This window comes from Streptomyces sp. ME02-8801-2C, assembly GCF_033793965.1.
In the GTDB taxonomy this organism is placed as follows: Bacteria; Actinomycetota; Actinomycetes; order Streptomycetales; family Streptomycetaceae; genus Streptomyces.
Map to the genome: position 1 here is coordinate 338,906 of NZ_JARAXP010000008.1, position 93,565 is coordinate 432,470.

The 93,565-nt window shown below is 70.1% G+C and carries 91 protein-coding genes and 3 pseudogenes (1 of these 94 only partly in view); 49 read left to right on the plus strand and 45 right to left on the minus strand.

All coding sequences use genetic code 11. From position 1 onward, the window contains the following. Positions 1–1,939: the 5' portion of a BREX-2 system adenine-specific DNA-methyltransferase PglX gene (gene pglX / locus PV396_RS27360; protein WP_319208939.1), read on the minus strand. Its footprint begins 1,622 nt before the window's first position; only the first 1,939 of its 3,561 coding nucleotides appear in the window; its start codon is at positions 1,937–1,939; its stop codon lies beyond the left edge, outside the window. Between the two features lie 231 nt (positions 1,940–2,170). Between pglX and PV396_RS27365 the strand changes: the two genes are divergently transcribed. From PV396_RS27365 to PV396_RS27380, 4 genes are all read left to right on the plus strand, one after another. Continuing rightward, the gene (locus PV396_RS27365) at positions 2,171–2,368 is read left to right on the plus strand and encodes a hypothetical protein (RefSeq protein WP_319208941.1); all 198 of its coding nucleotides are present in this window, start codon (positions 2,171–2,173) and stop codon (positions 2,366–2,368) included. A gap of 54 nt (positions 2,369–2,422) precedes the next feature. Beyond that, positions 2,423–3,934: an ATP-binding protein gene (locus PV396_RS27370; protein WP_319208944.1), complete on the plus strand. Its 1,512-nt coding sequence runs from the start codon at positions 2,423–2,425 to the stop codon at positions 3,932–3,934. Positions 3,935–4,027: 93 nt separating this feature from the next. Next, positions 4,028–4,486: a Zn-ribbon domain-containing OB-fold protein gene (locus tag PV396_RS27375; RefSeq protein WP_319208946.1), complete on the plus strand. Its 459-nt coding sequence runs from the start codon at positions 4,028–4,030 to the stop codon at positions 4,484–4,486. After that, entirely contained in the window at positions 4,486–5,127 is a 642-nt protein-coding gene (locus tag PV396_RS27380) for a GNAT family protein (RefSeq protein WP_319208949.1), read from the plus strand. Before PV396_RS27375 ends, PV396_RS27380 begins: the two co-directional genes overlap by 1 nt. Here the strand turns inward: PV396_RS27380 and PV396_RS27385 are convergent. Next, positions 5,105–5,830, minus strand: coding sequence for a pyridoxal 5'-phosphate synthase (locus tag PV396_RS27385; RefSeq protein WP_319208952.1), 726 nt, complete (start codon positions 5,828–5,830; stop codon positions 5,105–5,107). The genes PV396_RS27380 and PV396_RS27385 overlap by 23 nt on opposite strands. 93 nt (positions 5,831–5,923) lie before the next feature. After that, positions 5,924–8,146 carry a catalase/peroxidase HPI gene (gene katG / locus PV396_RS27390; RefSeq protein ID WP_319208953.1) on the minus strand — a complete coding sequence of 741 codons (2,223 nt, stop codon included), beginning with the start codon at positions 8,144–8,146 and terminating at the stop codon, positions 5,924–5,926. 295 nt (positions 8,147–8,441) lie between these two features. Here katG and PV396_RS27395 point away from each other — a divergent pair, with 295 nt between their 5' ends. Beyond that, positions 8,442–8,852, plus strand: a complete 411-nt coding sequence (locus tag PV396_RS27395; RefSeq protein WP_319208955.1) for a transcriptional repressor — start codon at positions 8,442–8,444, stop codon at positions 8,850–8,852. Positions 8,853–8,963: 111 nt separating this feature from the next. Here the strand turns inward: PV396_RS27395 and PV396_RS27400 are convergent, their stop codons facing one another. Beyond that, positions 8,964–10,139, minus strand: a complete 1,176-nt coding sequence (locus PV396_RS27400) for a thiolase C-terminal domain-containing protein (protein ID WP_319208957.1) — start codon at positions 10,137–10,139, stop codon at positions 8,964–8,966. A 113-nt stretch (positions 10,140–10,252) separates the two neighbouring features. On the opposite strand from PV396_RS27400, the gene PV396_RS27405 reads away from it, so the two are divergent. Together PV396_RS27405 and PV396_RS27410 are read left to right on the plus strand one after the other, a co-directional pair. Next, positions 10,253–11,455 (plus strand): acyl-CoA dehydrogenase family protein, encoded by a 1,203-nt coding sequence (locus PV396_RS27405; RefSeq protein ID WP_319208960.1) that lies wholly within the window; start codon positions 10,253–10,255, stop codon positions 11,453–11,455. Continuing rightward, on the plus strand, positions 11,455–11,970 hold the full coding sequence (locus PV396_RS27410) for a nitroreductase family deazaflavin-dependent oxidoreductase (RefSeq protein WP_319208962.1): 516 nt from the start codon (positions 11,455–11,457) through the stop codon (positions 11,968–11,970). Before PV396_RS27405 ends, PV396_RS27410 begins: the two co-directional genes overlap by 1 nt. Positions 11,971–12,079: 109 nt before the next feature. On the opposite strand, the gene PV396_RS27415 is transcribed toward PV396_RS27410, so the two are convergent. Next, entirely contained in the window at positions 12,080–12,727 is a 648-nt protein-coding gene (locus PV396_RS27415; protein WP_319208965.1) for a TetR family transcriptional regulator, read from the minus strand. A gap of 181 nt (positions 12,728–12,908) precedes the next feature. Here PV396_RS27415 and PV396_RS27420 point away from each other — a divergent pair, with 181 nt between their 5' ends. The 4 genes from PV396_RS27420 (at position 12,909) to PV396_RS27435 (ending at position 18,243) form a co-directional block, all read left to right on the plus strand. Beyond that, complete coding sequence (locus tag PV396_RS27420; protein WP_319208968.1) at positions 12,909–13,628, plus strand: VOC family protein; 720 nt, start codon at positions 12,909–12,911, stop codon at positions 13,626–13,628. 231 nt (positions 13,629–13,859) lie between these two features. After that, positions 13,860–16,262 (plus strand): serine/threonine-protein kinase, encoded by a 2,403-nt coding sequence (locus PV396_RS27425; protein WP_319208970.1) that lies wholly within the window; start codon positions 13,860–13,862, stop codon positions 16,260–16,262. Between the two features lie 194 nt (positions 16,263–16,456). Beyond that, complete coding sequence (locus PV396_RS27430; protein WP_319208972.1) at positions 16,457–17,428, plus strand: ATP-binding cassette domain-containing protein; 972 nt, start codon at positions 16,457–16,459, stop codon at positions 17,426–17,428. Beyond that, the gene (locus PV396_RS27435) at positions 17,425–18,243 is read left to right on the plus strand and encodes an ABC transporter permease (protein ID WP_319208974.1); all 819 of its coding nucleotides are present in this window, start codon (positions 17,425–17,427) and stop codon (positions 18,241–18,243) included. The genes PV396_RS27430 and PV396_RS27435 overlap by 4 nt, the downstream gene beginning before the upstream one ends. On the opposite strand, the gene PV396_RS27440 is transcribed toward PV396_RS27435, so the two are convergent. Continuing rightward, positions 18,224–21,424 carry an ATP-binding protein gene (locus PV396_RS27440; protein ID WP_319208975.1) on the minus strand — a complete coding sequence of 1,067 codons (3,201 nt, stop codon included), beginning with the start codon at positions 21,422–21,424 and terminating at the stop codon, positions 18,224–18,226. The two genes, PV396_RS27435 and PV396_RS27440, sit on opposite strands and share 20 nt — an antisense overlap. Positions 21,425–21,696: 272 nt before the next feature. Continuing rightward, positions 21,697–22,125 (minus strand): IS200/IS605 family transposase, encoded by a 429-nt coding sequence (gene tnpA, locus PV396_RS27445; protein ID WP_319208978.1) that lies wholly within the window; start codon positions 22,123–22,125, stop codon positions 21,697–21,699. A 23-nt stretch (positions 22,126–22,148) separates the two neighbouring features. On the opposite strand from tnpA, the gene PV396_RS27450 reads away from it, so the two are divergent. Then, positions 22,149–23,429 carry a transposase gene (locus PV396_RS27450; RefSeq protein WP_319208980.1) on the plus strand — a complete coding sequence of 427 codons (1,281 nt, stop codon included), beginning with the start codon at positions 22,149–22,151 and terminating at the stop codon, positions 23,427–23,429. 29 nt (positions 23,430–23,458) lie between these two features. Then, a pseudogene (locus tag PV396_RS27455) lies at positions 23,459–23,974 on the plus strand (TetR/AcrR family transcriptional regulator C-terminal domain-containing protein); the annotation flags it as partial. Here PV396_RS27455 and PV396_RS27460 read toward each other — a convergent pair. Both PV396_RS27460 and PV396_RS27465 read right to left on the minus strand, forming a co-directional pair. After that, on the minus strand, positions 23,958–24,131 hold the full coding sequence (locus PV396_RS27460; RefSeq protein ID WP_319208982.1) for a DUF397 domain-containing protein: 174 nt from the start codon (positions 24,129–24,131) through the stop codon (positions 23,958–23,960). The pseudogene PV396_RS27455 and the gene PV396_RS27460 sit on opposite strands and share 17 nt — an antisense overlap. Positions 24,132–24,134: 3 nt before the next feature. Beyond that, entirely contained in the window at positions 24,135–25,022 is an 888-nt protein-coding gene (locus PV396_RS27465; protein WP_319208985.1) for a helix-turn-helix transcriptional regulator, read from the minus strand. 144 nt (positions 25,023–25,166) lie between these two features. On the opposite strand from PV396_RS27465, the gene PV396_RS27470 reads away from it, so the two are divergent. Then, positions 25,167–25,613, plus strand: a complete 447-nt coding sequence (locus PV396_RS27470) for an ATP-binding protein (protein ID WP_319208988.1) — start codon at positions 25,167–25,169, stop codon at positions 25,611–25,613. Positions 25,614–25,634: 21 nt separating this feature from the next. Here PV396_RS27470 and PV396_RS27475 read toward each other — a convergent pair whose 3' ends face one another. Beyond that, positions 25,635–26,015 (minus strand): MerR family transcriptional regulator, encoded by a 381-nt coding sequence (locus PV396_RS27475; RefSeq protein WP_319208990.1) that lies wholly within the window; start codon positions 26,013–26,015, stop codon positions 25,635–25,637. An 87-nt stretch (positions 26,016–26,102) separates the two neighbouring features. On the opposite strand from PV396_RS27475, the pseudogene PV396_RS45210 reads away from it, so the two are divergent. Next, positions 26,103–26,354, plus strand: a pseudogene (locus PV396_RS45210) (short-chain dehydrogenase); the annotation flags it as partial. 654 nt (positions 26,355–27,008) lie between these two features. On the opposite strand, the gene PV396_RS27485 reads toward PV396_RS45210, so the two are convergent. From PV396_RS27485 to PV396_RS27495, 3 genes are all read right to left on the minus strand, one after another. Then, positions 27,009–27,500, minus strand: coding sequence for an RNA polymerase sigma factor (locus tag PV396_RS27485; protein WP_319208994.1), 492 nt, complete (start codon positions 27,498–27,500; stop codon positions 27,009–27,011). A gap of 137 nt (positions 27,501–27,637) precedes the next feature. After that, complete coding sequence (locus PV396_RS27490) at positions 27,638–28,327, minus strand: class F sortase (RefSeq protein WP_319208996.1); 690 nt, start codon at positions 28,325–28,327, stop codon at positions 27,638–27,640. After that, positions 28,324–28,713 (minus strand): sortase-dependent protein, encoded by a 390-nt coding sequence (locus PV396_RS27495; protein ID WP_319209333.1) that lies wholly within the window; start codon positions 28,711–28,713, stop codon positions 28,324–28,326. Before PV396_RS27495 ends, PV396_RS27490 begins: the two co-directional genes overlap by 4 nt. 625 nt (positions 28,714–29,338) lie before the next feature. Between PV396_RS27495 and PV396_RS27500 the strand changes: the two genes are divergently transcribed. Next, on the plus strand, positions 29,339–29,500 hold the full coding sequence (locus PV396_RS27500) for a hypothetical protein (protein WP_319208998.1): 162 nt from the start codon (positions 29,339–29,341) through the stop codon (positions 29,498–29,500). A 51-nt stretch (positions 29,501–29,551) separates the two neighbouring features. Here PV396_RS27500 and PV396_RS27505 read toward each other — a convergent pair whose 3' ends face one another. Together PV396_RS27505 and PV396_RS27510 are read right to left on the minus strand one after the other, a co-directional pair. Next, positions 29,552–30,223, minus strand: a complete 672-nt coding sequence (locus PV396_RS27505) for a response regulator transcription factor (protein WP_319209001.1) — start codon at positions 30,221–30,223, stop codon at positions 29,552–29,554. Beyond that, a complete protein-coding gene (locus PV396_RS27510; protein WP_319209003.1) occupies positions 30,220–31,371 on the minus strand; it encodes a sensor histidine kinase in 1,152 nt (383 codons plus the stop codon). Before PV396_RS27510 ends, PV396_RS27505 begins: the two co-directional genes overlap by 4 nt. Positions 31,372–31,655: 284 nt before the next feature. On the opposite strand from PV396_RS27510, the gene PV396_RS27515 reads away from it, so the two are divergent. Further along, on the plus strand, positions 31,656–33,086 hold the full coding sequence (locus tag PV396_RS27515) for a vanadium-dependent haloperoxidase (protein ID WP_319209006.1): 1,431 nt from the start codon (positions 31,656–31,658) through the stop codon (positions 33,084–33,086). Between the two features lie 16 nt (positions 33,087–33,102). Here PV396_RS27515 and PV396_RS27520 read toward each other — a convergent pair whose 3' ends face one another. The 4 genes from PV396_RS27520 to PV396_RS27535 all read right to left on the minus strand — a co-directional run bounded on the left by PV396_RS27520 (position 33,103) and on the right by PV396_RS27535 (position 36,529). Further along, the gene (locus PV396_RS27520; protein WP_319209335.1) at positions 33,103–34,062 is read right to left on the minus strand and encodes an alpha/beta hydrolase; all 960 of its coding nucleotides are present in this window, start codon (positions 34,060–34,062) and stop codon (positions 33,103–33,105) included. A gap of 89 nt (positions 34,063–34,151) precedes the next feature. Continuing rightward, positions 34,152–34,922, minus strand: a complete 771-nt coding sequence (locus PV396_RS27525) for an enoyl-CoA hydratase/isomerase family protein (protein WP_319209010.1) — start codon at positions 34,920–34,922, stop codon at positions 34,152–34,154. After that, the gene (locus PV396_RS27530; RefSeq protein WP_319209012.1) at positions 34,919–35,335 is read right to left on the minus strand and encodes an OB-fold domain-containing protein; all 417 of its coding nucleotides are present in this window, start codon (positions 35,333–35,335) and stop codon (positions 34,919–34,921) included. Before PV396_RS27530 ends, PV396_RS27525 begins: the two co-directional genes overlap by 4 nt. Before the next feature lie 9 nt (positions 35,336–35,344). Continuing rightward, complete coding sequence (locus PV396_RS27535; RefSeq protein WP_319209015.1) at positions 35,345–36,529, minus strand: lipid-transfer protein; 1,185 nt, start codon at positions 36,527–36,529, stop codon at positions 35,345–35,347. Positions 36,530–36,685: 156 nt separating this feature from the next. On the opposite strand from PV396_RS27535, the gene PV396_RS27540 reads away from it, so the two are divergent. Continuing rightward, entirely contained in the window at positions 36,686–38,266 is a 1,581-nt protein-coding gene (locus tag PV396_RS27540) for a FadD3 family acyl-CoA ligase (protein WP_319209018.1), read from the plus strand. 33 nt (positions 38,267–38,299) lie between these two features. Here the strand turns inward: PV396_RS27540 and PV396_RS27545 are convergent, their stop codons facing one another. Further along, complete coding sequence (locus PV396_RS27545) at positions 38,300–38,929, minus strand: ABATE domain-containing protein (protein WP_319209338.1); 630 nt, start codon at positions 38,927–38,929, stop codon at positions 38,300–38,302. A 100-nt stretch (positions 38,930–39,029) separates the two neighbouring features. Between PV396_RS27545 and PV396_RS27550 the strand changes: the two genes are divergently transcribed. Then, a complete protein-coding gene (locus tag PV396_RS27550) occupies positions 39,030–39,809 on the plus strand; it encodes an MBL fold metallo-hydrolase (protein WP_319209021.1) in 780 nt (259 codons plus the stop codon). Between the two features lie 178 nt (positions 39,810–39,987). Here PV396_RS27550 and PV396_RS27555 read toward each other — a convergent pair whose 3' ends face one another. The 4 genes from PV396_RS27555 to PV396_RS27570 all read right to left on the minus strand — a co-directional run bounded on the left by PV396_RS27555 (position 39,988) and on the right by PV396_RS27570 (position 44,816). After that, positions 39,988–41,007 (minus strand): DMT family transporter, encoded by a 1,020-nt coding sequence (locus tag PV396_RS27555; RefSeq protein ID WP_319209024.1) that lies wholly within the window; start codon positions 41,005–41,007, stop codon positions 39,988–39,990. Between the two features lie 103 nt (positions 41,008–41,110). Next, the gene (locus tag PV396_RS27560) at positions 41,111–42,694 is read right to left on the minus strand and encodes a class I adenylate-forming enzyme family protein (protein WP_319209027.1); all 1,584 of its coding nucleotides are present in this window, start codon (positions 42,692–42,694) and stop codon (positions 41,111–41,113) included. Between the two features lie 3 nt (positions 42,695–42,697). Further along, entirely contained in the window at positions 42,698–44,395 is a 1,698-nt protein-coding gene (locus PV396_RS27565) for an arginine decarboxylase (protein ID WP_319209029.1), read from the minus strand. Positions 44,396–44,426: 31 nt separating this feature from the next. Beyond that, positions 44,427–44,816 carry a hypothetical protein gene (locus PV396_RS27570; protein WP_319209032.1) on the minus strand — a complete coding sequence of 130 codons (390 nt, stop codon included), beginning with the start codon at positions 44,814–44,816 and terminating at the stop codon, positions 44,427–44,429. A 167-nt stretch (positions 44,817–44,983) separates the two neighbouring features. On the opposite strand from PV396_RS27570, the gene PV396_RS27575 reads away from it, so the two are divergent. Beyond that, positions 44,984–46,207 carry an RNA-guided endonuclease TnpB family protein gene (locus tag PV396_RS27575; protein ID WP_319209035.1) on the plus strand — a complete coding sequence of 408 codons (1,224 nt, stop codon included), beginning with the start codon at positions 44,984–44,986 and terminating at the stop codon, positions 46,205–46,207. 57 nt (positions 46,208–46,264) lie between these two features. Here the strand turns inward: PV396_RS27575 and PV396_RS27580 are convergent, their stop codons facing one another. After that, positions 46,265–47,410, minus strand: coding sequence for an acyl-CoA dehydrogenase family protein (locus tag PV396_RS27580; protein WP_319209037.1), 1,146 nt, complete (start codon positions 47,408–47,410; stop codon positions 46,265–46,267). A 118-nt stretch (positions 47,411–47,528) separates the two neighbouring features. On the opposite strand from PV396_RS27580, the gene PV396_RS27585 reads away from it, so the two are divergent. Continuing rightward, positions 47,529–48,161 carry a TetR family transcriptional regulator gene (locus tag PV396_RS27585; RefSeq protein ID WP_319209039.1) on the plus strand — a complete coding sequence of 211 codons (633 nt, stop codon included), beginning with the start codon at positions 47,529–47,531 and terminating at the stop codon, positions 48,159–48,161. A 565-nt stretch (positions 48,162–48,726) separates the two neighbouring features. Here the strand turns inward: PV396_RS27585 and PV396_RS27590 are convergent. The 3 genes from PV396_RS27590 to PV396_RS27600 all read right to left on the minus strand — a co-directional run bounded on the left by PV396_RS27590 (position 48,727) and on the right by PV396_RS27600 (position 50,887). Beyond that, positions 48,727–49,425, minus strand: coding sequence for an HAD family hydrolase (locus PV396_RS27590; RefSeq protein ID WP_319209042.1), 699 nt, complete (start codon positions 49,423–49,425; stop codon positions 48,727–48,729). Continuing rightward, positions 49,422–49,769 (minus strand): LysR family transcriptional regulator, encoded by a 348-nt coding sequence (locus PV396_RS27595; protein ID WP_319209044.1) that lies wholly within the window; start codon positions 49,767–49,769, stop codon positions 49,422–49,424. The genes PV396_RS27590 and PV396_RS27595 overlap by 4 nt, the downstream gene beginning before the upstream one ends. A 116-nt stretch (positions 49,770–49,885) precedes the next feature. Continuing rightward, positions 49,886–50,887, minus strand: coding sequence for a ScbA/BarX family gamma-butyrolactone biosynthesis protein (locus PV396_RS27600; protein WP_319209047.1), 1,002 nt, complete (start codon positions 50,885–50,887; stop codon positions 49,886–49,888). 120 nt (positions 50,888–51,007) lie between these two features. On the opposite strand from PV396_RS27600, the gene PV396_RS27605 reads away from it, so the two are divergent. Then, the gene (locus PV396_RS27605; protein WP_319209049.1) at positions 51,008–51,610 is read left to right on the plus strand and encodes a ScbR family autoregulator-binding transcription factor; all 603 of its coding nucleotides are present in this window, start codon (positions 51,008–51,010) and stop codon (positions 51,608–51,610) included. A 151-nt stretch (positions 51,611–51,761) separates the two neighbouring features. Here PV396_RS27605 and PV396_RS27610 read toward each other — a convergent pair whose 3' ends face one another. Next, the gene (locus tag PV396_RS27610; RefSeq protein ID WP_319209050.1) at positions 51,762–52,715 is read right to left on the minus strand and encodes an SDR family NAD(P)-dependent oxidoreductase; all 954 of its coding nucleotides are present in this window, start codon (positions 52,713–52,715) and stop codon (positions 51,762–51,764) included. 280 nt (positions 52,716–52,995) lie between these two features. On the opposite strand from PV396_RS27610, the gene PV396_RS27615 reads away from it, so the two are divergent. Beyond that, positions 52,996–53,451, plus strand: a complete 456-nt coding sequence (locus PV396_RS27615; protein ID WP_319209051.1) for a hypothetical protein — start codon at positions 52,996–52,998, stop codon at positions 53,449–53,451. 13 nt (positions 53,452–53,464) lie between these two features. Here PV396_RS27615 and PV396_RS27620 read toward each other — a convergent pair whose 3' ends face one another. Genes PV396_RS27620 through PV396_RS27630 form a run of 3 tightly spaced genes read right to left on the minus strand, consistent with a single transcriptional unit; the run spans position 53,465 to position 54,850 of the window. Next, on the minus strand, positions 53,465–53,800 hold the full coding sequence (locus tag PV396_RS27620; protein ID WP_319209053.1) for an ankyrin repeat domain-containing protein: 336 nt from the start codon (positions 53,798–53,800) through the stop codon (positions 53,465–53,467). Continuing rightward, positions 53,797–54,018 (minus strand): DUF397 domain-containing protein, encoded by a 222-nt coding sequence (locus PV396_RS27625; protein WP_319209054.1) that lies wholly within the window; start codon positions 54,016–54,018, stop codon positions 53,797–53,799. The genes PV396_RS27620 and PV396_RS27625 overlap by 4 nt, the downstream gene beginning before the upstream one ends. Further along, positions 53,999–54,850 (minus strand): helix-turn-helix transcriptional regulator, encoded by an 852-nt coding sequence (locus PV396_RS27630; protein ID WP_319209055.1) that lies wholly within the window; start codon positions 54,848–54,850, stop codon positions 53,999–54,001. Before PV396_RS27630 ends, PV396_RS27625 begins: the two co-directional genes overlap by 20 nt. A gap of 130 nt (positions 54,851–54,980) precedes the next feature. On the opposite strand from PV396_RS27630, the gene PV396_RS27635 reads away from it, so the two are divergent. From PV396_RS27635 to PV396_RS27650, 4 genes and pseudogenes are all read left to right on the plus strand, one after another. Continuing rightward, complete coding sequence (locus PV396_RS27635) at positions 54,981–55,217, plus strand: hypothetical protein (RefSeq protein WP_319209056.1); 237 nt, start codon at positions 54,981–54,983, stop codon at positions 55,215–55,217. A gap of 65 nt (positions 55,218–55,282) precedes the next feature. Further along, positions 55,283–55,519 (plus strand): annotated as a pseudogene (locus PV396_RS27640) (ATP-binding protein); the annotation flags it as partial. 114 nt (positions 55,520–55,633) lie between these two features. Continuing rightward, positions 55,634–55,912 (plus strand): hypothetical protein, encoded by a 279-nt coding sequence (locus PV396_RS27645; protein ID WP_319209340.1) that lies wholly within the window; start codon positions 55,634–55,636, stop codon positions 55,910–55,912. A gap of 2 nt (positions 55,913–55,914) precedes the next feature. Then, complete coding sequence (locus tag PV396_RS27650; RefSeq protein WP_319209057.1) at positions 55,915–56,307, plus strand: PIN domain-containing protein; 393 nt, start codon at positions 55,915–55,917, stop codon at positions 56,305–56,307. A 103-nt stretch (positions 56,308–56,410) separates the two neighbouring features. Here the strand turns inward: PV396_RS27650 and PV396_RS27655 are convergent, their stop codons facing one another. Further along, positions 56,411–56,611 (minus strand): hypothetical protein, encoded by a 201-nt coding sequence (locus tag PV396_RS27655; protein ID WP_319209058.1) that lies wholly within the window; start codon positions 56,609–56,611, stop codon positions 56,411–56,413. A gap of 230 nt (positions 56,612–56,841) precedes the next feature. Then, on the minus strand, positions 56,842–59,802 hold the full coding sequence (locus PV396_RS27660) for an AfsR/SARP family transcriptional regulator (protein ID WP_319209060.1): 2,961 nt from the start codon (positions 59,800–59,802) through the stop codon (positions 56,842–56,844). 263 nt (positions 59,803–60,065) lie between these two features. On the opposite strand from PV396_RS27660, the gene PV396_RS27665 reads away from it, so the two are divergent. From PV396_RS27665 to PV396_RS27690, 6 genes are all read left to right on the plus strand, one after another. Further along, positions 60,066–61,340 carry an amidohydrolase family protein gene (locus PV396_RS27665; RefSeq protein WP_319209062.1) on the plus strand — a complete coding sequence of 425 codons (1,275 nt, stop codon included), beginning with the start codon at positions 60,066–60,068 and terminating at the stop codon, positions 61,338–61,340. 152 nt (positions 61,341–61,492) lie between these two features. After that, entirely contained in the window at positions 61,493–62,368 is an 876-nt protein-coding gene (locus PV396_RS27670; protein ID WP_319209063.1) for a VWA domain-containing protein, read from the plus strand. Positions 62,369–62,370: 2 nt separating this feature from the next. Beyond that, positions 62,371–63,219: a hypothetical protein gene (locus tag PV396_RS27675; protein WP_319209065.1), complete on the plus strand. Its 849-nt coding sequence runs from the start codon at positions 62,371–62,373 to the stop codon at positions 63,217–63,219. 46 nt (positions 63,220–63,265) lie between these two features. Then, positions 63,266–65,542: a hypothetical protein gene (locus tag PV396_RS27680; protein WP_319209066.1), complete on the plus strand. Its 2,277-nt coding sequence runs from the start codon at positions 63,266–63,268 to the stop codon at positions 65,540–65,542. Positions 65,543–65,841: 299 nt separating this feature from the next. Continuing rightward, the gene (locus tag PV396_RS27685; protein ID WP_319209067.1) at positions 65,842–66,768 is read left to right on the plus strand and encodes an LLM class F420-dependent oxidoreductase; all 927 of its coding nucleotides are present in this window, start codon (positions 65,842–65,844) and stop codon (positions 66,766–66,768) included. A gap of 99 nt (positions 66,769–66,867) precedes the next feature. Beyond that, a complete protein-coding gene (locus tag PV396_RS27690) occupies positions 66,868–67,611 on the plus strand; it encodes a response regulator transcription factor (RefSeq protein WP_416071486.1) in 744 nt (247 codons plus the stop codon). Between the two features lie 47 nt (positions 67,612–67,658). Here PV396_RS27690 and PV396_RS27695 read toward each other — a convergent pair whose 3' ends face one another. Together PV396_RS27695 and PV396_RS27700 are read right to left on the minus strand one after the other, a co-directional pair. Then, entirely contained in the window at positions 67,659–68,450 is a 792-nt protein-coding gene (locus PV396_RS27695) for a hypothetical protein (protein WP_319209069.1), read from the minus strand. A 68-nt stretch (positions 68,451–68,518) separates the two neighbouring features. Further along, on the minus strand, positions 68,519–69,259 hold the full coding sequence (locus tag PV396_RS27700) for a hypothetical protein (protein ID WP_319209071.1): 741 nt from the start codon (positions 69,257–69,259) through the stop codon (positions 68,519–68,521). Positions 69,260–69,511: 252 nt separating this feature from the next. On the opposite strand from PV396_RS27700, the gene PV396_RS27705 reads away from it, so the two are divergent. The 4 genes from PV396_RS27705 to PV396_RS27720 all read left to right on the plus strand — a co-directional run bounded on the left by PV396_RS27705 (position 69,512) and on the right by PV396_RS27720 (position 74,888). Beyond that, positions 69,512–70,288 carry a glucose 1-dehydrogenase gene (locus tag PV396_RS27705; protein ID WP_319209344.1) on the plus strand — a complete coding sequence of 259 codons (777 nt, stop codon included), beginning with the start codon at positions 69,512–69,514 and terminating at the stop codon, positions 70,286–70,288. A gap of 183 nt (positions 70,289–70,471) precedes the next feature. Then, a complete protein-coding gene (locus PV396_RS27710; RefSeq protein ID WP_319209072.1) occupies positions 70,472–71,590 on the plus strand; it encodes an LLM class flavin-dependent oxidoreductase in 1,119 nt (372 codons plus the stop codon). A 104-nt stretch (positions 71,591–71,694) separates the two neighbouring features. Next, positions 71,695–73,428 carry a D-aminoacylase gene (locus PV396_RS27715; RefSeq protein ID WP_319209073.1) on the plus strand — a complete coding sequence of 578 codons (1,734 nt, stop codon included), beginning with the start codon at positions 71,695–71,697 and terminating at the stop codon, positions 73,426–73,428. Beyond that, positions 73,425–74,888 (plus strand): aldehyde dehydrogenase family protein, encoded by a 1,464-nt coding sequence (locus PV396_RS27720; protein WP_319209075.1) that lies wholly within the window; start codon positions 73,425–73,427, stop codon positions 74,886–74,888. The genes PV396_RS27715 and PV396_RS27720 overlap by 4 nt, the downstream gene beginning before the upstream one ends. A 127-nt stretch (positions 74,889–75,015) precedes the next feature. On the opposite strand, the gene PV396_RS27725 is transcribed toward PV396_RS27720, so the two are convergent. Both PV396_RS27725 and PV396_RS27730 read right to left on the minus strand, forming a co-directional pair. Further along, positions 75,016–75,966 carry a sensor histidine kinase gene (locus PV396_RS27725; RefSeq protein WP_319209076.1) on the minus strand — a complete coding sequence of 317 codons (951 nt, stop codon included), beginning with the start codon at positions 75,964–75,966 and terminating at the stop codon, positions 75,016–75,018. Continuing rightward, positions 75,963–76,358, minus strand: a complete 396-nt coding sequence (locus PV396_RS27730) for an STAS domain-containing protein (RefSeq protein WP_319209078.1) — start codon at positions 76,356–76,358, stop codon at positions 75,963–75,965. Before PV396_RS27730 ends, PV396_RS27725 begins: the two co-directional genes overlap by 4 nt. 366 nt (positions 76,359–76,724) lie before the next feature. On the opposite strand from PV396_RS27730, the gene PV396_RS27735 reads away from it, so the two are divergent. Further along, positions 76,725–77,465, plus strand: a complete 741-nt coding sequence (locus PV396_RS27735; RefSeq protein ID WP_319209080.1) for an ANTAR domain-containing protein — start codon at positions 76,725–76,727, stop codon at positions 77,463–77,465. Between the two features lie 328 nt (positions 77,466–77,793). On the opposite strand, the gene PV396_RS27740 is transcribed toward PV396_RS27735, so the two are convergent. Next, positions 77,794–78,393: a TetR family transcriptional regulator gene (locus PV396_RS27740; protein ID WP_319209081.1), complete on the minus strand. Its 600-nt coding sequence runs from the start codon at positions 78,391–78,393 to the stop codon at positions 77,794–77,796. Positions 78,394–78,503: 110 nt separating this feature from the next. Between PV396_RS27740 and PV396_RS27745 the strand changes: the two genes are divergently transcribed. After that, entirely contained in the window at positions 78,504–79,307 is an 804-nt protein-coding gene (locus PV396_RS27745) for an SDR family oxidoreductase (protein WP_319209083.1), read from the plus strand. A gap of 18 nt (positions 79,308–79,325) precedes the next feature. Here PV396_RS27745 and PV396_RS27750 read toward each other — a convergent pair whose 3' ends face one another. Beyond that, positions 79,326–79,529: a DUF397 domain-containing protein gene (locus PV396_RS27750; RefSeq protein WP_319209085.1), complete on the minus strand. Its 204-nt coding sequence runs from the start codon at positions 79,527–79,529 to the stop codon at positions 79,326–79,328. 10 nt (positions 79,530–79,539) lie between these two features. Continuing rightward, entirely contained in the window at positions 79,540–80,391 is an 852-nt protein-coding gene (locus PV396_RS27755; RefSeq protein WP_319209087.1) for a helix-turn-helix transcriptional regulator, read from the minus strand. Between the two features lie 236 nt (positions 80,392–80,627). On the opposite strand from PV396_RS27755, the gene PV396_RS27760 reads away from it, so the two are divergent. The 4 genes from PV396_RS27760 to PV396_RS27775 all read left to right on the plus strand — a co-directional run bounded on the left by PV396_RS27760 (position 80,628) and on the right by PV396_RS27775 (position 82,838). Further along, positions 80,628–81,083, plus strand: coding sequence for an ATP-binding protein (locus PV396_RS27760; RefSeq protein ID WP_319209089.1), 456 nt, complete (start codon positions 80,628–80,630; stop codon positions 81,081–81,083). 228 nt (positions 81,084–81,311) lie between these two features. Continuing rightward, on the plus strand, positions 81,312–81,509 hold the full coding sequence (locus tag PV396_RS27765; RefSeq protein ID WP_319209091.1) for a hypothetical protein: 198 nt from the start codon (positions 81,312–81,314) through the stop codon (positions 81,507–81,509). 13 nt (positions 81,510–81,522) lie between these two features. After that, the gene (locus tag PV396_RS27770) at positions 81,523–81,930 is read left to right on the plus strand and encodes a type II toxin-antitoxin system VapC family toxin (RefSeq protein WP_319209093.1); all 408 of its coding nucleotides are present in this window, start codon (positions 81,523–81,525) and stop codon (positions 81,928–81,930) included. A 149-nt stretch (positions 81,931–82,079) separates the two neighbouring features. After that, positions 82,080–82,838: a DUF6193 family natural product biosynthesis protein gene (locus PV396_RS27775; protein ID WP_319209095.1), complete on the plus strand. Its 759-nt coding sequence runs from the start codon at positions 82,080–82,082 to the stop codon at positions 82,836–82,838. Between the two features lie 40 nt (positions 82,839–82,878). Here the strand turns inward: PV396_RS27775 and PV396_RS27780 are convergent, their stop codons facing one another. Further along, positions 82,879–83,163: a hypothetical protein gene (locus PV396_RS27780; protein ID WP_319209096.1), complete on the minus strand. Its 285-nt coding sequence runs from the start codon at positions 83,161–83,163 to the stop codon at positions 82,879–82,881. Positions 83,164–83,419: 256 nt separating this feature from the next. Here PV396_RS27780 and PV396_RS27785 point away from each other — a divergent pair, with 256 nt between their 5' ends. Beyond that, complete coding sequence (locus PV396_RS27785; RefSeq protein ID WP_319209098.1) at positions 83,420–83,950, plus strand: hypothetical protein; 531 nt, start codon at positions 83,420–83,422, stop codon at positions 83,948–83,950. A gap of 372 nt (positions 83,951–84,322) precedes the next feature. Continuing rightward, positions 84,323–85,540 (plus strand): transposase, encoded by a 1,218-nt coding sequence (locus PV396_RS27790; protein ID WP_319209099.1) that lies wholly within the window; start codon positions 84,323–84,325, stop codon positions 85,538–85,540. 34 nt (positions 85,541–85,574) lie between these two features. On the opposite strand, the gene PV396_RS27795 is transcribed toward PV396_RS27790, so the two are convergent. Next, on the minus strand, positions 85,575–85,976 hold the full coding sequence (locus tag PV396_RS27795; protein ID WP_319209101.1) for a nitroreductase family deazaflavin-dependent oxidoreductase: 402 nt from the start codon (positions 85,974–85,976) through the stop codon (positions 85,575–85,577). 106 nt (positions 85,977–86,082) lie between these two features. On the opposite strand from PV396_RS27795, the gene PV396_RS27800 reads away from it, so the two are divergent. After that, a complete protein-coding gene (locus PV396_RS27800; protein ID WP_319209103.1) occupies positions 86,083–86,910 on the plus strand; it encodes an endonuclease/exonuclease/phosphatase family protein in 828 nt (275 codons plus the stop codon). Between the two features lie 20 nt (positions 86,911–86,930). On the opposite strand, the gene PV396_RS27805 is transcribed toward PV396_RS27800, so the two are convergent. Then, positions 86,931–88,520 (minus strand): CehA/McbA family metallohydrolase, encoded by a 1,590-nt coding sequence (locus PV396_RS27805; RefSeq protein WP_319209105.1) that lies wholly within the window; start codon positions 88,518–88,520, stop codon positions 86,931–86,933. 217 nt (positions 88,521–88,737) lie between these two features. On the opposite strand from PV396_RS27805, the gene PV396_RS27810 reads away from it, so the two are divergent. Both PV396_RS27810 and PV396_RS27815 read left to right on the plus strand, forming a co-directional pair. Continuing rightward, a complete protein-coding gene (locus PV396_RS27810) occupies positions 88,738–89,583 on the plus strand; it encodes an LLM class F420-dependent oxidoreductase (protein ID WP_319209107.1) in 846 nt (281 codons plus the stop codon). An 87-nt stretch (positions 89,584–89,670) separates the two neighbouring features. Next, entirely contained in the window at positions 89,671–92,286 is a 2,616-nt protein-coding gene (locus tag PV396_RS27815; protein ID WP_319209109.1) for a bifunctional FO biosynthesis protein CofGH, read from the plus strand. 90 nt (positions 92,287–92,376) lie between these two features. On the opposite strand, the gene PV396_RS27820 is transcribed toward PV396_RS27815, so the two are convergent. Beyond that, the gene (locus PV396_RS27820; RefSeq protein ID WP_319209111.1) at positions 92,377–92,574 is read right to left on the minus strand and encodes a hypothetical protein; all 198 of its coding nucleotides are present in this window, start codon (positions 92,572–92,574) and stop codon (positions 92,377–92,379) included. 248 nt (positions 92,575–92,822) lie between these two features. Between PV396_RS27820 and PV396_RS27825 the strand changes: the two genes are divergently transcribed. Continuing rightward, the coding region (locus tag PV396_RS27825; protein WP_319209112.1) for a tectonin domain-containing protein at positions 92,823–93,565 on the plus strand (743 nt) is incomplete at its 3' end.

Consider the following 93,565-nt stretch of genomic DNA (forward strand, 5'->3'; position numbering starts at 1 on the left):
GCCAGTCGTACCACGGTGCCGACTTCCTCATGCCGGGTCGCCGTTTCAGCACAGCCTGGTACGCCCAAAGACGGCGCCGGTGCCGAGGCAGCAGATCCAAATCGGCGGGTTCCTCTCCGTGCCCGGTACGCGGAAAGAACGCCCGCAGTTGCGCATGCGCGGACCAGTCGCGTACCTCGGAACCGGTGAGCACGTGGACGATGGCCGATTCTTCGGCCCCGGAACGGGCGAAAGACCGGGCGGTGGAACAGAAGAGATCGTCGGATCCCGTGTTCGCCGCGTAGCCGATACGAGACACGCGTTCTTGGAGTTGTTCCCCGCTGCTCTCCATGAGGCGCAGCACGGCTCGCGCCGCCGACGACGCGAGACTCCATGGAAAGGTGTCCAGTTGGCCGCGCTCCTGGAGATAGGACTCGGCCCAGACGTCCTCGGTTCCGGCTTCGAACACCAGACGGCGCAGCGACTGCCAGACCAGCCCCTCGCTGGGCACGTCCGGTACGCGAGGCTCACCCTGTCGGCCCACGACCATGTGGACGGGCACGTCTGGATCCGGCACCTGGTTGCGCCCGGCGAGGATGACGACGGGGGTTCCATGACCGGGGATGTAGGCGCCGGACGCGTCGATGACGTGTGAGATCTGCACCCTCGGCAGGACGCGCTCGATGAGATTGCGGCCGAACTCGCGCTTCATGAAGGAGTTGGATGTCAGCAACCCGACACGGCCCGCGTCCTCGCCCCGCAGTGCGAGGTCGAAGGAGAGTTCGGTGAAGGGGACGGAGAGCGCGTAGGGCCCGTTGCAGCTCTCGTACGAGTCGCGATAAGCCGCGAACAGCGCCTTGTTCTTGACGGTGATGAACGGGGGGTTGCTGGTGACGGCATGGTACGAGGCGGGGCGGAGGAGGCCATGACGTTTGGCGTAGCCGGCGATGTCGGTCGGCGAGCCGTAACCGGTGAGCCCCGTTTCGGCAGGGCCGCCATCTCGTCCGTACAGGAGAGCATCGCCCGTCGCCACAACCAGGGGCAGATCCGGGACGTTGTCGAGTCTGCGTTCGCCCGCGCTGTTCATGGCGGCCAGCAGCAGGCGGAACCGTGTGATGCTCACAGCTCCCGGGTCGATGTCGCAGCCGTGGACCGACCCTAGAGCCCGGGCTGCATGTTGCCAGCGGCTCATGTCGGGCCTGGACTCGGACCAATGCCGCAGAAGACGCTCGACAGCGGTGAGCAAGAACGTGCCTGTACCGCAGGCCGGGTCGATCATCCGGAACCCGGACAACCCCGGTTGTCCGGAGATGTATGCGTCCAGTGCGGGATCGAGTGTGAGGTCGTGGATCAGGTTGACCACGAACGATGGCGTAGCAACAGAGCCGTATGTCCTGCCGGCGCGCTCGCAAATGGCTCCGTACAGATCTCCCAGGAGTTCCGTGGAGCGTGTCCTGTCGGTGAAGTCGTGCACGAGGCGACCGTCGGGAGTCCGGCGGCGCCAGAAGTCGAGAAGGGTCCGGCATGCGTCATGACCGGGACGCAACCGCCACAGTGGATGGCTGTCACGGCTGAACACCTGGGCCATGGAGGGATGTGCCCGCAGCCGGTTCACGGTCGAGATGATCAGGTCGGCGGCAGTCGCGGCCGGGTGTTGCTGAAAGAACTCCTCGTCCACGGATTCGGCTTCGCCTGAGGCGAATGGAACGTCGAGCAGCCCGTTGTCCTCGCAGAACCGGATCAAGACCGTTGCGAGGATCCAACCCGTGGCTGCCTGGGAGACCTGTTCGTCCACCCAGACCTGCCATGTGTCCGATGTCAGGCCATGCTTCCGTGCGGTCTCGTAGTCGACGCGCAGCTGTGCTGCGGACGGATCCGAGACGACGCGTGCACGGAGGTCCAGCTCGAAGTCGGCCGTGAGCTGCCGCAGCTCCTTGGCCAGGTCGTGGCGGGAGAGCATGAGCCCCTTCCTGGGTCGAGTTCGTTGCTGCTTGTTGTCGGCCGAACTTTTGAAATCACCGTTCTTATTTGATGTCGCGAGATTATCACCGCGAGAGTGTCGTAAAAACTTGAGAGTGTTAGAAGACCCGTCTACGCTCTCGTCGTAGGGCTCGCCGATCGGCGACACCCCATCAACTGGGCTCGGGCAGATCGGATGAGACGCGAGGGCCCGCGACGGGAGGCATGCCGTATGAACGGCGACGATGGGTCGCGCAGGCAGATCTGGCTGGCGATCATCGTGCTTGGCGCCTTGCTCGGTGGCGGTATTGCCGCTGCCGCGTGCTGGGCGGCGGGGATGGGGGTGATTGCCGCGCTCGGTGCGGGAGGTAGCACCTTTCTGGGGCTGGCGCTGCTAGGGCTCGCGGCCGGGCAGTTCCTCGCCGACTGACGATGCGGGAGCTTAGGGATACACTCCTAAGGAGTGTATCCCTAAGGAGGTCGCATGCTGTCACCATCGATTCCAGGCAAGCCGGCGCACATCTTCGACCGCGGTACCGAATGGGACGGGCTCACCGCCTTCGTGAGGCGGAACCAGCCGCACGCGATGCTCGGCATCGTCAGCGGCAGGCGGCGCATGGGAAAGACCTATCTGCTGCGGGCGCTCGTCGAACGCCACGGCGGGTTCTACTTCGGGGCGACGGCGGGGACGGCAACGGAATCCCTTCGCCAGTTCGGTGCCGCTCTGGCCGAACACGCGGGCTCCCCGGTGGCCTTCTCCTTCGCCACCTGGGACGACGCGATCTCCTACCTGTTCGCGATGGCCGCCCCCGGCACGGACCTGCCGCATCTCGTTGTCATCGACGAGTTTCCCTACCTGGCCAAGACCGCTCCGGATCTTCCCTCGCTCATCCAGCGCGAGATCGACCGCTTCCAGGTGGAGGAGAGTCGACTTCGGCTGCTCCTGTGCGGCTCGGCGATGTCCGTTATGGGCGGCCTGTTGGCCAGCACCGCGCCCCTGCGCGGCCGGGCGCAGCTGGAACTTGTCGTCCGGCCCTTCGGGTACCGGGCGGCGGCGGACTTCTGGGAGGTAGCCGACGATCCAGCGCTCGCCGCGCGGCTGCACGCCGTCGTCGGAGGCACGCCCGCGTACCGCCGACAGTTCCTGGCGAACGACGTTCCCGCGAGTCTCGGCGACTTCGACGACTGGATCTGCCGTTCCGTGCTCTCGCCGCTGAGCCCCCTATTCCGGGAGGCGAGGTACGTGCTCGCCTCAGAAGCAGACATACGGGATGCCGCTCTCTATCACTCGGTTCTGGCCGCCGTGGCACAGGGAAACACGACGCGCGGTGGTATCGCCGGCTACATCGGCCGCAAGTCGGTCGACATCTCTCATCCGCTCAACGTCCTGGAGGACAGCCACTTGCTGATCCGTGAACTGGACGTCTTCCGGGCCGGTAAGTCGCAGTACCGGATCACGGAACCTCTGATCAACTTCTATGAGGCGGTCATGCGCCCTGCCTGGGCACGGCTGGAAAGCGGCCAGGCCGAGGAGGTCTGGTCCCGGTCGGCGGAGCGCTTCGCGGCCCAGGTGGCCGGGCCGCACTTCGAGGCGGTGTGCCGTGAGTACGTGCTCGGGCCCGGGCGCTCCCTGCTGGGCACGTCTCTGGGTGACGTCGGCGGTGGCGTGGTGACCGACCCCAAGGAGCGGCGGCAGATCCAGATCGACGTGGCCGTTCTCGAACCGGGCTCCGGAGGGAAGCCGCCCGCGGCTGCCCTGCTCGGCGAGGCGAAGTGGGGGACCGTCATGGGGATCGGCCACCTGGAACGTCTCGGCCGGGCCAGAGAGCTCCTCGCCGCCCGGGGCACGGACACCTCGCGCTGCACGCTGGCATGCTTCAGCGGGGCGGGTTTCAGCGACGCGCTGCGTGCCGAGGCCGCGCGCGTCGGTGGTGTGGTGCTGGTGGGCCTCGACGAGCTGTACGGGCGGTCGGTGCCTGTAGGAGCCTTCGACTGACTTCCGGCGCCCGCGCACCTCTTGCGCCCGTCTCGCCCGTGCGCTGAACTGACGTGACGTCAGATTTGGACGGACGTAAGGGGGCCTGCGGACGTGGGTACGGACACAGGTACGGGCACGGGTCGGTTCGACCGACCCGAGATCGATGCCTTCACGCGGCCCTACTGGGACGCGGCGGCCGAGGGGAGGCTGCTTCTGCGGCGTTGTGGGGCGTGCGGGCGCGCTCATCACTATCCCCGTGAGTTCTGTCCGTACTGCTGGAGCGAGGACGTCGGGTGGGAGACCGCCAGTGGGCTGGCCACCCTCTACACCTGGTCCGTCGTCCACCGCAACGACCTGCCGCCCTTCGGGGAGCGCACGCCGTACGTCGCCGCTGTCGTCGATCTCGACGAGGGGCCCCGGATGATGACCGAGGTGGTGGCCGGGGTGGGGGGTGGTGTGGAAGGGGAGTTGCTGGTCGGGATGGGGCTGGAGGTCGCTTTTCGGGAAGGTGTGCCGATTTTCCGTCCCCGAGGTGGGAGTCGTACAGCCGTACGGGCTTCAATGGGCTGATGGCCCCTATCCATGAGCGCTCCCTCACTCACCCCGTCCCCGAGTTTCCCGAGCTGCTCGGTCACGGACTGCGGCTGCGGCAGTGGCGCGCGGACCTGGACACCGACGTCGACGCGTGGCTGCGCGGGCTGACCGACCCGGACTTCAGGCGCTGGAACACCCCCATGAAGCCGGTCACCGATCTCGACAGCGCCCGTGACTCCCTGGGGACGCGCTCCGGGACCGCGGCGGACGGCAGCCGGGTGTCCTTCTGCGTCACCGACATCGTGTCCGGCGCGATACTCGGACACCTGGGCGTCAACGACATCGACCCCTTCACCCGGCTCGCCCGCATCGGCTACTGGGTCCTCCCCGAGGCGCGCGGCAAACGCGTCGCCACCCGCGCCCTCGCCCTCGGCACCCGCTGGGCCTTCGACAGCCTCGGCCTCAACCGCCTGGAACTGGGCCACGCCGTCGGCCACGAGGCTTCCTGCCGCGTCGCCGAACACTGCGGATTCCGGTACGAGGGGACCCTGCGGGGCGCGATGTTCGAGGCGGAACGCCAGGACCTGTTCCGGGACGTCCACCTGCACGGCCGGATCGCCCAGGACCCGGAGCCGGATCAGGGAGCGGCCACCACTACGGCCACAGCAACTCCCTGAGCCAACCTGTGTCCGTACGGCAGTACTTGAGCCGTACGTGGCGGCGCTCGGCGTCTCCCTGGAAGAACTCGGCCTCGTCGGGGCGCAGTCGGTACAGGGTCCAGGTCGGGGCGGGTGAGGCCGGGTCGCGCTGCGCCCGTTCCCAGGCCTCCCGCGAGGTGCGCTCCAACTCGGTCAGTGAGCCCAGTACTTCACTCTGGCGGCCGGTCAGCGCGGCGGCGAGTGCTCCCGTCGAGCGGGCGTGCAGGTCGGCCTGTGCCTCGGGGGAGGGGGCGGACTCGACCGGGCCCCGGAGCCGGATCTGGCGGCCGAGGGCGGGCCAGTAGAAGTGGAGCGCCGCGTAGGGGCGTGCCGCCAGTTGCCGGCCCTTGGCGCTTGTGGAGTGGGAGGCGAAGGACCAGCCGTCGGCGTCCGCGCCGTGCAGCATCACGGTGCGTACGTCGGGCAGGCCGTCCGCGTCCGAGGTGGCCAGGGACATGGTGTGCGGCTCGGGCTGCCCGGCGGCAACCGCCTCCGCGAACCAGGTGGTGAAGAGGGGGAGGGGGGTGGGCGGTGCCTTGTCCGGGTCGAAGCCGGGGAGAGCGGTGATCTCGGGGGACCACACCCGCAGGGTTCTCAGCAGATCGTGGAGATCCGGGTCCGGTCCCGGTCGCGCGGAAGGAGAACCGGAAGGGGAACCGGCAGGAGAAGCAGAAGGGGGCATGGGGACGAGTATCGGTGACGACGGGCCCATGAAAAACGTCCAGGCCGACCCGTACGGGCCGGCCTGGACGCCACTACTGGGACGAGCGGGGGATCAGACGAGGTCGAAACGGTCCGCGTTCGACACCTTCACCCACGCCTTGACGAAGTCCTTGACGAACTTCTCCTTGGCGTCGTCGCTCGCGTAGACCTCCGCGACCGCGCGCAGCTCGGAGTTGGAGCCGAAGACCAGGTCGGCACGGGTGCCGGTCCACTTGACCTGGCCCGAGGCGTCGCGGCCCTCGAAGGTGTTCTGGTCCTCGGACGTGGCCGTCCACTCCGTACCCAGCTCGAGCAGGTTGACGAAGAAGTCGTTCGTCAGCACGCCCGGGGTGTCGGTGAAGACGCCGTGCGTGGAGCCCGCGTGGTTCGCGCCGAGGACGCGCAGGCCGCCGACGAGGACGGTCAGCTCGGGGGCGCTCAGGCCCAGCAGGTTGGCCTTGTCGAGCAGCAGGTACTCGGCGGGGAGGCGGTTGCCCTTGCCGAGGTAGTTGCGGAACCCGTCGGCGGTCGGCTCCAGGGCGGCGAAGGACTCGACGTCCGTCTGCTCCTGCGTCGCGTCCACGCGGCCCGGCGTGAAGGGGACCTCGATGTCGTAGCCGGCGTCCTTGGCCGCCTTCTCGATGCCGGCGGCGCCCGCGAGGACGATCACGTCGGCGATCGAGACCTGCTTGCCGCCGGACTGCGCGGCGTTGAAGGACGACTGCACGCCCTCCAGGGTGCGCAGCACCGTGGCGAGCTCGTCCGGGCTGTTGACCTCCCAGCCGGCCTGCGGCTGGAGGCGGATACGGGCACCGTTGGCACCGCCGCGCTTGTCGCTGCCGCGGAAGGACGACGTGGCCGCCCAGGTGGTGGAGACCAGCTGGGACACCGTGAGGCCGGAGGCGAGGATCTGCGCCTTGAGGGCGGAGATGTCGGCGGCGTCGACGAGCTCGTGCGTGACCGCGGGGAGCGGGTCCTGCCACAGCAGCGTCTCGGTCGGGACCTCGGGGCCGAGGTAGCGGACGACCGGGCCGAGGTCGCGGTGGGTCAGCTTGAACCAGGCGCGGGCGAAGGCGTCCGCGAACTGGTCCGGGTGCTCGTAGAAGCGACGCGAGATCTCCGCGTACGCCGGGTCGAAGCGCAGCGACAGGTCGGTCGTGAGCATCGTCGGGAGCTTCGACTTCGACGCGTCGTGCGCGTCGGGGATGATCGCCTCGGCGTTCTTCGCGACCCACTGGTTGGCGCCGGCCGGGCTCTGCGTCAGCTCGTACTCGTACTCGAACAGGTTCTTGAAGAACCCGTTGCTCCACTGGGTCGGGGTGGCGGTCCAGGTGACCTCGAGGCCACTGGTGATCGCGTCGCCGGCCTTGCCGGAGCCGTAGGTGCTCTTCCAGCCGAAGCCCTGCTGCTCGATCGGGGCGGCCTCGGGGTCGGGGCCGACGGCGTCCGCCGGGCCGGCGCCGTGGGTCTTGCCGAAGGTGTGGCCACCGGCGATGAGGGCGACGGTCTCCTCGTCGTTCATCGCCATGCGGCGGAACGTCTCGCGGATGTCGCGGGCCGCGGCGATCGGGTCCGGGTTGCCGTTGGGGCCCTCCGGGTTGACGTAGATGAGACCCATCTGGACGGCGCCGAGGGGGCTCTCCAGGTCACGGTCGCCCGTGTAGCGCTGGTCGTCGAGCCAGGTGGTCTCGGGACCCCAGTACACGTCCTCGTCGGGCTCCCACACGTCGGCGCGGCCGCCGCCGAAGCCGAAGGTCTCGAAGCCCATCGACTCCAGGGCCACGTTGCCCGCGAGGATCATGAGGTCGGCCCAGGAGAGGTTCTGGCCGTACTTCTTCTTGACCGGCCACAGCAGACGGCGGGCCTTGTCGAGGTTGCCGTTGTCCGGCCAGCTGTTCAGGGGGGCGAAGCGCTGCTGACCGGCGCCGCCGCCACCACGGCCGTCGCTGATGCGGTAGGTGCCGGCGCTGTGCCAGGCCATCCGGATCATGAACGGGCCGTAGTGCCCGAAGTCGGCCGGCCACCAGTCCTGCGAGTCGGTCAGCACCGCGGCGATGTCCTGCTTGACGGCAGGCAGGTCGAGGGTCTGGAACGCGGCGGCGTAGTCGAACTCCTCGCCGAGCGGGTTCGAGACGGCGGGGTTCTTCGCGAGGATCTTCAGGTTCAGCTGCTCGGGCCACCACTGGCGGTTGCCGCCGCCCTGGGTCGGGTGCGGGGCGCGCGTGTGCGCGACCGGGCAGCCTCCCGTGCCCTCGGTTTTCGCGTCGGTGACGATCGCGTCATGGTTCTCAGACATGGGAATCCTTCCGGACGGGCAGATCTCGGTGCTGCTCACAAACTGCGTTCTCAGGAACTGGGGGGTGGGGGGACGCTCGGGCCTGTGGAGGAGGTCACACACGCCGTCACGTCTCTTGTGTCTCCTGCCGCACTGGAGTCGCTTCCTGTCCCTTGGCTCCCTTGGCCATCGCCGTAAGCGATCCTACAATGGACAAGGTCCAAGTCAAGAAGTGTGACAATTCCATATCCTATCGGAACCCGGACGTCCACTGGTAAAATCCGTGTATTCCACCGAACCTGAATAGGTGAACAACATGAGCGACCTGCTGGAGCGACTGCGTGGACGCGGCTGGCGGATGACTTCCCAGCGGCGTGTCGTTGCGGAGGTCCTCGACGGCGAACACGTGCATTACACGGCGGACGAAGTGCACGCCCGTGCGGCACAGCGGCTCCCGGAGATCTCCCGGGCGACCGTCTACAACACCCTGGGTGAGCTGGTCTCACTCGGCGAGGTCATAGAGGTCGCCACGGACGGCCGGGCCAAGCGTTACGACCCGAACGCGCACCATCCTCACCACCACCTGGTCTGCTCGAACTGCGGCACGATCAGGGACGTCCACCCCACGGGTGACCCGATGGCGGACCTCCCGGCGGAGGAGCGTTTCGGCTTCACGGTGAGTCAGGTGGAGGTCACCTATCGGGGGCTGTGCGGGGCCTGCGGGTAGCTCCGCTGGTAGCGCCGGGTGGGTTGTGGGTTTGCTGCGGGCCGGTGGGGGCTGGTCGCGCAGTTCCCCGCGCCCCTTGGAGGGGGCCTCCGGCCCCGTCGTCGGGGTTGCCTAGTCGCTGCCCAGTACCACTGTTCCCGACGAGCAGAACCAGCCGCCCGTTCCGGAGGCCACCGCGAGGCGTGGCAGCCGGCCGTTTCCGGCGCGTACCTGGCGTGCGTCGCCCGCTTCGCCGCGCAGTTGGCGTACGGCCTCCACCAGCAGGAACAGGCCCCGCATCCCGGGGTGTTGGGCCGACAGGCCGCCCCCGTCCGTGTTCACCGGCAGCTCACCGCCCGCCACCTTCAGGCGGCCCTTCGCGGCGTCCACGAACTCCCCGCCCTCGCCCTTCGCGCAGAAGCCGAGGTCCTCGAGCGTCACCAGGGTCATATAGGTGAACGCGTCGTAGATCTCCGCGAAGTCCATCTCGTCGGGCCGGACTCCCGCCCGCTCGAAGGCGATCCGTCCGCTCACCGCCGCCGGGGACACCGTGAAGTCGACCCACTCCGACATGCTCACGTGCGAGACGTGCTCGCCCGTCCCGAGGATCCACACCGGGCGCGTACGGCAGTCCCGTACGTACTCCTCGGCCGCCAGCAGTACCGCCGCGCCCCCGTCGGAGCGCAGGCAGCAGTGGAGCTTGGTGAAGGGGTCCGCGATCATCGGGCCGTCGAGCACCTCGTCGACGGTGATCGGCGTGCGGAACATCGCCTCCGGGTTCAGCGCGGCGTTGGCCCTCGCCTGGACCGCCACCGACGCCAACTGCTCGATCGTCGTGCCGTATTGGTGCATGTGGCGGCGCGCGGCCATCGCGTACTTGGCGATGAGTGTGTGGCCGTACGGGACCTCGAACTGCAAGGGGCCGCGCGCGCCGAAGGAGAGGTTGCCCGTCCGTCGGCCCGCCTTGACGTCGGCGCGGGCCGTGGAGCCGTAGACGAGGAGTACGGCGTTCGCGTGGCCGGCGGCTATCGCGTCCGCCGCGTGCGCGGCCATGACCTCCCAGGTCGAGCCGCCGACCGAGGTGGAGTCGACCCAGGTGGGGCGCAGGCCCAGGTACTCGGCCACCTCGGCGGGGGCCAGCGTGCCGAGACCCGCGGACGCGAAACCGTCCACCACCTCCCGGCCGAGCCCCGCGTCCGCGAGCGCCCGCCGGGCGGCCTGCGCGTGCAGTGCGTACGGGGTGACGTCGTCCACCCGGCCGCAGTCCGACAGGGACACTCCGACGATCGCGACCTTCCGGCTCACCATGAATCTGACGGTATATCAGTTGGAGCCCTGTGCGGCAGACTGCGTCCGCCCTAATATGACGAACCGTCAGATCCCGCTGAACGGGCGCCGCGGACGCCCAGGAGGGGCAGGCCATGGACACCCGTTTCACCCCCGAGCAGGACCACATCCGCCGTACCCTCCGCGAACTGCTCCGCAAGCGGTGCTCGCCAGGCGACGTACGGGCCGCCGTCGACACCCCGGCCGGGTACGACCCCGGGCTCTGGGCGGCCCTCGCCGAGGACCTCGGCCTGCCGGCGCTTGCCCTGCCCGAGGCGTACGGCGGGGTCGGCGACACGTCGGCCACCGAACTCTCCCTAGCAGCGGAGGAGTTGGGCCGGGCCCTGGCACCCTCGCCGCTGCTCGCGACCGCCGTACTGGTCGCCCCCCTCGTCACCGCCCTCGGCACCCACACCCAGCGCGCCGACCTCCTCCCGCGCATCGCCTCCGGCGCCCTGACCGCCGCCCTCGCCGTCCCCGGCACCGACCTGGCCACCGTCCTCGCCCTCACCGGCGAACCCCGCCGCGACTGGGCGGGCGGAGGCCGGGCCGGAGGTGTGCAGGCGGCCCGGCGGGCGGACGGCTGGCGCCTGTACGGGCAGGTCGGGCAGGTTCTCGACGGGCACAGCGCCGGGCTCCTGCTCGTCGCCGCGCACGCCGGTGGATACGCCCGCTCACGCACCCTTCTCTTCCTGGTCCCCGGCGACGCCCGCGGCCTGGTCCGCACCCGGCAGACCTCCCTGGACGCCACCCGGTCGCAGGCGCGCCTCGAACTACGGGACGTGCCCGCCGAGTTGCTGGGCGACGAGGAGGCCGATGTCGGCGGAGCCCTCGTCCGCGCCGGAGACGTCGTGGCCGCCGTGCTCGCCGCCGAGGCCGTCGGGGCCGCCGACCGGATACTGGAGCTGACCGTCGAACACGCCCTGCGCCGCGAGCAGTTCGGTCGGGCGATCGGTTCCTTCCAGGCCGTCAAGCACCGGCTCGCCGATGTGTACGTCCAGGTCCAGGCCGCCCGTTCGGCCGCCTACTACGCGGCGTGGGCGGTGGCCGGGCCAACCGGCCTCGAGGGAGAGCGAGTTGGCGGGCTCGCCCTCGCCCAGGCCCTCGAGTCCCTGCGTACCGCCGCCGCCGAAGGCATCCAGCTGCACGGCGGCATCGGTTTCACCTGGGAGCACGAGGCGCAGTTGTACTTCAAGCGCGCCGCCGGCGACGAGTTGCTGTTCGGGCCGGTGCACCGGCTCCGGGCGCACGCAGCCGAGGCCGCGCGGCTCTTCGACACCGGAGAGGTGGCGGTCTGATGCCCGTGACAGCGGCGCGAGTCGTGAAGGCGGTCCAGAAGGTGTCCTCGGCCCCGGCCTTCGCGCGGATCGCCCCGCACGTCGTGCCCGCGCTCGACCGGGCCGTACACCGGCTGACCAGGGGAAAGGTGCTGCTCAGCGCCCAGCTGCTGCCCGGGGTCGTCCTCACCGTGCGCGGGGCGAAGAGCGGGCAGCCGAGGCATACGCCGCTCGCCTGTATGCCGGAGGGGGCGGAAGGGGCAGAGGGCGCGGACAGTGGGAGCGGGGGCAGCTGGCTGCTCATCGGGTCCAACTTCGGGCGTACCGGCCATCCCGCCTGGACCGCCAACCTCCTCGCCCATCCGGACGCCGAGGTCAGCTGGAAAGGGGAGGACATCCCGGTCAGGGCCCGGCTGCTGGCGGGCGAGGAGCGGGAGGCCGCCTGGAAGGCACTGCTCGCCTTCTGGCCGCCGTACGCGACGTATCAGGCGCGGGTCGAGCGGGAGATACGGATCTTCCGGATCGTACGGCGATGAGCAAGTACTGATGCGCGACAGGCGGTGGTTCACCTGGGTGAACCACCGCCTGTGTGACAGGACTTGGGCCTGGGTGGGCCCACCGGACCTGGGATAAAAGGGGCTCGGGCTATTTCGTCGGCTTCTTGCCGGTCACGCCCAGGTGGACCAACAGGGCCAGGTTCGGCTTCAGTTCGGCCTGTTTGACGCCCCAGGTCTGGAAGCCCCGCTGGTGGGAGGCCACCGCCGCGAGCATCGCGACGAGGGAGCCGGCCATCGCGGCGGGGTTGACGTCCTTGTCGACCTTGCCCTTGGCCTGTAGCTCGGTGACCGTGTCCGTAAGGGAGTTGTTCACGGAGTTGAGGATCTTCATGCGGATCTTGTAGAACCGCTTGTCGCCCTCGGCGGCGCCCAGATCGACGACCCTGAGGATCGCGTCGTTCCTGCGCCAGAACTCCAGGAACCCGTCGACGAGTTCCTGGGCGGTCTGCCACCCGGCCTTGCCGACCCATGACCGGTCCGCGAGCAGCTGGGTCAACCCCGCGCCCTCGGTGGCCATTTGCTCGGCGATCTCCAGGACGGCGCCTTCGACGTCCGGGAAGTACTGGTAGAAGGTGGCGGGCGAAGTCCCCGCCTTCCGGGCGACATCGATGACTTTGACGTCCCGGTAAGGGGAGGAGCTGAGCATCTCGCTGAGGCAGTCGAGGAGCTTCTGCCGGGTCGCCTGCCCACGCCGACCGGCCACGCGGCCGTCGACGGTACGCACTTGTCCTGTCATGCCGTCAGCTTACCGAGGGGTGATCGGAGCGCGATTCGGCCGACTGCAAATGGGGTGCGGGGGAGGAGACGGCGAGGTGAGAGGCGTACAGGAGAGCGGTGAGAGGCGGCTGTGGCTGGTCCCGTGCCCGGATCCGGCCGCCTGCTCTGCGGGATGCGTGAAGGACCGTTAGCTTGACGGTATGGCCGAAAACAGGGCATCCGCCCGCACAGAGGGCGTCCCGTGCTGGCTGGACGCCCAGCTGCCCGACGTCGAGGCGGGCAAGCGTTTCTATGGTGAGCTCTTCGGGTGGTCCTTCCAGGAGAAGGACGGCCTGACCCAGGCCCTGTGCGACGGCGAACCCGTCGCCTCCCTCGCCCACAAGGCCGACGGCCGTATGCCCACCGTGTGGACGGTGTACTTCGCCACGCCCTACGTCCATGCCCTCGTCGCCCGCATCCACGAGGCCGGCGGGCAGGTGATCACCGCGCCGGTTCCGGTGGGCGAACTGGGCACGATGGCGCTGGCCACCGACCCCGAGGGGGCCGTGTTCGGCCTCTGGCAGGCCGGTTCGCACCCCGGATTCGGCCGCCGTCACGTGCCCGGCACCTTCGCCTGGGCCGAGCTGTACGCCCGGGACACCGTCGTCGCCAACGCCTTCTACGGCAACCTCTTCCACGAGGCGCTCTTCGGCCCGGACGCGGTCCCCGACTTCGGGCGGGCCGCCGTGTCGGAGGTTTTCCCGGCCGAGATGCCGCCGCATTTCCTGGTCCATTTCGCCGTGGCGGACATGGACACGGCGCTCGGAACGGTGAACCGGATCGGCGGCCGTGTCCAGGTACCGCCCTTCGACACTTCGTACGGGAATGTGGCGGTCGTCACGGACAATCAGGGAGCGTCCTTCGCACTCCTCCGAAAATGAGCCGCTGGGAGCGGGTGCGGGCAGGCGTACGCCGGTGTCAGAGGCCCCGCGCGAGGAGCGGTTTGCCCGGGGTTATGGGGAGACACCCCGTTCCGGACCCGAGTTCGCAACCTGTGCTCCGGCCAGGAACAATCGGGGTGCGTGCCGCCAACGCGGTGGCGGTGGTGAGACGCTGCACGAGGTCGCGTACATATGTGGGTGACGCGGCTCGTACGGGGAGGTGGCAGGCAAGTGGTGGATCAGCTGACGCAGCACGATCCGCGGCGGATCGGGCCGTTCGAGGTGCTGGGACGGCTGGGTGCCGGCGGCATGGGGCTGGTCTATCTCGCGCGCTCGGCCTCGGGCCGCCGCGTGGCGATCAAGACGGTCCGTACGGAGCTCGCCGAGGACCAGCTGTTCCGGGTCCGCTTCACCCGTGAGGTCGAGGCGGCGCGGGCCGTCTCCGGGTTCTACACGGCCGCCGTCGTCGACGCCGACCCGCGTGCCGCCGTACCGTGGCTGGCCACCGCCTATGTGCCCGCGCCCTCCCTCGAGGAGATCGTGAACGAGTGCGGGCCGATGCCGGCCCAGGCGGTGCGCTGGTTCGCGGCGGGGGTCGCCGAGGCGCTGCAGTCCATCCACGGCGCGGGACTCGTCCACCGCGACCTCAAGCCGTCCAACGTGCTGGTGGTCGAGGACGGCCCCCGGGTCATCGACTTCGGTATCGCGTCCGGCGTCTCGAACACGCGTTTGACGATGACGAACGTCGCCGTCGGTACGCCCGCCTACATGTCCCCCGAGCAGGCGAAGGATTCGCGGAGCGTCACCGGCGCCAGCGACGTGTTCTCACTCGGCTCCATGCTGGTCTTCGCGGCCACCGGCCACGCCCCCTTCCACGGCGCGAACCCGGTGGAGACGGTCTTCATGCTGCTGCGGGAGGGCCCGGACCTCGAAGGGCTCCCGGACGAACTCCGGCCCCTCATCGAGTCCTGTATGCAGATGGAGCCGACCAACCGCCCCAACCCCGCCGACCTCCAGGCGCAGCTGGCCCCCCACCTGTTCGGCTCCGGCTCCGACGACAGCGGTACGGCGTCCGCGTGGCTGCCCGAGCGGGCGACGGCCCTCATCGAGCAGCGCCGGGGCGGCCGTCCGGCGCCGAAGCCGCAGTCGTCCGGCGGACGCGGCGCCGGTGGCGGCGGCAGGCCGGCGATCCCGCCGCCCCCGTCCCACGACCCGGCGCCGAACTTCGCACGCGGCCCGGTGTCGGGGGTGCCCGGCCTCCCGCCCGGCCCCATGCCGTCCGCCCTGCCGACCGGAGCGCCCGACACCGGCCCCGTACGGCTGGCCGGCGCGCCCGTGCCCATCGGCCCCGGCCCGCGTGTCGCCGACGCCCGCGCGGCCGCCGTACAGGCGCCGCCGCCCGAGGCCGGCCTCGTGGCCTCCTGGTCGCGGCCCCGCCCCGGCGTCAACGGCGCCGACCCGAACCCCCTGCCGGTCGCCCCGCCGCTGCCCCCGGAGTCCCCTGCGGGCTGGCGCCCCTGGCGTTTCCGCATGTCGAACGACGTCTGGGGTAAACCGGCCGTCGCCGGGGACCTCGTCTACGTCACCTCCTTCGAGGTGCACGCGCTGGACGTGATGACGGGCCGCCGCCGCTTCAAGACGAGGGACGTCGCCTGGTCGATGGCGGTCGCGGACGGCCGTATCCACGCCTCCGACGGCCCGACCCTCTTCGCCCTCGACGCCCGCGAGGGCACCGACCTGTGGCGCCTGTCCACCGACGCCTGGGTGTACTCCCTGAAGGCCGACCGGGGCACCGTCGTCACCGGTACGCGCGGCGGCGGCGTCCAGGGCTGGGACGCGGCCACCGGCCAGAAGCTGTGGGAGCACACCGGCGCCCAGACCGACTTCGAGTCGCCGGAGGCCGGCCCCCACGTCCACGAGGGCACCGTCTTCGTGTGGCAGGACGCGCGACTGCGCGCCCTGGACGCCCGTACGGGTGACGAGCGCTGGTCCTACCCGATCGGCGACGCCACCTCCTGCGGCGGCGTCCCGGTACGGCTGACCCCGGGCCCCGACGGCCAGGTGTACGTCTCGGCCGGCACCCGCGTCCTGGCGATCGACGTCGCCGGAGGCCACGTCCGCTGGCACTTCGAGGCACCGGCGGTCTTCCTCTCCCCGCCCACCTTCGCGCCCGGCCCGGCGGTCACGGGCGGCGGGATCTACCTCGCCGACTACCTCGGCACGGTGTACGCCCTCGACGCGGCGGACGGCCGCGACAGATGGCGGATCGCGACGGAGTCGCGCGCCTCGATCGAACCGGTGCTGGTCGCGGCCGGGCATGTGCACGTCGGCAGCGGCAAGGGCCTCTACACGCTCGACGCGGTCACCGGGACCCCCAAATGGCGGTTCCAGGCGGGCGGCGACATCGTCGGCGCACCGGCGGTGGCCGAGGGCCGCATTCACTTCGGGTCCACGGACCACCTTCTGTACACGCTGAAGGCCGACGACGGTCGCTTGAGATGGAAGCTCGCGACGGGTGGGGAGATCACCGGTGCGCCGGTGGTCAAGGACGGTGTGGTGTACGCGTGCAGCAAGGACCGGTGTGTGTACGCGTTGGATGCGGAGAAGGGGACGGGGACGGCTCGGAACGGGTGAGGCCCGGTCCGCCAGGGGGCTGTTGGTTGTGTGTTGGCTGCGGGGCGGTGGGGGCTTGTCGCGCAGTTCCCCGCGCCCCTATAGGGGGCTCCGCCCCTATAGGGGGCTCCGCCCCTATAGGGGCGGAGCCGGTTCCAGGGTGTTGAAAGCGGCGTGAAACCGCGCTGAATGTGGGCTGCCGCAAGCTCTGCGGCATGAACTCGACGACATCGCATTCACTCGCCATCGCGGCCGGCGGGCTGCGGAAGGCCTACGGGGACAAGACGGTTCTCGACGGCATCGACCTGGCGGTGCCGGCCGGTACCGTGTTCTCCCTCCTCGGGCCCAACGGCGCCGGCAAGACCACCGCCGTCAAGATCCTCTCCACCCTCATCAGCGCCGACGCCGGTGAACTGCGCGTGGGCGGCCACGACCTGGCCACCGACGCGCAGGCCGTGCGAGCCTCGATCGGTGTCACCGGACAGTTCTCCGCCGTCGACGGCCTGATCACCGGCGAGGAGAACATGCTCCTCATGGCGGACCTCCACCACCTCTCCCGAGGGGAGGGGCGGCGCACGGCCGCCGAACTCCTCGAGCGCTTCGACCTCACCGACGCCGCGAAGAAGCCCGCCTCCACCTACTCCGGCGGCATGAAGCGCCGCCTCGACCTCGCCATGACCCTGGTCGGCGGCCCGCGGATCATCTTCCTCGACGAGCCCACCACCGGCCTCGACCCGCGCAGCCGCCACAACATGTGGGGCATCATCCGCGGCCTCGTCGCCGACGGCGTGACCGTCTTCCTCACCACCCAGTACCTGGAGGAGGCCGACGAACTCGCCGACCGTATCGCGGTGTTGAACGACGGAGGGATCGCCGCCGAGGGCACCGCCGAGGAGCTGAAGCGACTCGTCCCCGGCGGGCACGTCCGGCTCCGCTTCACCGACCCGGGCGCCTACCGGTCGGCCGCCGCCGCCCTGCGTGAGGTCACCAGGGACGACGAGGCACTGGCGCTGCAGATCCCCAGCGACGGCAGCCAGCGCGAGCTGCGTTCCATCCTCGACTGGCTGGACTCGGCCGGCGTCGAGGCGGACGAGCTGACCGTGCACACCCCCGACCTCGATGACGTGTTCTTCGCCCTGACCGGCGGAGCCAAGGTTCCCCACCAGACCAAGGAGACCCTCCGATGAGCACTGCCCAGCTTCCCGCCCGCCCGTCCCGGTTCTCCCTCGCCGTCCGCGACTCGAACACGATGCTGCGCCGCAACCTGCTGCACGTACGGCGTTACCCGTCCATGACGCTGAACCTGCTGCTCACGCCGATCATGCTGCTGCTGCTCTTCGTCTACATCTTCGGATCCGCGATGAGCGCGGGCATCGGTGACGGCGACGGGGGCCGTTCCGCCTACATCGCCTACATCGTTCCCGGCCTGCTGGTGATGACCATCGGCAGCACCGTGATCGGGGCCGCGATCTCCGTCTCCATGGACATGAACGAGGGTCTCATCGCCCGCTTCCGCACCATGGCGGTATACCGCGGGTCGGTGCTCGTCGGACACGTCCTCGGCAGTGTGCTGCAGGTGCTCGCCAGCCTGCTCCTCGTCGGCTTGGTCGCCGTGGCCATCGGCTTCCGGTCCACGGACGCCACGCCCCTGGAGTGGCTCGCGGCGATCGGGCTGCTCGCGCTGTTCGCCCTGGCGCTCACCTGGATCGCGGTCGGGATGGGCATGGCCAGCCCGAACCCCGAGGCTGCCAGCAACATGGCGACGCCGCTGATCCTGCTCCCCCTCATCTCCAGCGCCTTCACCCCGGCCGACACGATGCCGGGCTGGTTCCAGCCGATCGCCGAGTACCAGCCCTTCACCCCGGCCATCGAGACCCTGCGCGGACTGCTCCTCGGCACCGAGATCGGCAACAACGGCTGGATGGCGGTCGCCTGGTGCGTAGGCCTGACCGTCCTCGGTTACCGCTGGTCCATGGCCCAGTTCAACCGCGACCCGAAGTAACCGTCATGACCGTGCGGGCGGCCTCCCGCAACTCGTCGCGCCCCAGGGCGGCGTACTCCGACACCGCGTCGGCGTACGCCGCCCTGGCCGTGTTCCCGGCGGCCTCGACCGCCTGCCGGGCGCGGTCCGCCGACATCGTCGGCTGGTAGTCGCGCAGCACCCGCAGCCGCTCGGCCAACGCGATCATCCGTACGGCGTCAACGGCGTCCATGTTTACGGCGTCGGCGGCGTCGGAGGGTTCGATGGCACCGGTACTGGCGCTGCCCGCGGTCGCCAGGCCCACCATGCCCAGCGCGTGCAGCGCCGTTCCGAGCAGCGCCAGCTCCATGGGCCGGGGCGGACCGGAAAGCAGGGTTCGCAGGCCCCGTCGCAGTCGGGCGACCGGCTCCGCGACCAGTTCGAGCCGGCCGGCGTGCGCGTGCGCCGTCACCGCCGTCGACTGGATCTGCAGCACCCACCGGTCGAGGAACGGATCGCCGTCGTACATCGCGCCCGCCCCCGTCACCCCCTCCATGGCGCCGCGCCACAGGCCGAGCCCGACCTCCGTCAGCCCGCGCGCGAGAGCGATCTCGGCGCGTCCGCCGAGGTCGGCGCTGTCGGAGTCCTCCTTCTGCGAGGCGTTGACGGCCTCCGCCTGCCGCAGCCAGTACTCGGCCTCGTCGGGCTCGCCCCGCTGCAGACAGGCGAGGACGAGACCCCCGCGGACCCCGATGGAGTCCCGCTCGTCGCCGAGCCTCGGCAGTGCCTCGAGCGCCGCCCTGAGATGCGTGTACGCCGTCTCGCCCTGGCCCGTCTGCAGGCACAGCTCGCTCAGCCGGGCATGGCCGAGGACCTGCACGAACGGGTTGTCGACCGGCGCGAGCGCGGTGACGATCCCGTGGGCCGAGGCGAGCGCGCGGTCGATGTCGTGCTCGTGCTCCCAGACGTAGGTGGCGACCCACTCGGCGATGCCGGCGAGCAGCGGCTGCTCGCTGTCGCAGAGCTCGCGCAGCACGTCGTAGTCGGGAGGCTGTATCTCGGGCATCGCCCGCAGCACCACCGCGATGGCCCGCACCAGCGTGTCCGGCGGCGCCGGGGGCAGCCGCCGCAGGGTCACCAACTGGCGTACGGCGACGGGTCCGTAGCCCATGAACAGGCTCGCCGTGCACAACACGGCGGCGGCACGGGCGACTTCGACGAACTCGGGCTCGGGGTGGTAGTGCGACAGCGGCGGGCCGGTGTCCGCAGCGAGGGCGGCGAGACGCAGGTAGTTGGAGCCGGTGGACCACAGGGCGGTCAGAACGGCGGTCAGGGCGGCGATGGTCGGGCCGTCGGTACGGGCCAGGGCGTGCCGCAGGGCCAGTACGAGGTTGTCCTGCTCGGCCCTGATCCGCTCCCCGGCGGCCAGCGGCTCCGGGCCGAAGTACCAGTCGTGGTGGGCGACTCCGAAGTCCCGCGCCCAGACGAGGAACTGGTCGACGGCCACCTCGTCCTCGCCGGCCTCCGCGCGCCGGGCCGCGCTGAACTCCCGTACGGTCTCCAGCATGCGGAACCGTACGCCGACCGGGGTGTCGGCGACGGTGAGCAGCGACTGGTCGGCCAGCTGCTCCAGCAGGAACAGCGCGTCCTCGCCCAGGACTTGCTCCGCCGCCGCGCCGGAGAAGCCGCCCGGGAACACGGACAGCGTGCGCAGCGCGGCCCTCGCCTCCTCCTCCAGGAGGTTCCAGCTCCAGTCGACGACCGCGTGCAGCGTGCGGTGCCGCTCGGGCACGTCCCGCGCCCCGCCGCGCAGCAGCGCGAACCGGTCGCCGAGGCGGCGGGCGATCTCCGGCACCGACAGCACCCGTACCCGGGCGGCGGCCAGTTCCACGGCGAGCGGCAGCCCGTCGAGGTGGCGGCACAGCCCGGCCACCGCGTCCGGCGGCAGCTCCACACCGGGCCGGGCGGCCCGGGCGCGCTGCGTGAACAGCTCGACGGAGGTGGCGAGTTGAAGCTCCGGCAGCGCGTACACCGCCTCCGACGTGAGGCCGAGCGGAGCCCTGCTGGTGGCGAGCACCCGCAGGTCCTTCGCGGACGACACCAGCGCCCGTACGAGGGCGGCAGCACCGGCGACGACCTGTTCGCAGTTGTCCAGGACGAGCAGGGCGGGCCCGGCGCCGAACACGCCGAGGATGCCGGGCACCGGGTCGTGGCCGCCAGTGGCGACGCCGGGCCGCTTCTCGCCCGCGCCGAGCGCGGAGGCGACCTCGGCAGCCACGTCCTCGTCGGCGGTGACACCGGCGAGCGGCACGAAGTACACGACGCGCTGCTCGGCGCGGCGGCTGACGGCGTGCGCGAGCCGGGTCTTGCCGAGGCCGCCGGGGCCGACGACGGTGACGGCACGGGAGGCGCGCAGCAGCCGCTCGACCTCCCCGATGTCTTCCTCCCGCCCGAGGAGAGGGTTGGGCTCGTGCGGCACGCCGTGCCGGACCACGGGCGCCTCGCCGGACAGCAACTCCTGCTGTACGGACTTGAGTTGAGCCCCCGGCTCGGTGCCCAGCGTCTCCCTCAACCCCCTCCGGTACGCCTCGTACCGGGTCAGCGCGGCGGACGGACCCGCTGTCGCCGCCTCGGCGCGCAGCAGTTCGGCGAGCACCTCCTCGTCGCGCGGATGCCCGGCCGCGACGACGGCCAGCGGCCCGGCGGCCTCCGCGTGCCGCCCCAGCCGGGCGAGCGCGAGCGCCCGCGCGCGGACGAGGCTGCCGTGTACGGGAGCCCGCTCGGCGCGCAACGCGTCCACCGGGTCGCCGGTGTCCCCGTCCCCGCCGCCGGTGGCCCCCTCCCACAGCGCGAGCCCGGCCTCGGCGGCGGCCAGCGCGCCGGCGTGATCCCCGGCCCTGGCCCGCTCACCACTCACGGCGGAGTGCACCAACAGCGCCGAACTGTCGACCTGGTCCTCGGCGAGGGCGAGTCGGTACCCGGTCGGCGTGCTGGCGATGACATCACCGTCCAGCTGCGCGCGCGCCCGCGACACGAGAACCTGCAGCGCCTTCCCCGGCCGCTCCGGCAACTCCTCCGGCCACAGCCCCGCCACCAGCCGCTCGGCACTGCAGCCCGTACGCAGATCGCCCGCGAGCAGCGCGAGAAGGGCACGAAGGCGGGGCGCGGTGACCTCCTGGCCGCGATAGGCGACACGGGGGAGGAGGGTCAGGTCGGTGGGCATGCGTGAAGGTTAGCCAGGGGGCGGGCACAGGAACTCCTGCGGAGGGCCGATCTTGCGGGCGGGCTCACGTTCCGCGCACTGGCCCGGCGGCTTACCATGCGGCCTTTGCGATCTACCTCTGATGTTGCCAGCGCTCCGCCCTCCAGGGCGGGTGGAATGCCATCCTCGGCCCGGAGGCCCGGAGGCCCGGAGGCCCGGAGGCCCGGAGGCCCGGAGGCCCGGAGGCCCGGAGGCCCGGAGCGTGGGAGTGCTCTGTGTTTCGGGGGTGTGGGTCAGGCGGGTCGTTGCTGGTTTTCGATGTACTGCTTGACGTCGGTCAGGGGTGGTTCGTCGCATGATCCGGCGAAGTAGGAGCCGGACCAGAAGTGTCCGCCCCACAGGTACCGGCGGACGTGGCTGTCGTATTCCTGGCGGAGTCTGCGGGAGCTGACGCCCTTGAGGGAGTTGACCAGTTTGGAGAGCTGGACCTTGGGTGGGTAGTGCACGAGCAGGTGGACGTGGTCCTGTTCGCCGTTGAACTGTTTCAGCTCGGCCTCGAAGTCGGTGCAGACCTCCCGCATGATCTCTTCGGTGCGGGTCAGCATGGCGTCGGTGAGCGCGTTCCGCCGGTATTTGGTGACGAAAACCAAGTGAACGTGCAGGTTGTGGACAACATGGCGACCGGTTCTGACATCGGGATGAGGGCTCCAGCGCGGTGACATAAACCAATGCTAGATTCTCGATCGTGAGTCAAGCCACCCTGGTCAAGCGACAGTTCGGGCACCGCGCCCGGCTCGCGCTGTCGCCTGCCGGGATTCGCGCAGCGGAGAACCAGGCGCACGCGGCCCGCACGATGTGGAACCTGCTGCACGCCTGGTGGCAGATGATGCCGAAGGAGAAGCGGACCCTCGCGAACGCGGACGCCGCGATCCGCCAGGCCCGCAAGGACATCGACTTCCTCGCCGTCCTGCCCGCGCAGGCCGCGCAAGCGGTCCTCAAGACGTACTTCCAGGCGTGGAAGAACTGCTGGGAAGGGCGCGCCGACGCCCCGGACTTCAAGGGCCGCCTGCGCACGGTGATGTCCGTGGACATTCCGCAGGGCCGCGACCTGAACATCGTCCGCGTGCACCGCCGGTGGGGCATGGTCAACCTTCCCAAGGTGGGCCGGGTCCGCTTCCGGTGGACCAAGGACCTGCCCGTGGGCAAGCGCGCCGACACGGACAACCGGATCACCGGGGCCCGGCTGGTCAAGGACGCGCTCGGCTGGCACATCGCCTTCCGCGTCCAGACCCAGGAGGTGAAGCCCGAGCCCCATCAGGGGCCGGACATCGGTATCGACGTGGGCGTCAGCGTGCCCATCGCCCTCTCGGACGGTCAAACGTACGAGCACGGCGCGTGGCTGACGGAGAAGGAGAGGGACAGGCTCCTGCACCTGGAGCGGCGTGCCGCGCAGCGCAAGCGGCACCGAACGCCCGGCGAGCGCTCCAGCCGTCGGCTGCACCGCACCTACGACCAGATCGCAGGCCTGCGCGCGAGAGCCAAGCGCCGGGCCCTGGACTGGCAGCACAAGACCACCACCGCCATCGCCCGCACCTACGGCACCGTCGTGGTCGAAGCACTCAGCATCACGAACATGGTGAAGTCCGCCAAAGGAACAGTGGAAGAGCCGGGGAAGAATGTCGCCCAGAAGTCCGGGCTGAACCGCTCCATCAGCCAGGAGGCGTGGGGGCGCACCGTCACCATGCTGGCGTACAAGACCGCCCAGCTCGGCGGCACCCTGGTCAAGGTCCCCGCTCCCGGTACCTCGCGGCGCTGCTCGGCGTGCGGCGTCACCACGCTGGGGAGTCGGGAGTCCCAGGCCGTGTTCGTGTGCAGGAACCCGGACTGCGGCTGGTCGGGCAACGCCGACCACAACGCGGCCCGCAACGTCCTGCACCTGTACCGGATGGGCCTCGCGCTCGTCCCGGCTGCCGGGAGGGCAGTCGTCAGGCGCGCCAGGCGCGTCAAACCCGCTGCCGCAAGGTAAGCAGGAATCTCCCGGCTCCAGCCAGGAGAGCACTTCAATGGCACGTCACGGGCAAGGGCGAGCTTCCCGGGGCCGCTACCGACGCCGTGGTCGGCGGCGCCATGACCGCCGCCGTCGACGCGACGCCCCAGGTGGTCCGCGCCCTCGCGCTCGGCGTGTTCGACGCGATCGACGTCCACCCGTGGATCGGCGCGCAACTCGCCCGCTCCCCGGCCCAGTCGCCGCTGCTGCGGGTCTTCGAGCACCTCGGACGCCAGGTCCAGGCGCTCGGGGTGCCGCACGCCGCCCAGTTCACCGCCGCGTCGGCCCTGCTGAACTACATCCTCGGCGTGGGCGGCCAGAACGCGGCCAACGCCCGCGAACACCGACCGGGCGCGACCCGCACCGAGTTCCTCGACGAGGTCGCGGCGTCCTGGACGAACCTCGACCCCGAGGAGTACGCGTTCACGCGGGGCGTCGCGGACCAGCTGAGGGATCACGACGACCGGGAGGAGTTCCTGGCGGGCATCGACCTGATCCTCACGGGGATCACTGGGCGCTGGTGAACTCCTGCCAGGCGGTGGGGGAGAGGTGGAGTACGGGGGCGTCGGGGGGTGTTTTTGAGTCGCGTACGACGACGGTGCCTATGTGGTTGCGGGCGACTTCGACGCATTGGCCTGAGGTGCTGCTGTAGCTGGACTTCACGAAGGTGAACTCGGGCATGAGTCAGAACTCCTTGCGGATGGTGTCGATCAGCAGCGCCGAGTCGCGCTGGGTCAGACTCAATCTGGCCGTACGGTCGAAGAACCCGCTGTAGGCGGCGCATTCGGACTCGTTTTCCACCCACAGGGTAGAGGCGATCGTGTCGACGTGGACGACGTCTACGGCCTCGGTCTCGGCGAACGAGACGATGGTGAACGAGCCTGGAATGCATGGGTGTCCGCCGGCGCGGTACGGCAGGATCTGTAGGCGGACATTCGGCAGTTCGGCCACCTCCAGCAGGCGTTCCAGCTGAGCGCGCATTGTGTCCGGGCCGCCGATCAACTGCCGTAGCGCCGCCTCCCAGACGATGGCGTACACCTCAAGGGGGTGTTCGTCGTGCAAGCGTGCCTGGCGGCGCATCCGGATCTCGACCAGGAGTTCGATCTCGTCGGGGTCGTCCCACACCCCTGCGCCTTCGCTGACGGCCAGGGCGCGGGCGTACTCGGATGTCTGGAACAAGCCCGGAATCAGGGAGAGTTCCCACGTCCGTACGCGATTGGCGGCGTCCTCCAGTGCGATGTACTCGGAGAGTGTGCCCGGGTGGGGCGAGTCCTGCCACCACCCCTTCGCCTTGCGGCGCTCGCGGTCCAGTCGGGCCAGACTCAGAAGGCGCGCAAGGGACTTGGGATCCTCCAGGCCGTAGAACTCGCACAGCACCCGGATGTCCGGGTCGCGCATCGGCACCCAGCCGCGCTCCATCTTCACGATCTTGGTGCCGGTCGCGTTGATGGACTCGGCGGCCTGCTGCTGGGTCTTGCCCGCAGCGTCGCGCAGGCGCAGCAGCTCTGCACCGAGCTTGCGTCCCAGGACAGTTGACGCTCGGTTGCCCGCGGGTTGGGGTGATCGCTTCACCGTCACAGTGTGTCCCGAAGGTGTCACCGAGTCGAACGCGTTCCCTCTTTGGGGAAGAGCTTCCCGGATTCGATTGCCTCTGGAGTGAGCTGTCGCTACCTTCAGTGCTCAAGCGATCACCCGTAGCACTCGGAGGTGCCCCCAATGCCCAACGACCCCCTCCTCCACGAAGACCGCCTCGACTACACCCCCGTCCCCCGCAGCGTCCCCCTCGCCCGGACCCGTACCGCCCGGCTGGTCATCGAGTGGGGGTATTCGGAGGTCGCCGGGGATGTCGCCCTCGTCGTCAGCGAGTTGATGACCAACGCCCTGCTGCACGGGAGCATCCGGGGGCGGCTCATCCGCGTACGGCTTGCCGTCACCGGCGTCGCGCTGCGCGTCGAGGTCAGTGATCCGCGTGCCGAGCGGGTGCCGTGGCCGCGTGAGGTGAGCGGCGAGGATCAGTTCGGGCGGGGGCTGCTCCTGGTCGAGGCGTTGGCCGGGCGGTGGGGTGTGGAGCCCCGGGAGGGCGTGGGGAAGACGGTCTGGGCGGAGTGGGGGGTCGCTGTTGGGGCGAGGCATGTGGTTCCGCTCGTCGGCGTCGAGAAGTGACGCCGATGGCCACCTCCGCGCCTACGGGTGCGTGTCTGTCACCGCGATGACCTTGTCGAGGCGGTCCAGGGTGGCCTGGAGGTCGTCGGCCTTGGCCTGGATGCGGTCTCGCTCGGCGCGCAGCATGGCTCGTTGGTCGGCGTCCGTGTGCCCGGCGGTCCAGCACGGGAGGAGTTCCGCGATTCTCTGGCTGGTCAGGCCGGCGGCGTACATCTCCTGGAAGAAGCGGACCAAGGTGACGGCGTCCTGCCGGTAGAGGCGCTGGCCGGACGGGCTGCGCTCCGCGACCAGCAGACCCTGCTGCTCGTAGTAGCGCACGGCGCGCACCGAGACGCCGGCGCCGCGCGCCACCTCGCCGATGCGGATCAGTCGCTCGGGCGGCGCCGTCTGAGTGGCGGTCATGGTGGTTCCCCTCGCTCCGGCCCTGACGGACAGCACTTGCCTCTGACATCAACGTCAGGTTTTAGCGTACGGGCATGGACATCAAGGGCCATGACCAACGGCGTCCGTCTCGAACTCGCCGAGCAGGGCACGCTCGTGACGGCGGTGCACCTCGGTCTCGCCGACACCGACATGGCCGCGGGCTGGCCCGTGGCCAAGCTCGCGCCGTCGGACCTGGCCGACGCGGCGCTCGACGGTGTCGAGGCGGGCTCGGCCGAGGTCCTCGCCGACCAGTGGAGCCGGGACGTCAAGTCCCGGCTGCCGCTGACGCCGGAGGAGTTCAACGCCGAGATGGGCCGGCCGCGCCTTGGCGGCGCTCACGGCCGGATGAGGGACCTCTCGGGCCGCACCGGCTTCGTCTACGGCGCCGCCGTGCTGTCCGACACCACCGCGTCCCCGGCCGTCCGCGCCGTCGGCACGATTGCTTCCGGAGTCGGGGCCGTCGAAGCCGCCGGTGTGGGTACAGGGGACTCGTCCGGCGGGGTAACGGTGCCGTCGGCGGGGGCCTGGCTCGGGGCGTCGGGCGTATCGGTGGGCGGTTCCTCGGTGGGTACCTCGTTGAGGTACGTGGGGTCGCCGGAGCCGGTGGTGGCCGGGGGCGACGGGCGCGGTGTGGCGGGCGCGGGCGTGGGTGCGGGCGTGCTGTCGGCGGGGGGTGTCGCCGGGCTCGTCGGCGCGGGTGGGGCCTGCGGGACCGTCGGGGAACGGGAGGTGTCGGACGTCGTCAGCAGGTTCAGGGGGAGGGCGATGAGCGCGGCGACCGCGCAGACCATGCCCACTCCGGCCGCCGTGCGGGTCCGGCGGCGGCGGGTCGCGGTGCGGCGGATCTCCTCGAAGCGGCCCGGGGGTGCGCCCAGGTAGGAGGGCGTGGAGGTGGGGGAGAGGAGGACGAGGAGGGGGTCGTCCGGGTCGTGCTCGGGGCCGGGGGGGCCGAAATCCGGGTCGTCGTCTTCGTCAAAGCGTGTGGTCAAGGCTTTTCCTCAAGTGGGCGCGGAGCAGTTCACGGGCCGCGTGGAGGTCGGCCTTGACGGTTCCTTCCTTGCGTCCGGTCAGTGCGGACACGTCCCGGATCGGCATGTCAGCGTAGTAGTGCAGGAGGATCGGCACGCGCAGTCGTTCCGGCAGTGACTGGACGAGCAGGCGGATGGAAGGGTCCGACGCCTCCGTGTGGGGGCGCAGGGCCGCCTCCGACGTCACATGCCGCATGGCCTTGCGTTCGCGTTCCATTTTGCGCCAGTGGTCCCGCACGATGTTGGCCGCCGTCACATAGAGGAAGCCGCGCGGCTCGTCGACGGACGTCCAGCGCGCCCACAGGCGGGTGAACGCCTCCGAGGCGATCTCGTGGGCCGTCTCGTCGTCGTCGACGAGCCGGCGGCACCAGCCGGCCAGCCGCGGGTAGAGGGCGGCGAACAGCTCGGACGCTGCTTTGTCGCGGGACCGTTTCAACGCTCTCCATGGTGCTGTTGCCACGGGTACGGCACTCGTGGCATTCGTGGGGGAGGACGGCGGGCCGGCGGCGTACGTTCCGGCGGCCCGTCGTCCTTTGTCTTCCAGTACGTTCACGAATTCACGGGCTCACGGGCTCACGGAGTCGTCGACGACGTCAGCGCGGCGAACACGATCACGTTGTCGAGGTAGCCGCTGGCGTCCTTCGGGCCCCCGCAGGTGATGAGCCGCAGCTCCGGGCGGCTCACGTTCCCGTAGACGTCCTCGGCCGGGAAGTCGGCCTTGGCCACCGTCCGCAGGGACGTCACCGTGAACTCCGCCTCCGTGCCGTTCTCCAGGCGCGCCACGATCTTCTCGCCCCGGCGCAGCCGCGGCAGCTCGTGGAAGACACCGTCCCCGTACTTGCCAACCGACACATGGCCGAGGATCACCGACGGCCCGGTCTGTCCCGGCGTCGGCGAGTGCTCGTACCAGCCGGCCTGGTCGTGATCGGTGATCGGGGGCACCTCCACGGTGCGGTCGGACGCCAGGCCGAGCCGCATGACGGGGGTGTCGACCCCGATGGCGGGGATCCGCAGCCGGACGGGGGCCGAACGGCCCACCGGGCGGGCGGAGTTCGTGGTGTCCGTCGTGTCCGTGGAGTTCGCGGACCTGCTCGTGCCCGTGGCCGACTGCTGTTTGCCGGAGGTCGAGCGGGGTGCGGTGGTGCCGGGACTCGCGGTCCCTGTCGTCCGTACGCCCTCGCCGTCCGAGGAACAGCCCACGAGCAGCGCGGCCGTCGCCGCCATGGCCGCCGTTCCGAACGCGCGCCTGGAGAGCACGGTCACGCCCCGGTCGCCTGCCGACGGCGTACGACGAACACGACGGCGCCACCCACGGCGAACGCGGCGGCGGCGCCCCCGCCGATCAGGGCCCCCGAGTTTCCGGAGTCCGTCGACGTCTGCGTCACACCCGTGTTGGGCGCGCCCTTCGGGACCTCGGCGACCTGGGCCGGCATCCGGGTGGGGGCGTCCTTGGGGGTGTCTTCGGCGGGCACCGGGGTGACCTTGTCGGCGGGGGCCTGGGTCGGGGCGACGCTCGGCTCTGGGGTGGCCTCGGTCGGGGCGGTGCTGGGGACCGGCGTCGGGTTCGTGCCGTCGGCGAACGCGGGCGCGGTGCCCGCGAGTACGGCGGTGGCCGCGAGTGCCACGGCGCTGAGGACGGTACGGCGCACGGTACGGCGCATGGAATCGCTCTCTTTCGTTGTCCGCCCCCAACCACGCCCGGAAGAGGGCGGGTTGGGCGGGACGGGCTGAGTGACTGATCGAGCGGAGAGACGACTCGGAGCCCGGACAGGTTGTAAAGAGATGGCAAAGTCGGGCCAGGGGGTCTGGCCGGGCACCGCCGGCATCGCACGGATGACGGCCGGTCAGGTTTCCCGCCGCGTACCCCACAGGTTTACCCCTGGGTGCGCCCCAGGTTTACCCGCGTTCCCACCAGCGTGGGATGGCACCGGGCGCGGCGAATGCCAGGCTCTCCCCGTCGAGCCGGATCGATCCTTCATGAGGCCGGCAACCGAACAAGGGGGACCATTGAAGTCGCAACGCAGAAACCGACGCCTTCTGGCCGCGTCCATCACCGCCGGCCTGATGACCCTCGCCACCTTGGGAACAGCCAGTCCCGCCTCCGCCAGCGCGCGAGTCTGCGGAAACGGTGGGTCCGCCTCCCTGGGGTACTGGGAGGTCTGCTAAGAGATCATCGGTGACGGCCTGTACATCGAGCAGGTCACAGGAAGCGCCAGGCGAACCGACAGCAACAACGCGAAGTCGATCCACCTTGAATACCTCAAGGCCGGCCAGGTGCACTGGAAGAACGGCTCCCAGGTCACCACCAACAACTTCGCGGAAGTCAGTGTCCTCAACGGCTCCGTCTCGAGGGCGGGCGAATACTGCGCCGTGCTCTGGATCTACAGCGGTGGCGGCCATTACTACGGCGGTGAGGCCTGCATCTACGTCCACTGACCCGCATCCACGTCCACTGATCCGCGCCGGATCGGGCGAGCACCGCGACCTCTAGGCCCCCGGACGCTGTCCGCCCGGGGTCACCAGTCCCGATTCGTACGCCGCCACCACGGCCTGTGCTCTGCTGTTCAGGTCCATTTTGGTCATCGTGCGGTTGAGGTGGGTCTTGACGGTCGCCTCGCTGATGTAGAGGCGGTCGGCGATCTCCAGGTTGGACAGACCGCGTGCGACCAGTTTCAGGACTTCCAGTTCGCGGGATGTCAACGTGTCCAGATCAGGGGGCTGTTCGCAGGCGGTCTGCCGGGCGTACGCCTCAACCAGGCGGCGGGTGACGCTTGGCGCGAAGAGCGCGTCACCACCGGCGATGGCGGCCACGGCGGCGAGCAGCCGTTCCGGGCCGGAGTCCTTGAGCAGAAACCCGCAGGCGCCGGCGCGCAGCGCCCCGTACACGTACTCGTCGAGGTCGAACGTGGTCAGCATCAGGATCCGGGGCGGGGGGTCGGCGGCCTCGGCGAGGATGCGTTCGGTGGCCTCGATACCGTTCATGCCGGGCATCCGGACGTCCATGAGGATCACCTCGGGGGCGGTCCGGGCAGCCAGGAGCACACCCTCCGCGCCGTCGCTCGCCTCGCCGACCACCTCGATGCCGGGTGCGGCACGCAGCAGCCCCACCAGGCCGGCCCGGATGAGGAACTGGTCGTCCACGACGAGCACGGTGGTCATGTGGTGGCGTCGTCCCCCTGCTGTGCGGCCCGCGCGGAGGTCGGCAGGATCAGCCGCACGGCGAAGCCCCCTTGTTCCCGCGGACCGATGTCGATCTGCCCGCCGTAGAGCTTGGCCCGCTCCCGCATACCAAGCAAGCCGTGTCCGCCGCCGGTTCGCACTCTGGCTGGAATCACCCCCTCCCCGTCGTCCGCGACCGAAACCGTCACCTGGTGCGGTTCGTACCTCAGCCGTACCTGCGCGCTCGCGCCGGGCGCGTGCTTGAGGACGTTGGTGAGGGCCTCCTGCACGACCCGGTAGGCGCACAGATCCACGCCGGGGGCCAGAGGACGTTCGGTGCCCTCGACGGTCAGCGTGACCGGGACCCCGCCGGCGCGGACGCGTTCGGTCATCTCGCCGAGGCGAGCGAGGCTCGGCATCGGGCCGGCGGGGGCACCGCCGTCTGCCGCCCGCAGCACCATGAGCATGCGGCGCAGTTCTTCGAGTGCCTCCTTCCCGGTGGCTTCTATGGTGTCGAGCGCGGTGCGCGTGGTCCGGGGGTCGGTGTCGAAGACGAACCGGGCGAGACCGGTCTGCACGGAGATCACGGACATGTGGTGGGCGACCACGTCGTGCAGTTCTCGGGCGATCCGGCCCCGTTCCTCGGCCACCTCGCGCCGGGCCCGCTCGGCCTGTTCCAGGCGCAACTGCCGGGCCAGCTCGGTCGAGCGGCGGGCGACGACGCCGAACCGCCACAGCACCGCCGGGTAGACCACGGCCTGTCCGGCGACCGACGGCCAGGAGTCGGTGTGGTTCACCGCACCCGCGTAGATCCAGACCCCGCCCATCAGCGCGGCGCAGGCGACGGAGACGCGCGGCGCTCGTAAGGAGGCAACGGTGTAGACGGCGAGCATGGGGCCGAAGCTGCACACCACGGGCCAGTAGCCGGCGGTGATGTACACCAGCCAGCTCGCGTGCACCAGGCAGCAGACAACGACAGGGGCCCGGCCTCGGAGCACGAGCGGCACGTGGACCAGGACCACCAGCGCATAGGCCCTCGTGTCGAGCGGATTCTGCCCCTGGCGCGCGGCCTCCGGCCCCAACAGCAAGGCCACACCGGTCAGCGCCGCCGTGAGCAGCACGTCGACGGCGAGGGGGCGGATCCGCATCCCAGCAGCGTAAGGCCGGACCGACGGATGGGCGTCAAACTTCCGCCGTACCACGGAAGTTGCAGGAACCGCGCGCCTACCGCCCTGGGTCGACGCGGAGAGCCAACCAGCGCGGGACGACGCCATATGTGGCCCGCGCATAGCGTCTTGGACCAGCACCACGACGAGTCGTATCCGTTCGCTGTGCCACCGCCGGGGAGCGGCGCAGCCGTGGGGTGAGGACCCGGACCGACCAGGAAGGCACAGCCGCACAACCAACGTCTCCACACAACCAGGGGGTTGGCATGACCACGAGTACCAGATCTGTCCGGCGGAGCACCGCGGTGTGGCGCCGCGGGCTGGCCACGGCGGCGGTGCTGGCCGCCACGGGCAGCGCGCTCACCGTCGCTCCGCAGCCCGCACACGCGGCGCTGCCGCAACAGCAGATCGCCGATCCCGTCCACTACTGGAACGATGTCCTGCTCCAGGTCATCCGGCGTGAGGGTGGCGGGCCGGGGCCGATGGCCCGTTCCGCGGCGATGCTGAACGCGGCGATCTACGACGCGGAGAGCTCGTACCAGCTGAAGTGGAAGGGCAAGATCACCTCGGAGCCGTACATCCACGCCCAGAAGTACGACGGCTGGATCGAGGGCCCTGACGAAGAGGAGCGGGTGATCGGCCGTACGGCGTACAACATCCTCGTGGGGCTGTACGGCAGAAACCAGGCGCAGTTCCTCGACGCGAAGTTCCGTGAGCGGTTCGGCACCGAGCCCACAGGGCTCGATCTGCTCGACCTCACGGTCGTCAACCGCATGGTCACGCAGATGAGGGACGCGCGAAACGGCGACGGCTCGGACAACGACCAGGTGTACGTCGGCGACAACAAGCCGGGCGCGTGGCGGCCCACCAGCTACCCGGACATGCCCGATCCCTCGTGCGAGCGCGACAGTCAGGCGGTCACCCCGTTCTGGGGCCAGGTGAAACCCTTCGCCCTCACCTCCGGCTCGCAGTTCCGCCCGGCGAACCCGGGCCTGTACGGGACGTACGAGAAACTGCTGGCCAGCGACGCCTACAAGGCTCAGGTCGAGGCGGTACGGTCGGCCGGCGCCGACAAACCGACCGCGCGTACGCCCGTCGTCAACCGGACGCCGGAGCAGGAGGCGGCGGCCTGGTTCTGGGCCAACGACGAGGACGGCACCTACAAGCCGCCGGGCCAGCTGCTTCAGGCGACCCGAGAGGTCTCCCAGGCCCGCGGCCTGAACACGTATGAGAACGCTCGGCTGTTCGCGCTCGTCTCCATCGCCATGGCGGACGCCGGGATCGCGGTACGGGACGTGAAGTTCCTGACACCGATCGACCTGTGGCGGCCGGTGTCCGCGATCCGGGAAGGCGGCCTGGACCCGGAGTGGAAGCCGCTGCTGAAAACCCGGGCGGGTGTGAATGTCACCCCGTGCTTCCCGGCCTGGGCCTCGGGGCACGCGACGTTCGGCGCGGCCTGGGCAGGTGTGATGAAGCGCTACTTCGGCAGCGACAACATCGCCTTCGACATGACCACCGACGAGCCTCAGTCACCGGTGAAGACCCGCCACTTCACCAGCTTCAGCACGGCGGCCACCGAGGACGCCTACAGCAGGGTCTGGCTCGGAGTCCACTTCCCGTGGGACGCGGAGGACGGTCTCACCCTGGGCGACAAGATCGCAGCGCAGGTCTACACCACGAAGTTGCGCAAGCTCTAGCCAGGCCCAGGGCTTCTCAGTCTGTGGCGTCCCTCAGCTCCCGGAGGAAGGGGATCAGCGCGGCATTGACCTCGTCCGGCCGCTCCTGTTGAGTCCAGTGGCCGCAGCCCTCCAGCACCACCGGAGCGCGCCGTAGATTGGGCATCAACTGCGGCAACTGTGCGATGAGTTGGGGTGTACCCGGGAACGCCGGTACGAGGTCCTTGTCGCCGTACACGTACAGCGCGGGTGGGCTGACCACCGCCCCGTGCCAGGCCGCCGTCAGTTCCCAGTTGCGGTCGATGTTGCGGTACCAGTTGAGGGCGCCGGTGAAGCTGCCCCCGAAGCTGTCGACGAGCGAGTCCAGGTCCGACTCCGTTAGCCAGGACGGGAGTTGATCCGGATCGGGCATCGTGTCCAGCCACCCCTGCCCCGGTTCGACCAGCGGCTGCTCGCCGGTGCCCGCGTCAGGGCCGTCGCCGGAGACGGCGTAGAGGACCTTGCGGAGGGTGGTAAGCGGGTCGCGGGCCAGCTCGGCGTCGGCGACGCCGGGGAGGTTGAAGTAGTTCCAGTAGAAACGGCCGCCGTAGATCGCCTCCATCACGCCCAGCGGGCGGTGATCACCCCGGAACGGCGGCGGAACGCTCAGGCCCGCCACCCCGCGCACGACGTCCGGGCGCAGCAGCGCGGTGTGCCAGGCCACCGGCGCGCCCCAGTCGTGACCGACGACGTACGCCGTCTCCTCGCCGAGCGCCCGGATCAGCCCGATCACGTCGCCGACCAGGTGCAGGATGCTGTACGAGGCCACGTCCTCGGGGCGGTCGCTACGGCCGTATCCGCGCTGGTCGGGCGCGACGACCCGGAATCCGGCGGCGGCCAGCGGCCCGAACTGGTGGCGCCAGGAGTGCCACGACTCCGGGAACCCGTGCAGCAGCATGACGAGCGGCCCCTCGCCCGCCTCCGCGATGTGCAGCCGGATGCCGTTCACGTCCACCATGCGGTGCTCGACCACTGTGCCGTGTTCAACCACTGTGCGGTGCTCAGCCACTGTGCGGTGTTCATCCATGATGCAAATGGTATTGGTTGCTATCGCAATCGAAAATCCGGGGTGCGGTTGGCGAACAGTTCCGCCTGTCTGTCCCCCGGCAGATTGCCGAGGCGGACCAGGTGCGGGGCGTACGCGAGGGCGTGCGCGCGGGCCGACTCCCTCGCCGCCCACACCGCCCGTACCGTCCCCTGCACCCCCTCCGGGGGATACGACGCGATGACCCGGGCGCACTCCACGGAGGCCGCCAACGACCCACCGGGTGCGGTGACTTCGCTGACCAGCCCGATCTCGTGGGCACGCGTCGCCGACATCCGCTCCGCCGTGCCCATCAGCGCCATCCGCGCGATCTCCCCGTACGGCATCCGCTGCGCCATGCCCATCGTCTCGTACGCGCTGACCATGCCGTACGTGGTGTGCGGGTCGAAGAAGGTCGCGGTCGGGTCGGCGACGATGAACTCCGCCTCCGCGAGAAGGTAGAAGGCGCCGCCGCACGCCATGCCGTTCACCGCCGCGATCACCGGTTTCCACAGGTCGTTCGCCTTCGGGCCGATCCTCTCGAGCGGATCGTCCACCATGTAGGGCGAGTTGGGCTGCGGGACGACCGCGGAACGGTCGAGACCCGTACAGAAGGCGCGCGGTCCGGCCCCCGTGAGGACGATCGCCCGTACGGTGTCGTCGAAGCGCAGGTCCCGCCAGGTGGCGGCCAGTTCGGCGGCGGTCGCGAGGTCGAGGGCGTTGAGCCTCTCCGGCCGGTCGAGGGTGACGACGGCGACCCCGGTCTCCTTGTCGGTCGACAGGCTCAGGCTCACGGACGCTCCAGGATCCACTGCGGAAGCCCGGCGGAGGAGAAGACCACCTGCACGCGTGCGCCGATGCGAATCCGCCCGGGGGAAAGGGAGTTGAGGGACGCGTCGGGGCCGGTGACCAGGTTGCCGACCAGCCGGATGCGCGGCGCGTCCGCGAGTTCGACGACGATCACGTTGTACGGGGCCTGCTCGGCGTAGTCCGGGAGCAGCGGGGGGTGCGGGACGACGTACGACCAGACGCGTCCACGTCCGCTGACCTGGCGCCACTCGCTCGCGAAGGACTGGCAGTGGGGGCAGCAGGGGCGGGGCGGGAAGCGGGGTTCGGCGCAGTCGGCGCAGGTCTGGACGCGGAGTTCGCCCTGGGCGGCGTACTCCCAGAAGGGGGCGCCGTCCTCGTCGATGACAGGGGTCAGCATCTCGACTCCTCAACTCCTCAGCAGAAGGGCGGAGGTGGGGACGCCCTCGCCCGCGGTGACCAGGCAGGTGGAGGCGTCCGGGACCTGGGCGGTGCTGGTGCCGCGCAGTTGCCGTACGCCCTCGTTGATGAGGTTGAAGCCGTGCACGTACGCCTCGCTGAGGCCGCCTCCGCCGGTGTTGATCGGCAGCCGGCCGCCGCTCTCCAGGGCGCCGCCCTCGGTGAACGCGCCGCCCTCGCCGCGTCCGCAGAAGCCGTAGCCCTCCAGGGAGAGCGGGATGAGAGCGGTGAACGCGTCGTAGATCTGGGCCACTTGGACGTCGTCGGGGGTGAAGTCGGCGTGTTTCCAGAGGTGTCGGGCGGCTGTCCAGGCCGGGCCGGTCAGCGGGTCGTCGTTCCAGTAGTTGACCATGCCGTGGTGCTGGGCGGGCAGGCCCTGGGCGGCGGAGTGGATGTAGACGGGGGTGCGGCGGCAGTCGCGCGCCCGCTCCGCCGACACGACGACACACGCCAACGCCCCGTCCGTCTCCAGGCAGTTGTCGAAGAGGCAGAGGGGTTCGCTGATCCAGCGGGAGGACATGTACATCTCTCGGGTCAGCGGACGGTCGTACATGATCGCGGCCGGGTTCTGGTTCGCCCGGTTGCGGCAGGCGAGGGCGACGTTGAAGAGGTGGTCGCGGGTCGTGCCGTACTCGTGCATGTGGCGGCGCGTGAGCATCGCGATCTCGTCGGAGGGCCGGAGGAGACCGAAGGGGCGCGTCCACTGGGCCGGGGTGGGGAGTTGGGCGGTGGTGTTGCGCCACGGACGGGGGCCGGAACCCCGCTTCCGCGACCTCCAGGCGACGCCGACCGTGGCCTGCCCGGAGGCTATCGCCGTGGCGAGATGGGCGACGGTGGCACAGGAACCGCCGCCGCCGAAGCCGACCTTGGAGAAGAAGGTGAGGTCACCGAGGCCGAGCGCCTTGGCGACCTCGACCTCGTCGGTCTCCTCCATGGTGTAGGAGGCGAGCGCGTCGACCTCGGCGGGGGCGATGCCCGCGTCGTCGAGCGCGGCGAGGATCGCCCGGCACGCCAACGTGCGTTCGTTCTCGGGGAGTTGGCGGGCGAAGGGGGTCTGTCCGATCCCGGCGATGGCGGTGGCGTCCTTGATCCCGGCGACGTCCTTGCTACCGGCCTTGACTGGTGCGACTGCCATGAGTGCACACACCTCCGCGCGAGAGCCCGGCTGCTGATGCCTGCTGATACCTGCTGATGCCGCTGCCTGTCGACGGCTGCTGACAGGGCGTCAGGTTACAGCTAATCTGACGGACAGTCAGCTCTTGTGCGGTGAGGTGTTCTGGGGAGGCTCGCGGTGCGCGGTGACGTGGAGTGGGGCAGCATTCCGGGGCTGGTCCGGGCGGCGGTTGCGCGGTACGGCGACACCGAGGCGGTCGTGGACGGCCGTACGCGCGTCTCGTACACGGAGTTGGGCGCGCGGGTGGAACGCGCGGCGGCGGCCTGCGTCGCGAGCGGGGTGGAGCCCGGGGACCGGGTGGCGATCTGGGCGCCCAACTCCCTCGACTGGATGGTGGCCGCGCTGGGCGCGGTGTCGGCCGGCGCGATCCTCGTACCGCTGAACACGCGTTTCAAGGGGACGGAGGCCGCGTATGTACTGGCGCGCAGCCGGGCGAAGTTGCTGTTCGTGACCGGGACGTTCCTCGGCACGTCGTATGTGGCCTCGCTGCGAAGGGCGGCGGGGACGGGTGACGGTGACGGTCCCTTGCCGGGACTTCCGGAGCTGGCCGACGTGGTGGTGCTGGGGGAGGACGCGCCGACCGAGTTCCGTACGTGGAAGGACTTCCTGGCGGGCGGCGACGGAGTGGACGCGGCGGTCGTACGGGCGCGGGCGGAGGCGGTGGAGGGCTCCGACCCCTCGGACATCGTCTTCACCTCCGGCACGACGGGACGGCCGAAGGGGGCCGTGATCACACACGCGCAGTCGCTGCGGGCGTACGAGATCTGGAGCGAGCTCGCGGGCCTGCGGGAAGGCGACCGCTACCTCGTCGTGAACCCCTTCTTCCACACGTTCGGCTACAAGGCGGGGGTGCTGGCCTGTCTGATGCGGGGCGCGACGCTGATCCCGCAGCCGGTGTTCAACGTCGACACGGTGCTGGCGAACGTGGCGGCGGAGCGGGTGTCGGTGCTCCCCGGGCCGCCCACTCTCCTCCAGTCGCTCCTCGACCACCCGTCCCGGGCCGCGTACGACCTGTCGAGCCTGCGGCTGATGGTGACGGGGGCGGCTGTGGTGCCGTTGCGGTTGGTGGAACGGTTGCGTACGGAGCTGGGCGTCGCCACCGTCCTGACGGCGTACGGGCTGTCCGAGGCGAGCGGCATCGTCACGATGTGCCGCCGGGGAGACGAGGCGCCGGTGATCGCGTCGACGTCCGGGAGGGCGATCCCGGGGATCGAGGTGAGGGTGGAGGCGCCGGTGGGGGAGCCCGGGGAGGTGCTGGTACGGGGCTTCAACGTGATGCGGGGCTACTTCGAGGACGCGGACAGTACGGCCGAAGTCGTGGTGGGGGACGGGTGGTTGAGGACGGGGGACGTGGGGGTCCTGGATGGTGACGGCAACCTGCGGATCACCGACCGCATCAAGGACATGTTCATCGTCGGCGGCTTCAACGCCTACCCGGCGGAGATAGAGCAGCAGCTCGGACTTCACCCGGACATCGCCGACGTGGCGGTGATCGGGGTCCCGGACGCGCGACTTGGGGAGGTCGGCAAGGCGTACGTGGTGCGGCGGCCGGGGGTGAGCCTGACCGGGGACGACCTGATCGCCTGGGCGCGACGGGAGATGGCGAACTACAAGGTGCCGAGGGCGGTGGAGTTCGTGGGCGGGCTGCCTCGGAACGCGAGCGGGAAGGTGGTGAAGGGGGAGTTGCGGGGGTGGTGAGCTGATCGGCTGATGGCAGTGACCGGGGGCGACTCAGCGGGGCTGTGTCTGGGCCTGGGCCTGTGTCTGCGGCTGCGGCTGGGTGCGTCGGGCGTAGGCGCGGGCCGCGCGGGCTCGGTCGCCGCAGCGCGTGGAGCACCAGTGACGGCGGCCGGTGCGCAGCAGATAGCGGGTGCAGGGGGCGGAGCCGCAGGCGGCGAGGCGGTCGGCGTCGGGCCCGGTGAGCAGGTCGGCGGCGTTGGCGGCGAGGGCCGCGAGTGCGTGGTCGAGGATCTGGGTCGTGGGGTGCGCGGCGGCGCGGTGGAGGCCCCGGGTCTCGTCCCAGCGCAGCAGGGAGGCCGCCGGGGCTCGGGTCAGCGCGTCGTTGACGGCGACGAGAGCGCTCGGCGGGGCGGCGTGCCCGTCGACCCGGGAGGCGAGCAGCGCCCTGATCTGTTCGCGCAGCGACCGCAGTCGGGCGGCGCACATCTCCCGCAGGCCGGCGTCGACCGGGGCGAGGCCGCGTTCGGCGAGCCACTGGTTGGCGGTGGCCGGGGTGCCGATCAGGTCGAGGAACTGGCCGCCGGGCAGGGCGACGACGCTGTTGGCGAAGTCGAGCGCGGGGTACTCCGCCGCCCCCGGCGCGGGCGGCGGGCTCGGCTCGGCGGGCACGGTCATCCTCATGGTTCTCACATTCTCACGGTACAGCTTGCCTGTATCCGTGAGAAACCGTTACGGTCCTCTCACGGATAAATCGTCTCTCATCCGTGAGGTGTCTTCCTTCATGGCTTCTGCCGGTACGCCCAGCGAGCAGGTCCCCGTCCACGTGTTCGGGGGCCCGACCACCCTCATCGAGTACGGCGGGCTGAGGTTCCTCACCGACCCCACCTTCGACCCGCCCGGCGACTACCCGGCCCCCAAGGGCCCGCCCCTGACGAAGACCGCACCCTCCGCCGTCACGCCCGCCGACCTCGGCAGCGTCGACGCGGTGCTGCTCTCCCACGACCAGCACCCCGACAACCTCGACCACTCCGGCCGGTCCCTCCTCGCCGACGTACCCCTCACCCTCACCACCCCCAGCGGCGCGGTCCGCCTCGAGGGCAACGCCCGGGGGCTCGCGCCCTGGGAGTCCGTCGCACTGAGCCGCCCCGACGGCGGGACCGTGACCGTGACGGGCGTGCCCGCTCTGCACGGACCCGAGGGGGTCGCGGACGTCGTGGCGATCGCCGGCGAGGTCGTCGGCTTTGTCCTGACCGGGGACGACCTGCCCACGGTCTACGTCAGCGGAGACAACGCCTCGCTCACTCACGTCAAGGAGATCGCCCAGCGGTTCGGCCAGGTCGACACCGCCGTCCTGTTCGCCGGGGCTCCCCGCCGGCCCATCTTCGACGGCGCGCTGCTCGTCCTCGACAGCGCCCAGGCCGCCGAGGCCGCCCGGATTCTCGGAGCGCGCCGGGTGGTCCCCGTCCACTGCGACAGCTGGGCGCACTTCACCGAGGGCCGCGCCGACGTCGAGGCCGCCTTCACCGCCGCCGGACTGGCCGACCGGCTGCAACTGGACTGACGACGGCGACTGGACTGACGGCGGCGACTGGACTGACGGCGGCGACTGGACTGACGGCGGCGACTGGACGATCGCCGGGCGACCACCGTACTGGGGTCGACTACTGGGGTCGACGTACGGGACGGCAGCCGCGGAGCAAGTGCCCGCGGCTGCCGTCCCGTGTGTTCGTCCGGCCGTCTCAGCGGCCCGCCGCCACCCCGGCCGGCTTCTTCTCACCGGCGTCCGGGACGGAACCGGCGGGCTTCGCCGCGGCCTGCGTGACGGCCGCCCGCTTCGCGACCCGGCGCAGATAGAGGTTGTTGAAGACCAGCGCGAGTGCCGTCAGCGAGGCGCCCACGACCTGCATGCCCGCCGGGACCGCACCGGTCAGCGCGGAGATGACGAACGCCGTGACCGGGACGACGTCCATGAAGAGGACGCCGTTGAGCGGCCCCAGGTACTTGTTGCCGAAGTTCCAGCCGAGCACGCCCACGAAACCGGCGACGACGCTCATGTAGGCGAGCTCCGGAAGGATCGTCCCCACGGCGTCGACGGTCGGGACCGGGACACCGCCCGTGGCCAGGATGACCGCGGTGATGACCGTGGCGCTGCCGAGGCCCAACACGGTGGTGATCGCCGTGTACTTGATCGGTGACCAGGTCGGGAAGTAGGAGGCACCGGCCGTGTAGATCACCCAGCACAGCGCGGCGAACAGCAGCAGCGCGTCGGGGCCGAAGTCCGACGGGTGGGCGAACAGGGACCCGAGGTCACCCTCCGAGACGACGAGGATGACGCCGACGAACGACATGCCGATGAACGCCAGCGCGCCCCTGGGCGGTACGACCTTGCGCAGCACCCAGTTGACCAGGAAGCCCATCATGGGCATGGTCGCCATCATGATCGAGGCGTTGAGGGCGCCCCGCTCACCGATCAGGTCCTGGCCGAAGAAGACCAGGAACTGGAAGCCGGCGAAGCCCGCGGTGCCGAACAGCCAGGCCAGGCCCACGCGTTCACCCTTGAGCCTGAGGCCTGCCGAGCCCTCGCGGATCCGCAGGAACACCAGGAACATGGCGCCGGCGATCGCGTACCGCATGCAGGTGAAGGTGAACGGGTCGATGTGCCGCAGGGTCACATCCATGAGGGGGAACATGGCTCCCCAGGAAACGGTGGCCACGAGGCAGAGCAGCACGCCTCGGAGGTAGTTCTTCTGATCGATCATGACTCTTCCAGTCGGGTTGGGGGGAGAGCAGTGGGGACGGACGGCAGAAAGATGGAGGTGGGGTCGGCTCGCGTCGCGTCGCGTCGCGTCGGGCCGGGTCGGCTCAGGCGGGGACGAGGTTCGTCGCGCGTTCGGCCGCGGCCGTCAGCACCAACGGGAGGACCATCTCCAGCAGCGGGGCCGCCCGGACCTTCCCGGTCGGGCTGAACGGGATCGCCTCGACCGGGACGACGTACGCGGGCAGGCAGGGCACGCGCCGCGCGCACGCCGCCTCGACCGCGCGCCGCCCGCTCTCCAGACGCTCCGGAGCGACCGCGGCGAAGGGCACGACCAGCACCTCGTCCCCGTCGGGGAGCCGGGTGCGCAGCACCGCCGTCTCCCGGACGCAGGGCAGGTCCATCAGGTCGTTCTCCAGGCCGAAGATGTTGACGTCGAGCGGCTTGCCCTCCGCCGCCTTGGACACGCCGTCGTTGCGGCCGGTGAGTTCGAGACGCCCGGCCTCGTCGATGAAGCCGCTGTCGCCGGTGAGCAGGAACCGCTGGGTCCGGCCGCCGTGGTCGAGGGTGAGGAAACCGGGCTCGGCGGCGGCGTACGTGTCCATCAGCTGGTAACTCGCGATCGCCACGCGGCCCCGCCGGCCCTTGGGCAGGGGACGGTCCTCGGGGTCGAGGACGGCGATGGTGTTGCCCGGCATGGGCCGACCGGAGCGGCAGGGCGCCACATGCAGTTCCTCGGGGCCGATCATCACGTTCACGCCGGTCTCGGTGGTGCCGTAGTAGAGGTGCAGCACCGCGCCGAGACGGTCCCAGGCGTTGTTGACGACCCAGCGGTTGAGGTGCCGTCCGCCGGAGAGGACGAAGTGCAGCCGCGAGGTCTTGTGCAGATGCTCCGACGCCGGGTGCGCCACGACCCTGGTCAGGACGGGCGGCACCATGAGGGTGGTGGAGACGCCCTCGTCCTGGATCAGCCGGATCAGCTCGCCGGCGTTGTCGTACGGGCCGAGGACGATCGTGCCGCCGAGGGTGAGGAAGATACGCGCCCAGCCGGGCCCCGAGGCGTGGTAGAGCGGGACGGTCACGAGGTGGACGTCGTCCTCGTCGAAGGAGTACTGGTCCACCAGGTCGGCGAACCGGCGTGCCTCGAACGAGGTCCGGCGGATCACCAGCTTCGGGATGCCGCTCGTACCGGAGGTGAAGGAGAACGCCTCGAAGGGCTGTTCCACCGGCCGCGGTTCGCCGGGGGCGGCCAGCAGGAGGTCGGTGAAGGAGACGCCCGGCGAGCCGGCCGGGGGGTCGCTGTCGAGGTGTATGTCCAGCACGTCGCGGTCGGCGGGCCAGGCGGCGTCCGTGAGGATCTTCCGGTGCGTGGTCGTGCTGATGACGACGGTGGGCTGAAGCTGCTCCAGGGCGCCCGCGGTGGCGAGCGGCCCGGCCGTGTGGTCGAGCCCGACGCAGGGGATGCCGAGCGAGCTGAGGGCGGCCATGGCGACGACCAGTTCCCAGCGGTTCTCGGCGACGAACACCGCGCGGGCCGGACGCCTCTCGGGCAGCCGGTGCTCGATCGCGCCGGCCACCCGGGCGACCTTGTCGGCCAGGTTCGCCCAGGTCAGCCGGACGTCTCCGTCGACGATGGCGAGGTGGTTGGGCCGACGGGCGGCGTGTGCACGGATGTCGGTCAGCTTGATCATGGGTCAGGTCCTCCCTGTCGTGGCAAGTCGGTCGGTCGAGTCGGGGGTGATGACGGTGGTGGCGGCGGTGGTGGCGGTGATGACCGTGGTGGCGGTGGTGGCGGTGGTGCTGGGGGCCTTCGGGATGCCGTTTGTCCCGCTGCCGGTGACAGGGCTGGTGCCGGTGACAGCGCCGGTGCCCGTGGCCGTGCCGACGGCGGTGGCGGCCGTCGGTGCGGCGGAATGCCGCAGCGTGTAGATCTCGCATCCGCTGGAGCGCAGCGCGCCGATTTCCTCGAGGGTCCGGTCGCACAGCCGCTCGCCCGGCACGGTGATCGGAATGCCCGGCGGGTACGCGATGATGAAGTGCTCGGAGGTTCCCCGCGTCAGCGCGGCGGACGCCGTCCGGTACGTGCGCTGGATGGTGCGCAGCGCGTCGAGCAGGCGCAGAAGCATGGCCTCGTCGACCCCGATGTGCAGGTGGAAGAGGACGGCGTCGCCGCTCTCGCGGGCCACGTACAGGGCGTACTCGTCGAAGAGGATGCGCCGGAAGTCGGCGGCGGTGATCCCCAGCGCGCTGATGTCGACCAGCACCCTGGTCGGGTCGTCGCTCACCAGCAGCGCGGGGTCGGTGAGGTGCCCGTCCGGACCGAGCGCGCGATACGCGGACAGCCTCGGGTCGGAGCCGAGTTCGACGCGCAGGGTGCGGGCCAGCGTCAGTGACCGCTCCAGCAGCGCCTCCCCCTCGGTCTCCGCCTGTAGCCGCGCCAGGTCGAGGCTCGCCAGGACGGGGAAACTGGGCGAGGTGGTGTGGTGCTGGAACAACGCCTGCGCCATGCGTTCCTGCGCCTCGCCGTCACCGACCAGATGCAGGTACGAGCCCTGCCGCAGCGCCGACATCGACTTGTGCGCCGAGTGCGTCACGGCCACCGTCATGGCCAGCGCCGGCTCTGTGCGGCGCAGTACCTCCACGGCGTGCAGCGCGGTCAGCGGACGCAGCCGGGGATGGAAGCGGTGCACCGCGCCCCAGGCCTCGTCGACCAGGACCCGTACCCCGGGGTGGAGCGCGGCCAACTCGGCGAGGACGGTCGGCAGGTCGTAGCGGACGCCGTCGTAGGAGACCGCCGAGAGGACCACGACGTCGTAGGGCCGTTCCTCCGCGACGGCCCTACGGAACATCTCGAGGAGTCGGGGCAGGTCGCCGAAGGTCCGGGGGCAGTCGGCGCAGCACCTCTGCATGGGCGCGTACGTGACGTCCACACCGAGCCCGCCGAGCGCGAAGTGCACGGACTGGTGGCAGCTGCGGTCGGCGAGAACGCGTCCGCCGGGGCGGGCCAGCGCGGTCAGCGCGGCCCGGTTCGCGGTGCTGGTGCCGGTCGACAGGAAGTACGTCGCGTCGGCGCCGAAGGTGTGGGCCGCGAGCCGTTGGGCCTCGCGGAGGGGGCCGCGGGGGCGGAAGAACGAGTCGAGCATGGTGCCGCTGTACGACACGTCGGCGGCGAGGTGGGCCGCGCCGAACAGGGCTTCGTACGAGGCGCGGATCCCGGAGTCGCGGATGGAACGGCCATGGGAGAGGGGGAGGGCGTGGAACGAGGCGATGTCCCGTCGGGCCACCGCCAGCACGGCGTCGGCCAGCGGTGCCCTGCTCGCCCGGTGGTGCCCGAGGAGAGGTGATGGCGCGCTCTCCCCGGGCACGGGATGGGGGCTGGTGGATGAGGTCATGCTTCGATAAAACAAAACCTTCGCGAAGGAATCAAATATTATCGGGATTACTGATGGGGGTGGGGGAGCGGGTGTCGCCACGGGCGGGGTTGTGGGCGACGCGGCTCTCGCGGTCGGCGGAGCGACTGCGGCCGGCCGTGCGCGAGCGCTCGCGGCTGTCGCCGGGGGCGACGGAGGTGGGGGCGACGAGGGCGGCCGGCTCGGGCTGTCGTACGGCGGCGCGTACGAAGGCGTACGACGGCGTACGGCGGCGTACGACGGGTGGCCCGCGAGATCGGCTGTTGCCCGCCGTCGGCGCGAGGGCGGGGAGAATCAGGGTCCCGGCACACTCGCGCCGGCGCCGCAGCCGCTCGCCGTCGTCGCGGCGGCTGTTCGGTCGGCGCTGCGGCTGCTCGCCGTCGTCGCGGCTACCGGGCTTCATCGGCAGTGCATCGGCGTTCACGCCGGTGGTGAAGCCGATCTCGTGACTGTGGCGCGGAGCGCCGCAGTGTCGTTCCGGCGGAGCCGGACAGTGCGGCCGGGGGGGGGTGAGGCGGGGAACGGATGTTCCCGGCGACATCAGGTGTCGCCTGTTCGTACGATCACCGCATGCACCTTCGGTACGCCTTCCGGTTGTACCCGGAGCCCGGCCAACGCACCGCGTTGGCGAGGGCGTTCGGGTGCGCGCGTGTCGTGTACAACGACGCGGTCAGCGCCCGTGAAGACGCCCGTAAGGCCGGGCAGCCGTTCCCGAAGGCCGGGGAACTGTCCACGCGTCTGATCACCGAGGCCAAGCGGACCGTGGAGCGGTCCTGGCTGGGTGAGGTGTCCGCGGTGGTGCTCCAGCAGTCCCTGCGGGACGCCGAGAGTGCCTACCGCAACTTCTTCGCCTCCCTGAAGGGCGACCGCAAGGGACCGAAGCTGGGTGCGCCCCGGTTCAAGTCCCGCAAGGACGCCCGGCAGTCGATCCGGTTCACCGCCAACGCCCGCTGGAAGATCACCGACAGTGGCCAGCTGGACCTGCCGAAGATCGGGGCGGTGAAGGTGAAATGGTCCCGCACCCTGCCCGCCACCCCCACCTCGGTCACCGTGATCAAGGACAGCGCGGGCAGGTTCTTCGCCTCGTTCGTCATCGACACCGACCCCGCCGCCGACGCCACCCGGATGCCCGAGTCGGACCAGAGCATCGGCATCGACCTCGGCCTCACGCACTTCGCCGTCCTGTCCACCGGCGAGAAGATCGACTCCCCCCGGTTTCTGCGCCGGGCGGAGAAGAAACTGAAGAAGGCCCAGCGGGAGTTGTCCCGCAAACGGAAGGGATCGAAGAACCGGGAGAAGGCCCGTCTCAAGGTCGCCCGCGCCCACGCCAAGGTCACCGACGCCCGCAAGGAGTTCCACCACCAGCTCTCCACCCGGCTGATCTCCGAGAACCAAGGAATCGCCGTGGAAAGTCTGTCGGTGGCGGGACTGGCGCGTACCCGGCTGGCCAAGTCCGTGCACGACGCGGGCTGGGCGTCATTCGTGAACATGCTGGAATACAAAGCTGAGCGGTACGGGCGCACCCTGGTGAAGATCGGCCGGTTCGAGCCGACGAGTCAGGTCTGCTCCACCTGCGGGGTCAAGGACGGTCCCAAACCCCTCACCATCCGGGAATGGACGTGTACCGCCTGCGGCACCCTCCACGACCGGGACCACAACGCCGCACTCAACGTCAAAACGGCCGCCGGACTGGCGGTAACAGCCTGCGGAGCGCCGATAAGGCCAGGAGCAATCCCGGCACAGCGCGAAGAAACAGGAAGCCACGGATTCCCCACCGCAAACCGCGCCGCGTAGCGGCACGGCAACCGGTGGAGAAGGCCAGAATCCTCGCCTTTCAAGGCGAGGAGCATGTCAATCGCCGGCGTCCGCGAACACCCCGGTCGCGTACGCGGCCGCCGACGCACCGGGTTGCAGGGTCGCGTGGGCGGCCACCGCGTGGACGTCGCGCCAGGCGCGCTGCAGAGGGCTGTCCTGGCTCAGCGCGCGTACACCCGCCGTACGGAAGAGCCGCTCCACCGCACCCACCAGCATGTCGACCGCGACCGCCGCGTCCCGCTGGTTGCGGGCCGCCGTCGCCGGTTCGAACGCGGCCGGCGGGGTCAGCGCCGCCCGGTCGGCCCGGGCCGCAGCCGTCTCCAGCAGTAACTGGGCCGCGTCGATCTCGGCGGAGCAGCGGGCGAGGGTCTGCTGGACGCCGGGGTCGCCGGACGCGTCGCGCTGCCGGGCGAGCGCCGTCCAGGCGTCGAGGGCGCCCCGGGCCGCGCCGAGGGCGGGCGCGCAGAAGAGGAGCGAGGCGACGAGGGTGTACGGCACCCGGTGGCAGGGGGCCGCGTCCGCGTCCCGTACGCCCGTCATCAGGGCCTCCCGCAGGAACGAACGGTGTTCCGGTACGAAGACGTCGTCCACCGTGACCGTGTCGCTGCCGGTGCCCCGCAGCCCGACGCTGTCCCAGGTGGCGTGGACCTGGACGTCCTCGCGGGGCAGCGCGAGGACGCGGTACAGCGGCTGCCCGGCACCCGAGTCGTCGAGGGTGGCCAGCAGGATCCAGTCCGCGTGGTCCGCGCCGCTGGCCCACGCCCAACGGCCGGTCAGCCGCCGGCCACCGGGGACCTGGACGAGTCGGCCGGACGGCGGGACGACCGCCGCCGCGATCGCCGTGTCGGGGCCGTCGGCCCACAACTCGGCCTGGGCGGGCTCCGGGAGATGGGCGGCGAGCCGGGCGTGCCCGGCCTGGAGCGCGCAGATCCACGCGGTGGAGGCGCAGGCCTCACCGACGGCGGCCACGGCGTTGACCAGCTCGGTGAAGCCACCTGCCCGGCCGCCCGCCCGGCCACCCCTCAGACGCGGCACGAAGTGGCGGGCGAACCCGGTCGCGGGCAGGGCGGCGATCACCTCCGGGTGCAGTCGCCCGGCGTCCTCCGACGCGCGGGCGTGCCGTGCCGCGAGGGCGCTGACGGCGGTCGGGGTGAGGTGGGTGGTGGGGAGTGCGGTGGTCATGGTTTCGCCTTTCGGTTCGGGTTGTTGTGCGGGTGTTGTGCCGGGCTGCGGAACCCGGGTAGAAAAAAATTCGATCGAGAAGGTATTTTCTGGGAATGCTGATGAGAGCGAGGACGAGGTGAAGCAGGACAGAGCACGCCGTACGTACGATCAACTCCTCGACTCGGCGGCGGCCGAGTTCCTCCGCCACGGCTTCACGGGGACCAACCTGGCCGCCGTGGCGGCCCGTTCACAGGTGACAAAGGGCGCGCTCTACGGCCACTTCGCCTCGAAGGCGGAGCTGGCCGAGGAGCTGTCCCGGCGGTTCGAGGACGCGTGGGCGCAGTTGTTGGCGGCCTCCGGGCGGGGTGACCGGTCCCTCGTGTGCACCCTGCGGGAGCTCACGACCGGCCTCGCCCGGCGGCTGGACGACGACCCGCGGTTCGCGGCGGGACTCCGACTTGCCACGGACGCGGCTCTCGTGGACCGGCGTGAACCGGCGCCGATCGGTGAGCTCCGCGATGTGCTGGAGAGCCTGGTCCGCGAGGCCCAGCGGGACGGCCGGACCCTCGCGGGGCAGCCGCCCGAGGTGCTGGCCAGGCTGGTACTGGTCCTGCTGCTCGGCACGCACTCCACCCGGTGGGGGGCGGAGGGAGGCGGCCTCGCGGAGCAGGTGCGGGAGATTTGGGACGTGGTCCAGCCGGTGGTGGCCGAGCGTTGTGGGGGTGGTGGCGCCGAGGGGGGTCGGCGGGGGCCGGTGCCGTACGAGTGAGCGGGGGTTGGCCGGACCTGCCTGGTCCTGGCCGGACCCGACGAGGCTGTGTTTCGGCTGCGGGTGGTGGGGGCTGGTCGCGCAGTTCCCCGCGCCCCTGTCCGGCCGGGCCCGGACCCGCCCGATCCCGACCGGTCCCGCCCGGTCCCGACGAGGCTGTGTTTCGGCTGTGGGGTGGTGGGGGCTGGTCGCGCAGTTCCCCGCGCCCCTGGCGGGGGTGCGTGACCGTGGTCCCCGGCATCCCGTGCCCTTGGCGGGGGTGCGTGACCGTGGCCCCCGGCATCCCGCGCCCCTGGCGGGGGTGCGTGACCGTGGTCCCCGGCATCCCGTGCCCCTGTTGGGGGTGCGGGACCGTGGCCCCCGGCATCCCGGGCCGGTACGGCGTTCGTTCGGTCGGACTCGGCGATGGGTTCGTACCGGGTCGACCGCGTTGGCCCACCCGGGCGCCCTCGGCCCTTCGACGCGCAGAGGTAGGTCGCGCCGCAAGCGGCACGGTCAGCCCCGTGAGCGGCACACCGGTGGCGGCGCAAGCCGTGCCGCCGCCCGCCCTGCCTGGCTCCCCCTCTCAGGCCACCGTGACGAGTGCCCCCGTAGGTGACGCGCCCGGTAGGCGGGTCCAGTGGGGGCGGTGGACGTGGGACGTCAGGGTCGGGTCGGTGCCGACCACGACCGGATGTCCGACGCCGGTGAGCAGCGGGAGGTCGCTCGCGTCGTCGCCGTACGCGAAGCACTCCTCGGGGGCGAGCCGGAGCGCGGTCATGATCCTTCGGGTGGCCTGCGCCTTGGCCTCGCCGATCATCGGGCGACCCGCGACCTCGCCGGTCAGCACCCCGTCGACCACCTCGGGTGTCGTGCAGACGAGCAGGTCGGCGCCGACGGACCGGCTGATCGGGGCCAGACAGGCCGCGAAGGAGCCGGAGACCAGGACCGTGAGGTCTCCGGCGCGGGCGTGGCGTCGCAGGGCGTCCCGTACGGGCGGGTGGAACAGGCCCCGGAGGCGTTCCCGGGCGAACCAGCGCCCGCCGCTCTCCTCCAGGTCGGCCTCGCGGGTGCCGCGCAGCAGACGGTAGTACTCGCGGTTGACCTGCTCGCGGGGCACGCCCGCACGGAGCCGGCCGCCGAGAGTGGCGCGGGCCGCGGTCAGGTCCGCCGGATCACGGCCCTCGCGGTCCCAGTGGAACGCGAGGAAACTGATCATGCTCTTGGTGGTGATGAGCGTCTCGTCCACGTCGAAGAACGCGGCTCTGAGGGGATCTTTCGTCATGGGATGAGAAACCTCGTGGGTCTTCGTGGGCTCGTCGAGGAGCCCGCCGTCAACGGCTTGTCAGGTGCCGGCGGCCGGTCGGCCGACGTGGAGCGGAGGTCCATACGGGCGGTCTCGACCAGGTCGAGGATCCGGTCGGCGTACGGCCGCAGGCGGGCCCCGGCCGGGGTGAGCTCGATGGAGCGGTTGCCGCGGCGTACGAACAGCGGCATGCCGACGGACTCCTCGAGGCCCTTGATCTGTGCCGTGATACTGGGCTGGGAGTAGTTCAGGTTCCGGGCCGCGCGGGTGAAACTGAGTTCGCGCGCGACCTCACGAAAGGCGCGCAGACGCTGGAGTTCCACGGAAATCCCCTCTCGGGCGTACGTGGACCGGTCGGCCGCTCGCTCGGGACCTGCCCGGACCGTTCGTTACTGCGGGCCCGGCGCACGGCGTCCCGCGCCGCGCCGGACGCCGCCGATCAGGCCCCGGTGAAGACGGCCTCGGCGCGGGCGAGTGTGCGTTCGCCCTGTACGGCGGTCAGGTGCAGCATCCCGGCACGGCGGTCGGCCGCCTTGATGGTGACGGGCTGGCACAGTTCCGCGAAGGACTCGAACTCGGAGTTCAGGGAGGTCAGTACGGTGTCGCGGCCGGCCGCGAGGTGACCCGCCTGCCGGAAGGCCTCGAGGAGCACCATGCCGGGGACGTGGTCCGAGGGGTGCTCGAAGTAGCCCGGGTGGCCGGGGTCGAGGTGCAGCAGCCAGGTGGACGGGTCGCCGTCCGCGGAGGCGCGAAGCAGCACGTCGGCGCGGGGACGACCGGCGATCACCGGGGCGGTCAGTGCGGGCTGTGACGCGGTCCGGCTGATCCGGGTGGCCGGTGACGCGGTTTGGCTGATCTCGGCGGACGGTGACGAGGTGTCGGCGGGCGCGGTGTCCCTGCCCGCGCGTCGGCGGAGCATCCCGTAGCGACGCGCGTCGACCACCAGCACGGCCACGGAGGCGTACGCGCACGGCCGGCCGTCGACCTCGATCGTGACGTCGAGCCGGGCGTCGAAGCGGCGGGCGTCCGGGGCGCGGGTCTGCGTGACGGACACGTCGAGCACCGCGCCGAGCGGCGTAGCCCCCACGCGGAGGGCGGCGGGGTCGTCGATGCGCAGGGCGAGCGACCTGAAGACGAAGTGGTGGTTCAGTGGAACGTTTCTGTAGCGGTGGATGACGAAGATCCCCGCCTGCCGAACGGTCTCGGCCAGCAGCATGAAGTCGCAGCGGCCCGACACGTCGGGCCGGTAGAGCGCGTGGTGGCGCGGCAGTTGGGCGCCGACGAGGTAGCGGTCGGCGCCGACGTGGACGCCGTCGGTGAGGAAGACCTCCTGTACGGACGCGCGGTGCACCAGCTGGCGCGGCACCGTCCGGTCGAAGTTGAGTCCGCCCCGGGCACCGTCCGCCGGTACCGGCACAGCGGGCAGCATGCTTACAGACATCCCCGTATCCCCCCAAGGTGTGTGTGCAACGTGCAGGGGGCTGACTCCCCCCGGCCAGCAAGAAATATACCTTCGAGAATGTATATTGCAAGGGGGGTTGATCGGAGAGGCGGAGTGACCATGGCAGGTAGCCAGAGTGAACCGAAGCAGGAACGGGCGTGGCGGACGAGGGCCCACATCCTCCAGATGGCGGCCGAACTCTTCGCCGAGCGCGGCTACGCGACGGTGACGTTGCAGGACGTGGCGGAGCGGGCGTCGATGACGAAGGGCGCGGTGTACTTCCACTACAAGAACAAGGAGGCGCTCGCTGTCGCCGTGGTCCACGAGCACTACGTACGCTGGCCGCTGCTCCTGGAGAACGTGGCGGCCCGCGAACTGCCGCCGTACGAAACGCTGGTGACCGTCCTCGACCGGGTGGCGGAGGCGTTCCGCGACGACATCGTGGTCCAGGCGGGCGCCCGTCTGCAGATCGAACGGTCACTGATCGACGCGGACCTGCCGGAGCCGTACGTGGGCTGGGAGGACTACCTGACCGGCTTCGTCAAGGAGATCGAGAAGGCCGGCGACCTCCGCCCGGGCATCACCCCTCGGGGCGCGGCCCGGGTGATCGTCGCCGCGTTCTTCGGCATGCAGCACATCTCGGACGTCCTCAGCCGCCGCGCGGATCTGGCCGAGCGGTATGGGGAGTTGCGGGATGTGGTGCTCGCGGGGTTGCGCGCCTGAAGGGGGCGGAGGGGCGGTGGGTGGCCGTCGACATGGTGGCGCCGCCCGTATGAGGGCGCCACCGCGGCCTGATCGCACCGGCGAGCCGGCGCGATCGCAGCATTGACGCCCCTCATCGAACTCCCGCAGGAATTCCGGGAGGCTTCCGCGCTTACCCGAAGCCGAGGTGCGGGTCGGTTCCTGCCAACTCGGCGCTGGCGGTCCACAGGTCGGCGGCCACGGCCGGGTCGGTCATATGAGAGGGGACGGTCTCACTCCGTGGTGTGCCGCGGAGGCCGAAGATCCTCGGCCCCCACAGTTGTCCTCCCCGCACTTCCGGGTCGAGGACGGCACGGACGACGGGCCATGCTCCGGCGTCCTTGCCCTGCACCAGGAGCCCGGCGGGCAGGGACCGCAGACGCTCGCCGGCGGTTGTCGCGTGTATCGGCGGGCGGGACGGGGTGAGGGCGTCCAGCGCGCCACCGGGGTGGGCAACCATGCTGAACACCGAGCTGCCGATGGCGCGCAGGCGACGATCGAGTTCGAATGCGAAGCACATCTGCGCCAGTTTCGATCGGCCGTAGGTGCGCTTGGGCCGGTAGTCGTGGGTCGACTGGAGATCGGCCATATCCAGGCGCTCGGATCGTGCCGCGAAGCTTCCCACCGTCACGACGCGGGCGGCCGGGGCCGCGGACAGGAAAGGGGCCAGCCACTGGGTGAGCGCGAAGTGACCGAGGTGGTTGGTGCCGAACATCAGCTCGTGGCCGTCGTTTGTCTCCCGACGCGGCGGGTCGTCGAGCGCGACCCCCGCGTTGTGGACCACGGCGTCGAGATGATCGAGGTCCAGCCTGTCCACGGCGGCCTTCAAGGAGGTCAACCCGGCCAGGTCCAGTCGCAGGTGCCGCACGTGCGCGCCGGGGACGCGCGAGCGGATCGAGGCGATGGCGACGTCGGCCTTCGCGGGGTCCCGGCTGCCGAGCACCACGACGGCGCCGGTGGCGGCGAGTTGCTCGGCGACGAAGTAGCCGATCCCGGCGTTGCCTCCGGTGACCAGGAAGTTCCTGCCCTCGGCAGACGGCAGCCGGTGAACGTCCCACGGCCGCCGGCTCTGGGGTGCGGAAGACACGATGACAAGCTCCTTGCGCTCAGGGACAGCGTGCTCACGCCCCGCCCAAGGTCGCAACCTGCACCGACACAGTGCTGACAGATCAGTGCCGCAGCCGACAGCCTTCCGACAAACCTTCCGAAGAGCGGGAAGAACAAAGGCCGCCGCCCACAAATCGATCCCGCGAAGAACTGGAGCGAGCGCAGTCAGCTGAGGTACTCCATAGCCAGTTCGGGAGTGCAGTCACAATGGTTGATCAGGACCTCGCCCAGGCCCTGCTCGAGTGATTCGAGGAGGCGACATGGACGACATCTCCGAGGCACTTGCAGCGCTGACCGACCGCGAGCCGGACCGTCGCGACGTCGCCGCCGACACCCTCGGCGACATCCTGCGCAGCTCCGGCCCCAGCGCGGACACCGCCCGCATGATCGTCGGACGTCTGGTCAGCGTGGCCATCGACGAACCGGTGACCAAGATCCGCGAGTCCGCGCTGAACGCCATCAGCGAGGCGGTCGACCACCACCGCCTACCCCTGGACCTCGTCGCACTGCTCACAGCCGCCATGCCGACGATGGAACCCGAACTCCTCGAACACGCCCTCTACATCCTCGGCGCCACACACGCCCCACAGGCAAGCCAACTGATCGAGCCCTTCCTCCACCACCCCGACCCACAGGTGCGCAAGGAGGCCCAGCTCGCAGCTGGTGAGATCACCGCAGCCGACCCGGAGGGTCTCACCCGCATGTCCACCAAGTGAGCTCCCAGCAGCCCTAACGCGGAGAGATGAAACGCTCGAGCAGTGTTCGTCCCATGACATGACCGTAGTGTTCCGCAAGCTGCATGGGAGTTTCCCCGTCGTCGGCCGACAGCTGAGGATCTGCGCCGTACGCGAGCAGAATCGCTGTCGCTGCCGTGTTCAACGGGTACCCCGTCTGCAGGTGGCCGTCGCCCTCCACGTCGAGCGCGTGCGTGAGCAGCGTGTGGCCGAAACACCTTTCGTTCGGATCCGTTCCGGACGCGAGGAGAACGGTGAGCGTCTCGTAGTCGCTGGCCTCCACAGCCTTGTGTGCGGGCGTCCAGTTCGAGTCGTCAGACGTGTCAGTCACCTGACGACCTTCACGTCACCGAGGAAGGCTGACCAGGCCCCGGCCTGGAAGAGGAGGACGGGGCCGTTGTGGGGGGCGGTTTTGGAGTCGCGTACGGGGACGAGTTCTGTGGCTTCGGGGTGGGGTAGGCCTACCTCGACGCAGTCTCCACCGCTTCCGTTGCTGTAGCTGCTCTTGCGCCACTGCGGGGTGCTCAAGTCACGCTTTCCGCTTGCCATTTCGGTAGTCCTCTGCCGCTCGCTCGACCATGGCCAGGGACGTCTCAGGTGGTAGCGCCGTCGCCCTGAGCAGATCGTACGACCTGCGGTAGTTCTTCACGAGGGCCGGATAGTCGATGAGTTGGCCGCTGTGGAGACCCTCTGTGTAGATCACTGGGGGTGCGTCCGGGAAGGTCATGACCTTGATCATGCCCATCATGAGCGGGTGGGCGGTGGTGGTTTCCGGGAGGAGTTGAAGAACGCCCTGGGTGGAGCGGATCACGTGCGCGATGTGCTCCAGTTGTTCCGCCATCGCCTCCGGCGGCAGGAGTGGCTTGCTGATCAGAGACTCGTGCAGGATCGCCCAGAACGCCGGGTGCTCCTCGTGCTCCCAGATGTCCGCGCGTTCCAGGCGGGCCCGGACCTGGCTCTCGACCGTGTCGGGCGGCAACCAGGGCAACGAGGTGTGGACGACCGCCTCCGCGTACGCCCGTGTCTGGAGCAGGCCGGGGACAAGCGTGGGCGCCCACTCCTCGATCGTGTCCGCGTGCTGCTCCATCTCCACTACATCCGCGAAATACTCCGCATGCCCCGACTGCTTCGCCTTGCGTGCGTCTTCACAGCGCCGTACGAAAAAGCCGTCCGTGCCGAGTTTCTGGTCGACGTGTTTGGCCAGGTCCATCGTCATCCGGCGTTCGCCGCGCTCGACCTGGCTCAGGAACGAGATGCCGCGCCAGCTTCCCTCGACCAGTTGCTCCAGGGTCAGGCCCGCCTGCTCCCTCCGGAAGCGCAACTCGGCGCCGTAGAAGGAAGGGACGTTCGCAGACGCGTCGGGATTCTTGGCTACGGGCACGCCCACCACCGTCTCTTTCCAGTTGCGCTGTGCAATCCGAATGCCTTCCACCGTAGGCGCAATCACGTCACTCTGTAAGGGAATCGTCACAGAACGCACATGCATGTGCGTTGAGCAGGGAGGTCCCCCCATGGAGTCGACGCCGCCCCGGAATCAGAACACCACCGTCTTCGACGCGACCCTTTGCGTCGAGGAACTCCGTGCCGCCCTCGGAGAGCACGGCATCACCCTGCCGTCCCTGCGGATCGATCTGCCGGGTTTCGCGGGGAGTTACCAGCCGACCAGAGGGCACGTCGAGCTGGGTGGCTGCAACGCGGCCACCGCGCGGAAGCTGGCCGCCGTGCTGAGGAACGCGGCCGGGCGGTGAGCGGGGCGGAATTCGGCGCCGAGCTGCTGGCCGTCGCCAAAGCGGTACCGGAGTTGCGGCGGGCGGTGCGGGAGTGGTTCGGGGAGGTCTACGAACCGGTGGGCGGGGACGTCGAGTTGTGCGTCACCGAACTGGTCGGCAACGTCATCCGGCATGTGGGGGAGGGGACGCCCGTCTCCGTACGGGTCGCCCGCGTCGACGGCGCTCGTATCAGGGTCGCCGTCAGCGATCCCGACCCGCGAGCCCTTCCGGTGCTGCTCAGCGCCACGGCGGCCGACGAGTCGGGGCGTGGACTGGCACTGTTGGGCGCCCTCGCCGTGCGGTGGGGCGTGGAGGTCGAGGCCGCGGGCAAGACGGTGTGGTGCGACGTGGCGGACGGCGGGCAAGGCATGGAAAGTGGCGGTATGGTGATCGGTATGGCAACGAAGAAGTACACCGTGACACTGCCGGAGGAGCTCGCCGAGGAGATCCGGAGCGAGGTGGGACCCGGTGGGTTCAGTGCCTATGTCGCGCGGGCCATAGAGCGTCAGCGGGAGCAGGACCGGCTGGGTGAGCTGGTGGCGTGGTTGGAGGATGAGCACGGGCCGGTCACGGAAGCCGAACTGGCGGCGGCCGAGGCCGAGCGCCGGGAGATCGACGGTATCTTCGCTGAGCGTGAGGCGGCCGCCGAGGCGCAGTATCCGAAGGCGAGTTGAGGATGCCCAGCTGCTATGTGCTGGACTGCGAGGCGTTGTCGCGGGCAGTGCTTGGTGAGCGGGTGATGATGTCCAGGCTCAAGGACGCTCGCCGTGCGGGTATTCGCCTTGTCACCAGCTCCATGACGCTCATCGAGGCCTACCACGGTCAGGTGAAACGGGGGGCCTGGGCTTGGGCCATGTCCCGGGTCGTGGTGGAGCCCGTGACCAGGGAGGTAGCCGACACCGCGATCGGGCTACTGGAGGGAGCGGGCCTGCACGGCCATAAATACGCGATCGACGCGGCACTGGCAGTGATCGCGGAGCGGCAGGCGGGCGGCGTGGTGCTGTATACGTCCGACGAGGACGACATGGGGAAACTGTGCAGCTCAAAGGTGGTCGTCAGAGGCCTCTGAGAACACCCGCACACACCACGACCGCGACGGCTCCCCCTCCGCGCCGCCGCGGTCGTTCCCCGTGTTGGTGTACGTCTGTTGAGGTGGTGGCGGAGCCGGTGGCTCAGGCCTCTTCGCTCGTCGCGTGGACGTCGTTCGGCTTGGTCGTCGTCGGCTCCGTCGTCGCGTGGACGTCGCCCAGGATCGTCGCCGTGGCCTTGGTCTTCTTGGCCGGTTCGGTCGTCGCGTGGACGTCGCCCAGCGTGGTGGCGGTGGCCGGCTCGCTCGTCGCGTGTACGTCGGTCGGCTTGACTGTGTCGCTCATCTTGCTGTCTCCCCTGAAGCCTGAATGGTGACCGGTAGGACTGAGGGCCCCGCCCCGCGACTCCCCCGCGGACTGCGGGGCGGGGCCCCTGGGCCGGTTCACCTTAGAAGGTCCCGGCCCTCTGTCGTTCCGCCTGCCCCCCGACGCGACGGCTCGACAGGGACGAGCCTGCCGGACGGCGATAAACGAACGATGAACGCCGCTCGTTATTCGGTTCGCCCGAGCAACCTTCAGCAGTTCGTACGCGTCGTCCGGCCGAGCAACTCCCGCACCGCGTCCACCTCCGGTGCCCCCAGCGACTCGAAGATACCGAGCGCGTCCTGCCAGCACACCTGGGCGCGGTCGAGTTGGTTGATGCCGTGCAGGGCGCGGCCGAGGACCGTGAGGACGTTGCCGCGTCGCCACTCGCCGCCGATGCCCCGCAGCACCGTCAGCGCCTGCTCGGCGTTGGCCGCCGCGCGTGCCGGGCGGGAGGCGGCGAGGTCGACCTCGGCGAGGCGGAAGAGGGTCATGCCCTCCCACAGGCGCTGCCTGCTGTCCCGGAAGATCCGCAGTGCCTGGTCCAAGTGGTCTGCCGCGTCAGTCAGTTGGCCACTCTGGGTGAGTGCCAGGCCCAGCGCGTACCGGCCGTTGGCCCCTCGTACGGTGTGGCCCATCGCGTCGTACATCGCCGTGCCCTGCTGGGCGAGGGCGACCGCGCTGTCGGTGCGGCCCGTGGCGAGGTGGATGCGGGACAGATTGCACAGGGCGCTCGCCTCGCCGGGGCGGTCGGCGAAGGCGCGGTAGCTCTCGATGGCGCGGGTGAAGTGGGCCTCGCCCGCGTCGTGCCGGTTCTGGTAGAGCGCGACGACGCCGCTGATGTTGGACGACCAGCAGGCGGTGTACTGGTCGTCGGCGGCGAGCGCCAACTCCGTTGCCCGCTCCGACTCCTGGACGGCCGCGTCGAAGAGACTGCCGGAGACGTGGTGCACGAAGGCCAGGGTGGTGAGGGCGCGTGCCTCGGTGCGTTGGCAGCCGGACGCCCGCGCCGCGTCGCGCACGGTCGCCGCGACCGCCTCGTACTCACGGGAGTTGGTGCCGGACTCGGCCAGCTCGACCGCCGCCCACAGAACGTCGGCGGCGCGGCGCAGGGTGTGCGGCTGGGCCGTGGACTGCCGTACGCAGGCCAGCACGCACACCGCCTCCGCGTGCACCCAGTCCTGCGCGGCGTGGCTGTCGGCGAACGTCAGCCCGGGATACTCGGCCTGCTCCAGGTTGTCGACGAGCCTGTCCTCCGGGCGCTGGATCCGGTAGGTCGCGGCGACCGTCGCCAAGTAGAAGTCCAGCAGGCGGGACATCGCCGACTCCCGCTCGCCAGGCGGGTGTTCGTCCCGTTCGGCGCACGCACGCGCGTAGAGTCGGACGAGATCGTGGTAGCGGTAGCGGCCCGGCGCCGCCGATTCCAGCAGCGAGGTGTCGACCAGGGACTCGAGGACTTCCTCGGCGTCGTCGACCGGCAGGTCCAGTACGGCCGCTGCTGCCGCGAGGGAGATGTCGGGGCCGTCGGCAAGGCCCAACAGGCGGAACGCGCGGGCCTGTTGGCCGTCCAGGGCGCCGTAGCCGAGTTCGAAGGTCGCTTTCACGGCGAGGTCGCCGGCCTGGAGTTCGTCCAGGCGCCGGCGTTCGTCGCCCAGCTTCTCCGCCAGGACGGACACCGTCCACGTCCTGCGCGCCGCCAGCCGGGACGCCGCGATCCTGATCGCCAGCGGCAGGAAACCGCAGGCCGCGACCACGTCCAGGGCGGCCTTGCGCTCGGCGGCGACCCGTTCCTCGCCCACGATCTTCGTGAACAGTTGGAGGGCCTCCTCGGGGGACATGACGTCCAGGTCGACGAGGTGGGCGCCGGCCAGGTCCACCATCCGTACCCGGGAGGTGACCAGGGCCGCGCAGCCCTCCGTGCCGGGCAGCAGCGGACGTACCTGGGCGGCGTCGCGCGCGTTGTCCAGCAGGACCAGGACCCGGCGGCCGTCCAGCACCGAGCGGTACAGGGCCGCGCGTTCCTCCAGTGAGTCCGGGATCGCCGAGTCGGGCGTGCCGAGGGCGCGCAGGAACGCGCCGAGGACAGTCTCCGGCTCGGCCGCGCGGGTGCCGGCGCCCTGGAGGTCGATGTACAACTGCCCGTCGGGGAAGGCGGATCGGGCCTGGTGGGCCACGTGCACGGCGAGGGTCGTCTTGCCGACGCCGCCGATACCGGCCAGCGCCGATACGGCCATCACCCGGCCCTGCGCCGACGACGCCGAGGAGGCGGACGACAGGACCTTGCTCAGCTCGGAGACGAAGGCGGAACGGCCCGTGAAGTCCGGGACCGTGGCCGGGAGTTGCGCGGGGCGGACGGGCGCGGGCGTCGGTTCCGGTGCGAGCGGGGCGGAGGGCTCGGCGAGACCCGGGTCCGCCTGGAGGATGCGTTGCTGCAACTCCTTGAGGCCGGGCCGGGGATCGACGCCGAGTTCGTCGGCGAGGAGGCGGCGCGTGTCCGCGTACACCGCGAGGGCCTCGGCCTGCCGGCCGCTGCGGTAGAGCGCCAGCATCAGCAGTTCGCGGAGGCGCTCACGGAGGGGGTGCTCGGCGGTGAGAGCGGTCAACTCACTGACCGACTCGGCGTGGCAGCCCTGCTCGAGGTCCATGTCGAGGCGCGATTCGAGGAGTTGGAGGAGCCACTCCTCCAACCGGGCTCGCTGGGCGTCCGCGTACGGCCCCGGGACCCCTGCCAGCGGCTTGCCGTCCCACAGTTCCAGCGCCTGGTTGAGGACGTCGCGCGCATGGGACAGATCACCGGCGCTCTTGGACTTCTCGGCCTCGGCGGCCAGTTCCTGCGCGACCGTCACATCGAGCGCGCCCTCCGCGAGCGAACGGATCGCGTATCCGCCGGACTCGCTCACCAGCACCCAGGCGCCCAGCACCTTCCGCAGCCGCGACGCGTACGTCCGTACCGCCGCCAGCGCCTGCGAGGGCGGTTCCTCGCCCCACAGCGCGTCGATCAGCTCGGCCGCCGTCGCCGTCCGGCCCTCGCGCAGCAACAGCGCGGCCAGCAGCGCCCGTTGCTGCGGAGAACCGGTGGGCAGCGACTCCTCGTCGCGCCAGGCCCGTACCGGCCCGAGCACGCTGAAGCGCAGCGCCGCCGGGGAATCAGCCGGAGAGTCCGCCGGGGACATTACCGGCGTATCCCTGGGATCCCGCTGTGCCGGCACCCGCGGTACAGCCGGTATGTCACCCATCACCGCTCCCTGCCGAACTTCAAGACCAGAACAGCAGTTTGCCTTGTCCATGGCATGTGCGTCAGCTCCGGAGACAGTGATCACAGACGGGCGCACGAGGTATCACAGGGTTCTCACACGGTCTGCGCACAGGTTTCCACAGAAAGGGACACCCGGCCGCATAGCTGACGGTTCGTCAGATCGGCGCTACCGTGCCTTTCATGGAGACGACTGTGGAGAGTGCTGTGGAGAGTGCGGAGACCTCTGCCCCCGCGTTCCCGAAGATCATCTCGGTGGACGACCACACGGTGGAGCCCCCCGATGTCTGGCAGGACCGGCTGCCGAAGAAGTACCTGGACATCGGCCCCCGCGTGGTCCGCGCGCCGCTGAAGGAGATGTCGTTCCTCGGCGGCCGGTTCAAGCCCGTCATGGGCGAACCCGGCGACGACGGCCCGATCGGCGACTGGTGGATCTACGAGGACCTGCGCCGCCCCCTCACCCGCCTCGACACCGCCGTCGGCTACGACCGGGACGAGATCAAGCTCGAGATCATCACCTACGAGCAGATGCGCCCGGGTTCCTACGACGTCCCGCAGCGACTGGCCGACATGGACATCAACCACGTCCAGTCCGCCGTCTGCTTCCCGACCTTCCCGCGCTTCTGTGGCCAGACCTTCACCGAGGCCGCCGACCACGAACTCGGGCTGCTCGGCGTACGCGCGTACAACGACTGGATGGTGGAGGAGTGGTGCGGCCCGGCCGCCCAGGGCCGCCTCATACCCCTCACCCTCATCCCGCTCTGGGACGCGGAGCTGGCGGCGGCCGAGGTCCGGCGCAACGCCGCCCGGGGTGTCCGCGCGGTCGCCTTCTCCGAGATCCCCCCGCACCTCGGCCTGCCCTCCGTCCACGGCGACGACTGGGACCCCTTCCTTGCCGCGTGCGCCGAGACGGGCACCGTCATCGCGATGCACATCGGCTCGTCGAGCCGTATGCCGTCCACGTCCGCCGACGCCCCGCCCGCCGTCGGCTCCACCATCACCTTCGCCAACTGCTGCTTCTCGATGGTCGACTGGCTGATGAGCGGCAAGTTCGAGCGCTTCCCGCAGCTGAAGATCATGTACGCGGAGGGCCAGATCGGCTGGATCCCGTACATCCTGGAACGCGCCGACGTGGTCTGGGAGGAGAACCGGGGCTGGGGCGGAGTCGCGGACAAGGTCCACCGGCCGCCGTCCGAACTGTTCGCCGACCACGTCTACGGCTGCTTCTTCGACGACGCCTTCGGCCTGCGCAACCTCGACTCGATCGGCGTCGGAAACGTCCTCTACGAGACCGACTACCCCCATTCCGACTCCACTTGGCCCGGTTCGAGAGAGGTCGGCGAGCGGCAGATGGGCCACCTGGACCCGGAGGTCGTGGAGCGGATCGTACGAGGCAACGCGATCGAACTGCTGGGCCTCACGGCGGACGGGCTGTGGCGGCCCGGCACTTCGGCGTAACGGGAGGAAACTCACGTACAACCCGTAGCGTCGCTGGTCATCCGGTACCGTGAACCTCCTTGGGGGGCCAAGTGGTCGGACGGTGAAGACGTGTGGCCGAACACGGCTGTGCCCCCTGGGACCCAGCGTCCGCGGTGACCGCGGTGGGCGCAGTGACCGCACAGCGAAAAAACGGGGGCCGTCCGTTGCCGTACACCGCCGAGATCAGCCGGACCAACCCGGGATGCTTCATCTTCCTCGTGGACCAGTCCGCTTCCATGAGCGACCCGATGGAGAGCGGTGAGACCACACAGCCGCGGGCCGAGGTGGTCGCGGGCGCCATCAACCGGCTGCTGACGGAACTGTCGGTCAAGTGCGCCAAGGAGGAAGGCGTACGCGACTACTTCCACGTCGCCGTCATCGGCTACGGACACCAGCACGTCGGCTCCGCCTACCAGGGCGTCCTCGCCGGCCGCGACCTCGTTCCGCTGAGCGAGGTCGCCAACAACCCGGCGCGGGTGGAGAGTCGTACCAAGAAGGTGCCGGACGGCGCCGGCGGGCTGGTCGAGACGACCGTGCAGTTCCCGGTGTGGATGGACCCGGTGACCAACGGCGGCACACCGATGACCCGCGCCCTCGGCTACGCCGACACCCTCGTGTCCAACTGGGTCGACGCCCACCCAAGCGGCTTCCCGCCCATCGTCCTCAACCTCACCGACGGCGAGTCCACCGACGGCGACCCGACCAGCGCGGCCATCGGCCTCGCCTCGCACGCCACCGCCGACGGCCCGGTCCTCCTCTTCAACCTGCACGTCTCCGGAACCGGCGGCGCCCCCATCACCTTCCCGGACAACGAGGAACAACTGCCGGACAACTACGCCAGGTTGCTGTTCCAGATGTCCAGCGTCCTGCCCAGCCACATGCGTTCGTACGCCGCCTCGCAGGGCCACCGGGTCAGCGAGACCACCCGGGGCTTCGTCTACAACGCCGACATCGTCTCCATCGTGGAGTTCCTCGACATCGGCACCCGCGCGACGGAGCTGCGCTGACCATGGGGGACATCCCGGCACTGCCGCGGGCCCAGTGGTTGTGGACGCAGAAGGCCGGCAGCAGCCCCGAGGAGTGCGAGGACGCCGCGTACTGCTGGCAGTCCGGCGAGGCCGGCGTCGACAGCGCCGGACGAGCCGTCGCCTCGCTGTACGCCTCCGTGTCCGACGGCGCCTCGGAGAGCCTCCTCGCCCGCGACTGGGCCGCGCTCCTGGTCCGCGACACCGTCGAGTCCATGCGCCTCGCCGGTGACTGGTGGCTCGAACTCGGCACGTTCGTACGGGACTTGATGGAGCGCTCCGCCGTGCACTGGGACGCGTTCCTCACCCGCTACCAGGCCGCGCGCGCCGAGGCGGGCAGACCCATCGCCTGGTACGAGCAACCCGGCCTGGAAAAGGGCGCGTTCGCCACGGTGCTGGGAGCGGAGATCCGGGCCACCGTCCTGGACGACGGCACGACGCACTGGTTCTGGTACGCCTTCGCGCTCGGCGACAGCTGTGTTTTCCAGCTGCGGGACGGGTGCCTGGTGGACTCCTTTCCCGTGCGCTCGGTCGAGGAGTTCGGGATCACCCCGCAGCTGCTGGGGAGCCGGAACCGCGATGCGGAACTGGTCGCGGAACGGACGCGGGTGACGTGGGGCGAGCTGCTGCCCGGGGACGAACTCCTGCTCACCACGGACGCGTTGGCGGCCTGGCTGCTCGCACGGTCAACTGGCGCCGACAACAACGGCGTCGCTGCCCTACCCGCCTTCTCCTCCTTCGACCAGCAGGACTTCACCGAATGGGTGGAAGACCAGCGGGCGCGGGCCCGGATGCGCAACGACGATGTGACCCTCGTCCGAGCGAGAGTGTGAACCTCATCCGTATACCTCGTACAGAGAGAGGGGAGGGGAGGCTCAGGTGGCGGTGTCCCGTGGCGGTCGTCCCGGCCATGATCCCGGCAGCGGTACGGGACCGGCTCGGAAGTTCCCGACGGGGGCGAACTACGCGGAGGCGTTGCAGCACCCCGAACTCTGCTTCGGAGACCCCGACTTGAAGCACGGCACGGTCCAGCAGAGCCCGGTACTGGGTCCGAAGGCGATATCCGGGAACTTCGCCAGCGTCTTCTCCGTCACGGCGAAGGACGGGCAGCGGTACGCGCTGAAATGCTTCACCCGGGACAGTGCCACGCTCGGCAAGCGCTACTCCGCCATCAGTTCGGCGCTCGGCGGACTGGCCGCGAGCGGGACGTCCCAGCCGTGGCCGGTCGGGTTCGACTTCCTCGAGCAGGGCGTTCTGGTCGGGCAGGAGTGGTATCCGGCGGTCAAGATGACCTGGGTCCAGGGCACCGGACTCATCGGCTGGATCGAACGCAACCTGCACGACCCGGCCGCCCTGCACACGCTCGCCGAGCGTTTCCTGGCCATGACCGCCGACCTGGAGCGCAACGGCATCGCCCACGGCGACCTCCAGCACGGCAACCTCCTCGTGGCCGTCGACGGGACCTTCCGTCTCGTCGACTACGACGGCATGTACGTCCCCGCCCTGCGCGGCGAGCAGGCCACCGAGAACGGCCACCGCAACTACCAGTCGCCCTCCCGCACGGCCGCCGACTACGGCCCCGCCATGGACCGCTTCTCCGCCTGGACCATCGAACTGGCCCTCCTCGCCGTCGCCACGGACCCCGGCCTGTGGACCCAACTCCACGACAGACACGGCGAGTTCCTGATCCTCTCCGAGGCGGACTTCAAGGACCCGGCGACCTCCCTGGCCTGGCCGGTCCTGCTCAGCCATCCCGACCGGCGGGTACGGGACATCGCCGGCCGGGTGAAGAGCTTCCTCGGCAGGCCCGCGTCCGCCCTGCCGCCCCTGACCCCCGACGCCGTGCGGCTCCCGGCACAACGGACGACGGGGGCGGGCGCTTACGGGGCCGGGGGAGGCCTGGGCGGCAGGGGCCCTACGGTGACGTCCTGGACGCCGCCGGTGTCCGGGGCCCCGGCGTCCGGAGTACCGGCCTGGATGGCGGGACGCGTGCCCGCCGCGACCCCGGCCTCCGCGCCAACCCAGCCCCCGGCACAGCGGAGCAGTGGCGGCGGACTCCCCGTGCCCTCGGGGTTCGGCGGGCGGGGTGCCGGTGACCTGTTCGCGGCGGTCGGGGCGCTGCTCAGTACGTCAGCGCCGGGTGCGCTGGTCCTCGCGGCGGCCCAGCCTCTGGACACCCTGCCGGCCACCCAGGGCGTGGCCCTGCTCACCTCCGCCGCCCTGATCGGGTGGGGGCGAGCCCGACGGCCCGAGTACCGGGCGGCGCGGAAACGGGTGCGCGAACTCAAACGGCGCTCGCGTGAACTGGCCGACCCGGCGAGCGCCCACCAGCGTCTGGACAAGGAGATCCGGGTCCTCGACGACGCCCTCGCCAAGGACAACACGGCCTCGGACCAGCGCGTACAGGCCCTCCAGATCGAGCTGCGCGACGGCCAGGCCCGTATCACCATGGACCTGAACCGGCGTACCGACCAGGCCCAGCAGCAACTGGTGGGGCTCGCGGCGAAGGAGCAGCGGCGGATCGACAAGGCGCTGGAGCCCGCGATCAGGGCACACGTCCAGGACAAACTGCGCGGCACGCCGATCGACGAGGCCCGGTCGCTCAGCAACATGGGCAGCAAGATGGTCCAGGCACTCCAGGACGCGGGCATCCACAGCGCGGCCGATTTCATCGGCGTGGACTTCTCGCACAATCCGTCCGTGGTGTTCCTGGTGGGTCCGGGGGGCCAGCGGATCCGGGTCCCCGGCATCGGCGAGGCCCGCGCCGCCGTCCTCAGCGACTGGCGGCAGGGCCTGGAACGCCGGGCCAGGGCGTCCGCGCCGACGACGCTGCCTGCGGCGGCCAAGGCCCAGATCAAGGCCGACATCGCGGCACTCCGGGTGGCCCACCGCACGGAGATCAAGCAGGCGGAGGCCGAGGCCCAGCAGAAGAAGGCGGCACTGCAACGCCGGATCACCGACGAACGCGGCCGCCTCATGGGGCAACGGCAGCAGCGGGCGATGGATACGCAGCGTCGGCGGGCGGAGCTTTTGCAGCGGCAGAAGCAGTTGGGGTATGCGGGGGTGGAGCGGGGGCGGGTCGAGGCGGAACTGTCGGCTGTACGGGGGGTGCTGGGGCCGGGTAGGTATGCACGGTTCCTGCTGACCGGGCGGTAGTTTCCCACCCACCCACCCACCCACCCACCCACCCGCCCGTTTACTGTCGGTATCCAGCTCGGGCAAGGCCCCTTCAGTGCCGGCCCGCATTCCCAGCCCGTCCGGCGTTTGAGGACGAGGCCCGTTCAGGGCCGTGGCGGGGGTCTGGGGGCGGCAGCCCCCAGGAAGGGATGGGACGGGTAGGGGCGGCGGGGGCGAGGACAGAAGGGCCGGCAACCCCTTGCCCGCCGGTAACCATGGCGGCCAGAGTATGAACTGACGGTCCGTCAGATACCTCCTCGCGGAAAAGGGACGCGCCCATGACCCACTACGGCATGCAACTCCCCATCCAGTCCCAGTCCACCATCTACGCCGAACCCTGGGAACGCACAGCCACCCCCACCGACCTCCTCGACATCGCCCGCACCGCCGACCACGCCGGCTTCACCTACCTCGCCACCTGCGACCACGTCGCCATCCCCCACCGCCTCGCCCCCGCGATGAGCACCGTCTGGTACGACCCGGTCGCCACCCTCGCCCACCTCGCCGCCGTCACCGAACACGTCCGACTCCTCAGCCACGTCGCCGTCGTGGGCCTGCGCCACCCCCTCCTCACCGCCAAGCAGTACGCCACCCTCGACCACCTCTCCGGCGGACGCCTGATCCTCGGGGTCGGGGCAGGCCACGTACAGGAGGAGTTCGAGGTCCTCGGGGCCGACTTCGAGCGCCGGGGCGCCGTACTCGACGAGACGATCGACGCGTTGCGTGCCGCGCTCGGGCCGGACGAATTCCCCGAGCACCACGGCAAGTTCTACGACTTCGAGGGGCTCGGACAGCGGCCGAGGCCCACGCAGGCACACGTACCGCTCTGGGTCGGCGGATCGTCCCCCGCCGCCGTACGCCGGGCCGCCCTCAAGGGCGACGGCTGGCTGCCGCAGGGCGACCCGCGCGACCGCCTCCCGGACCAGATCGCCAGGATCCGGCGGCTGCGCGAAGAGGCCGCAGTCCAGGGGCCGTTCATCATCGGGGCCATCACCGAGCCGCTGTACGTCGGTGAGCCGGGGTGGGACGTCGGGCGGCGGACGGTCAGCGGGCCGCCGGAGGCCCTCGCCGAGTCGCTGAGGGCGTACGGCGCGATGGGGGTGGACCAGATGCAGGTGCGCTTCAGGAGCCGGAGCGTCATCGAACTCACGGACCAGATAAGGCAGTTCGGCGAGGAGGTCGGCCCGCTTCTGGCACCTGTCTGACAGTCTGACTGGCTCTCTTTGAATCTTTGAACATGTCCATGCTGGGGCGCGTATGTATGAACGTACGGACGTCATGGTCCCTGCGGAAGGACACGCACGGTGCGCACCTCCCGGCTCGTCTCCCACTCCTCACCCCCACCCTCATCGTCATCTTCACCCGCACTCGCACCCCTGCCCAGGCTGGCCGTCGGCCTCGCCTGCGCCGAGGGTGAGTGGCCGCACGAGGACTGGCCGGACCCCGACGATCCGCACGTGGGGCGGGCGTTGCACGTGACCCCTCCCTATCGCGAGCTGCGTGAGGAAGGCGCCGTGGATGTCGTCGTCCTGCGATGCGAGGAACCGGCGACCGAGTTCCCGGTGCTGCTGAGGGCGATGGGGGCCGTGAGCGTTCCGGTGATCGTCGTCAGTCCCCGGCGGGACACGGCGACCGTCGTGGAGGTCTTCCGGGGCGGGGCGGGATATCTGGTCGAGGGCGACTACTGCTCCTGCATGCTGGCCTCGGCGGTCGCGGCGGCCACCGTCGGGCACACCTACCTCTCGCCGATCGCGTGCGCCGCCCTCCGGGAGGCGGCAGCCCAGCAGGCGTCCGGGGAGGGGACGGGGAACGCGGCCGTCGCCGCCACGGCGATGGAGCGGCTGCGGAACCTGCTCTCGCCGCGCGAGCGGCAGATCATGGAGCTGTTGTCGACCGGTCTGGGCGCCCAGGAGATCGGGCTGCGGCTGCGACTGAGCGAGAAGACCGTCCGCAACAACCTCAGCAACATCTACGCCAAGCTCGACGCCCGGGGGAGTACGGACGCGGTGCTGAGATGGCTCGGGGCGACACCAGCTGTTCGCATGTGAGAACAACTGGCGCCGCCCCATTTGGCTGACGTTCTGGCCGAATTCTGTCAGGGAGCCGGAATCTCCGACAGTGGGACTTCCACGTCCGTGACGTTCTTGCCGCCCTGTTCGAATCCCGGTTCCGCCCGGAGGCTGTTGGCTGAATTCAGGATGCCGTTGGCCTCAGGAGTTCCGCATTTCACATTGCGCAGCCAAAGCCGTCCGTCCGGGGTTCCGTTCTTCAGGAGCTGCGGATAGAAGACGTGGACGGTCGCGGCGCCCTCGCTCGGTGCGAAGAACACCTTCTGGCCGTCCTGCTCGTCCTTGTAGGTGGCACGCAGGAATCCGCTCACGTCGGTTCGCTTGGCCGACCACATGAAGAAACCGATACTGTCCGCCTGCACGGTGTCGGTGCGGCTGAGTTCCAGGCCGGTCGTCTTGTCGTCCGTCGTGATGTTGATTTCCGAGGTGTTGAAACTGACGCCCACCTCGAAGAACGAACTCGCCAGCTTCGAGTCGGCCGCGGCGACGAAGCCGTCCTCCAGCTGAATGAACCGGCTGACGGTCGTGGCCACCTTGAAGGTCTTCGAGGCGGTGCCGGTCGTACCGCAGTTGTCGGTCACCGCGGAAACCCGTTGGTTGGGGCCGAGGCTGTTGCGTTTGTTCTGCACGGGAACGAAATCGCAGTCCTCGAGTTTGTTCGAGTCCGAGGCGCAGTCCGCGGTCACCTCGGAGGGCGTGGCGGCGCCCGCCTGGGCCATCAGCGGGACCGCCACCGCGAGGGCCGCCACCGGGGCCAGGGCGAGGGTGATGCGCTTCTTCTTGCTCCGGTGGCTCTTGGCGCGGCCGGTGCGGGTCATGGGATTCTCCTGTGTGGAAAGGCGGTTGAGCTGCGATGATCGAGGTTCTTGAGGGTGGAGGCAGGAGGTCAGCAGTCCTCGACGACCGCCTTGGAGGTGCCGTCCACGAGGCCGGGGCTGCCTGCGGCACCGGGCAGGACGGCGGGGCCCTCGATGACGTCGGGCGCGACGAAGTTCTTCTCCGGGGTGGGGTTCACGGCGAAGCTGCCGGGGTTGGCGTCGATACGCACCCGCCATTCGCCGGTCATCCGCTGCATCTTCGGCGTGAACTCCATGTGGAGCACCTTGCCGACCGGCACCTCGCGCTCTTCCGTGTCGCCGGCCGAGGCCGACCTCGTGCTCAGCTCCAGCGTGCCCTTGTGCTTGAGCCATGACCCGCCGATGGCTCCGAAGAGGCCGCCGCCACCGCCCTGTTGGGTCACGGTGTACTTTCCCTGTCCCTGGGCGGCACTGGCCGACCAGGTGATGGAGACCTTCGACGGTTCGGTGGCGTTCGGCTCGCAGTTCGGGAAATCGATGGACGACTTCTCGGTGGGTCCGTCGAAGGTCTCGAACTTCGTCTCGACGAAATCGCAGTTGTCGGACTCAAAACTCGGGCCGGCGATCGGATGGCCGCCGAAGTCGAAGATGTCCTGCTGTTTACCGTTGAGCACCTCCGCCCTTTGGCAGAGTGTCATGATCTGCTCCGGTGTCTTCTCCTCGGCCGCGTTCGCCGACGGAAGGAGCGTGATGATCACGCCGCCGGTCGCGAGCGCCGATCCGACCGCCACGATCCGGATCTTCTTGTTCTTGAGGCGCCTCTTGGCCATGCCGCTCCGTCCCTGAGAATCCTTGGGGGTTGCTTTACCTGTTCGTGGAGGATTATTGACGTCTCCCGTAGGTCCGCGACAGGGTCAAATATCCCTACTCACCGGTTACTTGGCGTGTGCTCTCGCACACGCAGCACGCTCGCGGTCCACTCGAGGCCCACTCGCCGTCCGACCTGACGCATCGTCAGATACAGCGGTACGATGCTGACCTCCACCGATCCGCACGATGTGAACGCTGCGAAGGGGTTCCGCATGGGCAAGCTCGACGGACGGGTCGTCATCGTCACCGGCGCGGCACGCGGTCAGGGGGAGCAGGAGGCCAGGCTCTTCGCGGCGGAGGGCGCCCGGGTGGTCGTCGCGGATGTGCTCGACGACCAAGGAGAGGCCCTCGCCAAGGAGTTGGGCGCGCTGTACGTCCATCTCGACGTGCGCGAGGAAGCCGGGTGGCAGGCGGTCGTCGCCGCCGCCGAGAAGGCGTACGGCCGGATCGACGGGCTGGTCAACAACGCCGGCATCCTGCGCTTCAACACCGTCGTCGACACTCCCCTCGACGAGTTCATGCAGGTCGTACAGGTCAACCAGGTCGGCTGCTTCCTCGGGATCAAGACGGTCGCGCCGCGTATCGCCGAGGCGGGCGGCGGGACGATCGTCAACACCGCCTCGTACACCGGGGTGACCGGGATGGCGGCGGTCGGGTCGTACGCGGCGAGCAAGCACGCGATCGTCGGGCTCACCCGGGTCGCCGCACTGGAGTTGGCGCGCCGGAGGATCCGGGTCAACGCCGTGTGCCCGGGCGCGATCGACACCGCGATGTCCAACCCGGCCGTGCTGGACCCGAACGCGGATGTCGAGGGTTCCGCGCGGGGCCTGGAGCGGATGTACCGCAAGCTGGTGCCGCTGGGCCGGATCGGGCGCCCGGACGAGGTGGCGCGGCTCGCGCTGTTCCTCACCTCGGAGGACTCCTCGTACATCACCGGGCAGCCGTTCGTGATCGACGGGGGCTGGCTAGCGGGCGTCTCCGTCGTGTGACGAGCCGTGGACCGGGTCCCTTGCCCGACTGCCGTTCCTGACCGTACGCCCTATGGGCATACCTGACTGACCGTCAGCTATTGACGGTCCCAGGGGCCGGTGGAACAGTCGACTCATCCAATCTGACGCTGCGTCAGAAACGTCAGGAACGTCAGGAACGGTTACTGGGGACGGTGAACCTCCTTGGAATTCGGGCTCTTTGTACAGGGATACGTGGGCAAGCGGGCCGAGACCGATCCGCTCGCGGAGCACAAGGCGCTGATGGAGGAGACCGAGTACGTCATCCAGGCGGACAAGTCGAACTTCAAGTACGCCTGGGTGTCCGAGCACCACTTCCTGGAGGAGTACTCGCACATCTCGGCCAGTGACGTCTACCTCGGCTACCTCGCCCACGCCACCGAGCGCATCCACCTCGGCTCCGGCATCTTCAACCCGCTCGCCCCGGTCAACCACCCCGTGAAGGTCGCCGAGAAGGTCGCCATGCTCGACCATCTCACCGGCAACCGCTTCGAGTTCGGCTCCGGCCGGGGCGCCGGCTCGCACGAGATCCTCGGCTTCATGTCAGGCATCACCGACATGAACCACACGAAGGAGCTCTGGGAGGAGACGATCGCCGAGTTCCCCAAGATGTGGACGCAGGACGAGTACGTCGGCTTCCAGGGCAAACACTGGTCGCTGCCGCCCCGGAAGGTCCTCCCCAAGCCGTACGGGCCCTCCCACCCCGCGATGTGGTACGCCGCCGGCTCGCCGCCCTCGTACGCCATGGCCGCCCGCAAGGGGCTCGGGGTGCTCGGCTTCAGCGTGCAGAAGGTCTCCGACATGGAGTGGGTGCTGGACCAGTACAAGACGGCGATCGTGGACGCCGAACCGGTCGGGGACTACGTCAACGACAACGTGATGGTGACGTCCACGGCGATCTGCGCGCCGACGCATGCGGAGGCGGTACGGATCGCGGCGGGCGGCGGGCTGCACTATCTGCAGTCGCTGCTGTTCCGCTACCACGACACGTTCCCTCGTCCCGAGGGGTTCCCGGTGTGGCCGGAGACGCTGCCCGAGTTCAACGAGGAGATCATCGAACTCCTCATCTCCGAGGAGCTGTTGATCTGCGGGGATCCGGACGAGGTGCTGACGCAGTGCAAGCGGTGGGAGCAGGCGGGGGCGGATCAGCTGAGCTTCGGGATGCCTATCGGGATCTCCCGGGAGGACACGCTTCAGACGATTCGGCTGGTCGGTGAGCAGGTGATTCCGAAGATTGACACGGATCCTGTGCATCGGACTTCGCGGTTCCGTGGGGTTGCCTGAGGGTCTCGTTGGCGGGTGCGGGCGCGTGGGGGTTGTTCGCGCCCCGCGGCGGAGCCGCAGATCGGATGCAGCCCCGCGCCCCTTAAAAGATTGGGAGTGCAGCCTTGCTCGATCACCTGATCAAGGGCGTTTCCGTCGTCGACGGCACCGGGGCGCCCGCCTACATCGCGGACGTGGGGATACGCGATGGCCGCATCGCGGCCATCGGGCCCCGGATCACCCAGGAGGCGCGGACGACGGAGGACGCGGCGGGGCTGGTGTTGGCGCCCGGGTTTGTTGATCCGCATACGCACTACGATGCCCAGCTCTTCTGGGATCCGTATGCGACGCCATCCCTCAACCACGGTGTCACGACCGTCGCCGCAGGTAACTGTGGGTTCACGCTTGCCCCGTTGAATCCGGCGCGGCCTGAGGACGCCGACTACACGCGGCGGATGATGTCCAAGGTCGAGGGGATGTCCCTGGTCGCGCTGGAGCAGGGCGCGCCCTGGAGCTGGAGCGGCTTCGGGGAGTACCTGGACGCGCTGGAGGGGCGGATCGCGGTCAACGCCGGTTTCATGGTGGGGCATTGCGCGCTGCGGCGGTACGTCATGGGGCCGGACGCGGTGGGCGGGCAGCCCACGGAAGAGCAACTCGCCGCCATGCTCGCCCTGTTCCACGAGGCGATGGACGCCGGAGCCTGGGGATTCTCCACCACCCAGTCGTCCACGCACTCCGACGGCGACGGCAAACCGGTGGCGTCCCGGCACGCGCTCCCCGCCGAACTCATCGCCCTTTCCCAGGCAGTCGGCGAACACGAAGGCACCCAGATCGAGGCGATCGTCGCCGGCTGCCTCGACCAGTTCAGCGACGCCGAGATCGATCTGTTCGTCGAGATGAGCGCGGCGGCCGGACGCCCCCTGAACTGGAACGTCCTCACGATCGACTCGTCGGTACCGGCCCGCGTACCTCGCCAGCTCGAGGCAAGTGAGCGTGCCCGTAAGGCGGGTGGCCGCATCGTCGCCCTCACGATGCCCATCCTCACGCCGATGAACATGTCCCTCGGCACCTTCTGCGCGCTGAACCTGATCCCCGGCTGGGGACCGGTGCTGGGGCTTCCGGTCCCGGAGCGGATCACCCGGCTCGGCGACCCCGCCGTGCGGGCGGAGCTGGTCCGGCGGGCGCAGAGCGAGGAGGCCGGGGTCTTCCGGCGGCTGACGGACTTCGGGCGCTATGTCATCGGGGACACCTACAGCGCGGCCAACGAGGGCCTGACCGGCAGGGTGGTGCAGGACATCGCCGCCGAACGCGGCCTCGACCCCTTCAGCTGCCTCGTCGAGATCTGCGTGGCCGACGAACTGCGTACGGTGCTGTGGCCCATGCCGACCGACAACGACCCGGCGTCCTGGACCCTGCGCGCCGAGACCTGGCGGCACGAGGACGTGCTCCTCGGCGGCTCCGACGCCGGCGCGCACCTGGACCGGATGTGCGGGGCCCCGTACACGACCCGGTTCCTCGGCGACTGTCTGCGCGGGCGCAAGCTCGTGCCGCTGGAGCGGGCGGTGCAGATGCTGACCGACGAACCGGCGCGGCTGTTCGGGCTGCGGGAGAGGGGCCGTGTCCAGGAGGGCTTCCACGCCGACCTGGTCCTCTTCGACCCGGAGCGGATCGCCGCCGACACGGCCACCCTGGTGCACGATCTGCCGGGCGACAGCCCGCGTCTCGACTCGAAGGCGATCGGCGTAACCGCCGTATGGGTCAACGGAGTTGAGGCGATACGAGGCGACACGGTGACAGGGGCGGTACCGGGCCGGGTGCTCCGCTCGGGCCGGGACACGGCGACGGTGAGTACCAAATGACCGACGGACAGCGGCTGTTCGTCGGCGGTTCGTGGGTGGAACCGGCCGACGGGCACTACGAGGTGATCGACCCGGCGACGGAGGAAGTCGTCGGGTGGGCGCCGGAGGCCTCGCGGGATCAGGCGCACGCCGCCGCCGCGGCGGCCCGCGAGGCCTTCGGGCCGTGGTCGCGGATGCCCGCGCAGCAGCGGGTCGCCGTCCTCGCCCGCGCCGCGGACATCATCCAGGGCAACCTGGTGCCGTACGCGGCCCTCGCCCAGGCGGAGACCGGCGCCACGACGGGGACCGCGCGCGGGATGCAGGTGGGCGTGGGCGCGGCCCGGTTCCGCCGGTACGCGACGGTCGAGCCGGCCGAGTGGGCGATCACGCCGCAGGTCAGCGAGGGGGGCCCGTTCGGGAAGGCCGCGGTGATGGGCGCCCTTGCGATACGCCAGCCCGTGGGCGTGGTCGCCTGCATCACCTCGTACAACAACCCCTGGGCCAACCCGGCGGGCAAGATCGCGCCCGCGCTGGCCATGGGCAACACGGTGGTCGTGAAGCCCGCCCCGCAGGACCCGCTGTCCGTGTACCGGATGGCGGAGGCGCTCGAGACGGCGCTGGCGGAGGCGGGCGCGCCGCCGGGTGTCGTCAACGTGGTCAGCGGGACACGGGCCGAGGTGGGGGAGGCGGTGGTCGACTCCCCGGACGTCGACATGGTCAGCTTCACCGGCTCGACGGCGGTCGGGCAGCGGATCGCCGAGGTGTGCGGCCGGGGCATGAAACGCCAGTTGATGGAACTGGGCGGGAAGGGCGCGGCCCTCGTCTTCGACGACGCGGACCTCCGCGCGGCGGTCGCGGGCATCGGCACGACGTTCTCGTTCTACAGCGGCCAGATCTGCACGGCCCCGACACGGGTACTGGCGCAACGGGGCGTGTACGACCAGGTCGTCGATCAACTCGCCGCCTACGTCGGTTACTTGAAGGTGGGTGACCCGCGCGCGGAGGGCACGGTGGTCGGGCCGGTGATCTCGGCGGCGCACCGGGACCGGGTCGAGGCGTACGTCGAACTGGGCCGGAAGGAAGGCGCGGTGGTCGTCGCGGGAGGCGAACGACCGCCGTACGACCGGGGTTTCTACATTGCCCCCACCCTCCTGGCCGACTGCACGAACGACATGCGGGTGGCCCGCGAGGAGATCTTCGGACCGGTGGTGACCGTCATCCCGTTCGACGACGAGGACGAGGGCGTCGCCCTGGCGAACGACAGCGAGTACGGCCTCATCGACTACGTCTGGTCGGGCGACGTGGCCCGCGCGTTCCGGGTCGCGCGCCGACTCAGGGCGGGCGGCGTGGGCGTGAACACGGTCGGACGGAACATGGAGGCACCGTTCGGCGGGTTCAAGCGGAGCGGGGTGGGACGCGACGTGGGGTCGTACGCGCTGCACGCGTACGGGGAGGTGCAGGCGGTGGTGTGGGCGGGGTGAGTCTGCCGGACGGCGCGGGGGAGAGCGTGGGCGCACCCGAGTGAGGTGAACGGGGGCGCCGAGTCGGTTGCCGTCCAGACCGGTAGCGATCAGCGATCAGCCATCAGCCATCAGCGATCAGTGCTGGTCAGCAGCCGAGGTAGAAGCGGATGACCGTACCGTCCGCGTCGGTGTGGACCCGGACCAGGTCCGCCACCGTGTGCACCAGCAGCAGGCCGCGCCCGCCCCGCTGGTCAGGGGTGGCCGGGCGGCGGCCGGCGAGGGGGTCGTTCAGTTGCCCCCGGTCGCGGACCTCGCACACCAGTTGCCCCTCCTCCGTCCAGATCCGCAGGCTGCCACTGCCACCGCCGTGCACCACGCTGTTGGTCGTCAGCTCGGCCACCGCGAGAGCGAGGTCGTCCAGGCGTACGCCGGTCAGGCCCAGCTCCGCGCCCCGCGCGACGGCGAAATGGCGGACGACCGGCAGCTCGTCGAGGCCGAAGTGCTGGGGCTCGGCCGCCGCCGGAGCCTGCGCGAGCGGCCGGTTGTAGTCGGCGACGACCTGCCCGGGCGCGTAGGACGGGCTGGGCCGGTGCATGCCGCCGGAGACGATCACCGGGTGGGTGGCGTACGCGTCGGTCAGCACCTCCTCGGCGAGGCGCTCGGCGTCGTACGGGCACAGGATGGTGACGTCCCGGCCCTGGAAGGCAGGGTTGATCAGCGCCTCGTGCTGTACGCACGCCGGATACTCGACGATGCTGCGCCCGGGCCAGATCGGCTCCCCGATGATCCGCACATGTGTCTGAGGGTGGGCGTCGGCGAAGGCGCGCAGCACCCTCGGGATGATCCGGCCCGGGTTGCGGCCCGCGTCGGTCATGTCGAGGAAGAGCACGGACTCGCCGTCCGCGCCCAGGGTCTCCTTGAGCAGGGTCAGATTCGCGCCGGGCACGGCGACCGCCACGGGATGGCCGGCCTTCAGCCCCTCACGTACGAAGGGCACCGTGCCGTCGAGGTACTCCTGCTCGCCCCGGTAGAACAGGGCGGGATGGACGAAGGACTCGGCGGTCGCCTCAGCGGTCTTCGTGTTCGTGGCAGTCATCGCGCCACCACCTCGATCGCGGACAGGTCGGGCCAGAACATCTCAAACAGCCTCGGCAGAGTGGCCGGAGGCCGTTCGACCACGATGCGCCGCCCGCTCGAGAGATCCTGAGCGGCCACTGCCAGGGCCGAGGCGCCGGCGACATCGACAAAGGTCACGGCGGACATCTCCAGATGCCACACGACCTCCTTGCGAAAGGGCAACAGCTTCAGCGTGCGCTCCCAGGCCGGGCAGGTGACCGTGGTGATCTCGCCGACCGCCTGCCATCCGGCCCGGTCGGACAGGGGGTGCAGCAGCAGGCCGCGCCCCACGTTTCCAGACATGACCGGCGCCGAATCCGATGCCGAAGCCGATGCCGAGGCATCCGCTTGACGTCGTCGCAAACTGTCCATGCCCCCACCCCCACCCGTCTGCCGGTCGTTCGCATTCCCGTGTCCCCTGGATCCGCCTGCGTCCCCCTGAGTCCGCCCGCGGCGCCGTCCACCGAGGAAAGCCGTTCATGCACACCTCCCGTACGACACCGCCAATCCCGTCTGCCCCGCAGGACACGAGTTATGCATGAAGGTGCTCCGGCCGTGTGACGTGCCAAAACGGGTTCCTCACCGCCGTATCTCCATCTCTCCGCCCGATCCGGAATATGTCGTCCCGGACGGGGAAGGCGCGCCAACACAACGGCCGCGGGCTTTGGCACAGCCGCGCGCAAGCGTGGCGCGGACCCCGACGGCAGCACATCCGGATCCCAGACCCGAGGTGAGTACATGTCTGTCGCCCCCGCTTCCCCATTGTCGGCACCCGTCGTCAATGGGCCGCTGACCATCCGCGTCGAGATGTGGGGCACGACCGCGGTCCTGGCGCCGAACGGGGCGATCGTCCACGGCTGTACGACGGTGCTGGACCCCGTCCTGGGCAAGCTGCCGGCCGAGACGGACGGATTGGTCGTGGACATGGAGGAGGTCACCTTCATGGACACCGCGGGACTGCAGTTCCTGGAACGCCTGGAGGACTACAGCGGCACCACGGCCACCCCCCTGTGGACGGTCAACTGGAACGGCCAGCCGCTCCGAATCCTCGAGATCACCGGCCTGTCGATCCCCGCCCCCGCCCGAGACCCCAAAAATTCCTCCCCTCCCTCTGGCTGGCTGCCCCCGGACCCCCGCCAGCTGGTCGCCCTGCTCCGCTCCGACCAGGGGCTCTCGGCGGTGGCGGCGGAACGGGCGGCAGAGGTCGAGAGACTCCAGGAGGAGGTCCAGCAGTTACAGCAGGCCATCGAGTCCCGCCCGATCATCGACCAGGCGCGCGGGATCCTGATGGCCGTCGAATCCTGCACCGCCGAACAGGCCTGGGACGCCCTGCGCGACGCCTCCCAACGCACGAACACGAAACTCCGCGAGGTCGCCGAGGCGATCGTCACCGTCAGCACCGGCGGCCCCCCTCCCGCCGAGCCCGTACGCAGGGCGCTACGGGACGCGGTGGAGCGCCGGCAGCGGCGCGCGCCCTGAAGAAGAGCGGGCTACCTGACCCGCCGCATGTCTTGACGGACGAGATCTGACGTCGTGCCATAAGAGGACACACCAGGACGGGGGATGACGCGATGGCGGCAGAGGGACCCGGCGCACCTGGCGGACCCGGTGGCGAGCCCGAAAGCCACGATGAGGTTCCGCAGAGCAGCGCTCCGAAAATCCCACCCTACAAAGACCATTCTTTCGCCCATGTGGCTTGGATCATCCTGGGTATCCTCGCCCTGGGGATGATCTTGAGTACGTTCGGCGATTGCACTGCCAACTGCGTCAGCTACCCCTGAGACCTGTGCCTTGCTGAACTGCCTTGCTACCCGCGTACTGCGGCAACCGCCGCGTCGAAGACCTCCTCCATGTCGACCGTGCCGTTGCTGCGCACCCAGGTTTCCGTCGCGACCTCGGAGCAGGCCAGGGCGCAGGCGACGAGGGCGCGGGCCCGTACCTCGGCCATGGGGTCCGTGTCGCCCAGGCGTTTCGCGATGTCCGGCACCAGCAGTTCCGTCCACTGCTGTCGCTTCTCCACCTGGCGTGCCCTGAGGGAGGGGGACGCGTGGAGCATGCTCGTGATCCTGAGGAAGTCCTGCGGTGAGTACGGGAGGGACTCGACGAGTGCCTTGAGGGCCGCCCGGAGTGCCGGCCATGGGGCTTCGCTTGCCGGACGGGCTTCCAGTGCCGCCCGCAGGAGCGTGCCGTGCGCGGCGTGGTCGCCCAGCACGATGTCTTCCTTGGTGCCGAAATAGCGGAACAGCGAGCGCCGCGAGATGCCGATCTCGCCCGCGATCTGCTCCATGGTGGTGGCCTCGAACCCCCGCTCGAGGAACAACCGCATCGCGGCGGTGACGATCTCGGCCTGCACTGCCCGCCGGGTGCGCTCTCGCAGCCCCGCCGGGCCGCCCTCGCGATCGTTCATGGGGTCCAACCTACCGCCTCCCGCACTCAGTACCCTATTGGCACTGAGTGACAGTTTAGACGTACGGTGACGGAGTTGATCGTGTCCACCACCATCTCCCGGGAGCAGCCATGCCCGCTGTCGACTACCGCGGCCAGACCACCCTGATCACCGGCGCCAGTGCGGGTATCGGCGCCGAGTTCGCCCGCCGACTCGCTGAGCGCGGCTCGCACGTCGTCCTCGTCGCCCGGCGCCAGGAGCGGCTTGACCAGCTGGCCGCCGAACTGACCGCGGCCCGCGGCGTCCGGGCCACGGTCATCCCGCTCGATCTGAGCCTGCCTGCCGCAGGGCAGACACTCGCCGAGCAGGTCGCTCAGCGCGGCCTGACCGTGACGAGCGTCGTCAACAACGCCGGGTTCGGCACCTTCGGCCCGTTCCACACCGAGGACCCTCGGCGGCTGCGGGAGGAGATCCACGTCGACATCGCGAACGTCGTCGACATCACGCGGGCGTTCATCGAGCCGCTGCGTACCGCCGGCACCGGGGTACTGATCAACGTCGCGAGCATGGCCGCGTACTTTCCCGTCCCGAACATGGCGGTGTACGCGGCGGCCAAGTCGTTCGTGCTGAGTTTCACCGAGGCCCTGTGGCAGGAATCCCTCGGCACCGGGCTGCGTGTGCTCGCGCTGTCTCCTGGCGCGACCAGCACCGAGTTCTTCGACGTCATCGGCACCGATGCAGCGGGCGGCGGCGCCAAGCGCCAGTCCCCGCAGGAGGTCGTGGCGACGGCCCTGCGGACACTGGACCGACGTACGCCGACGCCGAGTGTCATCTCAGGCCGCCTCAACCGTGTGATGGCGGGCCTGGGCAGGGGGCTGAGCAGGCGACGCGCGGTACTGATCATGGGGTCCACGACCGCGGCCCAACAGGGGTGAGTCAGCGCGGCTCTCGGTCTACGCGAGAGGCGCCCGGGACCGGTTGTCGGCCTTGAGCATGCGTATGAGGGCGAGGAAGGAGTCGCGCCCGGCCGAGACGACGGCCGAGGGGTCCGGTGTCGCACAATCCGCCAGCAGGACCGTTTCTCCGGTGACGGATATATGGACGCAGGCGTCGCCCTCCTGGCAGCGGGACGACTTCCTCCAGGTGTGCTGGGACACGAGGGCTCCTCTACAGGTCCTGGGCGATGGCGAAAATGAGGTCGCGCGATTTCTCGGGGGTGAGGGCCGTGTCCTCGACGGTGTCCAGGAGCAGCCGGTACTTCTCCAGGTGGGCCTCGGCGTCGAGGAGTACGGGCCCGTGGAACTGGTCCAGTTGGGCGGTGTCCAGTTGGGGAACGGAGCCGTGCAGGTAGTTGATGGACTGACCTGATCCCGGGAAGGCGCCCACGTCGAAGGGCAGTACGCGGACGGTGATGTGGTCCCGCTCGCCCATGTCGATCAGGTGCCGAAGCTGCGCGCGGGCCACGTCCCGGCCGCCCACGCGCATACGCAGGGCCGCCTCGTGGACGACGGTCCGGTACGGGGTCGGGGCCGGCCCGTACAACACACCTTGCCGTTTGACCCGGTGGGAGACGCGGTGCTCCACCTCGGGCGGAGTGGGCGCCGGAATCACATGGCGGAAGATCTCGCGGGCGTGGTCGGCGGTCTGGAGCAGCCCCGGCATGTGTGAGGTGTAGGCGGTGCGTACGGCGGTGGCGTGGTGCTCCAGCTCGGCGAGGTCGAGGAGCCCGGACGGCAGTACTTCGCGGTACGACTCCCACCAGCCGAACGTCTTGTCGGTCGCCACGGCGACCAGGCACTCGACGAACACCTGGTCGGGGCAGGAGTAGATCCCGGCCAGCGCCCTGACGCGCTCGGCACTCACCCCGAACCGGGCCGACTCCACATTGCTGAGCTGCCCCTGGCTGGTGCCGAGCGCCCGTGCGGCCTCGGTCGCCGTCATACCCGCGCGCTCGCGCATCTTGCGCAGCTCCACGGCGAGCCGAAGGCGGCGGGCCGTCAGGCGGGGTCTTGCGGGCACTTGAACTCCTCCTGGACACATGTTCCGTAGGCGGGTCACTCACACGAGGGAATCGAGACCGGAAGTATCTCGATCACAGGCAAATGTCATTTGTCAGCCCCTATCTTCATTCCTGGGCACCCCACCGCCCGGCAGCACCCCGCTCGACGGAGCGGCCACGGTCACCGGGCAACGCACAGCAGCGCGACACAACGTACCGACACCACCCAACTCCCCTCCGTGATCGGAGACTTCCGATGGCCACCGTATCGCCGTCCTCCCCTTCCTGGAGCTACGTCCTCCAGCTCCCGCACGATCCCCGCGCACCGGGCATCGCCCGCGCCACCCTGCGCACGGTCCTGGCCGCGCATGACCTCCCCCACCTGACCCCCACGGCCGAACTCCTCGCCTCCGAACTGCTCACCAACGCCCACCTCCACACCAAGGGCCCCTACGCCCTCCGCCTCCTCTCCAACGACCCCGACCACCTCCGCGTCGCCGTCTGGGACACGGACCCCTGCATCCCACCCGGCTTCCGGGAGAAGGGCGCGCTGGCAGCCGTACCCCCGGACGACGCCGAAGGCGGCCGCGGCCTGCACCTCGTACGGGCGTGCGCCGACTCGTGGGGGGTGTCCGTACTACGGGAGTTGGGGGCGGCGACGGGCGGAAAGTTGCTGTGGGCCGAGTGCGGGCGGACGGGGGCGAACGGGTGACCACGCCCTGTTGGATGTCCGGGGGCGGTGACGTGTTCGGCCCCCGGGGTGCCTCTGGCCTTCGCCAGCCAGGACTCCGGCTCAAGGTGTTCCAGCCCGGCGAGTACATCGGACAGCCCCAGAATGGGAGGTCGAAGGGCTGGCTGGGACAGCCGGAGCGCCAGCGTGCCAGACTTGGCCGCAGAGTCCCCGTGCACGGGGAGGCCACATGAAGGGGAGGGCTGAAGCATGAACGCAGCGGAGACCGAGCGCTCCGTCTATCCGGCCATGCGGCCCCGACTGTCGGTCGAGGAACTTCTCGCGGCGAAGAACGTGCAGCCGATCCGGTCCCTGGAGGACCTGAGGGCGGACACCTTCGCGTCCGACGAGGAGGTGGAGGAGTTCATCGCCTTCACCTACGCCGAGCGCCGCCGCGACCTCGCCTGAGGTGCCCACTGTGATGCTGCAGCCAGTCATCCTGGACACCGACGTCGCCTCACGCCTGCACAAGGGAACCCTCACCGAACCGCTCGGAGCCAGGTTGATCGGCCGCCGCCCGTTGATCACCTTCGTCACCTACGGGGAGCTGACCAAGTGGACCGAGGTCCGCGACTGGGGAGGCCGACGCCGACAGGAGCTGGCCGACTGGCTCGTCGGTATCCCTGTCCTCCTCGGTGATGAAGCCGTCGCTGTCACCTGGGGCAGGCTCGCCGCTGCTGGGCACAAGGCCGGACGCCCGCAGCCGAACAACGACATGTGGATCGCCGCCGCCTGTCTCACTCACGATCTCCCGCTGGCGACCCTCAACCTCAAGGACTACCGGTACTTCCAGGAGAAGCACGGCCTGCGCGTCCTCGGGGAGGAATAGGTCTCGATACGTGATCGCTGTTCTACGGCAATGCTGAACGCGGCACCCCTGAATTGGGGGCGTCGAAAGGCGGGAAGTTGCTGTGGGCCGAGTGCGGGCCGACGTAGGTTCAGCCATCCAGATCGACCCGTACCGGGCAGACTGGGCAGGTGAACCCCGATCTCTATCCCGACCTCGCCGCTGCGGGCAGCCTCGCCGCCGCGTTGGAACAGCTGGTGTCCGACCTCGGTGTCGATCTCACGGTGGTTTCCCACGCAGGCGGGTCGCCCGTTTCGGCAGAGATCGCCTCGTCCGTGCCAGGGCGCGAGCCGCTGGCCGTCTCCGTTGGAGCGGAAGCCCGACGGTTCGTGGTCTCGGGCTGGAGCCAGGGAGTACAACTCATCACCGGCGCCACGCCGGACCTGGAGAACGTCGTCAGGGCCGGTCTGGCGTGGGGGGAGAGCGGGAGTTTGCGGGAATTGCGGGCCGGCCTGCCGTTCCTGCACTCCAGTGAGCGTGCCGAGGCCCATGAACGTGGGCCGGTCGCGGTGGTGGAGTACCAATGGCGGGCGATGCGGGAGCAGGCGGCGGAGGCTCCGACTTTCCATGAGTTCGCCGCACTCGTGGAAGCGGCGCACGCCGAACTGCGGCTGCGACAGCTCTACGTGTTCTCCAGTCACTGGACGCTCGGCTTCAGCTCCTGTACCAGACATCCGTTCCGTGTCGAAGTGGCCATTGCCCCGTCGCGCAACGGCAGTTCGTACCGTGTGATGAAGCATCCCCATGCGGAAACATTCACTGAGACCGCCACAGCCGAGGAGGCTGTCGCCCTGGCTGTGGCCCGCCTTCCCGCCGACCTCGGCCAGGCCGTCGAGGGAACGGCCGAATCACTCCGGACGATGACGATCGGGTCGCAGGGTCCGACCTGACGCAGGACGACCCCTCAGGACGGCCCCTCGGGACGACTCCTCAGGACGGCGGAGTCTCCCGAACCCTGAGCGGCCCGACCACCGCGTCCAGTTCCGCGTCCGTCATGGAGCCGCCCGTGCCCAGGCCCTCCCAGAGTTCCAGTTCGCGGAGGCGTTCCACCGGGACGTGGTACGTGGCGAAGAAGTGGATCATCAGCTGGAAGGCGCTGAGGTCCTCCCCGGTCTCCCGCGTGTGCCGTAACACCCAGTGCGCGGCCTCCGATGCCGGGCGGCCCTCCTCGCCGAGTCGGCGCAGGCCTGCCGCGATCGTGGCGCGGTCGGTCATCTGTCGAACACCACCTTCGCCGCTCTGACGGATTCCTCGAATGCCGTACAACCCTATGCGTGTCCAACGGGTCTGACGTTACGTCCGAAGTGTTCCGGGTGATCCGGAGGTGGTCGCTTCGTACTACGGGGACCCGCGTTGACCATGCATGCCTTTTTTGTGTCCCCCGCTTCGGAGCACGTCTCACGTTTCAGCACCTGTCCCGGCACCCGTCAGGACACGTGTCTCAACCACGACGAGCAGGGGGAAACACCACATGCGTCACCTCAAGACCGCCACCGCGGCGCTGGCCTGCGCCTTCGCCCTCATCCCGGCCGGGGTCGCCGCCGCCGGGTCCGGCCCGGCGCCCGTACCGACCGCCCGTACCTCCGCCGCGGCCGTCACCACCGCGCCGTCCGCCGACGGTAACCCGGCGAGCCTGCGGGCCCGGGCGGCCGGTGTGTGTTCGGACGCCTACCAGATCGGCACCACCGGGTACATCAAGCGGGGTGGCGTGACCGCCGCCTCCGTCAAGCAGTTCTACTCGCCGTCCTGCGGCAAGAACTACGGCTACGTCTGGGTCTGGGACAGCTTCCGCAACGCCGTCGGGGACTACGACGTGACCTCCGCCGTCTACAGCTACTCCCAGGACGAGGTCCTCGGCAAGCGCTCCTGGACCAACACCACCATCCAGGAGTTCTGGTCCAACGGCACCAGCACCGTGAGCGAATGCACGGCCGGTTCCGGCACCGTACGAGCCGCCGGTGACCCGGCGCCTGTCGGGGGTTTCTCCAGCAAGCGCTGCTGAGGTATGCGCCGCTGAGCACATACTCGCGGCGGGGGGAGGGGGCCGACCAACCCCCTCTCCCCGCCCGCGGGGCAGCGCCCGGTTCGTTCACCTGTTTCTTGCGAGGAGGGCTCCGGCGTTCACGTCGGGGAGGAATCGCATCCGGGTGTTGCGACGCGGAGCGTCGCCGCATCCGGTTCTGGGTGTGGAGCGCCCGTACCGCTGCCGACATCTGTCCCTAGCGGAAAGGGGGGTGCGAACGTGTGTGCCCGTGATCACTGGTTGGGGTGGTGGCCGCGGGATCGGGGTGCGTGTGTGCGGCTGTCGTACATATGGTCCGTCGCAGGGTTCGGGACGGAACAGTGTCCCGGCCGGGGACCGTGGGGGGGCGAGATGACGCAGGCGAGCGCTGTGGAGGCCGGGCATGCCCGCTACACGTACCGGCTGCGTGTGTCGTGTACTGCCCGTACCGCCCTGGCGGCGGAGTGGGACCGGTGCCGCTGGGTGTGGAACGAATGCGTCGCCAAGTCCAGGGCCGTACACGCGCACAACAAGGCCACCGGTCAGAAGGTGACGTGCGGCCCCGCGCAGCTCGACAGGATGCTGACCGAAGCCCGGGCCCGTACGCCGTGGCTGCGTGAGGGCTCATCAGTTGTCCAGCAGCAGGTCATCCGGGACTTTGGCCGCTCCCGCGCCAAGGCGCAAAAGGACATCCGCGAGCGCCTGGCCATGGCGCGCCGGGCGGGGATGCCGACGTGGAAGACCAGACGCGAGGCGCTGGCGACCCTCAACTACACCCGGCGCGGGTTCGGGTTGAAGGACGGCCGGCTGCACCTGGCCGGGGGCATCGTCGTGACGGTCGTGTGGTCGCGGCAACTGCCGGCGGAGCCGTCCTCCGTGCGTGTGTACCAGGACAGCCTCGGACATTGGTACGCCTCGTTCGTCGTACCGGCCGAGGTCCAGCCGCTGCCGAAGACCGGTCGCGTGCTCGGCGTCGACTGGGGTGTGAGGGAGACCGCGACGACCACGTCCGACGCGCACGACCTGCCGCACGCCGGGCACGGCAGGAAGGCCCAGGCGAAGCTGACCCGGTACGACCGGATGATGGCCCGCCGTAGACCGAAGAAGGGCCGCCCCGGATCGAAGGGCTACCGTGAGGCGAAGAAGCTGCGGGCGAAGGCGCACAAGAAGGTCGCCAGACAGCGTCAGGACACCGGCCGCAAGTGGGCCAAAAAAGCCGTCCGCGACCACGACGCCATCGCCATCGAGGACTTCCGCCCCACGTTCCTCGCCAAGACCACGATGGCCCGCAAGGCCGCTGACGCCGCCATCGGCGCCACCAAGGCCGCGCTGATCGAGTTGGGCCGAAAGCATGGGCGGGACATCCGCCTCGTCCACCCTGCGCACACCACGATGGACTGCGCCAACTGCGATGCGAGAGCCAAGCACCGCCTGCCGCTGGGTGAGCGCACCTACACCTGCACCGCATGCGGAAACGTGTCCCCACGGGACAAGAACTCCGCACGCGTGATGCTCGTCCGGGCTGGTCTCAACCCGGCTGGTGCCGATGGCGGAAGACCTCCTGGAGCGCTGCTCCAGGAGGCAGCCTGAGCCAGGAATCCCCTCCCTTCAGGGAGGGGAGGATTCAACGTGCGTCCGTCAGATCCACCCGCACCGTGAGCAGGTTCGTCCCCATCGCCCGTACGCCCGTGCTGTTCACGCGCGGCAGCGTCCGCAACCGCGCCACCGGATCGTCGTCCGGCAGCAGATGGGCCGTGCCCGAGTGCCACCGCCCGCCGACCCGCACCCGCACGCGCGGGTTCGCCTTGATGTTCCGTACGTACTGCGACTTCTCGCCGAACTCCGAGACCAGCCAGAACGTGTCGCCGATCCGGCGCCCGCCCACCGGGGTGACACGGGGCAGGCCCGAGGTGCGGCCCGTGGTCTCCAGGAGGGTCTGGAAAGGGAGCCGGCGGGTCACCGGGTTGCCGATACGGCGCTGGAAGGCCGTGGTGGCCTTGAATCTGATCTCCGCGAAACGGGACATGCTGGTCCTGTGCCTCCTGCGCTCGTGCCACTGCCGTATGTGTGTTCTTGAATGGTGTCGCAGAGGCACTTAGGAACGGCGAACCGGGTGGGCGGTGGTGGCGGGTATGCGCGTGGTGACCTGGAACCTGTGGTGGCGTTTCGGACCGTGGGAGGCGCGCCAGAAGGCGATCCTCTCCGTGCTGCGCGAACTGCGGCCGGACGTCGTCGGGTTGCAGGAGGTCTGGGAGTGCGACGGCGAGAACCTCGCCGCCTGGCTCGCCGGCGAACTCGGCCTGCACTGGACCTGGGCGCCCTCCGAGGCCCCCGAGCGCTGGCAGCGGCGTATCGGGGGCGAGAAGGTCGACGTCGGCAACGCCGTGCTGAGCCGCTGGCCAGTCGTCGAGAGCGAGGCCGTACGGCTGCCCGCCCCGGAGGAGTTGGACGACGGCCGCCTCGCCCTCTACGCCCGGCTCGCCGCCCCCGGACACCACGTGCCCTTCTTCACCACCCACCTCACCTCCGCGCCCCACGCCTCGGCGGTCCGCTGCCAACAGGTCACGTTCCTCGCGGAGTTCGTGGCGAGGCACCGCGACGGCACCGCCTTCCCGCCCGTCGTCACCGGCGACTTCAACGCCTGGCCCGACTCCGACGAGATACGGCTGCTGGGGGGTTACCGAACCGCCCCGGCCGTTCCCGGCCAAGTTTTCATGGATGCTTGGGAGTTGGCGGATCCGGCGGCCCCGTCGGCGACTTGGGACGCCGCCAACCCGTATGTCGCGGCGGGGTTCGGCCCCAGCGCGCGGATCGACTACATCCATGTGGGCCTGCCGTGGCCGGACGGGCTCGGGCATGTGCGCACGGTACGACGGGCCGCGGACCAGCCGGTCGGCGGAGTCTGGCCGTCCGATCACGCCGCCGTGGTGGCCGAGTTGGCGTTCCCCTGGCCCCCCTGATTCCCCACACCCGGCCCGGGCTACCGCCCCAAAAAGATCGGGTTCGTGAACGCCGCCAGCGCCCCCGGCAGGGGCGCCTGTCCCGCCTCGTGCCGTACTTCCGCCCGTACGTACGCCGCGTACTGCGCCGTCGTACGCCACTCCACGAGCCCCGTGCCCGTCGCCGGCAGGGCCCCGCTCGTGAACAGCACGCCCTGGTCCGTCACCAGGCGGGCCGTGCAGTTCGGGGCGCCCGTCACCTCCAGGCGGATGGTGACCGGGGCGTCCTTCGCCACCTTCAACCGGCCCCCGATGTCCGCGTGTTCGCCCTTCGGGCCGGAGGCGGAGAAGGCGAGGGTGACCGATTTCGACTCGGCGACGTACGAGCGGCCCGCCCGCAGCCCCTCCTGGATCGCCTCCCGGGTCAGGTCGTCGGCCAGGACCACGGTCTGCGGGACGCCCACCTGATCGGGGTCGCGGTGGGCGTCGCTGTTGCCCATGGCCGGAATCCATGCACGGCTGCCCGCGCCCTCCCTCACTCCCTCCCTCACCGACGCGACCAGCATGCCGTCCCAGTCCGCGAGCGCCACCTCGTCCTCGGGCGAGTAGGCGCCGTTCCACACCTCCACCGCGTCCGCCTCCGCGAAGCCGAACTTCCAGTTGCAGCCGACGCAGGTGGCGTGCGGGTGGGCCGGGACCACCAGGCCTCCGGCACGGCGGATCTGGCGCGCGTACTTGCCGAAGCGGTTGTCACGGGCCCGGTAGCGCCAGTCGACGAACGTCCCCGGATCCGTGCCGAGCGCGACCACGTGACCGTTGCGGGTCGTCACCTCCTCGCCGACCATGACGAGCAGGTCGTCGCCCGCCTGGTCGGCCCAATGGGCGTGTGCCGCATGGGTGTTGTGGTCGGAGGAGTTGATGAAGTCCAGGCCCGCAGCCCGGGCGAGGGCCGCGATCTCGGCCGGGGTGCGGCGGCCGTCCGAGTACCAGGTGTGCAGGTGGCAGTCCCCCCGGTACCAGGCCCGGCCCCGCCCCTTCGCCCGCTCGGGCGGGTAGACGGGGTCGACGGCTTCGCCGGGCTCGCCGTAGGTCAGCGTGATGGTGATCTCGTACGCGAGGCCCTGCGGGGAGACCGTGTAGGGGCCGAGCGCGATGTACCAGGTGCCCGCCTTCACCGTGCCCGGGATGTAGCCGGGCGTCGCGTCGTCCGCGCGGACGAAGAACTCTGTGCGCGCCCCACCCGACCACCCCCGGAAGCCCTTGCCGCCCAGCTCGGTGCCCCGCTGGTCGAAGACACCGATGTCGAGCGCGTTGCCCGCGGTGCCGGCCGGGACGGAGGGACGGTCGTAGCTGTACGCGACCCTCAATTCCCTTACGTCGTGCGGGAGTTCAACGGGCAGATAGACGAAGTCGGGCGAACCGGTGGGCAGCGTGCCCCGTACGGTCCTGGTCTCCGTACCGGCGGTACCGCCGCTACCACCGGTACCGCCATCCGCCGCCTCGGCCGGGGTGCCGTCGGAGAAGGTCACGCTTCCCAACGTAAGCGCGGCGGCGGCTCCCGTCGCGAAGAGCGCGCGTCTGGCCAGGCCGGAAGCGGGATCGTGGTCGCGGGCATGGTCGTCTTCGCACATGCTGCTGCTCCCAGGGTGTCGGGGTGTGACGTGGGTGACGCAGGTGTGTGGCGCGTACCACTTACATAGCCACTCTCGTGCCGCCGAGTGAACTCCCGTACAGGCCAGGGGAATCGCCACGACAAGACCAGAGGGTGACCGGGGTGGTGAGTGACATTCGACCAATGCCGACCGGTCGGTATGGACAGACGGGACACCGCCCGGTACAGATATGGACATGCGCCTAGCCGTCACGATCTTCCTCACCGACGAGACGATCACCCCGACCCGACTCGCCCGTGAGCTGGAACAGCGCGGGTTCGCCGGGCTGTACCTGCCCGAGCACACGCACATCCCGGTCGAGCGGACCAGCCCGTACCCGGCGGGCGGCGAGCTCCCGCCCGAGTACGGCCGTACGCTCGACCCCTTCGTCGCGCTCGGCCAGGCCGCCGCCGTCACCGAGCGGCTCGCCCTCGGCACGGGCATCACGCTCGTCGCCCAGCACGACCCGATCGACCTCGCCAAGCAGGTCGCGACCCTCGACCACCTCTCCGCCGGCCGCCTCACCCTCGGCATCGGCTACGGCTGGAACGTCGAGGAGGCCGCCGACCACGGGGTGGAATGGCGTACGCGACGCGAGCTGACCCGGGACCGGATGGCGCTGATGCGCGCCCTGTGGGCGGACGAACCGACCGCGTACGAGGGCGAGTTCGGGAGTGTGCGGGCGAGTACCGCGTACCCCAAGCCGGTGCAGAAGCCGCGTGGGCCGGTGGTCGGCCCCCGCACCCTCATCGGCGGTGCGGCCGGGCCGAAACTGTTCGCTCACATCAGCGAGTACGCCGACGGCTGGCTGCCGATCGGCGGGCGCGGCCTGTCCGAGTCGCTGCCCGTGCTGCGGTCCGTGTGGGCGGACGCGGGCCGCGACCCGGCCGCCCTCCAGATCGTCCCGTACGCCGTCCAGCCCACCCCGGGCAAGCTCGCCCACTACGCCGAGCTGGGCATCGAGGAGGCCGTGGTGCAACTGCCGCCGGCCGGGGAGGCAAAGGTGCTCGGCCTGCTGGACGGGTACGCGGAGTACTTGTAGTCGCCAGTGCCGCCCTGTGACGTTTGGCACCCAGAACGGACAGGGCGGTCCTGTAAGACCTGATCACATCGATCGTATGCTCGAAGGATGACGACTCCCGAGGCTTCCGGCACCGGCCCCACCGAGCGCCCCGGCGGCGCCACCGGCCCGACCGAGAACTCCATGCGTCGCGCCCTCAAACGCGCCCGGGACGGCGTCGCCCTCGACGTCGGCGAGGCCGCTGTGCTGCTCCAGGCCCGCGGCGAGGCCCTCGCCGACCTCACCGCGTCCGCGGCCCGCGTACGGGACGCCGGACTGGAGGCGGCGGGCCGACCCGGCGTCATCACGTACTCGAAGAGCGTCTTCATCCCGCTGACCCGTCTCTGTCGGGACAAATGCCACTACTGCACCTTCGTGACCGTCCCCGGCAAGCTCCGCAGGGCCGGTCACGGCATGTTCATGTCCCCGGACGAGGTCCTCGACATCGCCCGGCGCGGAGCCGCCCTCGGCTGCAAGGAAGCCCTGATCACCCTCGGCGACAAGCCCGAGGACCGCTGGCCCGAGGCGCGCGAGTGGCTCGACGCGCACGGCTACGACGACACGATCGCGTACGTCCGCGCCATCTCCATCCGCATCCTGGAGGAGACGGGCCTGCTGCCCCACCTCAACCCGGGCGTGATGTCCTGGACCGACTTCCAGCGCCTGAAGCCCGTCGCCCCCAGCATGGGCATGATGCTGGAGACGACGGCCACCCGTCTGTGGTCCGAGCCCGGCGGCCCGCACTACGGCTCCCCGGACAAGGAACCCGCCGTACGGCTGCGGGTGCTGGAGGACGCGGGCCGCTCGTCCGTCCCCTTCACCTCGGGACTTCTGATCGGGATCGGCGAGACCTACGAGGAGCGGGCGGAGTCCCTCTTCGCGCTGCGCCGCGTCTCCCGCGCCTACCACTCCATCCAGGAGCTGATCATCCAGAACTTCCGCGCCAAACCGGACACCGCGATGCGCGGCATGCCGGACGCGGAACTGGACGAACTCGTCGCGACGGTGGCCGTCGCCCGCCACATCATGGGCCCGAGCGCCTGCCTCCAGGCCCCGCCCAACCTCGTCGACTCCGAGTACGAGCGCCTCATCGCCGCCGGCATCGACGACTGGGGCGGCGTCTCCCCGCTCACCATCGACCACGTCAACCCCGAACGCCCCTGGCCCCAGATCGAGGAGTTGCGGGGTAAATCGGCCGCAGTCGGCTTCGAACTGCGCGAACGCCTCTGCGTCTACCCGGAGTTCGTCCAGCGCGGCGAACCCTGGCTCGACCCGCGCCTGCTCCCGCACGTACGGGCCCTGGCCGACCCGGAGACGGGCCTCGCCCGCGAGGACGCGGTCGTCGAGGGCCACCCCTGGCAGGAACCGGAGGAGGTCTTCGTCTCCTCCGGCCGCACCGACCTGCACACCACCATCGACACCGAGGGCCGTACGTCCGACCGGCGCGACGACTTCGACGAGGTGTACGGCGACTGGGCAGCCCTGCGGGAGGCGGCGGCGCCCGGCATGGTCCCGGAGCGCATCGACACCGACGTACGCCAGGCCCTGCGCACGGCGGCCGACGACCCGACCCGGCTCACCGACGCCGAAGCGCTGGCGTTGTTCCACGCGGACGGCCCGGCCCTGGACGCCCTGTGCCAAGTCGCCGACGACGTACGGAAGTCGGCGGTCGGCGACGACGTCACCTACATCGTCACCAGGAACATCAACTTCACCAACGTCTGCTACACGGGCTGCCGTTTCTGTGCCTTCGCGCAGCGCCGCACGGACGCCGATGCGTACACCCTCTCCCTCGACCAGGTCGCGGACCGCGCGCAACAGGCCTGGGAACTGGGGGCAGTTGAGGTCTGCATGCAGGGCGGCATCCACCCGGACCTACCGGGCACGGCCTACTTCGACATCGCGAAGGCGGTGAAGGACAGGGTCCCCGGCATGCACGTACACGCCTTCTCGCCGATGGAGGTGGTCAACGGCGCGACCCGCACCGGGATGTCGATCCGCGAGTGGCTCACGGCCGCGAAGGAAGCCGGCCTCGACACGATCCCCGGCACGGCGGCGGAGATCCTCGACGACGAGGTCCGCTGGGTCCTCACCAAGGGCAAGCTGCCCACGGCCACCTGGATCGAGGTCGTGACGACCGCCCACGAGCTGGGCATCCGCTCCTCGTCGACGATGATGTACGGCCACGTCGACCAGCCCCGCCACTGGCTCGGCCACTTCCGCACCCTGGCCCGCATCCAGCAACAGACGGGCGGCTTCACGGAGTTCGTCACCCTGCCCTTCATCCACACCAACGCACCGGTCTACCTCGCGGGCATCGCCCGCCCCGGCCCGACGATGCGCGACAACCGGGCGGTCATCGCCATGGCCCGCCTGCTCCTGCACACCCATATCCCCAACATCCAGACGAGCTGGGTGAAGTTGGGGACGGAGGGCGCGGCGGAGATGCTCCGCTCGGGCGCGAACGACCTGGGCGGCACCCTGATGGAGGAGACGATCTCGCGCATGGCGGGGTCGTCCTACGGCTCGTACAAGTCGGTGAAGGACCTGATCGCGGTCGCGGAGGCGGCAGGACGCCCGGCGAAACCCCGGACCACCCTCTACGGGGAGGTCACGGAGGAACGGCAGCGGGCGGCGGAGCTGTCGGACGGCCATCTGCCGGAGCTGCTGCCGGTGTTGGACTGAGGCGGAGGGGGCGCGGAGGGCGCGGACCGTCGAGAGTCGTGCGGGGTCGGTGCGCGCTAGGTGTGCACCGACTCGCGGCATCTGCGGCGCCTACCCCCAGCAGCGCCAGTTGTACTGGCAGCCGGGCGTGGATCCCTCGGAGCTGTTGACGCCGGCCGCGTGGGACGTTACCGACTTCGGCTGTTCGGCCGCCTGGGCCGGTGCGGTGACCAGCAGCGTGGCCGCTGCCGCGCAGAGTACGAGACCGGACGCGATCCGGGTGCGAGCGGCGGGAATCCTGACACGCATGGAAACTCCTGATCTTCGATGTGACGCAAGAGCACGATGATCGAAGCCTGCCATGTGAATACTTGAAAGTACAAGCGACCGGTGCACTGAGGGTGCGTGGGCGACCGCAGAGAGTCCAAAAACAGACCAGTGCTTTCTGTACCCAAGCCCTAGGGTCGCCTTGTTTCCGTTCACGTTGCCGTTCCTGTCCCCCAAACAGAGAGCAGGTCAGTCGCATGGGAAATCCGAACAGACGTATCCGTCGCCTGGTGGCTTCCGCCACCGTCTCGGCAGCGCTGGTCGCCGCACCGCTCCTCGGCCTGTCCGGCGTGGCCTCGGCGGCCACTCCCGCGAAGGCCGCCGTCCCGGCCGCCGCATCCGCGATCACGGTCTCCGCGTACGGATCGTCCATAGCCTCCGCCCGGGACGCGGACGGGCGGCTGGAGCTCTTCGGGACCAACAGCGCCGACAACATCTGGGGCCGTGCCCAGACCAGCATCGGCGGCGGCTGGTCCAACTGGTCCCAGTTCGACGGCGCGCTGCGCTCCGTGGCGGCGGAGACGAACGCGGACGGCAGGGTCGAGCTGTTCGGCGTCAACGGCGCGGGTCAGGTGTGGCATCGTTCGCAGGTCAGTCCGGGTGGTGCGTGGTCGAGTTGGGTGCAGTTCGATGGTGCGTTGGCGTCGATCGCGGCGGCTCGTAACGCGGATGGTCGGTTGCAGATCTTCGGTGCGAACAGTGCGGGTCAGATCTGGACGCGGGCGCAGACGTCGATCGGTGGTGGGTGGTCGAGTTGGGTGCAGCTCGACGGCGGGCTGTCGCAGGTGGCGGCGGAGACGAACGCGGACGGTCGGATCGAGCTGTTCGGCGTGAACAGCGCGGGTCAGGTATGGCACCGCTCGCAGACCACTCCGGGTGGTGCGTGGTCGAGTTGGGTGCAGTTCGATGGTGCGTTGGCGTCGATCGCGGCGGCTCGTAACGCGGATGGTCGGTTGCAGATCTTCGGTGCGAT

Excerpts from the sequence above, each read along its gene's own strand:
- PV396_RS27365 (WP_319208941.1), top strand. The coding sequence starts at position 2,171 with ATGAACGGCGACGATGGGTCGCGCAGGCAGATCTGGCTGGCGATCATC.
- PV396_RS27370 (WP_319208944.1), top strand. The coding sequence starts at position 2,423 with ATGCTGTCACCATCGATTCCAGGCAAGCCGGCGCACATCTTCGACCGC.
- PV396_RS27380 (WP_319208949.1), top strand. The coding sequence starts at position 4,486 with ATGGCCCCTATCCATGAGCGCTCCCTCACTCACCCCGTCCCCGAGTTT.
- PV396_RS27385 (WP_319208952.1), bottom strand. The coding sequence starts at position 5,830 with ATGCCCCCTTCTGCTTCTCCTGCCGGTTCCCCTTCCGGTTCTCCTTCC.
- katG (WP_319208953.1), bottom strand. The coding sequence starts at position 8,146 with ATGTCTGAGAACCATGACGCGATCGTCACCGACGCGAAAACCGAGGGC.
- PV396_RS27395 (WP_319208955.1), top strand. The coding sequence starts at position 8,442 with ATGAGCGACCTGCTGGAGCGACTGCGTGGACGCGGCTGGCGGATGACT.
- PV396_RS27400 (WP_319208957.1), bottom strand. The coding sequence starts at position 10,139 with ATGGTGAGCCGGAAGGTCGCGATCGTCGGAGTGTCCCTGTCGGACTGC.
- PV396_RS27405 (WP_319208960.1), top strand. The coding sequence starts at position 10,253 with ATGGACACCCGTTTCACCCCCGAGCAGGACCACATCCGCCGTACCCTC.
- PV396_RS27410 (WP_319208962.1), top strand. The coding sequence starts at position 11,455 with ATGCCCGTGACAGCGGCGCGAGTCGTGAAGGCGGTCCAGAAGGTGTCC.
- PV396_RS27415 (WP_319208965.1), bottom strand. The coding sequence starts at position 12,727 with ATGACAGGACAAGTGCGTACCGTCGACGGCCGCGTGGCCGGTCGGCGT.
- PV396_RS27420 (WP_319208968.1), top strand. The coding sequence starts at position 12,909 with ATGGCCGAAAACAGGGCATCCGCCCGCACAGAGGGCGTCCCGTGCTGG.
- PV396_RS27430 (WP_319208972.1), top strand. The coding sequence starts at position 16,457 with ATGAACTCGACGACATCGCATTCACTCGCCATCGCGGCCGGCGGGCTG.
- PV396_RS27435 (WP_319208974.1), top strand. The coding sequence starts at position 17,425 with ATGAGCACTGCCCAGCTTCCCGCCCGCCCGTCCCGGTTCTCCCTCGCC.
- PV396_RS27440 (WP_319208975.1), bottom strand. The coding sequence starts at position 21,424 with ATGCCCACCGACCTGACCCTCCTCCCCCGTGTCGCCTATCGCGGCCAG.
- tnpA (WP_319208978.1), bottom strand. The coding sequence starts at position 22,125 with ATGTCACCGCGCTGGAGCCCTCATCCCGATGTCAGAACCGGTCGCCAT.
- PV396_RS27460 (WP_319208982.1), bottom strand. The coding sequence starts at position 24,131 with ATGCCCGAGTTCACCTTCGTGAAGTCCAGCTACAGCAGCACCTCAGGC.
- PV396_RS27470 (WP_319208988.1), top strand. The coding sequence starts at position 25,167 with ATGCCCAACGACCCCCTCCTCCACGAAGACCGCCTCGACTACACCCCC.
- PV396_RS27475 (WP_319208990.1), bottom strand. The coding sequence starts at position 26,015 with ATGACCGCCACTCAGACGGCGCCGCCCGAGCGACTGATCCGCATCGGC.
- PV396_RS27505 (WP_319209001.1), bottom strand. The coding sequence starts at position 30,223 with ATGACCACCGTGCTCGTCGTGGACGACCAGTTCCTCATCCGGGCCGGC.
- PV396_RS27510 (WP_319209003.1), bottom strand. The coding sequence starts at position 31,371 with ATGCGGATCCGCCCCCTCGCCGTCGACGTGCTGCTCACGGCGGCGCTG.
- PV396_RS27515 (WP_319209006.1), top strand. The coding sequence starts at position 31,656 with ATGACCACGAGTACCAGATCTGTCCGGCGGAGCACCGCGGTGTGGCGC.
- PV396_RS27520 (WP_319209335.1), bottom strand. The coding sequence starts at position 34,062 with ATGGTGGACGTGAACGGCATCCGGCTGCACATCGCGGAGGCGGGCGAG.
- PV396_RS27530 (WP_319209012.1), bottom strand. The coding sequence starts at position 35,335 with ATGCTGACCCCTGTCATCGACGAGGACGGCGCCCCCTTCTGGGAGTAC.
- PV396_RS27535 (WP_319209015.1), bottom strand. The coding sequence starts at position 36,529 with ATGGCAGTCGCACCAGTCAAGGCCGGTAGCAAGGACGTCGCCGGGATC.
- PV396_RS27545 (WP_319209338.1), bottom strand. The coding sequence starts at position 38,929 with ATGAGGATGACCGTGCCCGCCGAGCCGAGCCCGCCGCCCGCGCCGGGG.
- PV396_RS27550 (WP_319209021.1), top strand. The coding sequence starts at position 39,030 with ATGGCTTCTGCCGGTACGCCCAGCGAGCAGGTCCCCGTCCACGTGTTC.
- PV396_RS27555 (WP_319209024.1), bottom strand. The coding sequence starts at position 41,007 with ATGATCGATCAGAAGAACTACCTCCGAGGCGTGCTGCTCTGCCTCGTG.
- PV396_RS27560 (WP_319209027.1), bottom strand. The coding sequence starts at position 42,694 with ATGATCAAGCTGACCGACATCCGTGCACACGCCGCCCGTCGGCCCAAC.
- PV396_RS27565 (WP_319209029.1), bottom strand. The coding sequence starts at position 44,395 with ATGACCTCATCCACCAGCCCCCATCCCGTGCCCGGGGAGAGCGCGCCA.
- PV396_RS27570 (WP_319209032.1), bottom strand. The coding sequence starts at position 44,816 with ATGAAGCCCGGTAGCCGCGACGACGGCGAGCAGCCGCAGCGCCGACCG.
- PV396_RS27575 (WP_319209035.1), top strand. The coding sequence starts at position 44,984 with ATGCACCTTCGGTACGCCTTCCGGTTGTACCCGGAGCCCGGCCAACGC.
- PV396_RS27580 (WP_319209037.1), bottom strand. The coding sequence starts at position 47,410 with ATGACCACCGCACTCCCCACCACCCACCTCACCCCGACCGCCGTCAGC.
- PV396_RS27590 (WP_319209042.1), bottom strand. The coding sequence starts at position 49,425 with ATGACGAAAGATCCCCTCAGAGCCGCGTTCTTCGACGTGGACGAGACG.
- PV396_RS27600 (WP_319209047.1), bottom strand. The coding sequence starts at position 50,887 with ATGTCTGTAAGCATGCTGCCCGCTGTGCCGGTACCGGCGGACGGTGCC.
- PV396_RS27605 (WP_319209049.1), top strand. The coding sequence starts at position 51,008 with ATGGCAGGTAGCCAGAGTGAACCGAAGCAGGAACGGGCGTGGCGGACG.
- PV396_RS27615 (WP_319209051.1), top strand. The coding sequence starts at position 52,996 with ATGGACGACATCTCCGAGGCACTTGCAGCGCTGACCGACCGCGAGCCG.
- PV396_RS27625 (WP_319209054.1), bottom strand. The coding sequence starts at position 54,018 with ATGGCAAGCGGAAAGCGTGACTTGAGCACCCCGCAGTGGCGCAAGAGC.
- PV396_RS27635 (WP_319209056.1), top strand. The coding sequence starts at position 54,981 with ATGGAGTCGACGCCGCCCCGGAATCAGAACACCACCGTCTTCGACGCG.
- PV396_RS27645 (WP_319209340.1), top strand. The coding sequence starts at position 55,634 with ATGGCAACGAAGAAGTACACCGTGACACTGCCGGAGGAGCTCGCCGAG.
- PV396_RS27650 (WP_319209057.1), top strand. The coding sequence starts at position 55,915 with ATGCCCAGCTGCTATGTGCTGGACTGCGAGGCGTTGTCGCGGGCAGTG.
- PV396_RS27655 (WP_319209058.1), bottom strand. The coding sequence starts at position 56,611 with ATGAGCGACACAGTCAAGCCGACCGACGTACACGCGACGAGCGAGCCG.
- PV396_RS27660 (WP_319209060.1), bottom strand. The coding sequence starts at position 59,802 with ATGTCCCCGGCGGACTCTCCGGCTGATTCCCCGGCGGCGCTGCGCTTC.
- PV396_RS27665 (WP_319209062.1), top strand. The coding sequence starts at position 60,066 with ATGGAGACGACTGTGGAGAGTGCTGTGGAGAGTGCGGAGACCTCTGCC.
- PV396_RS27675 (WP_319209065.1), top strand. The coding sequence starts at position 62,371 with ATGGGGGACATCCCGGCACTGCCGCGGGCCCAGTGGTTGTGGACGCAG.
- PV396_RS27685 (WP_319209067.1), top strand. The coding sequence starts at position 65,842 with ATGACCCACTACGGCATGCAACTCCCCATCCAGTCCCAGTCCACCATC.
- PV396_RS27695 (WP_319209069.1), bottom strand. The coding sequence starts at position 68,450 with ATGACCCGCACCGGCCGCGCCAAGAGCCACCGGAGCAAGAAGAAGCGC.
- PV396_RS27700 (WP_319209071.1), bottom strand. The coding sequence starts at position 69,259 with ATGGCCAAGAGGCGCCTCAAGAACAAGAAGATCCGGATCGTGGCGGTC.
- PV396_RS27705 (WP_319209344.1), top strand. The coding sequence starts at position 69,512 with ATGGGCAAGCTCGACGGACGGGTCGTCATCGTCACCGGCGCGGCACGC.
- PV396_RS27720 (WP_319209075.1), top strand. The coding sequence starts at position 73,425 with ATGACCGACGGACAGCGGCTGTTCGTCGGCGGTTCGTGGGTGGAACCG.
- PV396_RS27725 (WP_319209076.1), bottom strand. The coding sequence starts at position 75,966 with ATGACTGCCACGAACACGAAGACCGCTGAGGCGACCGCCGAGTCCTTC.
- PV396_RS27730 (WP_319209078.1), bottom strand. The coding sequence starts at position 76,358 with ATGGACAGTTTGCGACGACGTCAAGCGGATGCCTCGGCATCGGCTTCG.
- PV396_RS27735 (WP_319209080.1), top strand. The coding sequence starts at position 76,725 with ATGTCTGTCGCCCCCGCTTCCCCATTGTCGGCACCCGTCGTCAATGGG.
- PV396_RS27740 (WP_319209081.1), bottom strand. The coding sequence starts at position 78,393 with ATGAACGATCGCGAGGGCGGCCCGGCGGGGCTGCGAGAGCGCACCCGG.
- PV396_RS27745 (WP_319209083.1), top strand. The coding sequence starts at position 78,504 with ATGCCCGCTGTCGACTACCGCGGCCAGACCACCCTGATCACCGGCGCC.
- PV396_RS27760 (WP_319209089.1), top strand. The coding sequence starts at position 80,628 with ATGGCCACCGTATCGCCGTCCTCCCCTTCCTGGAGCTACGTCCTCCAG.
- PV396_RS27765 (WP_319209091.1), top strand. The coding sequence starts at position 81,312 with ATGAACGCAGCGGAGACCGAGCGCTCCGTCTATCCGGCCATGCGGCCC.
- PV396_RS27770 (WP_319209093.1), top strand. The coding sequence starts at position 81,523 with ATGCTGCAGCCAGTCATCCTGGACACCGACGTCGCCTCACGCCTGCAC.
- PV396_RS27780 (WP_319209096.1), bottom strand. The coding sequence starts at position 83,163 with ATGACCGACCGCGCCACGATCGCGGCAGGCCTGCGCCGACTCGGCGAG.
- PV396_RS27785 (WP_319209098.1), top strand. The coding sequence starts at position 83,420 with ATGCGTCACCTCAAGACCGCCACCGCGGCGCTGGCCTGCGCCTTCGCC.
- PV396_RS27790 (WP_319209099.1), top strand. The coding sequence starts at position 84,323 with ATGACGCAGGCGAGCGCTGTGGAGGCCGGGCATGCCCGCTACACGTAC.
- PV396_RS27795 (WP_319209101.1), bottom strand. The coding sequence starts at position 85,976 with ATGTCCCGTTTCGCGGAGATCAGATTCAAGGCCACCACGGCCTTCCAG.
- PV396_RS27800 (WP_319209103.1), top strand. The coding sequence starts at position 86,083 with ATGCGCGTGGTGACCTGGAACCTGTGGTGGCGTTTCGGACCGTGGGAG.
- PV396_RS27805 (WP_319209105.1), bottom strand. The coding sequence starts at position 88,520 with ATGTGCGAAGACGACCATGCCCGCGACCACGATCCCGCTTCCGGCCTG.
- PV396_RS27810 (WP_319209107.1), top strand. The coding sequence starts at position 88,738 with ATGCGCCTAGCCGTCACGATCTTCCTCACCGACGAGACGATCACCCCG.
- PV396_RS27815 (WP_319209109.1), top strand. The coding sequence starts at position 89,671 with ATGACGACTCCCGAGGCTTCCGGCACCGGCCCCACCGAGCGCCCCGGC.
- PV396_RS27820 (WP_319209111.1), bottom strand. The coding sequence starts at position 92,574 with ATGCGTGTCAGGATTCCCGCCGCTCGCACCCGGATCGCGTCCGGTCTC.